Origin of the sequence: Jannaschia seohaensis (assembly GCF_900116765.1) — a bacterium.
Taxonomy (GTDB): Bacteria; Pseudomonadota; Alphaproteobacteria; order Rhodobacterales; family Rhodobacteraceae; genus Jannaschia; species Jannaschia seohaensis.
The window spans coordinates 171,699-283,827 of record NZ_UETC01000003.1 but is presented as its reverse complement, the minus strand read 5'-3'; the positions used below and the strand labels follow the sequence as shown (position 1 = coordinate 283,827).

General features: G+C 68.6%; 106 protein-coding genes, 2 tRNA genes and 1 pseudogene (2 of these 109 only partly in view). 49 read left to right on the top strand and 60 right to left on the bottom strand.

Annotation, left to right across the window (positions count from 1 at the left end):
* On the top strand, positions 1-794 hold the 3' portion of the coding sequence (locus DTQ71_RS09260; RefSeq protein ID WP_109564015.1) for an Ldh family oxidoreductase. Its footprint begins 202 nt before the window's first position; only the last 794 of its 996 coding nucleotides appear in the window; the start codon falls outside the window, past its left edge; its stop codon occupies positions 792-794.
* Positions 795-857: 63 nt separating this feature from the next.
* Here DTQ71_RS09260 and DTQ71_RS09255 read toward each other — a convergent pair whose 3' ends face one another.
* The 5 genes from DTQ71_RS09255 to DTQ71_RS09235 all read right to left on the bottom strand — a co-directional run bounded on the left by DTQ71_RS09255 (position 858) and on the right by DTQ71_RS09235 (position 5,817).
* Positions 858-1,871 (bottom strand): GGDEF domain-containing protein, encoded by a 1,014-nt coding sequence (locus DTQ71_RS09255; RefSeq protein WP_109564014.1) that lies wholly within the window; start codon positions 1,869-1,871, stop codon positions 858-860.
* The gene (locus DTQ71_RS09250; RefSeq protein WP_170125378.1) at positions 1,871-2,455 is read right to left on the bottom strand and encodes a heme NO-binding domain-containing protein; all 585 of its coding nucleotides are present in this window, start codon (positions 2,453-2,455) and stop codon (positions 1,871-1,873) included. The genes DTQ71_RS09255 and DTQ71_RS09250 overlap by 1 nt, the downstream gene beginning before the upstream one ends.
* Positions 2,456-2,546: 91 nt before the next feature.
* The gene (locus DTQ71_RS09245; protein WP_109564012.1) at positions 2,547-4,112 is read right to left on the bottom strand and encodes a trimethylamine methyltransferase family protein; all 1,566 of its coding nucleotides are present in this window, start codon (positions 4,110-4,112) and stop codon (positions 2,547-2,549) included.
* Between the two features lie 86 nt (positions 4,113-4,198).
* Positions 4,199-4,909 (bottom strand): HAD family hydrolase, encoded by a 711-nt coding sequence (locus DTQ71_RS09240; RefSeq protein ID WP_109564011.1) that lies wholly within the window; start codon positions 4,907-4,909, stop codon positions 4,199-4,201.
* A gap of 2 nt (positions 4,910-4,911) precedes the next feature.
* Positions 4,912-5,817 (bottom strand): transglycosylase SLT domain-containing protein, encoded by a 906-nt coding sequence (locus DTQ71_RS09235; protein ID WP_245947369.1) that lies wholly within the window; start codon positions 5,815-5,817, stop codon positions 4,912-4,914.
* A gap of 282 nt (positions 5,818-6,099) precedes the next feature.
* On the opposite strand from DTQ71_RS09235, the gene gatB reads away from it, so the two are divergent.
* Positions 6,100-7,614, top strand: coding sequence for an Asp-tRNA(Asn)/Glu-tRNA(Gln) amidotransferase subunit GatB (gene gatB / locus DTQ71_RS09230; protein ID WP_109564010.1), 1,515 nt, complete (start codon positions 6,100-6,102; stop codon positions 7,612-7,614).
* Between the two features lie 105 nt (positions 7,615-7,719).
* On the opposite strand, the gene eda is transcribed toward gatB, so the two are convergent.
* The 3 genes from eda to hisI all read right to left on the bottom strand — a co-directional run bounded on the left by eda (position 7,720) and on the right by hisI (position 10,907).
* Complete coding sequence (eda, locus tag DTQ71_RS09225) at positions 7,720-8,355, bottom strand: bifunctional 4-hydroxy-2-oxoglutarate aldolase/2-dehydro-3-deoxy-phosphogluconate aldolase (RefSeq protein WP_109564009.1); 636 nt, start codon at positions 8,353-8,355, stop codon at positions 7,720-7,722.
* A 53-nt stretch (positions 8,356-8,408) separates the two neighbouring features.
* Positions 8,409-10,214 (bottom strand): phosphogluconate dehydratase, encoded by a 1,806-nt coding sequence (edd, locus tag DTQ71_RS09220; RefSeq protein WP_109564008.1) that lies wholly within the window; start codon positions 10,212-10,214, stop codon positions 8,409-8,411.
* Between the two features lie 333 nt (positions 10,215-10,547).
* Positions 10,548-10,907, bottom strand: a complete 360-nt coding sequence (gene hisI / locus DTQ71_RS09215) for a phosphoribosyl-AMP cyclohydrolase (protein WP_109564007.1) — start codon at positions 10,905-10,907, stop codon at positions 10,548-10,550.
* A gap of 67 nt (positions 10,908-10,974) precedes the next feature.
* Here hisI and DTQ71_RS09210 point away from each other — a divergent pair, with 67 nt between their 5' ends.
* Both DTQ71_RS09210 and DTQ71_RS09205 read left to right on the top strand, forming a co-directional pair.
* Entirely contained in the window at positions 10,975-11,430 is a 456-nt protein-coding gene (locus DTQ71_RS09210) for an iron-sulfur cluster assembly scaffold protein (protein WP_109564006.1), read from the top strand.
* A 53-nt stretch (positions 11,431-11,483) separates the two neighbouring features.
* Positions 11,484-12,896 carry a methyl-accepting chemotaxis protein gene (locus DTQ71_RS09205; protein WP_109564005.1) on the top strand — a complete coding sequence of 471 codons (1,413 nt, stop codon included), beginning with the start codon at positions 11,484-11,486 and terminating at the stop codon, positions 12,894-12,896.
* Positions 12,897-13,211: 315 nt separating this feature from the next.
* On the opposite strand, the gene DTQ71_RS24595 is transcribed toward DTQ71_RS09205, so the two are convergent.
* The 5 genes from DTQ71_RS24595 to sciP form a co-directional block, all read right to left on the bottom strand.
* Positions 13,212-13,337, bottom strand: coding sequence for a hypothetical protein (locus DTQ71_RS24595; RefSeq protein ID WP_281271232.1), 126 nt, complete (start codon positions 13,335-13,337; stop codon positions 13,212-13,214).
* 107 nt (positions 13,338-13,444) lie between these two features.
* On the bottom strand, positions 13,445-15,529 hold the full coding sequence (gene recG, locus DTQ71_RS09200) for an ATP-dependent DNA helicase RecG (protein ID WP_109564004.1): 2,085 nt from the start codon (positions 15,527-15,529) through the stop codon (positions 13,445-13,447).
* The gene (gene ligA / locus DTQ71_RS09195) at positions 15,526-17,763 is read right to left on the bottom strand and encodes an NAD-dependent DNA ligase LigA (RefSeq protein WP_245947367.1); all 2,238 of its coding nucleotides are present in this window, start codon (positions 17,761-17,763) and stop codon (positions 15,526-15,528) included. Before ligA ends, recG begins: the two co-directional genes overlap by 4 nt.
* A 91-nt stretch (positions 17,764-17,854) precedes the next feature.
* Positions 17,855-18,568 carry a response regulator transcription factor CtrA gene (ctrA, locus tag DTQ71_RS09190; protein WP_109564003.1) on the bottom strand — a complete coding sequence of 238 codons (714 nt, stop codon included), beginning with the start codon at positions 18,566-18,568 and terminating at the stop codon, positions 17,855-17,857.
* A gap of 88 nt (positions 18,569-18,656) precedes the next feature.
* Positions 18,657-18,941 carry a CtrA inhibitor SciP gene (gene sciP, locus DTQ71_RS09185; RefSeq protein ID WP_109564002.1) on the bottom strand — a complete coding sequence of 95 codons (285 nt, stop codon included), beginning with the start codon at positions 18,939-18,941 and terminating at the stop codon, positions 18,657-18,659.
* A gap of 125 nt (positions 18,942-19,066) precedes the next feature.
* On the opposite strand from sciP, the gene mnmA reads away from it, so the two are divergent.
* From mnmA to DTQ71_RS09145, 7 genes and pseudogenes are all read left to right on the top strand, one after another.
* Positions 19,067-20,206 carry a tRNA 2-thiouridine(34) synthase MnmA gene (gene mnmA / locus DTQ71_RS09180; RefSeq protein ID WP_109564001.1) on the top strand — a complete coding sequence of 380 codons (1,140 nt, stop codon included), beginning with the start codon at positions 19,067-19,069 and terminating at the stop codon, positions 20,204-20,206.
* 220 nt (positions 20,207-20,426) lie between these two features.
* Positions 20,427-20,813, top strand: coding sequence for a DUF6841 family protein (locus tag DTQ71_RS09175; protein ID WP_170125377.1), 387 nt, complete (start codon positions 20,427-20,429; stop codon positions 20,811-20,813).
* 83 nt (positions 20,814-20,896) lie between these two features.
* Positions 20,897-21,808: an alpha/beta hydrolase gene (locus DTQ71_RS09170; protein ID WP_109563999.1), complete on the top strand. Its 912-nt coding sequence runs from the start codon at positions 20,897-20,899 to the stop codon at positions 21,806-21,808.
* A 251-nt stretch (positions 21,809-22,059) separates the two neighbouring features.
* Positions 22,060-22,488, top strand: coding sequence for a DUF2852 domain-containing protein (locus DTQ71_RS09165; RefSeq protein WP_109563998.1), 429 nt, complete (start codon positions 22,060-22,062; stop codon positions 22,486-22,488).
* Between the two features lie 62 nt (positions 22,489-22,550).
* A complete protein-coding gene (locus tag DTQ71_RS09160) occupies positions 22,551-23,006 on the top strand; it encodes an RDD family protein (RefSeq protein ID WP_109563997.1) in 456 nt (151 codons plus the stop codon).
* A gap of 129 nt (positions 23,007-23,135) precedes the next feature.
* Positions 23,136-24,725, top strand: a pseudogene (locus DTQ71_RS25030) (alpha-amylase family glycosyl hydrolase).
* A gap of 215 nt (positions 24,726-24,940) precedes the next feature.
* Positions 24,941-25,777 carry an arginyltransferase gene (locus DTQ71_RS09145; RefSeq protein WP_109563994.1) on the top strand — a complete coding sequence of 279 codons (837 nt, stop codon included), beginning with the start codon at positions 24,941-24,943 and terminating at the stop codon, positions 25,775-25,777.
* A 20-nt stretch (positions 25,778-25,797) separates the two neighbouring features.
* Here the strand turns inward: DTQ71_RS09145 and DTQ71_RS09140 are convergent, their stop codons facing one another.
* Complete coding sequence (locus DTQ71_RS09140; RefSeq protein ID WP_109563993.1) at positions 25,798-27,531, bottom strand: divergent polysaccharide deacetylase family protein; 1,734 nt, start codon at positions 27,529-27,531, stop codon at positions 25,798-25,800.
* A 144-nt stretch (positions 27,532-27,675) separates the two neighbouring features.
* On the opposite strand from DTQ71_RS09140, the gene DTQ71_RS09135 reads away from it, so the two are divergent.
* The 6 genes from DTQ71_RS09135 (at position 27,676) to lexA (ending at position 32,506) form a co-directional block, all read left to right on the top strand.
* On the top strand, positions 27,676-28,257 hold the full coding sequence (locus DTQ71_RS09135; protein ID WP_109563992.1) for an anthranilate synthase component II: 582 nt from the start codon (positions 27,676-27,678) through the stop codon (positions 28,255-28,257).
* On the top strand, positions 28,254-29,273 hold the full coding sequence (gene trpD, locus DTQ71_RS09130; protein WP_109563991.1) for an anthranilate phosphoribosyltransferase: 1,020 nt from the start codon (positions 28,254-28,256) through the stop codon (positions 29,271-29,273). The genes DTQ71_RS09135 and trpD overlap by 4 nt, the downstream gene beginning before the upstream one ends.
* Positions 29,270-30,082: an indole-3-glycerol phosphate synthase TrpC gene (gene trpC / locus DTQ71_RS09125; protein ID WP_109563990.1), complete on the top strand. Its 813-nt coding sequence runs from the start codon at positions 29,270-29,272 to the stop codon at positions 30,080-30,082. The genes trpD and trpC overlap by 4 nt, the downstream gene beginning before the upstream one ends.
* Positions 30,079-30,558, top strand: a complete 480-nt coding sequence (moaC, locus tag DTQ71_RS09120; RefSeq protein ID WP_109563989.1) for a cyclic pyranopterin monophosphate synthase MoaC — start codon at positions 30,079-30,081, stop codon at positions 30,556-30,558. Before trpC ends, moaC begins: the two co-directional genes overlap by 4 nt.
* Positions 30,555-31,748, top strand: coding sequence for a molybdopterin molybdotransferase MoeA (locus DTQ71_RS09115; RefSeq protein WP_109563988.1), 1,194 nt, complete (start codon positions 30,555-30,557; stop codon positions 31,746-31,748). The genes moaC and DTQ71_RS09115 overlap by 4 nt, the downstream gene beginning before the upstream one ends.
* 65 nt (positions 31,749-31,813) lie before the next feature.
* The gene (lexA, locus tag DTQ71_RS09110) at positions 31,814-32,506 is read left to right on the top strand and encodes a transcriptional repressor LexA (RefSeq protein ID WP_109563987.1); all 693 of its coding nucleotides are present in this window, start codon (positions 31,814-31,816) and stop codon (positions 32,504-32,506) included.
* Positions 32,507-32,706: 200 nt separating this feature from the next.
* On the opposite strand, the gene DTQ71_RS09105 is transcribed toward lexA, so the two are convergent.
* Positions 32,707-34,776: a ComEC/Rec2 family competence protein gene (locus DTQ71_RS09105; protein ID WP_109563986.1), complete on the bottom strand. Its 2,070-nt coding sequence runs from the start codon at positions 34,774-34,776 to the stop codon at positions 32,707-32,709.
* A gap of 124 nt (positions 34,777-34,900) precedes the next feature.
* Between DTQ71_RS09105 and gltX the strand changes: the two genes are divergently transcribed.
* The 3 genes from gltX (at position 34,901) to DTQ71_RS09090 (ending at position 40,419) form a co-directional block, all read left to right on the top strand.
* Positions 34,901-36,313, top strand: coding sequence for a glutamate--tRNA ligase (gene gltX, locus DTQ71_RS09100; RefSeq protein ID WP_109563985.1), 1,413 nt, complete (start codon positions 34,901-34,903; stop codon positions 36,311-36,313).
* 82 nt (positions 36,314-36,395) lie between these two features.
* Positions 36,396-37,691: a citrate synthase gene (gene gltA / locus DTQ71_RS09095; protein ID WP_109563984.1), complete on the top strand. Its 1,296-nt coding sequence runs from the start codon at positions 36,396-36,398 to the stop codon at positions 37,689-37,691.
* Positions 37,692-37,809: 118 nt separating this feature from the next.
* Positions 37,810-40,419: a peroxidase family protein gene (locus tag DTQ71_RS09090; protein WP_109563983.1), complete on the top strand. Its 2,610-nt coding sequence runs from the start codon at positions 37,810-37,812 to the stop codon at positions 40,417-40,419.
* A gap of 6 nt (positions 40,420-40,425) precedes the next feature.
* Here DTQ71_RS09090 and DTQ71_RS09085 read toward each other — a convergent pair whose 3' ends face one another.
* On the bottom strand, positions 40,426-41,262 hold the full coding sequence (locus DTQ71_RS09085) for a DUF6456 domain-containing protein (protein WP_342768112.1): 837 nt from the start codon (positions 41,260-41,262) through the stop codon (positions 40,426-40,428).
* A gap of 466 nt (positions 41,263-41,728) precedes the next feature.
* Between DTQ71_RS09085 and DTQ71_RS09080 the strand changes: the two genes are divergently transcribed.
* The gene (locus DTQ71_RS09080; RefSeq protein ID WP_109563981.1) at positions 41,729-42,010 is read left to right on the top strand and encodes a DUF6477 family protein; all 282 of its coding nucleotides are present in this window, start codon (positions 41,729-41,731) and stop codon (positions 42,008-42,010) included.
* A gap of 10 nt (positions 42,011-42,020) precedes the next feature.
* On the opposite strand, the gene DTQ71_RS09075 is transcribed toward DTQ71_RS09080, so the two are convergent.
* The gene (locus tag DTQ71_RS09075) at positions 42,021-43,550 is read right to left on the bottom strand and encodes a trimethylamine methyltransferase family protein (RefSeq protein ID WP_109563980.1); all 1,530 of its coding nucleotides are present in this window, start codon (positions 43,548-43,550) and stop codon (positions 42,021-42,023) included.
* A 138-nt stretch (positions 43,551-43,688) separates the two neighbouring features.
* Here DTQ71_RS09075 and guaA point away from each other — a divergent pair, with 138 nt between their 5' ends.
* Entirely contained in the window at positions 43,689-45,260 is a 1,572-nt protein-coding gene (guaA, locus tag DTQ71_RS09070; protein ID WP_109563979.1) for a glutamine-hydrolyzing GMP synthase, read from the top strand.
* Positions 45,261-45,312: 52 nt separating this feature from the next.
* On the opposite strand, the gene DTQ71_RS09065 is transcribed toward guaA, so the two are convergent.
* Together DTQ71_RS09065 and DTQ71_RS09060 are read right to left on the bottom strand one after the other, a co-directional pair.
* Positions 45,313-45,816, bottom strand: coding sequence for a GNAT family N-acetyltransferase (locus tag DTQ71_RS09065; RefSeq protein WP_109563978.1), 504 nt, complete (start codon positions 45,814-45,816; stop codon positions 45,313-45,315).
* Positions 45,813-47,354, bottom strand: coding sequence for a helicase HerA-like domain-containing protein (locus DTQ71_RS09060; protein ID WP_109563977.1), 1,542 nt, complete (start codon positions 47,352-47,354; stop codon positions 45,813-45,815). The genes DTQ71_RS09065 and DTQ71_RS09060 overlap by 4 nt, the downstream gene beginning before the upstream one ends.
* A 404-nt stretch (positions 47,355-47,758) precedes the next feature.
* Here DTQ71_RS09060 and DTQ71_RS09055 point away from each other — a divergent pair, with 404 nt between their 5' ends.
* Entirely contained in the window at positions 47,759-48,412 is a 654-nt protein-coding gene (locus tag DTQ71_RS09055; RefSeq protein ID WP_109563976.1) for an invasion associated locus B family protein, read from the top strand.
* 18 nt (positions 48,413-48,430) lie between these two features.
* Here DTQ71_RS09055 and DTQ71_RS09050 read toward each other — a convergent pair whose 3' ends face one another.
* Genes DTQ71_RS09050 through DTQ71_RS09035 form a run of 4 tightly spaced genes read right to left on the bottom strand, consistent with a single transcriptional unit; the run spans position 48,431 to position 52,604 of the window.
* A complete protein-coding gene (locus tag DTQ71_RS09050) occupies positions 48,431-49,642 on the bottom strand; it encodes a beta-ketoacyl-[acyl-carrier-protein] synthase family protein (protein WP_109563975.1) in 1,212 nt (403 codons plus the stop codon).
* Positions 49,639-49,902 (bottom strand): acyl carrier protein, encoded by a 264-nt coding sequence (locus DTQ71_RS09045; RefSeq protein ID WP_109563974.1) that lies wholly within the window; start codon positions 49,900-49,902, stop codon positions 49,639-49,641. Before DTQ71_RS09045 ends, DTQ71_RS09050 begins: the two co-directional genes overlap by 4 nt.
* Positions 49,899-50,993 carry a UDP-3-O-(3-hydroxymyristoyl)glucosamine N-acyltransferase gene (lpxD, locus tag DTQ71_RS09040; protein ID WP_109563973.1) on the bottom strand — a complete coding sequence of 365 codons (1,095 nt, stop codon included), beginning with the start codon at positions 50,991-50,993 and terminating at the stop codon, positions 49,899-49,901. Before lpxD ends, DTQ71_RS09045 begins: the two co-directional genes overlap by 4 nt.
* A 33-nt stretch (positions 50,994-51,026) precedes the next feature.
* Positions 51,027-52,604: a L,D-transpeptidase family protein gene (locus DTQ71_RS09035; protein WP_109563972.1), complete on the bottom strand. Its 1,578-nt coding sequence runs from the start codon at positions 52,602-52,604 to the stop codon at positions 51,027-51,029.
* Between the two features lie 265 nt (positions 52,605-52,869).
* Between DTQ71_RS09035 and mepK the strand changes: the two genes are divergently transcribed.
* Entirely contained in the window at positions 52,870-53,445 is a 576-nt protein-coding gene (mepK, locus tag DTQ71_RS09030) for a peptidoglycan L,D-endopeptidase MepK (protein WP_407066402.1), read from the top strand.
* A 16-nt stretch (positions 53,446-53,461) separates the two neighbouring features.
* Here mepK and DTQ71_RS09025 read toward each other — a convergent pair whose 3' ends face one another.
* The 5 genes from DTQ71_RS09025 to ypfJ form a co-directional block, all read right to left on the bottom strand.
* Entirely contained in the window at positions 53,462-54,580 is a 1,119-nt protein-coding gene (locus DTQ71_RS09025; protein WP_407066401.1) for an ABC transporter ATP-binding protein, read from the bottom strand.
* 27 nt (positions 54,581-54,607) lie between these two features.
* Entirely contained in the window at positions 54,608-55,039 is a 432-nt protein-coding gene (locus DTQ71_RS09020; RefSeq protein ID WP_109563969.1) for a hypothetical protein, read from the bottom strand.
* A gap of 107 nt (positions 55,040-55,146) precedes the next feature.
* A complete protein-coding gene (locus DTQ71_RS09015; RefSeq protein WP_109563968.1) occupies positions 55,147-56,925 on the bottom strand; it encodes a Hint domain-containing protein in 1,779 nt (592 codons plus the stop codon).
* A gap of 763 nt (positions 56,926-57,688) precedes the next feature.
* Positions 57,689-57,773: transfer RNA gene (locus DTQ71_RS09010), tRNA-Leu, on the bottom strand.
* A gap of 44 nt (positions 57,774-57,817) precedes the next feature.
* On the bottom strand, positions 57,818-58,684 hold the full coding sequence (gene ypfJ, locus DTQ71_RS09005; protein ID WP_109563967.1) for a KPN_02809 family neutral zinc metallopeptidase: 867 nt from the start codon (positions 58,682-58,684) through the stop codon (positions 57,818-57,820).
* A gap of 72 nt (positions 58,685-58,756) precedes the next feature.
* Between ypfJ and DTQ71_RS09000 the strand changes: the two genes are divergently transcribed.
* Positions 58,757-59,335, top strand: a complete 579-nt coding sequence (locus tag DTQ71_RS09000; protein ID WP_109563966.1) for a YqaA family protein — start codon at positions 58,757-58,759, stop codon at positions 59,333-59,335.
* Positions 59,332-59,799, top strand: a complete 468-nt coding sequence (locus tag DTQ71_RS08995) for a disulfide bond formation protein B (RefSeq protein WP_109563965.1) — start codon at positions 59,332-59,334, stop codon at positions 59,797-59,799. Before DTQ71_RS09000 ends, DTQ71_RS08995 begins: the two co-directional genes overlap by 4 nt.
* Before the next feature lie 324 nt (positions 59,800-60,123).
* Here DTQ71_RS08995 and DTQ71_RS08990 read toward each other — a convergent pair whose 3' ends face one another.
* The gene (locus DTQ71_RS08990; protein WP_172500047.1) at positions 60,124-60,402 is read right to left on the bottom strand and encodes an usg protein; all 279 of its coding nucleotides are present in this window, start codon (positions 60,400-60,402) and stop codon (positions 60,124-60,126) included.
* Between the two features lie 202 nt (positions 60,403-60,604).
* Here DTQ71_RS08990 and gyrA point away from each other — a divergent pair, with 202 nt between their 5' ends.
* The 5 genes from gyrA to gluQRS all read left to right on the top strand — a co-directional run bounded on the left by gyrA (position 60,605) and on the right by gluQRS (position 67,211).
* Positions 60,605-63,364 (top strand): DNA gyrase subunit A, encoded by a 2,760-nt coding sequence (gyrA, locus tag DTQ71_RS08985; protein ID WP_109563964.1) that lies wholly within the window; start codon positions 60,605-60,607, stop codon positions 63,362-63,364.
* Between the two features lie 114 nt (positions 63,365-63,478).
* Positions 63,479-64,321: a LysR family transcriptional regulator gene (locus DTQ71_RS08980; protein ID WP_109563963.1), complete on the top strand. Its 843-nt coding sequence runs from the start codon at positions 63,479-63,481 to the stop codon at positions 64,319-64,321.
* A gap of 39 nt (positions 64,322-64,360) precedes the next feature.
* On the top strand, positions 64,361-65,710 hold the full coding sequence (gene trmFO / locus DTQ71_RS08975; RefSeq protein ID WP_109563962.1) for a methylenetetrahydrofolate--tRNA-(uracil(54)-C(5))-methyltransferase (FADH(2)-oxidizing) TrmFO: 1,350 nt from the start codon (positions 64,361-64,363) through the stop codon (positions 65,708-65,710).
* A complete protein-coding gene (locus DTQ71_RS08970; RefSeq protein WP_109563961.1) occupies positions 65,707-66,318 on the top strand; it encodes a class I SAM-dependent DNA methyltransferase in 612 nt (203 codons plus the stop codon). The genes trmFO and DTQ71_RS08970 overlap by 4 nt, the downstream gene beginning before the upstream one ends.
* On the top strand, positions 66,315-67,211 hold the full coding sequence (gluQRS, locus tag DTQ71_RS08965) for a tRNA glutamyl-Q(34) synthetase GluQRS (RefSeq protein ID WP_109563960.1): 897 nt from the start codon (positions 66,315-66,317) through the stop codon (positions 67,209-67,211). Before DTQ71_RS08970 ends, gluQRS begins: the two co-directional genes overlap by 4 nt.
* 176 nt (positions 67,212-67,387) lie before the next feature.
* Here gluQRS and DTQ71_RS08960 read toward each other — a convergent pair whose 3' ends face one another.
* On the bottom strand, positions 67,388-68,548 hold the full coding sequence (locus tag DTQ71_RS08960; protein WP_109563959.1) for a M20 aminoacylase family protein: 1,161 nt from the start codon (positions 68,546-68,548) through the stop codon (positions 67,388-67,390).
* Positions 68,549-68,603: 55 nt separating this feature from the next.
* On the opposite strand from DTQ71_RS08960, the gene mazG reads away from it, so the two are divergent.
* The 8 genes from mazG to DTQ71_RS08920 all read left to right on the top strand — a co-directional run bounded on the left by mazG (position 68,604) and on the right by DTQ71_RS08920 (position 76,184).
* On the top strand, positions 68,604-69,404 hold the full coding sequence (gene mazG, locus DTQ71_RS08955) for a nucleoside triphosphate pyrophosphohydrolase (protein WP_109563958.1): 801 nt from the start codon (positions 68,604-68,606) through the stop codon (positions 69,402-69,404).
* 102 nt (positions 69,405-69,506) lie between these two features.
* The gene (locus DTQ71_RS08950; RefSeq protein ID WP_109563957.1) at positions 69,507-70,451 is read left to right on the top strand and encodes a nucleoside hydrolase; all 945 of its coding nucleotides are present in this window, start codon (positions 69,507-69,509) and stop codon (positions 70,449-70,451) included.
* Positions 70,452-70,520: 69 nt separating this feature from the next.
* Positions 70,521-71,909, top strand: coding sequence for a protein adenylyltransferase SelO (locus DTQ71_RS08945; RefSeq protein ID WP_109563956.1), 1,389 nt, complete (start codon positions 70,521-70,523; stop codon positions 71,907-71,909).
* A gap of 350 nt (positions 71,910-72,259) precedes the next feature.
* The gene (locus DTQ71_RS08940) at positions 72,260-72,556 is read left to right on the top strand and encodes a PilZ domain-containing protein (protein ID WP_109563955.1); all 297 of its coding nucleotides are present in this window, start codon (positions 72,260-72,262) and stop codon (positions 72,554-72,556) included.
* 97 nt (positions 72,557-72,653) lie between these two features.
* Positions 72,654-73,526, top strand: a complete 873-nt coding sequence (locus DTQ71_RS08935) for a DMT family transporter (protein ID WP_109563954.1) — start codon at positions 72,654-72,656, stop codon at positions 73,524-73,526.
* 41 nt (positions 73,527-73,567) lie between these two features.
* Positions 73,568-74,845, top strand: coding sequence for a phosphopyruvate hydratase (gene eno / locus DTQ71_RS08930; RefSeq protein ID WP_109563953.1), 1,278 nt, complete (start codon positions 73,568-73,570; stop codon positions 74,843-74,845).
* Positions 74,842-75,753 (top strand): DMT family transporter, encoded by a 912-nt coding sequence (locus tag DTQ71_RS08925; protein WP_109563952.1) that lies wholly within the window; start codon positions 74,842-74,844, stop codon positions 75,751-75,753. Before eno ends, DTQ71_RS08925 begins: the two co-directional genes overlap by 4 nt.
* Positions 75,750-76,184 (top strand): cupin domain-containing protein, encoded by a 435-nt coding sequence (locus DTQ71_RS08920; protein WP_109563951.1) that lies wholly within the window; start codon positions 75,750-75,752, stop codon positions 76,182-76,184. Before DTQ71_RS08925 ends, DTQ71_RS08920 begins: the two co-directional genes overlap by 4 nt.
* A 53-nt stretch (positions 76,185-76,237) precedes the next feature.
* On the opposite strand, the gene DTQ71_RS08915 is transcribed toward DTQ71_RS08920, so the two are convergent.
* The 5 genes from DTQ71_RS08915 to DTQ71_RS08895 all read right to left on the bottom strand — a co-directional run bounded on the left by DTQ71_RS08915 (position 76,238) and on the right by DTQ71_RS08895 (position 80,764).
* The gene (locus tag DTQ71_RS08915) at positions 76,238-76,852 is read right to left on the bottom strand and encodes an HNH endonuclease (RefSeq protein WP_109563950.1); all 615 of its coding nucleotides are present in this window, start codon (positions 76,850-76,852) and stop codon (positions 76,238-76,240) included.
* Positions 76,853-77,772: 920 nt separating this feature from the next.
* Positions 77,773-78,435: an alpha/beta hydrolase gene (locus DTQ71_RS08910; RefSeq protein ID WP_109563949.1), complete on the bottom strand. Its 663-nt coding sequence runs from the start codon at positions 78,433-78,435 to the stop codon at positions 77,773-77,775.
* A complete protein-coding gene (locus tag DTQ71_RS08905) occupies positions 78,432-79,055 on the bottom strand; it encodes a DNA-3-methyladenine glycosylase family protein (protein WP_109563948.1) in 624 nt (207 codons plus the stop codon). Before DTQ71_RS08905 ends, DTQ71_RS08910 begins: the two co-directional genes overlap by 4 nt.
* On the bottom strand, positions 79,030-79,749 hold the full coding sequence (locus tag DTQ71_RS08900; protein ID WP_109563947.1) for a precorrin-6A/cobalt-precorrin-6A reductase: 720 nt from the start codon (positions 79,747-79,749) through the stop codon (positions 79,030-79,032). The genes DTQ71_RS08905 and DTQ71_RS08900 overlap by 26 nt, the downstream gene beginning before the upstream one ends.
* Positions 79,739-80,764, bottom strand: coding sequence for a cobalt-precorrin-5B (C(1))-methyltransferase (locus tag DTQ71_RS08895; RefSeq protein WP_109563946.1), 1,026 nt, complete (start codon positions 80,762-80,764; stop codon positions 79,739-79,741). Before DTQ71_RS08895 ends, DTQ71_RS08900 begins: the two co-directional genes overlap by 11 nt.
* A gap of 97 nt (positions 80,765-80,861) precedes the next feature.
* On the opposite strand from DTQ71_RS08895, the gene cobA reads away from it, so the two are divergent.
* From cobA to DTQ71_RS08875, 4 genes are all read left to right on the top strand, one after another.
* A complete protein-coding gene (gene cobA, locus DTQ71_RS08890; protein WP_109563945.1) occupies positions 80,862-81,704 on the top strand; it encodes a uroporphyrinogen-III C-methyltransferase in 843 nt (280 codons plus the stop codon).
* Positions 81,705-81,810: 106 nt separating this feature from the next.
* Positions 81,811-83,073 (top strand): cobyrinic acid a,c-diamide synthase CobB, encoded by a 1,263-nt coding sequence (locus DTQ71_RS08885; protein ID WP_109563944.1) that lies wholly within the window; start codon positions 81,811-81,813, stop codon positions 83,071-83,073.
* Positions 83,074-83,083: 10 nt separating this feature from the next.
* Positions 83,084-84,304 (top strand): MFS transporter, encoded by a 1,221-nt coding sequence (locus tag DTQ71_RS08880; protein WP_109563943.1) that lies wholly within the window; start codon positions 83,084-83,086, stop codon positions 84,302-84,304.
* A gap of 118 nt (positions 84,305-84,422) precedes the next feature.
* On the top strand, positions 84,423-84,878 hold the full coding sequence (locus DTQ71_RS08875) for an SH3 domain-containing protein (protein ID WP_109563942.1): 456 nt from the start codon (positions 84,423-84,425) through the stop codon (positions 84,876-84,878).
* 45 nt (positions 84,879-84,923) lie between these two features.
* Here DTQ71_RS08875 and rnd read toward each other — a convergent pair whose 3' ends face one another.
* The 4 genes from rnd to DTQ71_RS08855 form a co-directional block, all read right to left on the bottom strand.
* Positions 84,924-86,084, bottom strand: coding sequence for a ribonuclease D (gene rnd, locus DTQ71_RS08870; RefSeq protein WP_109563941.1), 1,161 nt, complete (start codon positions 86,082-86,084; stop codon positions 84,924-84,926).
* A gap of 102 nt (positions 86,085-86,186) precedes the next feature.
* On the bottom strand, positions 86,187-86,774 hold the full coding sequence (purN, locus tag DTQ71_RS08865) for a phosphoribosylglycinamide formyltransferase (RefSeq protein ID WP_109563940.1): 588 nt from the start codon (positions 86,772-86,774) through the stop codon (positions 86,187-86,189).
* Complete coding sequence (gene purM, locus DTQ71_RS08860) at positions 86,771-87,820, bottom strand: phosphoribosylformylglycinamidine cyclo-ligase (protein WP_109563939.1); 1,050 nt, start codon at positions 87,818-87,820, stop codon at positions 86,771-86,773. Before purM ends, purN begins: the two co-directional genes overlap by 4 nt.
* Positions 87,821-87,860: 40 nt before the next feature.
* Positions 87,861-88,304 (bottom strand): ABZJ_00895 family protein, encoded by a 444-nt coding sequence (locus tag DTQ71_RS08855; protein ID WP_109563938.1) that lies wholly within the window; start codon positions 88,302-88,304, stop codon positions 87,861-87,863.
* A 70-nt stretch (positions 88,305-88,374) separates the two neighbouring features.
* Between DTQ71_RS08855 and DTQ71_RS08850 the strand changes: the two genes are divergently transcribed.
* Positions 88,375-88,450 (top strand) — tRNA-Ile (locus DTQ71_RS08850).
* A gap of 450 nt (positions 88,451-88,900) precedes the next feature.
* Here the strand turns inward: DTQ71_RS08850 and DTQ71_RS08845 are convergent.
* The 11 genes from DTQ71_RS08845 to DTQ71_RS08795 form a co-directional block, all read right to left on the bottom strand.
* Positions 88,901-89,410, bottom strand: coding sequence for an anthrone oxygenase family protein (locus DTQ71_RS08845; RefSeq protein ID WP_109563937.1), 510 nt, complete (start codon positions 89,408-89,410; stop codon positions 88,901-88,903).
* A gap of 56 nt (positions 89,411-89,466) precedes the next feature.
* Positions 89,467-89,877, bottom strand: a complete 411-nt coding sequence (locus tag DTQ71_RS08840) for a DUF4345 domain-containing protein (RefSeq protein ID WP_109563936.1) — start codon at positions 89,875-89,877, stop codon at positions 89,467-89,469.
* Positions 89,878-89,910: 33 nt separating this feature from the next.
* Entirely contained in the window at positions 89,911-90,738 is an 828-nt protein-coding gene (locus DTQ71_RS08835; RefSeq protein WP_109563935.1) for an NmrA family NAD(P)-binding protein, read from the bottom strand.
* A 104-nt stretch (positions 90,739-90,842) separates the two neighbouring features.
* Positions 90,843-91,847 (bottom strand): AraC family transcriptional regulator, encoded by a 1,005-nt coding sequence (locus DTQ71_RS08830; protein WP_109563934.1) that lies wholly within the window; start codon positions 91,845-91,847, stop codon positions 90,843-90,845.
* Between the two features lie 89 nt (positions 91,848-91,936).
* Positions 91,937-93,529 carry an ABC-F family ATP-binding cassette domain-containing protein gene (locus DTQ71_RS08825; protein ID WP_109563933.1) on the bottom strand — a complete coding sequence of 531 codons (1,593 nt, stop codon included), beginning with the start codon at positions 93,527-93,529 and terminating at the stop codon, positions 91,937-91,939.
* A 258-nt stretch (positions 93,530-93,787) separates the two neighbouring features.
* Positions 93,788-94,744 carry a cation diffusion facilitator family transporter gene (locus tag DTQ71_RS08820; protein ID WP_109563932.1) on the bottom strand — a complete coding sequence of 319 codons (957 nt, stop codon included), beginning with the start codon at positions 94,742-94,744 and terminating at the stop codon, positions 93,788-93,790.
* Positions 94,745-95,013: 269 nt separating this feature from the next.
* A complete protein-coding gene (locus DTQ71_RS08815; protein ID WP_109563931.1) occupies positions 95,014-95,715 on the bottom strand; it encodes a VIT1/CCC1 transporter family protein in 702 nt (233 codons plus the stop codon).
* Positions 95,712-97,619 carry a heavy metal translocating P-type ATPase gene (locus DTQ71_RS08810; RefSeq protein ID WP_109563930.1) on the bottom strand — a complete coding sequence of 636 codons (1,908 nt, stop codon included), beginning with the start codon at positions 97,617-97,619 and terminating at the stop codon, positions 95,712-95,714. The genes DTQ71_RS08815 and DTQ71_RS08810 overlap by 4 nt, the downstream gene beginning before the upstream one ends.
* 447 nt (positions 97,620-98,066) lie before the next feature.
* The gene (locus tag DTQ71_RS08805; RefSeq protein WP_109563929.1) at positions 98,067-98,348 is read right to left on the bottom strand and encodes a sll1863 family stress response protein; all 282 of its coding nucleotides are present in this window, start codon (positions 98,346-98,348) and stop codon (positions 98,067-98,069) included.
* Positions 98,349-98,457: 109 nt separating this feature from the next.
* A complete protein-coding gene (locus DTQ71_RS08800) occupies positions 98,458-99,834 on the bottom strand; it encodes a sensor histidine kinase (protein ID WP_109563928.1) in 1,377 nt (458 codons plus the stop codon).
* Positions 99,831-100,490, bottom strand: a complete 660-nt coding sequence (locus DTQ71_RS08795) for a response regulator transcription factor (protein ID WP_109563927.1) — start codon at positions 100,488-100,490, stop codon at positions 99,831-99,833. Before DTQ71_RS08795 ends, DTQ71_RS08800 begins: the two co-directional genes overlap by 4 nt.
* Positions 100,491-100,634: 144 nt before the next feature.
* On the opposite strand from DTQ71_RS08795, the gene DTQ71_RS08790 reads away from it, so the two are divergent.
* The 3 genes from DTQ71_RS08790 to DTQ71_RS08780 all read left to right on the top strand — a co-directional run bounded on the left by DTQ71_RS08790 (position 100,635) and on the right by DTQ71_RS08780 (position 102,126).
* Positions 100,635-100,961 (top strand): PepSY domain-containing protein, encoded by a 327-nt coding sequence (locus tag DTQ71_RS08790; protein WP_109563926.1) that lies wholly within the window; start codon positions 100,635-100,637, stop codon positions 100,959-100,961.
* On the top strand, positions 100,954-101,607 hold the full coding sequence (locus DTQ71_RS08785; RefSeq protein WP_109563925.1) for a cytochrome b/b6 domain-containing protein: 654 nt from the start codon (positions 100,954-100,956) through the stop codon (positions 101,605-101,607). The genes DTQ71_RS08790 and DTQ71_RS08785 overlap by 8 nt, the downstream gene beginning before the upstream one ends.
* Before the next feature lie 186 nt (positions 101,608-101,793).
* On the top strand, positions 101,794-102,126 hold the full coding sequence (locus tag DTQ71_RS08780; protein WP_109563924.1) for a PepSY domain-containing protein: 333 nt from the start codon (positions 101,794-101,796) through the stop codon (positions 102,124-102,126).
* A 180-nt stretch (positions 102,127-102,306) separates the two neighbouring features.
* On the opposite strand, the gene DTQ71_RS08775 is transcribed toward DTQ71_RS08780, so the two are convergent.
* From DTQ71_RS08775 to DTQ71_RS08745, 7 genes are all read right to left on the bottom strand, one after another.
* Positions 102,307-102,783 (bottom strand): YHS domain-containing (seleno)protein, encoded by a 477-nt coding sequence (locus DTQ71_RS08775; protein WP_109563923.1) that lies wholly within the window; start codon positions 102,781-102,783, stop codon positions 102,307-102,309.
* Positions 102,784-102,823: 40 nt separating this feature from the next.
* A complete protein-coding gene (locus DTQ71_RS08770) occupies positions 102,824-103,678 on the bottom strand; it encodes a cysteine hydrolase family protein (RefSeq protein ID WP_109563922.1) in 855 nt (284 codons plus the stop codon).
* 180 nt (positions 103,679-103,858) lie between these two features.
* Positions 103,859-104,050, bottom strand: a complete 192-nt coding sequence (locus DTQ71_RS23455; protein ID WP_170125373.1) for a hypothetical protein — start codon at positions 104,048-104,050, stop codon at positions 103,859-103,861.
* A gap of 444 nt (positions 104,051-104,494) precedes the next feature.
* Positions 104,495-105,505: an AraC family transcriptional regulator gene (locus tag DTQ71_RS08760; protein ID WP_109563920.1), complete on the bottom strand. Its 1,011-nt coding sequence runs from the start codon at positions 105,503-105,505 to the stop codon at positions 104,495-104,497.
* Positions 105,506-105,580: 75 nt separating this feature from the next.
* The gene (locus DTQ71_RS08755) at positions 105,581-106,201 is read right to left on the bottom strand and encodes a pyridoxamine 5'-phosphate oxidase family protein (protein ID WP_109563919.1); all 621 of its coding nucleotides are present in this window, start codon (positions 106,199-106,201) and stop codon (positions 105,581-105,583) included.
* Between the two features lie 10 nt (positions 106,202-106,211).
* Positions 106,212-106,676, bottom strand: coding sequence for a nuclear transport factor 2 family protein (locus tag DTQ71_RS08750; RefSeq protein ID WP_109563918.1), 465 nt, complete (start codon positions 106,674-106,676; stop codon positions 106,212-106,214).
* An 88-nt stretch (positions 106,677-106,764) separates the two neighbouring features.
* The gene (locus DTQ71_RS08745) at positions 106,765-107,313 is read right to left on the bottom strand and encodes a carboxymuconolactone decarboxylase family protein (protein ID WP_109563917.1); all 549 of its coding nucleotides are present in this window, start codon (positions 107,311-107,313) and stop codon (positions 106,765-106,767) included.
* Between the two features lie 135 nt (positions 107,314-107,448).
* Between DTQ71_RS08745 and DTQ71_RS08740 the strand changes: the two genes are divergently transcribed.
* Positions 107,449-108,324 carry a bile acid:sodium symporter family protein gene (locus tag DTQ71_RS08740; RefSeq protein ID WP_170125372.1) on the top strand — a complete coding sequence of 292 codons (876 nt, stop codon included), beginning with the start codon at positions 107,449-107,451 and terminating at the stop codon, positions 108,322-108,324.
* 92 nt (positions 108,325-108,416) lie between these two features.
* On the opposite strand, the gene DTQ71_RS08735 is transcribed toward DTQ71_RS08740, so the two are convergent.
* From DTQ71_RS08735 to DTQ71_RS08725, 3 genes are read right to left on the bottom strand one after another with little or no spacing between them, the layout of a single operon-like run.
* Positions 108,417-110,405 carry a TRAP transporter permease gene (locus DTQ71_RS08735; RefSeq protein WP_109563915.1) on the bottom strand — a complete coding sequence of 663 codons (1,989 nt, stop codon included), beginning with the start codon at positions 110,403-110,405 and terminating at the stop codon, positions 108,417-108,419.
* Positions 110,406-110,409: 4 nt separating this feature from the next.
* Positions 110,410-110,847 carry a DUF1850 domain-containing protein gene (locus DTQ71_RS08730; RefSeq protein WP_245947363.1) on the bottom strand — a complete coding sequence of 146 codons (438 nt, stop codon included), beginning with the start codon at positions 110,845-110,847 and terminating at the stop codon, positions 110,410-110,412.
* 23 nt (positions 110,848-110,870) lie between these two features.
* Positions 110,871-111,830 carry a TAXI family TRAP transporter solute-binding subunit gene (locus DTQ71_RS08725; protein WP_109563914.1) on the bottom strand — a complete coding sequence of 320 codons (960 nt, stop codon included), beginning with the start codon at positions 111,828-111,830 and terminating at the stop codon, positions 110,871-110,873.
* Between the two features lie 214 nt (positions 111,831-112,044).
* Between DTQ71_RS08725 and DTQ71_RS08720 the strand changes: the two genes are divergently transcribed.
* Positions 112,045-112,129, top strand: the 5' portion of a protein-coding gene (locus DTQ71_RS08720; RefSeq protein WP_146204830.1) for a GntR family transcriptional regulator. Its footprint extends 605 nt past the window's final position; only the first 85 of its 690 coding nucleotides appear in the window; the start codon lies at positions 112,045-112,047; its stop codon lies off the right edge, out of view.

Genomic DNA, 112,129 nt, shown 5'->3' with positions numbered 1-112,129 from the left:
CCGTGGTGGAGATGGCGGCGCCGGGGATGGTGCGGGTCGACGCGGCGACGGGATTTGCCCACCCCGCGATCGCCGCCGGCTTTCCATCGCTGATCGACGCGGCCCGCACGAACGGCATCGCGGCACTCGCGATCCGCGAGAGCTATAACTGCGGCGTGCTCGGCCTGCACACGCGGCGCTTGGCGGAAGCGGGGCTGACGGCGTTGGGCTTCACCAATGCGCCCGCCTCCATCGCACCCTCCGGCGGGCGAACGCCGGTGGTGGGCACCAATCCGATCTCGCTCGCCGTGCCGGACGGCGCAGGCGGCACGGCGCTGCTGATCGACCAATCGGCCAGCGCCATCGCCAAGTCGGAAGTCATGAAGCACGCGCGCGAAGGGAAGCCCATCCCCGAGGGCTGGGCGCTGGACCCCGAGGGCCGGCCGACCACAGACCCGGAGCTTGGGCTCAAGGGCTCGATGGCGCCGGCGGGGGGCTATAAGGGGGTCGGGCTGGCGCTGATCGTCGAGACGATGGCGGCGGCGATGACCGGAGCGGTGCTCGGACGGGACGCCTCGCCCTTTTCGGGGCCGGTCGGCGGGCCGCCGCGGACCGGACAGTTCTTTCTTGCCATCGACCCAGAGGCCAGCGGCGGCGCGGCGGCCCGCACGCAGATCGACGCGCTGGTCGGCGCGGTGCGCGCCGCGCCGGGCGCGCGTCTGCCGGGCGACGGGCGGCGAACCAAGCGGGACGCAGCGCTCCGGCACGGCGTCGAGGTCGCGCAGGCGACCCTGGACCGGATCGCGGCCCTCTGACGCCCCGGGGCCTGGGCCGATTGCGGGCCGCGGGCGAGCCGTCACGGGGGCCGCGCAATTCTGTCAGTGGGCGCTCCCCGGCTCGATCGCGGTGGGACGGGCGACATTGTAGCGCGCCCGGCCCTGATTTTTGGAGGCATAGAGCGCCGTATCGAGATCTCCGATCAACTGGTCGGGGTCGAGACGGTCGTAGAACTCCGACAGGGTGATCCCGATACTGCCGGAGATCCGGCATTCGCAGCCCTGGTAGAGGATCGGATGCTCGAGTTCGGAGATGATGCGCACGGCAATGGCCTGCATCAGTGCGAGATCGGTGCAGCCCTCCAGCAGGATCATGAACTCATCCCCGCCCACGCGCGCGACCATGTCCCCATCGCGGACCTGGCGGGCGAGGATGCGGCCGACCTCGGCCAGGACGAAATCGCCGGCGGCATGGCCCAGCCGGTCGTTGATCGCCTTGAAGTAATCCAAGTCGAGATGCATCAGCCCGAAAGGCGGCCCCTCGGGATCGGATAGTTCGCCCAGGCGCCGGTCCAGCGCCCGGCGGTTGCTGAGACCGGTCAGCTTGTCGGTGATCGCCTGCCGCTCGGCCTCGCTGCGGGCGCGGCGCAGTTGATCGTCCTGGCGCGCATGCTCGGCAAGGACGACGCGGCGGGCCTCCAGCAGGAACAGCACCTCGACGGTCAGGTCGAACTCCGCCAGATCCCGGGCGGTCAGCCCATGACGGGCCACCGCTTCGGCGATATCGGCCCCGAAATAGGGCACCAGCAGCAGCCACTCGGTCCCCACCGGATAGACGACGCCGCGCATCCGGGTCGGGGCGCGGCCCGGGGGGACGTTCCGTTCCTCCGTGAGGCGCAGATCCAGCCGCTCACCGATATGCGCGCGCAGATCCGCCGCAGTCGCGATCCCGGCCGGACGGCGCAGGTCGATCACATCGAACAGCGACCGGCCCCGCGCCCCCGGGGCGATCCGCTCGAAGCTGCGCCCGACATTGGCGATCCGGCCCGCCCGATCCATCAGCAGATGAAACGGCACCAGCGCGTCCAGCAGATCGCTTTCGATCGACAGCCGCATCAGGCGCCCGACAGCGCGAAGGCCGTCGGCTCATGAAAATGCTCCTCGAAGAGGCGGACGGAGATCGACTCGCTCCATCCCCCGTCCTCGGGCCAACGCTCCCCTTCGTCGATGAGCACCAGGGCGCCGTATTCGCTGGCGAGAACGCGCAAAACGCCGGTCAGCACGCCGCTGGCCCCCGGATGCGACCAATGGGAGCGCACCTCATAGCGGTCTTCGCCCACCGGATGCAGGCTGAAACTCGGCAGGGTCAAATCGGGCAGCGCCATGCGCGCGCGCGCGTCGATCTCGTCCAAGGAGTATAGAAAATCGCGAAACGTTTCACCGCAGAAGCGGAACAGGCGGCGCACGGCCTCCAGCGGCGGATGGGTGCAGATGAAGGTGCCGACATCCTCCATGACGCCGGTCTCGGGCTGGTCCAGCAGTGTGGCGGCGGCCGTCAGAACCCGCGCGAAGACGGCATCGTCATAGCAGCGCATCGTCTCGAAGCACGGCTCCCGCAAGCCGGCCATTCGGCGCACCCGTTCCCACAGGTCGGGGCCGTGGCTGGAGATCAGGAACGCCTCCAGAGATTTGCAGATCATGCCATGCATCGGAACCGCGCAACGGGAACGGGTCGCTCTGCTTTGCCCGACAGGTCTTGATAAGCCGTTAAGGCTGCGCCCCCGGCGCGGATCAGAAGTCGGTCGGCGCGCCGCCCTCGCGCTTGCGGCGGGCGACGAACTCCGAGAGCTCCTCGCGGATCGCCGGGTCCATGGGTGGCGCCTCGAAAGCGTCGATGATCCTGCGGGAGAGGGTATAGGCCCGCTCCGCCGTCCAGATGGCGCCGGCGGCGTCCCAGGCCTCCCAGTTGCGCCAGTCGGACAGGAAAGGCTGGTAGAACGCGGTCTGATAGCGCTCCTGGGTGTGCGGCGTGCCAAAATAGTGCCCCTCGGGCCCCACCGCGCGCACGGCATCGACGGCGATATCCTCCTCGGTGGTGGCCCAGAGCGCAGGGTCGAAATAGCGCTGGATCTGCTGCAAAACCTCGCAATCCATCACGAATTTCTCGGGGCTGGCGATCAGCCCACCCTCCAGCCAGCCCGCCGCGTGATAGACGAAATTCGATCCGGATTGCACCGCCGCCCAGAGCGACTGCCCCGTCTCCCACATGGCCTGTCCGTCGGGGACATTGGCCGCGCAGACGCCGGAAGACCGCACCGGCAGCCCGTAGAATCGCGCCATCTGCCCCGTCATCTGCGTCGCGCGCATATATTCCGGCGTACCGAAGGCGGGCGCGCCGGACTTCATGTCTACATTGGAGGTGAAGGTGCCGATCACCACCGGACAGCCCGGCGCGATCCATTGCAGCAGCGAGATGGCCGCGATCCCCTCCGCGAGGCTCAGCGTCACGGCCCCCGCCATCGTCACCGGCGCCATGGCCCCGGCCAGCGTAAAGGGCGTCACGATCACCGGCTGGCCCCGCCGCGCGTGCAGCATCGCGCCCTCCAGCATCGGGAAGTCGTGCTTGAGCGGGCTGACGGAGTTGATGTTGGTGTACATCCGAGGCTGAGCCTCGAACTCCTCATGGGTCAGCCCGCCCGCGATGCGGACCATCTCCATCACGTCCTCGACCCGCTCGCGGCCCAGCGAATAGGCGTGCATCACCTTGTCCGACAGGGTGAGCTTTTCGAACAGGCAGTCCAGATGGCGGACCGAGGCATGGATCTCGATCGGCTCGACCGGATAGCCGCCGGCGAAATGGATGCAATTGAAGTGCTGCGTGAGCTTCATCAGGTCGCGGAACCGGAGCATGGAGCCCGATTGCTTGCGCGTATGGATGTCCCAGTAGTTCGGCGGGCTGGAGACATTGCCGAAGGCCATGTAGCCCTCGCCCACACGCAAGGCATGGGCCGGGTTGCGCGGCGTGAGGGTGAAGGATGCGGGCGCGCGGGACAGCATCTCGGTCACGAAATCGGCGTCCATGCGCACATTCGTCCCCTCGACCCGGCAGCCGGCCGCCTTGAGATGGCCCAGCGCCTCGGGGTTCAGGAACTCGATCCCGATCTCGGAAAGGATCCGCAGGACGCCCCGGTGAATGGCCTGCACGCCCTCGGCATCGAGGGGCTCGACGGGCGGATCGGGGTTCCGAGGTTGGCGAAAGGGCATCTGCTCGTGCACGGCTGTCCCGGCGCGTTCGGCATGGCCCCTCCGTCCCCCGGCGCGGCGACGGCGCGGTGCGGTGATGTCAATTCCGTCCATAAGCCCCTCCTGTTCCGTTCAGGATGGGCGCGGTTGGGGGGCGGAACTTGGCGCGTTGCGACGGGGAATGTCGCTTTCGGCGCGGATCAGGCCGCCTGTGTCTGCGCGTCGAGCCAGGCGGGCAAGGCGCGGATGTCGTCCAGCACCGTTTCGGCGTGGGGCGCCAGGGCCGCGCGGTCCAGCGTGCCGGTCGTCACCGCCACCGCGCGCATCCCCGCCCCGGCGGCGGCGCGCAGATCGGTCATGCCATCGCCGACCAGCACGATCTCCCGCGGAGAGAGGCCCAGACCCTCGGCAAAGGCAAGCGCGCCACCGGGATCGGGCTTGGCCCCATAGCCATCGTCGCAGGCGATGACCCGGTCGAGATGGGGCAGCGCGCCCAGCTCCCCCAGATGCTTGCGGGCTTCGGCGGCGTCGGCATTGGTCAGCACGCCCAGCGCCAGGCCGCGCGCGCGCAAGCCCGCCAGATAGGGGTCCAACGGCGTGACCACGACCTGCGCGACATGATGAACCCGCGCCCGCCACCAGGCCTCGACCCGCGGCAGTGGCCAGCCCAGCGCATCCGACAGATGCGCGGCCGTCTCGGCATTGGTCGCCGTGACGAAGCGGCCGTCGGGGCGGATGCGACCGCTGGCGAGGTCGATCCCGACGATCCCGGCGTAGTGATCCGCGTCGCCGCCGGTCTCGTCGGCGAGTTCCCGGATGGCGGAGACCATCCAGGTCTCCCAGGTGGCGCGGAAATCGGTGAAGGTGCCGTCCTTGTCGAAAAGGACGGCCCGGATCGGCGGTGGGGTCATCGTCAGCCGTCGGCCGCCGCGACCTCGAAGCTTGGCCAGAGCGGCCCGCGCGGGGCCAGGACCTCCTTGTCGAGCTCCCAGGCGACGAACATCGGCACGACCATTCCTTCGCCCGCCGGATCGCCAAGCCAGTCGGGACGCTCCACCGGGCGCGCAGACTTGTGCAACCCGTTGCAGAACGGCTGCCGGTTGAGCCAGCGGCGCATGTCCTCGCGCTTGCGCGTGGAATGGAACGGCCCCCAATCGGCCGCCACGCCGCGATAGCCGCGTGCCACCACGCCGTCGCGCGGCACGGTCACGTTGAGGATCCGCACAGCGCAGGACATGTTCAGCTCGCCGTTCTTCAGCGCCTCGCCGGTGCGCGCCTGGCAGCCATAGCCCCGTGCGGTCGCGGGCAGGATCTGGACCAGACCGTACCACAGGCCCCCGCCGCCCACGGCATGAGGGCGATAGGTGCTCTCGTGCTTGGAGAGGGTCGATAGCAACCCGGCCCAGAACGCCTTCCGCCCCCAGCGGTCGGCATCGACATAGGCGGGGCACCACTGGGCGATGTCGCGCGGCACGGTCTCGATCAAGCGCTGGCCATGGGTGTCCATCGCGCGCATCGCCGCCCGCGTCCAACGCGAAGCGCCTTCCACATGGTCCCACCGCAGGTCGGGAAGTTCTTCGGCCACGGCATGAGCGGCGGCAGGCCGAACGACGGGCCGTGCCGACATGCTCGGAGCGATCGTCTCCGCCGGCGCGGAGGACATGGCAGGGGACGGATCGACAAGGCGGCTCACCGCGGCCACGGTCAAGGTCTCGGTGCGCGGCACCGGCATGGGTTCGGCAACGGCCGCCGTGCCGAGCACGCAGCCGAAAGCAACAAGCGCGGCCGCTTTCAGCGGGCTCACGGTTCGTTTCGTCATTTAGGCACCCCCAGGTGTCGTCTCTTCTTTCGACCGTGCGGGCGTCCACACACCGCTCCCCAGCGGCATCGCTTCGCGCCGGTCGTGAGAATCAGCCGCAAGTTTGCAGACGGCGCCTGATTCTCGGGGCGGTTATCACCGCAAGATCCCTCAGACAAAACATGCAAGGGCGCGAAGTCCCCGAACCGGCCTTTTCCCGCCCATCGGACCCATCTGCGCTTGACCGTTGAAGCCCCGGCGCGCCCGGTCTAAGCGGGGCGTCGACTGTCCATGGAGGCCCCGATGCTCGACCTGACCTATGACGCCCCCAAGCCCAAGGTAATCGCCGGAGAGAAAGGCGACTGGGAGCTGGTCATCGGCATGGAAGTCCACGCCCAGGTCGCCTCGAACTCCAAGCTGTTCTCCGGCGCCTCCACCCGCTTCGGCGCGGAGCCTAATTCCAACGTGGCTTTCGTGGACGCGGGCATGCCCGGGATGCTGCCGGTCATCAACGAGTTCTGCGTGGCCCAGGCGGTGCGCACCGGGCTCGGGCTCAAGGCGGAGATCCATCTGCGCTCCGCCTTCGACCGCAAGAATTACTTCTACCCGGACCTGCCGCAGGGCTATCAGATCAGCCAACTCTACCACCCGATCGTCGGCGAGGGCGAGGTGCTGGTCGAGATGGGCGACGGGACGGCCCGGACCGTCCGGATCGAGCGCATCCACCTGGAGCAGGACGCCGGCAAGTCGATCCACGACATGGACCCGGCCATGTCCTTCGTCGATCTCAACCGCACCGGCGTCGCCCTGATGGAGATCGTCTCGCGCCCCGACATCCGCGGCCCCGAAGAGGCCGCCGCCTATATCGTCAAGCTGCGCCAGATCATGCGCTATCTCGGCACCTGCGACGGCAACATGCAGAACGGCAACCTGCGGGCGGACGTCAACGTCTCGGTCTGCAAGCCGGGCGATTACGAGAAATATCAGGCGACCCAGGACTTCTCCCATCTGGGCACGCGCTGCGAGATCAAGAACATGAACTCGATGCGCTTCATCCAGCAGGCCATCGACTATGAGGCGCGCCGCCAGATCGCGATCCTGGAGGCGGGCGGAAAGGTCGAGCAGGAGACGCGGCTCTACGACGTCGAAAAGGGCGAGACCCGGTCCATGCGCTCCAAGGAGGAGGCGCATGACTACCGCTACTTCCCCTGCCCCGACCTGCTACCCCTGGAGATCGAGCAAGCCTGGGTCGACGACATCGCCGAGAACCTGCCCGAACTGCCCGACCAGAAGAAGGCGCGCTTCATGGCCGATTTCGGCCTCTCGGATTATGACGCCTCGGTGCTGACGGCGGATACCGCCGACGCGGCCTATTTCGAGGCCGTCGCGGCCGCGGCCGGCGACGGCAAGCTGGCGGCGAATTGGGTCATCAACGACCTCTTCGGCCGCCTCAAGGTCGATGAGAAGGACGTATCTACCTCGCCGATCTCAGCCGAGCAGCTGGGCGGCATCATCCAGCTGATCCGCTCGGACGCCATCTCCGGCAAGATCGCCAAGGAGCTGTTCGAGATAGTCTATACCGAAGGCGGCGACCCGGCGGAGATCGTCGAGGCCCGCGGCATGAAGCAGGTGACCGATACCGGCGCCATCGAGGCCGCCGTGGACGAAATCATCGCCGCCAACCCCGCCCAGGTCGAAAAGGCCCAGCAGAACCCCAAGCTCGCGGGCTGGTTCGTGGGCCAGGTGATGAAGGCGACGGGCGGCAAGGCCAACCCCAAGGCTGTCAACGCGGTGGTGGCGCAAAAGCTGGGCCTCTGACCCGACGCGCCACCTGTCTTTCTTCCCTGCTTCAATATCCCGGGGGTCCGGGGGCTGGCCCCCGGTCCCGCCCCATCGGCCAGGATCTCCGACCGCGCCGGCGCGCTACCGCGCCGCCGCCTCCCGGGCAAGCGCCTCGATCCCGGCCCAATCCCCCGCCGCCATCTTGTCCTTGGGCGCGACCCAGGAGCCGCCAACGCAGACCACGTTGGACAGGGACAGATAATCGTCCTTGTTGGCCGGGCTGACGCCGCCCGTCGGGCACCAGGTAATCTGCGGGATCGGCGCGCCGATGGCCTTCAGCGCGGGCGCGCCGCCGGACGCCTCGGCCGGGAAGAACTTGAGCATGTCGAAGCCCTTCTCCAGCAGCACCATCGCTTCCGTCGCGGTGGCCGCGCCGGGCAGCAGCGGCAGATCCTCGTCGATGCAGGCTTGCAGCAGCCGGTCCGTCGCGCCGGGCGACACGCCGAAGGTCGCGCCCGCGGCCTTGGCCGCCTTCACGTCTTCGGGCGTCAGCAGCGTCCCGGCTCCGACGATCCCGCCCGGCACCGCGGCCATGGCGCGGATGCAATCGAGCGCCGCGGGGGTGCGCAGCGTCACCTCCAAGGCAGGCAGGCCGCCCGCCACCAGCGCCTCGGCCAGCGGCGCGGCCTGGCTAGCATCGTCAAGGACGAGAACGGGAATGACGGGCGCGCGGGCGGCGATGTCGCGGGCGGCGCGGGACTGATCGGCTGGGGTCATGATGCGTCTCCGTAATGGCTGTGGCGGGACGGGGGTGGAGGAGGATCGAACGATCAGACGACGACCCCCGCGCCCCGGTCCGAGCGGCCGGCGGTCTGGCGGAACACCTCGAAGAGTTCCCGCCCGATCCCGTGGGAATTGGCCGAAAGGTCCGGCACGACGGGTTCGCGCGCCTCGACCCCTTCGGTCAGGCAGGCCAGCACGCCTTCGGTCGCGTCATAGCGGATCACGTCCCCATCGCGCAGCTTGGCGAGCAGCCCACCATCCAGCGCCTCGGGCGCGACATGGATGGCCGAGGGCACCTTGCCCGACGCGCCCGACATGCGCCCATCGGTCACCAGCGCCACCTTGTGTCCCCGCTGCTGCACCACCGAGAGCGCCGGCGTCAGCGCGTGCAGTTCCGGCATCCCGTTGGCACGCGGCCCCTGGAAGCGCAGCACGACGATTACGTCGCGATCCAGCTCTCCGGCCTTGAAGGCGGCCTTCACCTCTTCCTGGCTGTGGAAGACGGCACAGGGTGCCTCGATCACGTGATGCTCGGGCGCAACGGCACTGATCTTGGTGACGCCATGGCCCAGATTGCCGCGCATCTGCTTGAGCCCGCCGGTCGGCTGGAACGGATCCTCCGGCGAGCGCAGGATCTTTTCGTTCTGGCTCTCGCGCGGGCCCGGCTCCCAGACGAGGCGGTCGTCCTTGAGCTTGGGCTCCTGCGCATAGGCCGACAGGCCCTGCCCCGCGACGGTCTGCACGTCCTCATGCAGCAGCCCCGCCTCCAGCAGATGGCCGATCATGTAGGGCAGCCCGCCCGCCGCGTGGAAATGGTTCACGTCCGCCAGACCGTTCGGATAGACGCGCGCCATCAGAGGCGTGGTCTCGGAGAGGGCATCGAAGTCGCCGCAGGTCAGTTGCACGCCGGAGGCGCGGGCCATGGCGATAAGATGCAAGACGAGGTTCGTCGAGCCGCCGGTCGCCATCAGGCCGACCAGACCGTTCACCCAAGCCTTCTCGTCCAGCACGTCGCAAACCGGCGTATAGGCATTGCCCAGCGCCGTGATCTCGGTCGCCCGCCGCGCCGCCTCGTCGGTCAGCGCGTCGCGCAGCGGCGTGCCCGGATTCACGAAGGAAGCGCCCGGCAGGTGCAGCCCCATGAACTCCATCAGCATCTGGTTGGAGTTGGCCGTCCCGTAGAAGGTGCAGGTGCCCGGCCCGTGATAGGAGGCCATTTCCGCCTCCATCAGCTTCTCCCGCCCGATCTTGCCTTCGGCAAAATCGCGGCGGACCTTGGCCTTCTCGTCATTGGGCAGACCGGAGGTCATGGGACCGGCGGGCACGAAGATACCGGGCAGGTAGCCGAAAGTCGCGGCGGCGATGACGAGGCCCGGCACGATCTTGTCGCAGATGCCGAGATAGAGCGCCGAGTCGAAGGTGTTGTGGCTGAGCGCTACGCCGGTGGCGAGCGCGATCACGTCACGGGAAAAGAGGCTGAGCTCCATTCCCTTCTGGCCCTGGGTGACCCCGTCACACATGGCAGGCACGCCACCCGCGACCTGCGCCGTGGCACCGGCGGCCCGGGCGGCCGCCTTGATGCGGTCGGGATAATCCTTGAACGGCTGATGCGCGCTCAGCATGTCGTTATAGGCGGTGACGATCCCGATATTGGGCACCCGGTCGGCAACGAGGTCACCCTTCTGCTCGCCCATGGCGGCATAGGCATGGGCCTGGTTGCCGCAGTCGAGATGGGCGCGGCGCGGGCCCTCTTCGGCCTGAGCGCGCATCCGGGCCAGATAGGCGGATCGGGTTTCGTGCGACCGTTCGCGGATCGTGTCGGTGATACGGTCGATTCGTGCGTCGAGCGGCATGACATGTCTCCCTTCGCGGTCCAAATGCATAGTTAGCGCTAACAGTTCAAGCCTGAAAGCTGATGTCTCGCGGTTTACGCGGCAAGAGGACCCAAGGACAGCGCCCGCACGCTCCGCCCGGCCGACGCGGCGCGCCCCGACCCGGACGCCCTGCGCCGCGATCTGGCTGACGGCTGGCTCTGGGGCTTCGCTTTCGGCTACGCCCTCCTGCTGCATTCAACGGCCATGGCACAGTTCGGAACGCACGGCGCGGGCCTGCTACGAGACGGCGGGATATGCTTTCACGTCATCGACCTTTTGGCGGTTCAGGAAGGAATTGAAGCCTCCGGCCACTCAGCCCATCGGCGCCATCAGTTCCACTTCGTCACCCTCCGCGACCGAGGTGTAGAAGCACACGCGCCGGCCCGTATGGCACGCCGGCCCGGTCTGGCGCACCACCGCCAGCAGGCAATCGCGGTCGCAATCCACCCGCAGATCGACCAGCGTCTGGACATGGCCCGAGGTCTCGCCCTTGACCCAGAACGCCTGGCGCGACCGCGACCAATAGGTCACCCGCCGCGTCTCCAGGGTCCGCGCCACGGCCTCGGCGTTCATCCAGGCCAGCATCAGCACCTCGCCCGTCTCTTCCTCTTGCGCGATGCAGGGGATCAGGCCCCGGTCGTCATAGCGCAGCGTCGCGGGATCGAAGGACATGCGGTCACCTTTCCAACTGGGGGTCGGATCGCTACGTAAAGAGGGCGCCAAGCGAAAGGAAGCCGCCATGGCCGATGCCGACCTGATCAAGCTCTATTCCGGCCGCATCCTGGAACTGGCGGCCGACATGCCCGCGACCGAACCGCTGGAGGCGCCGCAGGCGACGGTTCGCAAGCGGTCGCCGCTTTGCGGCTCGACCGTGACGGTCTCTCTGAACATGGCCGAAGGCCGCATCACCGACTACGCGCAGGACGTGAAAGCCTGCGCGCTCGGGCAGGCCTCGGCCTCGGTCTCGGGCCGGGTGATGATCGGACGCAGCCTGGACGAGGTGCGCACCGCCCGCGATCAGCTCCGCGCCATGCTCCGCGACGGCGGGCCGGTGCCCGACGCGCCGTTCGATGGGTTGGAGGTGCTGACGCCGGCGCGCGATTACCGCAATCGCCACGCCTCGATCCTGCTCGCGCTCGATGCGACCGTCGCCGCGATGGAGCAGCTTTCCGAGGCAAGCTTAACCGCGCCGTAACCCCCGGTCTGCTACGCCGGTTCCGTGCGGGACCAGGTGAGGGGACGCAGCCGATGGCATCTTCCGTGGCGCGGGCCGTGTCCGCCCCTGCCCCGTTCGACGGGTTATCGCAACGGATCGTCCCATTGGGCTATCTGGTCGTGGAGACTCTGGCCTTTCTCGACGGGCTCGAAGCACGCAGCGCGGCGAATCTCTCCGATGTGGAGACGCTACGCGCGGTCGGGAACCACATCAGCCACGCCATCGCCGAGGTCGGCGCGGGCATGGCGCAGCTCTCCGCCGCCGCCAGCGAAGCGGAGAACGCCGCCGCTGAGCGGCTGGAGGCGATTGCGGTCAGTTCCGAGCGGCTCCGGCGCCTTGGCGAGTGGGGCACCGGCATCTCCGCCCGCACCGACGCGCTCGATCATGTGCTGGCCGAGATCGTCGCCGCCAATGGGCAGATCGGACGGATCACGCGGCAGGTGAACATCCTCGCGGTGAATGCGTCGATCGAGGCTGCGCGGGCGGGCGAGGCCGGGCGCGGCTTCGCCATCGTGGCCGATGCCATCAAGGAACTCTCCCGTCAGACCGCTCAGGCCGCCAGCGGCGTGGAGGAGTCCATCGCGTCGCTCGACGACTGGACCCGCATGATGCGCGACGACGCCGCCCGCTATGCCGGAGAGTTCGCAGCCGGGATCGCCGGCGCCGACGCCACGCGCCAGGTCGTGGGCCTCATCGCCAAGGAAATGACCCGCGCCCGGACCGGGATCGCGCAGGTCGAGGGGTCGATGCGCAGGTTGGATCACGACAACCAGACGGCGCAGCCGGTCTATGACGCCATCGACAGCAACGCGCACGCCGTGGCACGGGAGCTCGGCGCCGCGCGGGACCGGGCGGGCCAGATGATGGACACCTGCGAAACGCTCCTGCAACGCACCGTCGAGTCCGAGCAGGAGGGGCCGGACCATCGCTTCATCGCCTATGTGAGCGGCATGGCCGCGCGGGTGAAAGACGCGATGGAGCGTGGGCTGAACCGGGGCCTGATCGACCGCCAGGCGCTCTTTGCCTTCGACTACGCGCCCATTCCAGGCAGCAACCCGGTCCAACACGAGACCCCCTTTGCCCGCTTCATCGATTTCGCGGTTCAGGACATGCTGGAGGAGGCGTTGGAGTACGATCCGGCCGTGGTCTTCTGCGCCATCTGCGACCGGAACGGCTATATCCCCACCCATAACCGAAAGTTCTCGCATGCGCCCGGACCGGATCCGGCCTGGAACGCCGCCCATTGCCGCAACCGGCGCATCTTTTCCGACCGGGCGGGACGGAAGGCGGGGGCGAATCGCGCGCCGTTCCTGCTTCAGGTCTACCGGCGGGACATGGGGGCGGAGGGATTCGTGATGATGAAGGACATTTCGGTGCCGCTGATTGTCGCCGGGACGCATTGGGGCGGGCTGCGGATGGGCTATCGGGAGATGTCGGCGCGTTAGGCGCGGTGGGGGAGCGCTCCGTCGCAATGGTCCGGGCAGTGTCCCCGCGGGACGAGGCGGCCGAGGCTATGCGGGTGGACGGTTTCCCTCGCGCGTGAGGGCCATGCGCCGCCCCTCAAAAAAAAACCGCCGCACTCCCGAAGGGAGGCGGCGGGAAAGGTGCATCCGGTGTCGCCGGGCCGAAGGTGTCAGAGGCCTTCGGCGTCGGTCGCACCCAGGGGCAGCGGGGCGACCGAGGGGCCGGAATGGGGAACCGGCAGAGGCGGGCGAAAGGGACGCAGGCAGATTTCGGAACGGCAGACGCGTGGCGGACGCTCAGGCCACGAGGGCGGGCAGGTGCAGCAAGCTGAGCAGGAGCGTCACCAGCCAGACGCCACCGAGGACGTCGAACACCGGCTCCTGCTTGAGGAGGTGAAAAGTCTTGCGGATCGTGCGGGCCATTTTCGGTCCTCTTCACTTGCTGCTCTTGTTGCCCCTTTGTTCCAAACTGGAAACGCTCTGTAAAGAACTTTGTGAGAACAAAAGGGAACATTTTAGCTTCAGGTCGGCTAACCCACGGAAAGGAGACGCAATGCCCGGTCCTGCTCCGTCAGCCAAAGCAGCAGGCGGGCCGCCCGGCCGCGGGGGCTCTCCAGCGACGGGTCGGCCGCCAGCAAGGCGCGCGCATCGCGACTCGCCAGATCCATCAGTCCGGTCTGACGCTCCAGATCGGCGATGCGGAAGCGCGGCAGACCGGACTGCGCCGTGCCGATCACATCGCCCGCCCCGCGCAGGACCAGATCCTCCTCTGAGATCCGAAACCCGTCCTCGCTTTCGCGTAGAATGCGCAACCGCGCCTCCGCGGTCTGGCCCAGCGGCGGCTTGAACATCAGCAGGCAGGTCGACGCCGCGGCCCCCCGCCCGACTCGGCCCCTCAATTGGTGCAATTGCGCAAGGCCAAAGGTCTCCGCCCGCTCGATCACCATGATCGAGGCGTTGGGCACATCGACTCCAACCTCGATCACGGTGGTGGCGACCAGCACGCTGGTCCGGGCCGCGACGAAGTCGGCCATCGCCGCGTCCTTCTCGGCCGGAGGCATCTGACCGTGGACCAGGCCGACCACGCCCTCCCCCAGGGCCGCACGCAAGGCGCGGAACCGCTCCTCCGCGGAGGTCAGGTCCGCGACCTCGGATTCCTCGACCAGCGGGCAGACCCAATAGGCTTGGCGCCCCTCGGCCACGGCGGCGCGCAGCCGCGCGATCACATCGCCCATACGTGAGATCGGGACGGCCGAGGTCGTCACCGGCGTGCGCCCCGGCGGCTTTTCGTCCAGCACGCTCAGGTCCATGTCGCCATATTGCGTGAGCGCCAGCGAGCGCGGGATCGGCGTCGCGGTCATCACCAGCACATCGGTCCGGGCATTCTTTTCCCCCAGCAGGAGGCGCTGGCGCACCCCGAAGCGGTGCTGCTCGTCAATGACCGCAAGGCGCAGGTCGGCGAAGATCACGTCGCGCTGGAACACGGCATGGGTACCAACCAGGATCTGGATCGCGCCGGAAGCCAGCGCCTCCAGCTTCGCCGCCCGCTCCCTCCCCTTGTCGCGCCCCGTCAGCACTTCCAGCACGACGCCCGCCGCCTCAGCGAGGGGGCGCAGCCCGGCGGCGTGCTGGCGCGCCAGGATCTCGGTCGGCGCCATCAGCACCCCCTGCCCGCCCGCTTCGACCGCCGTCAGCAGCGCCATCAGCGCGACCAGCGTCTTGCCCGCGCCCACATCGCCCTGGAGCAGCCGGTTCATTCGCCGCGGCGCGGCCATGTCGGCCGCGATTTCGTCGATGCTGCGCATCTGCGCGCCGGTCGGCTGGAACGGCAGATGCGCCAAGACGCGCCGGCGCAGCCGCCCGTCGCCCTCGGTCACCTGCCCGGGGCGCGCGCGGTCGGTCGCCCGGGCCAGCGCGAGGGTCAGCTGATGAGCGAAGAGCTCGTCATAGGCCAGCCGCTGGCGCGCGGCAGCGCCCGGAGACAGATCCTTCGCGCCTGACGGATGATGCGCCTCATGCAGCGCATCGGCAAAGCCGGGCCAGCCTTTCTCGGCCAGGAGAGGCCCGTCGATCCACTCCTCCAGCGGCGGCACCCGCGTCAGCGCCGCGGCCACCGCCCGCGCCATGACCTTTGCAGTCAACCCGGCGGTCAGCGGATAAACTGGTTCATAGGCTGGCAGCGTCTCGCCTTCGGTCAGCACGTGGTCGGGATGGGGCATCTGGCCCACACCATCGTAAAGCTCGACCTTGCCGGACAGAATCCGCCGCTGTCCGGTCGGCAGCGTCCGCGCGTGCAGGTCAGGCGAGCCGCGGAAATACACGACCTGAAACCGGGTCTTCGCGTCGTCCACCTCGATCCGGTAGGGGCGCCCCCGGCTGGAGGGCGGGATGTGGCGGCCGACCGTGACCGGCACGGTGACGACACCGGGGATCGTCGCATCCCGGATGGAGGCGACGGGGGTTCGGTCGACGCCGCCGGTCGGCAAGGTGAAGATCAGGTCGCGCGGCGTGGCGATCGAGAGATTCGCCATCAGCTTGGCCGTCTTGGGCCCGACCCCGGGCAGCGTATCCAGCCCCGCAAAGAGCGGAAACAGCGCCTCGGGCCGACCGCTCATGCGCCGATCAGGGCCAGCCAGCCGTCCTCGTCCAGCATCTCGATCCCCAGCGCCTCGGCCTTGGCGCCCTTGGAACCCGCACCGGGCCCCGCAACAACCAGATCTGTCTTGGCCGAGACCGAGCCCGAGACCTTGGCGCCCAGCGCCTCGGCCCGGGCCTTGGCCTCCGCCCGCGTCATCCGCTCCAGCGAGCCGGTGAAGACGATCGTCTTGCCCGCGATGGCGCTGGCCTCGGCCACGGCTTCGGGCGGCTCGATCTCGAGCTCGGCGACCAGCGCATCGATCGCCGCCCGCTCCGGCCCCGGGGAGAGCGCGTCACAGACCGCGAGCGCCAGAGTCGCGCCGATGCCGTCGATGCCGACCAGTTCCTCCCAGGCGGCGCGGGCCGGGTCGGGGAGATCGGCCCAGACCTGCGCCCGCGTCTCGGAGATCCGGGCACGCCGCCCCTCCTCCGCCGCGGCCGCCCGCTCCGCCAGCACGGCGTCCTCGGCGGCGCGGTGCCGCTGGGCAGCGGGGGCGGCGGTATCGACGGCCTCGGCGAAGCTGTCCCAGTCCCGATAATGGCGCGCCAGGTCGCGGCCGGCGACCTCCCCAAGGTGTCGGATTCCCAATCCGAACAGCACCTTGGCAAAGGGTTGGGTCCGCGCGGCCCGGATCGCGGCGAAGAGATTCCCCGCCGAGGTCTCGCCCCAGCCCTCCAGGTTTGCGACCGTCTTGAGGCCGGTCCCGTGCCGCGCCTCCAGCGTGAAGATATCCCCCGGTGCGCGGATCCAGCCGAGGTCGTGAAACCGCTCGATCTCCTTCTCGCCCAGCCCCTCCACGTCCAGCGCCCCGCGTGACACGAGATGCTTGAGCCGGGCCGTCCGCTGCGCGGGGCAAATCAGCCCGCCGGTGCAGCGCCGCACGCTCTCTCCCGGCTCGCGGGTGGCGGGGCTGCCGCAATCGGGGCAGGTTTCGGGGAAGTCGAAGGGGACCGCGTCATCGGGCCGCGCGCTCAGATCGACATCGCGGATCTTGGGGATAACATCCCCCGCGCGATAGACCTCGACCCGGTCGCCCACGCGCAGATCCGCGCCGCCGCGGATCGGCTGCCCGTCGGAGCCGCGGCCGGCGATGTAATCTTCGTTGTGCAGCGTCGCGTTGGAGACGACGACCCCGCCCACCGTCACGGGCGCAAGGCGGGCGATCGGGCTCAGCGCGCCGGTGCGGCCGACATTGATGTCGATGCCGGTCAGGCGGGTCCAAGCGGTCTCGGCGGGGAACTTGTGGGCGATGGCCCAGCGCGGCGTGGTAGACCGGAAGCCCAGCCGCGCCTGTAGCGTGAGGTCGTCGACCTTGTAGACGACGCCGTCGATGTCATAGCCGAGCTCCGCCCGCCGGGCGGCGATGGAGCGGTAATGCGCGATCATCTCGTCCGGCCCGTCGCAGACCGCCATCGCGTCGTTGATCTGAAACCCCAGGGCGCCGAGCCGCGCCATCGCACCGGACTGGGTCTCCGCCAAGGGATCCGACAGGCTGCCCCAGCCATAGGCAAAAAAGCGCAGGGGCCGGTCGCGCGTGATTTCGGGGTTCAACTGCCGCAGCGAGCCCGCGGCGGCGTTGCGGGGGTTGGCGAAGACTTTGCCGCCCTGCGCCTCCTGCCGGGCGTTGAGAGCGGCGAAATCGGCATGGGACATATAGACCTCGCCGCGCACCTCCAGGATGTCGGGCCCCTCCGCGATCCGGCCGGGGATGTCGTCGATGGTGCGGACATTCGCGGTGACATCCTCGCCGACGGCGCCATCGCCGCGCGTCGCCGCGCGCACCAGCACCCCGTTCTCGTAGCGCACCGAAAGCGAAAGCCCGTCGATCTTGGGCTCCGCCGTGTAGGCCAGCGGCGCATCCGCGCCGAGGCCCAGATAGCGGCGAATGCGGGCATCGAACTCGGTCACGTCCGCATCGTCGAAAGCGTTGCCCAAGGAGAGCATCCGCACTTCATGCGTGACCTTGCCAAAGCCCTCGGCGGGGGCGGCCCCGACCTGCTCGCTGGGGCTGTCTGCGCGCTTGAGTTCCGGAAAGCGCGCCTCGATCTCCGCGTTGCGACGCTTGAGCGCGTCATACTCGGCATCGGTGATGCGGGGCGCGTCTTCGGTGTAGTAGTGTCGGTTCGCGCTCGCCAAAAGCTTGGCGAGCCGGTCCAACTCAGCCGCCGCGCTCTCGACGTCGAGCGCATCGATATTCAGATCAGCCGTCACATCACCCCCCGCGCCTCCGCGTGTCTTGGGGTGATATGGGTCCAGGCGCGTCCTTTCCAGCGATTCCGACGCGCGCAGGACGTCCCAGCCGTCAGGCCGAGATCAGGTCCCGCTCTCCGCCCGAGCGCATCTGCGGATCGCGCAGGACATAGCCGCGGCCCCAGACCGTCTCGATATGGGTCTCGCCGCCCGTCGCCTCTGACAGCTTCTTGCGCAGCTTGCAGATGAAGACGTCGATGATCTTGAGTTCCGGCTCGTCCATTCCGCCATAGAGATGGTTTAGGAACATCTCCTTGGTGAGCGTCGTGCCTTTCCGCAGGCTCAGAAGCTCCAGCATCTGATACTCCTTGCCCGTCAGATGCACCGTCTTTCCCTCGACCTCGACGGACTTGGCATCGAGGTTCACCTCGACCTGGCCCGTCCGGATGATCGACTGGGAATGCCCCTTGGAGCGACGGACGATGGCATGGATGCGCGCGATCAGCTCGTCGCGGTGAAACGGCTTCGTCATGTAATCGTCGGCGCCGAACCCGAAGCCGCGGATCTTGTTCTCGGTGTCGTCGGAGCCCGACAGGATCAGGATCGGGGTTTCGATCCGGCTCAAGCGCAGCTGCTTGAGTACTTCGTGGCCGTTGATGTCCGGCAGGTTCAGGTCGAGGAGGATGAGGTCGTAGTCGTATAGCCGCGCGAGATCGATCCCCTCCTCCCCCATGTCGGTGGAGTAGACGTTTAGGTTGGCCGAGCCGAGCATCAGTTCAATGCTCTTGGAGGTGGTGGGATCGTCTTCGACGAGCAGAATTCGCATTTCTCAACTCCAAGGGGACGGGTCACTCTCCAGCAACATCCCGGGAATTAGTTAACTTATCGTTACCATGAAGAAGCAGCGAACGTAATCAAGACTGTCCCTGCCGAAAGTGCTGGATCATCGTGGTTTTGAGGCCGTCCGTCCCGTGAGCGGACACGGCGGCTGCCCATTCAGCATATTCTTCCTCCGAAAGCTCATAGCGCTCCATCGCCTCTTCGAGCGTGATCAGTCCCGATTCGATTCCCATCACGACAAGAGCCTTACGCCGCGCGACCCAACGGGTTGTCCCCGCCGGGGGCAGGTCCGCGCGCGACATCTGTGTGCCGTCAGGCAGAGTCACGACCCGCGGACCCGGCCCTTTCCTGAGATACATCGCCTACACCTCCTTGATAGATAGCCCTTCCATGTCGGCCAATGGGCGTTAATCGCCGATGAAGCGCGCGCTTGAGAATGCTTCGACTTTTCCTATATGGGGCGGCTCAACCGTTAAGGTGCGCCATGCCTCTCGATACCGCCCTCAACTCTCTCGGACTGCCCAAGGCGCCCGCCGACACCCGCGTCGTCGTCGCGATGTCGGGCGGCGTGGACAGTTCCGTCGTCGCCGCGCAGCTCGCCGAGGAGGGCTATGACGTCGTCGGCGTGACGCTCCAACTCTACGATCACGGCGCGGCGCTGGCCAAGAAAGGCGCCTGTTGCGCGGGCCGGGACATCCATGATGCGCGCCGCGTGGCCGAAACGATGGGCTTTCCGCATTACGTTCTGGATTATGAGAATGCCTTCCGCGAGGCCGTGATCGACGAGTTCGCCGAAAGCTATCTGGGCGGCGCCACGCCGGTTCCCTGCATCCGCTGCAACGAGCGGGTGAAGTTCCGCGACCTGCTGGAGACGGCCAAGGATCTGGATGCCGATTGCATGGCGACCGGCCACTACATCCAACGCAAGGACGGGCTGCACGGGCCGGAGCTGCATCGCGCCGCCGACCCGGTGCGGGATCAGTCCTACTTCCTGTTCTCGACCACCGCCGAGCAATTGAGCTATTTGCGGTTTCCTCTGGGCCACCTGCCGGACAAGGCGGCGACCCGGGCTCTGGCCGCGCGCTACGGCCTGCCGGTGGCCGACAAGCCCGACAGCCAGGACATCTGCTTCGTCCCGAATGGCGACTACGCGGCGGTGATCGAAAAGCTGCGGCCCGGCGCGGGCGAGCCGGGCGCGATCGTCGACATGGAGGGGCGCGAGCTGGGCCGGCACGACGGCGTGATCCACTACACGATTGGTCAGCGCCGGGGCTTGGGCATCGGCGGGCTGAGCGAGCCGCTCTATGTCGTTAAGCTCGACCCAGAGGCGCGGCAGGTCGTCGTCGGCCCCAAGGCGCACCTTGCCACGCGGCTGGTCCCGATCCGCGAGATCAACTGGCTGGGCGACGCGCCGCTGGCCTCGCGGCCCGAATGGCATGTGGGCGTCAAGGTCCGCTCCACCCGTCCCCCGCGCGAAGCGATCCTGCGGCCCAAGGCGGACGGCACGGCGGAGGTGGAGCTGCTGACCCCCGAAGAGGGCGTGTCCCCCGGCCAAGCCTGCGTGTTCTACGACATGGAGAGCACCCGCGTCTTCGGCGGCGGATGGATCTGGCGCGGGTATTGAGGGTGGGGCCGGTCGAATTGGCCCCGCCTCAAGCGCTTCGCCGCACGGACCGTCCCCAATGACTGGTTCTGACGCGCGCGCCTGCACACGGCGCACGGCCAGGTGGCGAAAAGTCCGCTCGTGTCAACGCTGGCTCAGCGCTGAACGCGGCCGGTCATCACAGGTGACATAGCGCCAAGCGCCGAGTAGCCTCGCGTAAAGTTAGAGTTGGATCGCGCAAGTGTCCGAAATTCATTTGAAGGCCGAGACATTTCTCAACGCCTATATCGGTGCGTTCGAGGCCTTCGATGCTGAGCGGATCGCCAGCTTCTACAATGCGCCCTGCGTGACGATGCGCGGCGACGGTGAGGTCATGGCCTTCGCGACCCAGGCCGAGACGTCGGATTTCTTCGCGGTTGTCGTTCCGAAATATCAGCATGACGGCATGACGTCCTTTGCCTTCGACGATTTGGAGGTCGCTGGACTGGGCGCCGCGTCCGCGCGTTTGACCTGTCGCTGGAGAATGCTGCGCAAGGATGGCTCCGTCATCCGTGCTTGGCGCCAAACGTATGTGATCACCCGGCGGGACGACGAATGGGCGATCCTCTGCTCGTTGATGCATCAGTGATCCGCATCAATCGCGCCCCATCGCGAAACACGATTTCCATTTTTCAGTAAGACTCAGAGAAATTCGAAACTCGGAGGACGAAGATGGGCTATCGGCGAGAGGACTTCGAGTTTCCATCGCTCGGCGCGACACTTCGGGGCTGGCTTTATCTGCCGGAGGGCCGTGACGGAGCCATGCCCGCCGTGATCATGACCCATGGGTTCACAGCGACCCGGACCATGACCATCGACAAATACGCGGAGATTTTTGCCGAAGCCGGCTTTGCCGCCCTTGTCTACGACCATCGGGGCTTCGGCGCGAGCGATGGCGCCCCCCGTCGAGAGATCAACCACTTCTTTCAGGCCAAGGGCTATCGCGACGCGCTGACGGCCCTCTCGGCCCGGCCTGGCATCGACGCGCGGCGGATCGCGATCTGGGGCGACAGCCTGTCGGCCAATGTCTCGTTCTTGGTTGCAGCAGTCGATGATCGGCCCGCCGCCGTGATTGCCCAGGTACCCGGCTGCGGCAAGGACGTGCCGCCACCTGACACCGATGGCTCCGCTTTCGCGGCCTATGCCGCACTTCTCGACTCGGACGACATCATGGGCTGGCCGCGGGACACGACGGCGCGCACGCCCGTGGTGATGCCAGACCCGATGCGTCAGCCCTGCCAGTTCGACGAGCTGTCAGCCTGGCGGTGGTTCATCGAACACGGTTCGCGGCTGAACAGCGGGTGGGAGAACGACGTCCAGCGTTCCGTCATGCAACTCGACACGCCCTACAGCGTTGTCCACTGTGCCGCCCACGTCAAAGTGCCCACCTTGGTGATCCTGTCTTTCGAGGACGAGATCCCCAATGCCAATCCCGAGGTCGCTCGGCATGTCTACGGTCTCATCTCCGGCCCCAAGCGGAAGTACGAGATCGCCGGCGGGCACTTTGGTCTGCTGTGGCATCCATCCGAGTTGTTCGACGAAGCCTCGCAGGTTCAGAGGTCGTTTCTACAAGAGCACCTTTGAGACGACTCGACTTTGCAGCGGAACCGGTAGGCAGTGCTCTCCGTGCGAGGGCAGAAAGCGTGCTGGCGGTCATATTCGACCGGATCGAGAGCAAAGGTTTACGGTGATAAGGTGCTGACTTTCCTCCTTGTTCCCACCCCCATGTGAAGCCTATTAACTTTTTTCCTTTGAACCCCTTGCAGCCTTCTTTGCCGGTTCCCATCTCCGGTAATGTGAAAGGAATTCACATCAACGCCAACGGAGATCAGCAGATGACCCCCTCCCCCGCCTATGCCGACATGTCGCGCGGCAACTGGTTCACCCGTACCGAAGCCTGGCTCGACGAACGTGGCAAGGGCGCCTGGATCGCCGTCATGGTCCTGGGCTTCATCTTCTTCTGGCCCGTCGGTCTCGCCCTTCTCGCCTACCTGATCTGGAGCAAACGTATGTTCAGCCGAACCGGAACCTCGATGTCCTGCACCTCGCGCCGCGCCCGTGATGCCATGCGCGGGATGCGCTCCTCCGGGAATGCAGCCTTCGACAGCTACAAGGCCGACACGCTGCGCCGTCTCGAAGAGGAGCAGGAAGCCTTCGAAGCCTATCTGCAGCGTCTGCGCGAGGCCAAGGACAAGGCCGAGTTCGACCAGTTCATGGCCGACCGGGCAAAACGTTCCGGCGACGACACGACGGTCGACGCCTGAGCGCCGCTGCCCGGCCCCGCGGGGCCGGGCTCTCCCCGACATTCCATCCCCAAGAGAGAGACATGAGCTATCTCGACGACCGCGCCCGCAGCGGCCTGCCCGACCCCTATCACGAGCCGCAATTCTACGACGGCGTCGTCGTCAAGCGGGCCTTCGCCTGGTTGGTCGACCTTCTGTTGGTCACCTTCGCGACGTTTCTGCTGGGCATCCTCACGCTGTCGCTGGCCTGGTTCTTCTGGCCCCTCGCCTTCCTCTTTGTCGAGGTGATCTATCGCGTCTCGACGGTGGCGAACCAATCGGCCACCTGGGGAATGCGGCTGATGGGGATCGAGCTGCGCGACCATCACGGGCGGCGCTTCGACGGCGGGACCACGGTTCTGCACCTGATCGGCTACTACGCCTCGATTTCGTTCGTGCTGCCCGCGCTGGCCTCGGTAGTGGCGATGCTGGTCACCGACCGGCGCCAAGGTCTGACGGACCTCTTACTGGGCTCGGCGGCGATCAACCGCCCGGCCTGACCCGGCTGGCACAGCCGTCGGCCCCGCACCGCCGGCTGCTCCGCGGCCCAAGCGAGAAATGCCAGAGCCGCGCCCCCGTCGCTCGCCCCGAGCGTTGTCGGGAGGCGCGGTCGAGCGTAGCCTCCGGACATCACAGACGCCACGGCCTCCGACGCCGAGGCCCCTTGGTGGAAACCGGGCATCCCTTATCAAAGCTACCCCCGGTCCTTCGCCGATAGCGACGGCGATGGCATCGGCGATCTGGGCGGGATCACCGCGAAGCTTGCATACTTGGCGGAGCTAGACATCGATGGCGTCTGGATCTCGCCGATCTACCCGTCTCCGATGGTCGATTTCGGCCACGACATCTCCGACCATACCGGCATCGACCCGATCTTCGGGACGCTCGATGACTTCGAGCGCCTCGTCGAGGCCGCGCATTCCAAGGGCCTGAAGATCATCCTGGATTTCGTGCCCTGCCACACCTCGGACCAGCATCCCTGTCTCCTTGATAGCCGTCGCGGGCATGACGCGGAGAAGCGCGGCTGGCATATCTGGCGCGATGCGGCCGAGGATGGCGGCCCTCCGAACAACTGGCTGAGCGAGTTCGGCGGCCCTGCCTGGACCTTCGATCCGGCGAGCGGGCAACATTACAGCCACGCGCATCTGCGCGAGCAGCCCGAGCTGAACCGGCGCAACGCGCAGGTCCGAGCGGCGATGACGGAGATCATGCGGCTCTGGTTCGACCGGGGTGTCGACGGGCTTCGCATCGATGCGGTCGACCAGATCGGCAAGGATGCCCTTTTCCGCGACAACCCGCCCAACCCCGACTGGCACGCGGGCCGTCCGTCGAGCGAGCGTTATCTTTGAACGATGCAGAAGAACGGCCCCTTCGTGCACGAGGCCATCGCCGAGATGCGGGCCGTCGCCGATGCCTGCGGGGGGGCGTCTGCTGCTGGGCGAGACCTATGTCCCCTTCGCCGACATGGCCCTCACTATGTCAGCGGGGACCGGCCGGAGCTGCATATCCCGCATAACTTCCACCTGATCGGCGCGCCCTGGGATCCTCGGAAGATCGCCGAATTGGCGGAGCGCTACGAAGCCGTGCTTCCCCCGGGCGCCTGGCCCAACTGGGTTTTGGGCAACCATGACCGGACGCGCGTCGCCTCCCGCTGGGGCCGCGCGGGCGCCCGGCTCGCCGCCATGCTGCACCTGACCCTGCGCGGAACGCCGACGATCTATCAGGGGGAGGAACTCGGCATTGAAAGCGTCCCGATCCCGTCCGAGCGCGCCCAGGATCCTTGGGAACGCAACAGCCCCGGGCATGGGCTGGGGCGCGATCCGGTGCGGACGCCCCTCGCCTGGGAGATCGGTCCGATTGCGGGCTTCACCACGGGCGATCCCTGGCTGCGGATCGACGCGCTACCAGAGATGACGGTCGCGCGCCAAGCGGAGGATTCGGCGTCGATGCTGTCCCTCCATCGGGACCTGATCCGGTTGCGCCGCGACATCCCCGCGCTGTCGCTGGGAGACTATGAGACGGTCCGCGCGGACGAAAAGCTGCTTCTCTATCGGCGCTCTCACGGGGCGCAGGTCTGCGCCGTCGCGCTGACCTTTTCCGAGGAAACCACCGACCTGCCCGTCCGGGGCGACCTGCTGATCTCGACCGTCGCGGACACGGCTCGGCCCGAAGGGAAGCTTCTGCCGGCCGAAGGACGCGTCCTCCGAGTTTCGGGCTAGCGGTCCCTGCTTCACGGACATGTTTCCTTGGTCCGAGTTCTCTCCGGGCGTTGCTGAAAGGGACGGTCCCTGCCCATGCGACGATACGGCTGTACGGGCCGGATTGACCCGGATCCGGCGCTGATCAGTGTCGAAGCTGCCCCAACCTTGCCGCAAAAGCGATTGACCTGTCGCGGCCCCCGGCTAGGCTCCGGGAAAGACCGAGGAACCTTCGCATGCGCCACAGCCTGCCGCTTACGCCGCAATTCTACGTGACGGCACCCCAGGCCTGCCCCTACCTGGAAGGACGGCGGGAGCGCAAGCTGTTCACCGCATTGCAGGGATCGGGCGCGGCGGACTTGAACGACAAGCTCAGCAAACAGGGATTCCGGCGCTCGCAGAACGTACTCTACCGACCGTCCTGCGCGGATTGCACCGCCTGCCTTTCAGCGCGCATTCGGGTCGCGGACTTCGCGCCCAACCGCTCCCAGCGCAAGGTGCTGCGCCGCAACGCACGCCTCCGGCGGGAGGTGTCCTCCCCCTGGGCGACCGAGGCGCAATTCGCGCTCTTCCGCCATTACCTGGAGACGCGCCATGCCGATGGCGGCATGGCCGACATGGACATCTTCGAATTCGCGGCGATGATCGAGGAAACCCCGATCCGCACCCGCGTGATCGAATATTGGGACGATGGCGAGGATCCCGCCGACCCGGAGACGACCCCGCGGCTCCGCGCCGTCTGTCTGACCGACGTGCTCGATGACGGGCTGTCGATGGTCTATTCGTTCTACGATCCGGACTTGCCGCAGGACTCGCTGGGCACCCATATCATTCTCGATCACGTGGCGCTCGCCCGCGAGGCCGGTCTGCCTTACGTCTATCTAGGCTATTGGGTCCCGGGTTCGCCGAAGATGGGCTACAAGGCGCATTTCAAGGCGCTGGAGATCTACAAGGACCGCGTCTGGCAACCCATCGGCGCGCCCGAACAGCACGAGAGCGAGACGCATCCCCTCTCGGTCGCGCCGATCTCCGAGCAGGTCGCTCAGATCGACCTGCCGAAGGTCGCGGGCTAAGGCGCAACGGAGCCTGGGGCTCAGGCCCCTTCTTCGCCCGCGCGCAGGATATGGCTGATGGGGGCGATCGCCACCGTGTCCGCACGCCGGCCATTCGCCCAGGACAGCAGCGCCGTCATCATCGCGGGCTGGGTGCGTCCCACCACGATGGTGCTGCCGGTCTCCTCGGCCTCGAAGGTCGCCCGGTCCAAATAGCGCGTGATCACCGTGGCCCGTTCGCCATTCTCGTCCACGACCCGGTAGACGGGCACCGTCGGGACGCCAGCGGCCTCCGCAGCCGCCAGCCCGGCGCCCAAACCCTCGTCGAAGCCGACGAACCCCATGCCCGCCTCCGCGAGCGGCCCCGCCAACGCGGCGAGGGCGCGCCCGCTGCGGGCGAAGTCTCCGGCGCGCCCGTCCAGCACGCCGACCGCGACCGGAACGGCGTCATGCGCGCGCCGCAGCGCCGCCGCGATCTCGTCCCTCGTGGCGTCGGCGGGCAGAGCTTCTGCCAGAAGCAGAACCTCATGGCCCGCCGCGCGATACGCGGCGGCGACCTCCGCCGCGTCGGCCCGGGCGGGATCGACTGCGAAGGTCAGCGGCATGTCCAGCGCGATGAGGCTCTGCCGTGACAGCCCACCTTCGGGATCGTCGATCAACACGATGGAAAAGAGCGGCTTGGCCTCGGGGTTCTCGAAGGCGGCGGCATGGGCTGTCAGCGCGCGGGCCTTGCTGGCGGGGGTCTTGTCGGCTGGGGCCGCCGCCGTCCGCTGCGCGGTCTCGGGACGGACGCTGTCCAGGACGATGCGACGGGGCGTGATGCGCTCGGGCGCGTCGGCGCTGGCCGGCCGCTCCGACGTCGTGGGGATCGGCGGCATCGTCAGCCTGGGCGCCAGACCCGATGCCGCGGGCGCCAGCGCCTGGGTCGCGAGCTGCTCCTGCACCACCGGCGCGGCCGATTCCGGTTCGATCGCGGCGTCGGTGAGCGGGGCCGGCTCGGCGGCTTGTGGCTCGGTCGCGGCTTCGATGGGCTCGGGCTCGGCGGGTTGCGCGCTTTCGGTCGAAACGCCTGCCGCAGGCTCCGGGCGGGCGCCCAGCAGCGGGGCGTCCAGCACGGTCCGGGGCACGTTGTCATCGACGGCGGATGGCAGCGCCGGCGCCTGCCCGGCCTCGGGCATGGCGACGCCCGTCACCACGAGGCTCGCATCAGGCGCGCCGCCGCTCGACGTGTCCGGGGCCGGGGCCAGGAACGGCGCGCTCTCGGACGGGCGCGAGGTCGGCGCCGCAACGAAGCCGCGCGCGGCCTCCTCCGCCTCCGGCGCGACGGGCTGGAAGTCTTCGCGGGGGCGGTTGAACTGGCTGCCCGCGGGGATGGCCAACGCGACCGTCTTTTCGGGACGCGCCTGTGCGGCGGCGGGCGTTTCGGCCGTCTGAGCCTCCGGCACAGGATCCGCCTCGGGCGCGGGCGTCTCCAGGGCGGCGGTCTCCGGCGCCTCCGGTTCGACCAGAGGCGCAACCGGCGTCTCCAGTTGTGGAGCGGGTAGCGCGGCCGTGCTCTGTTCCGCTGGCAAGCTGCGCTCCGGCAGGGCCTCGGGACGGGCGGGCGCGCTGGGCTCGGCGGCGGCCATTTCCGGAGGGGCGGGCGCCACATTGCGCGGGGCGTCCGCGACAGGCGGCACCTGCCGCGCGGTCGGCGCCAGGAGAGAAACGGCCGACAGCACGATCGCCGCAAGGCCCGCCGCCGTCGTCGCCCCTTTGATCAGCCCGCTCAACATGTCGCTGCCCCTTCTTTGAAAAACCCGGCCTGGCCCCATTCAACCGCCGTGAAGCCTGCTTGACCCTGCCCCCGCGCCACGGGCATGTATAGCCCCGCGCGCCGCCTCTGGCACCCCATTCGGCGCCCTGAGGGAGAGTCCGGCTTGCTGCTGCTCATCGACAATTACGATAGCTTTACCTGGAACCTGGTCCATTACGTAGCGGAACAGGGCGCCGATGTGCGCGTCGTGCGCAATGACGCGATGAACGTGCAGGAGGCGATGGCCTTGCGCCCCGCGGGCGTGCTGCTCAGCCCCGGCCCCTGCGACCCCGATCAGGCCGGGATCTGTCTGGCGATGGTCGAAGCCTGCGCCGAGACGCGCACCCCGCTGCTGGGCGTCTGCCTGGGCCATCAGGCCATCGGCCAGGCCTTCGGGGGCCGCGTGGTGCGCGCGAACGAGATCGTGCACGGAAAGCTGGGGCGGATGGAGAATGACGGCACCGGCGTCTTCGCCGGCCTGCCCGCCGCCTTCGATGCGACGCGCTACCATTCCCTGATCGTCGAGCGCGAGACGCTGCCCGAGGTGCTGATCGCCAACGCGCAGTTGGCCGACGGCACGATCATGGGGCTGCGACATCGCGATCTCCCCATCCACGGCGTGCAGTTTCACCCCGAGAGCATCGCCTCGGAACATGGGCACGCGCTTCTGAAGAACTTCCTCGACATGATGCCTGTGCCCGCATGACCGACCTGAAAGCGCTCATCAACGCCGCGCCCGACCGCGCCCTCAGCCGGGAAGAGGCCGAATCCGCCTTCGCCGCTTTCTTCGACGGCGACGCGACCCCGGCGCAGATCGCGGGCTTTCTGATGGCCCTGCGCACCCGCGGCGAGACCGTCGAGGAGATCGCCGCCGCGGCCTCCGCCATGCGGGCGCGCTGCAACCGGGTCGAGGCGCCCGAGGGGGCGATGGACATCGTCGGAACCGGAGGCGACGGCAAGGGGACGCTGAACATCTCGACGGCGACCGCCTTCGTCGTGGCGGGGGCCGGCGTGCCGGTGGCCAAGCATGGCAACCGCAACCTCTCTTCCAAGTCGGGCGCCGCGGATGTGCTCACCCAGATGGGGATCGAGGTGAATGTCGGCGCCGCCGTCGCGACCCGTGCCCTGGCCGAGGCCGGCATCTGCTTCATGATGGCGCCCATGCACCACCCGGCCACCCGCCATGTCATGCCGGTCCGGGCCGAGCTGGGCACCCGCACGGTGTTCAACATCCTGGGCCCATTGACCAACCCCGCCGGGGTCAAGCGGCAATTGACCGGCGCCTATGCGCGCAGCCTGATCCGCCCCATGGCGGAAGTTCTGCGCGATCTGGGCAGCACCTCCGCCTGGCTGGTCCATGGCAGCGACGGCACGGACGAAGTCTCGATCGCCGGGCCGACCGCTGTCGCGGCCCTCGCCGACGGGGAGATCACCGAGCGCGAGATCACCCCGGACGATGCCGGTCTGCCCACCCACCCCTTCGAGGCGATCCTGGGGGGAGACCCGGCCGAGAACGGCCGCGCCTTCCGCGCCTTGCTCGACGGCAAGCCCGGGCCCTATCGCGACGCGGTCCTTCTGAACGCCGCCGCCGCCCTGGTCGTGGCCGGGGTCGCATCCGACCTGCCCGAGGGGGCCGCGATGGCCGCCTCCTCCATCGACACGGGCGCGGCATTGGGCAAGGTCGAGGCCCTGGCCCGCATCACCCAGGAGGGAGCCGCATGAACGCGCCGACGATCCTCGAGAAGATCAAGGCCTACAAGCTGGAGGACGTGGCCGCCCGCAAGGCCGCGCATCCCCTGGCGGAGATCGAGGCGGCCGCCCGCGCGGCCGGTCCCGTCCGGCCTTTCGCCGAGGCGCTCCGGCAGGCCAGCATCGAGGGCTACGGCCTCATCGCCGAGATCAAGAAGGCCAGCCCGTCCAAGGGTTTGATCCGGCCCGATTTCGATCCTCCGGCCCTCGCCCGCGCCTATGCCGCCGGGGGCGCCACCTGCCTCTCGGTTCTGACCGACGGGCCGTCCTTCCAGGGCGACGATAGCTATCTCACCGAAGCCCGCGCCGCCGTCGACCTTCCGGCGCTGCGCAAGGACTTCCTCTACGATCCCTGGCAGGTGGTCGAAAGCCGGAGCCTGGGCGCGGATTGCATCCTGATCATCATGGCCAGCGTCTCCGACGCGCAGGCGGCAGAGTTGGAGGCCACCGCCATCGAGTGGGGCATGGACGTGCTGGTCGAGGTCCATAACGCCGAGGAACTCGCCCGCGCGGAAGCTCTAAAATCCCACCTTCTGGGGATAAACAATCGCGACCTCAATACCTTCGTCACCGATCTTCAAGTAACGCGCGACCTCTCGCGGCGGGCGCCGCCGGACCGTTTGCTGGTCTGCGAGTCCGGTCTCTCGACCCCCGAGGATCTCGCCGACATGGCGCGGTATGGCGCGCGCTCCTTCCTGATCGGGGAGAGCCTGATGCGTCAGGAAGACGTCGCCGCCGCCACCCGGACCCTGTTGGCGGACCCGCTCCGCGGCCTTCGATGACCCTCACCCATTTCGACGCCAAGGGCGCCGCCCATATGGTCGATGTCTCTGCCAAGGCCGTGACCGACCGCGTCGCCGTAGCCGAAGGCGCGGTGACGATGGCGCCCGAGACCCTGGCGCTGGTCACCTCTGGCAGCGCCAAGAAAGGCGACGTCGCGGGGGTCGCGCGGTTGGCCGGGATCATGGCCGCCAAGCGCACGGCGGAGCTGATCCCGCTTTGTCATCCGCTGCCGCTCTCCAAGGTTTCGCTGGATATCGTCCCGGATGAGGACCTGCCCGGCCTGCGCCTGACCGCGACGGTCGGCACGACTGGCCGCACGGGGGTCGAGATGGAGGCGCTGACGGCTGTCTCCCTCGCCTGCCTGACCGTCTACGACATGCTCAAGGCCGCGCAGAAGGACATGGTCATCGGGCCCGTCCGGCTCCGCTCCAAGACGGGCGGCAAATCCGGCGACTGGCAGGCCGACGCCCCGTGATCTCCGTCGCCGAGGCCCGCGCGCATCTGCTCTCGATGGTGCAGCGCCTCGACGCGGAAGAGGTGCCCCTGCGGGAGGCGGCATCGCGCCTGCTCGCCGGACCCGTCGAGGCTCGTCAGACCCAACCGCCCTTCGCCGCCTCCGCCATGGACGGCTATGCCGTGTCGGGCCCGCCCCCCGCGCCCGGCACCGCCTTCGAGATCGTCGGAGAGGCGGCCGCCGGTCACCCCTATGAGGGCAGCGTGGCCCCGGGCCAGGCCGTGCGCATCTTCACGGGCGCCCCCCTGCCCAAAGGCGCGGATCGCGTTGTCATCCAGGAAGACATGACCCGCGAGGGCGACCGAGCGACAGTCACCCAGGATCCCGGCCCGTCCACCCACATCCGTCCCGCAGGCGGCGACTTCGCAGCTGGCACCGAGTTCGCGTCGGACTCCCCCTTGGGCGCGCGCGGCATCGCGCTCCTTGCGGCGATGGGCCATGCGCGGCTGCCGGTGATCCGTCGTCCCGTCATTGCGATCCTGATGACCGGCGACGAGCTGCGGCCGCCCGGCGCGGCGCTCGATCCAGGAGAGATCACGGCGTCCAACGGCTATGGCCTGGCCGCGATGGTCGAGGCGCACGGCGCCGAGGCGCGCCTTCTGCCCATCGCCCGCGACACCGAGGAAAGCTTGGCCCAGGCGATCGATCTGGCCCAGGGCGTCGATCTGCTGCTGACGGTCGGCGGCGCCTCGGTCGGCGATCACGACCTAGTCGCGGGGGCTCTGGCGAAGGCCGGCATGGACCCGGTCTTCCACCGGGTGGCCATGCGCCCGGGCAAGCCACTGATGGCCGGACGCCTCGGGGAAATGGCCGTGGTCGGGCTGCCCGGTAATCCCGTCTCCGCAATGGTTTGCGCGCGGATCTTCATCCTCCCTATGCTGCATCGGATGCTCGGCCTGCCGCAAGAAGGCCCGCCCGTCGAGCGGCCGCTGGCAAACGACGTCCCGGCGAACGGCCCGCGGCAGCATTACATGCGCGCGGAGCGCCTGCCCGACGGCTCCGTCCGGGTGGCGGACCGCCAGGACAGCTCTCTTCTGTCGGTGCTGGCCCGGGCCGATACCCTCGTCATTCGCCCCCCGCACGCGCCCGCAGCCGTCACAGGCGCTCTCGTACCAACGGTCAACCTGTCGGATGAGACACGTCAGAGTTGACACGAAACCGGAACGCCCGTAGAACGAAACCGGACCACATCGAGAGAATACGGGGGATCCCGGAGATGCTGACGCGCAAGCAACGCGACCTGCTAGCCTTCATCCATAAGCGTGTGCAGCGGGACGGCGTGCCGCCGTCTTTCGATGAGATGAAGGATGCGCTGGATTTGCGCTCCAAATCCGGGATTCACCGCCTCATCACCGCGTTGGAGGAACGAGGCTTCATCCGCCGCCTCGCCCACCGCGCCCGAGCCATCGAGATCACGCGCTTGCCCGAAGATCTTGCGAAATCCACCGGCTTCACCCCCCGGGTCATAGACGGGGATCTGCCGGATGCCGAGGCCCCGCCTCAGGCCCGGCGGGTTCTGGTCGAAGCGCAGGACGTGCCGCTTGTCGGCCGCATCGCCGCCGGTGTGCCCATCGAAGCCATCAACGACAGTGCCGGCCATATCGCCGTCCCGGGCCACATGCTCGACCGCGGCGGAGATCACTATGCGCTGGAAGTGCGGGGCGACTCGATGATCGAGGCCGGCATCAATGACGGCGACGTGGTTGTCATCCGGGAGCAGCGCTCCGCGGATAACGGCGACATCGTCGTGGCGCTGGTCGACGGGCAAGAGGCGACGCTCAAGCGGTATCGCCGGGCCAAGGGCATGATCGCGCTGGAGGCGGCCAACGCCGCCTACGAGACCCGGATGCTCCCGGAAGATCGCGTGCGCGTTCAGGGCCGTCTCGTGGGTCTGATCCGCAGCTACTAATCGAAGCCTGGCCCTTGGAGGCGCGGCGAAAGCGGGGTCGGGTCAGGATCCGGAGATCCAGGTGGGGCAAGTCGCCGGATTACCAGGCTAACCTGAGAGGCTCGATCTCGCCATTGTCCGGATGGCACATAAGGCCGCCGTGACGACTTGGGGGCGATCAGAGGATCAAGCCGTCCGCCCGGTTATCCCGTCGGCCATCTTCACTGGGCCAGAATGCGTCGCCAGGCGCCGGTCCATGGCCGGAGGCCCTGGCGCTCCGCCGAGGTCTCGATCCGGCCGGTGGCGACGGAGAACGCAATCGACCCCGTCTCCCGCAGACGCGCTTCGTCGAAGATCTCGCAGCCGGTCGCCTCAGACGCGACGCGGACGGGGGTCACCACCCAGATGCCCCCTGCGGCACAACGGACCAGCGCGTCGTCCAGCCCGGTCTTGCCGCGCAAGGCGGCAATCGTCGGAAGGCCAGCCAAAGGCGTCTCGCGGGCGGCGGCGACGGCCTGTTGCGCCCCATCTCCGTCATTCTCGAGCCAGGCCTCCGCGACGAAAGCGGCCCCCGTCTCGCGGCTCAATCTGCGTCCGGTCTCCGTCATCATCCCGACCAGACGCCCATCGCCGGAGATCAACAGGTCAGGCCGGGTGCTGAGGCTCCACCCGACGCAGGCCCCCACAATGGGAAGGATCGCGACCGCGCGCCCCCATCGCTGCGCGCAAGCGAATAGGCTCATCCCCAGACCGAGAACGGGCAAGACCCAGGGATCCGGGGCCGCAACGTGGCTGACTGAGCCCGGCAGGTCCCCGACCCACTCGGCAACGCGCAGAATATACGCAATGCCCTGCCCCGCCAGCCAGAGCGGCCCCGCTTCCAAACCCAGCGGCCAGAGCAGCAGGCCGACGAAGAGCAGCGGCATCACCAGCGTTCCCATCAGCGGCACGGCCAGCAGGTTCGCCAACAGCCCGAACTGCGCCACGCGGTTGAAATGAATCGCGGCGATGGGCGCGGTCGCCAGCCCGGCCACCAGCGAGGAGACGAAGAGCGACAGGATCGCGCCCCGCCAGCCGCGCAGCCAGCCGCCCATGGCGTCGCGCCGATCCGCCAGGGCCCGGAACGCCAGGACCAGGGCCGCCGTCGCCGCGAAAGACATCTGGAACCCCGGCCCGGTGAGCGACTCGGGCCGCCAGGCCAGCACGATCAGCGCCGCGATCGCCACCGACCGGAGTGAGACGGCCCGCCGCCCCGCCAGAATCGCGATCAGCATCACGAGCGCCATTACGAAGGCGCGCTGCGTCGCGACCGTCGCTCCCGACAGGAGAAGATACGCCGCCGCCACCGGGATCGCCACCGCCGCCGCCCAGGCACGGATCGGGTAGCGCAACGCCACTCGGGGCCAAAGCGCGAGCCCGCCGCGCACGGCCCAGAAAACGAAGCCCACGACGAGCCCGACATGCAGTCCAGAGATCGCGAGAAGATGCGCGAGGTTCGCCCGGCGCAGGTCTTCGACCGCATCCTCGGGCAGACCCGAGCGGTCGCCAGTGGTCAGCGCGGCCGCGACATCTCCGCGGACGCCGGGCATCCGCTCGCGCAAGCCGGCCGCGATCTCCCGCCGGGCCTGTTGGAGCAGGATTGCCGGGCCGGTCTCGGCCGGCGCCGCCTCCAGCAGCGGGATGCGGCCATAGCCGATGGCGCCCAGTTGGAGAAACCAGGCATGGCGCTGGAAGTCGAACCCGCCCGGCTCGACCGGCCCGTTCGGCGCCGAAAGATGCGCGGTCGTCATCACCCGCAGCCCCGGTTCGGGCGCGATGCCGCCGCCATGGAGCGAAACGCGGACGCGGCGTGGAATGTCCTCGGGGGCGACCCGATCCAGCCGGACCCGGTCCAAGGTGATCCGCGTCGCGCCCGAGGACGACCGGTCCACCTGCACGATCCGCCCCTCGACCGCGCCGTAGTAGCGGAAGTCCAGCACGGGGCCGGCCACCATCGCCGTGCGCGCCGTCGCGGCCAGCCCGCCGAGCAGGGCCACCGCCAGGAGCCCGGCCAGGAAGCCCGCGCCGAAGCGCCCAAGCCAAGCCAGCGTCAGAAGCGCGAGAGCGGCCACGGACGCGCCCGCAACCTGCGACCCCGTCGGCTCGACCGGGAGCGCGAAATAGAGCCCGACCCCAGTGCCCCAGGCGACCGCGACCCATGGCAGGCGGCGTCCGCGCAGCGCCTGAACGGCGACGGCCAAGCGATCCAGCGGGGCGGCCCTAGAGCCCGGAACTGCGGCCCGGTCCTCCATCCTTGTCCTCCGCGGCAACGGCCCATAGAACCGCGCGAAACACTGGTCCGGACTTGGTTACCAAACGGTTAATTCCAAGCCAGATCCGCCACCCCACCTGCGACTCGCCCCCTTGGAGACATTCATGGCCGACCCCGTCGTCACCCGCTTCGCCCCCTCGCCGACGGGCTTTCTGCATATCGGAGGGGCGCGGACGGCGCTGTTCAACTGGCTCTATGCCCGCGGCCGTGGCGGCCGGTTCCTGCTGCGCATTGAGGATACCGACCGCGCCCGCTCGACCGAGGCGGCAACCCAGGCCATTTTTGACGGGCTGACCTGGCTGGGGCTCGATTGGGACGGCGAGGCCACAAGCCAGGCCGCCCATGCCGCCCGTCACGCGGAGGTGGCGCAAGAGATGTTGGCGAACGGCCACGCCTATCGCTGCTTCTCCACCCAGGCGGAGATCGAAGCCTTTCGAGAGGCGGCCCGGGCCGAGAACCGCTCGACCCTGTTCCAAAGCCCCTGGCGCGACGTGTCCGAGGCGGAGCATCCCGACGCGCCCTTCGCCATCCGCCTGCGCGCGCCGCGGGAGGGAGAGACCGTCATCGAGGATCGCGTGCAGGGCCGCGTCGTGACCCGCAACGATCAACTCGACGACATGGTGCTGCTGCGCTCGGACGGGACGCCGACCTACATGCTCGCGGTGGTGGTCGACGATCACGACATGGGGGTGACCCATGTGATCCGGGGCGACGACCATCTGGTGAACGCGGCCCGTCAGGCGCAGATCTACCGCGCGATGGGCTGGGCCGAACCGGTCTGGGCGCATATCCCGCTGATCCACGGCCCGGACGGCAAGAAGCTGTCGAAGCGCCACGGCGCGCTGGGGGTCGAGGAATATGCGGCAATGGGCTTCCCCGCGCCCGCGCTGCGCAACTACCTGACCCGGCTCGGCTGGAGCCACGGGGATGACGAGTTCTTCACCGATGCGCAGGCGCGGGAATGGTTCGACCTCGACGGGATCGGACGCGCCCCGGCGCGGCTCGACCTCAAGAAACTGGAAAATCTCTCGGGGCAACATCTCACGGCGATGGCGGATGACGACATCGTGGCCGCGGCGCTGGACTTTGCCGCACGCGACGGGCGTCCAGCGCCGGATGCCGCCCGCCTCGCCGCCGCAGTGCCGGTCGTGAAAGAGGCCAGCCGCACGCTACCGCAATTGCTCGACCGGGCGCGGTTCGCGCTGATCGACCGGCCGGTGACGGCGGACGAGAAAGCGGCCAAGGCGCTCGATCCGGTATCCCGTGGTATACTGGCTGAATTGACGCCGCACCTGCAAAGTGCTAGCTGGACGCGCGACGATTTGGAGGGGGTCGTCGGCCGCGTGGCAGAGGCGCACGGGCTTGGGCTGGGCAAGCTGGCCGCACCTCTCCGGGCCGCTCTGGCGGGCCGCACGGCCACCCCGAGCGTCTTCGACATGATGCTCGTCCTCGGGCGGGCCGAGACCCTGGCCCGTCTGCAGGATGCGGCCGCGGCACCCGGGGCTGAGGCCAGCTAAGCCCCCAAGACGAGTTGCACGAAACAGTGCATGACCAATGGGTTGCCGCTCGCTCACGGCGGCATGGGATGAAAGGACGACCATGGCAGACACCGAGAAGACCGCGACGCTGACGATTGGCGATGCCAGCTGGGACCTTCCCGTCCTCAGCCCCACCGAGGGGCCGGACGTCATCGATATCGGCAAGCTCTACGGTCAAGCGGGTGTGTTCACCTACGATCCGGGCTTCACCTCGACGGCCGCTTGCGAGAGCAAGATCACCTATATCGACGGCGCCGAGGGCATCTTGCTGCATCGCGGCTATCCCATCGGTGAACTGGCCGAGAAGTCGCACTACCTGGAGGTGTGCTACCTGCTGCTCTACGGGGAGCTGCCTTCGGCTGCGCAGCTCGAAAAATTCGAGCACACGATCACCCATCACACCATGCTACACGAGCAGATGGCGAACTTCTTCCGCGGCTTCCGCCGCGACGCGCACCCGATGGCCGTCATGGTCGGCGTGGTCGGCGCGATGTCGGCCTTCTACCACGACAGCACCGACATCAACGACCCGCGCCAGCGCGAAATCGCGTCGCACCGCCTGATCGCCAAGATGCCCACCATCGCGGCCTGGGCCTACAAATACACGATCGGCCAGCCCTTCGTGTATCCGCGCAACGATCTGGACTATGCCGCGAACTTCCTGCGCATGTGCTTCTCGGTCCCGGCCGAGGATTACGTGCCCGACCCGATCCTGAGCCGCGCGATGGACCGGATCTTCACGCTGCATGCCGATCACGAGCAGAACGCCTCGACCTCGACAGTGCGTCTGGCCTCGTCCTCCGGCGCGAATCCCTTCGCCTGCATCGCCGCCGGCATCGCCTGTCTCTGGGGTCCGGCCCATGGCGGCGCCAACCAGGCCTGTCTGGAGATGCTGCGCGAGATCGGGACGGTCGATCGCATCCCCGAATTCATCGCCCGCGCCAAGGACAAGAACGACCCGTTCCGCCTGATGGGCTTCGGGCACCGGGTCTACAAAAACTTCGACCCGCGCGCGACGGTGATGAAGCAGTCCGCCGACGAGGTGCTGGAACTGCTGGGCGTCGATAACAACCCGACGCTCCAGGTCGCCAAGGAGTTGGAGAAGCAGGCTCTCGCCGATCCGTATTTCGCCGAGAAGAAGCTCTTCCCGAACGTCGATTTCTACTCGGGCATCATCCTCGAGGCGATGGGCTTCCCGACCTCGATGTTCACGCCGATCTTTGCGCTGTCGCGCACGGTGGGCTGGATCTCGCAATGGACCGAGCAGCTCTCGGACCCGGCGCTCAAGATCGGCCGCCCGCGGCAGCTCTATACCGGCGAGACGCTGCGCCATTATGTCGAGGTCGAGGACCGCTAAGGTCCCAACCTCTCGGGTTGCGGCGGATTGGAAACAGTCCGTCGCATCCACCCCCCTCCCCTAAAGGTCTCGGATCGGGTAACATCTCAGGCGGTTTACGCGCGCGAGTCCCCTGTCGATGTCCGACCATCCCGAAGTCGATCCCGGCACCCCGGCCGCGCGCTGTCCCTTTCTGGCCAATCTCGAACAAATGCCGCGCCTGACCGAGGCGCGCTATCAAGACGCGCTGGGCGAACTCTATCAGGGCGCCGACCCGATGAAGGTCGCCTCCAAGCTGTTCGACCAGGAGGGCGACATGCCCAACTCGAACGGCATCAGCGCGCTGTTCACGACCTGGGGCCAGTTTCTCGACCACGACATGAGCCTGACGCCCGAAGGCGATCACGAGACGATGGAGAACGACGCCTTCTCCCATGGCGTCGGCCGCTCGGACTACATGAAGGGGAGCGGCGAGGAGGGGCCGCGCGAATACGGAAATTCCATCACCTGGCAGATCGACGGGAGCATGATCTACGGCTCAAACGCCGGCCGGGTCGAGGATGTGCGTTCCCATGAAGGCGGCCGCCTGAGAATGGACGAAGAGGGGCTGCTGCCCAAGGCCACGCCGGAGACGGTGATGGCGGGTGAGACCGACGGGGAGGATGCCGTCTTCCTGGCCGGCGATATCCGCGCCAACGAGAACCCGAACCTCCTGACGCTGCACACGCTCTGGGTGCGCGAACATAACCACTGGGCCGACCGGCTGGCCGAGGAGCATCCAGATTGGGACGACGATGCGCTGTTCGAGGGCGCGCGCCAGATCGTCGAATTCGAGCTTCAAAAGATCACCTATGAGGAATGGCTGCCCCTGCTGATCGGCAATGCCGTCCCTCAGGACACCGCCCATGACCCGGATGTCGACGGCCAGGTCGCGCTGGAATTCTCGACCGCCGCCTTCCGCTTCGGGCACACGCTGGTCGCGTCCCGGATGGACCGGCTTGAGGAGGACGGGTCCGAGGCGGAGGGCGGGCATCAGGCGCTCATGGACGGGTTCTTCGACACCGAAATGGTGCGCGAGCACGGGATCGACGCCTTTCTGCGCGGCATGGCCGGGCAATCCGCGCAGGAGCTCGACACCAAGGTCGTGGACGACCTGAACTTCTTTCTCCAGACGCCCGAAGGGGTGAGCGGCTTTTCACTGCCCGCGCTGAACCTGATGCGCTCCGCCGATCACGGGATGGACAGCTACGTCTCGGTCCGCGCCGAGTTGCTGGGCGATATCGACCCGGAGGCCCTGGACCCGCAGGACTTCTCGATCATCACCGCCGACCCTGCGATCCAGGCGGAGCTGGCCTCGGTCTACGACACTGTCCATCAGGTCGATCTCTGGGTCGGCGGGCTGGCGGAGGATGCCGAGGACGGCATGCTGGGTCCGCTCTTTACCCATATCGTCTCGGATCAGTTCGCCCGCACCGCCCAGGGGGACGCAAGTTTCGGTCAGCTCGACCCGGCCCTGGGCGAGGCGATCCTGGCCGAGGTCGAAGCCTCGGGCCTGCGCGATGTGATCCTGCGGAACTCCGAGGTCGACCACCTGCAAGAGAACCCGTTCCTGATGCAGGTTCGGGAGTTGGAGGCGCTGCTTTGCGTCGAGGCCACGGAGGACGCCGACCAGATCGCGCTGGCCGCCAAGGCGGTGGCCGGCCCGGTGCTGACCGGCGGCGGCGACGACAGCTTGACGGTCACGGGCGGGACGCGCTTTGGCGACTCGGTCGATCTGGGGGACGGTGACGACAGCTTGGCCATGACCTCCGGCAATGCGGGCTACGGTGTCGATCTCGGCGCGGGGGACGACACGGCCGAGATCGGAGGGAGCGCGCGGGTGTCCGTGCTGACCGGCGGCGCGGGCAACGACACCGTGTCGGTGGGCGGCTCGGCGCAGGTCTGGACGCTGGAGACCGGCGCGGGCGCGGATCGGGTCGAGGTCTCGGGCAAGGCCGAGGTGGAGATCGTCCGGCTGGGTGAAGACGACGACACGGCCGTGCTCGGCGGTGCGGGGGTCTCGCATCTCGACGGCGGCGCAGGCTTCGACCGGCTGGATGTGCGCGCGGCCGAAAGCGTCCGTTTCGACTGCCATGGCGATGGGTCCGTGGCCTGGGGCGATGGGTCGACCACGACGTTCAAGAACTTCGAGATGGTCACCTGCTTTACCGAGGGCACACGGCTCGCCACGGCGCGCGGACAGGTCCCGATCGAGATGCTGCGGCCCGGCGCGCGGGTCTGGACGCTGGATCACGGGCTGCGCACCGTCCGCTGGGTCGGCCGGACGGAGGTGCGCGCCGAAGGACGGCTGGCGCCCATCCGCTTCGCGCCGGGCGCGCTGGGAAATGCCCGTGCCTTGGAGGTCTCACCCCAGCACCGCATGCTGGTCGAATCGAGCCTGAGCGAGCTGTTCTTCGGTGCTGCCCAGGTCTTGGCCCCGGCCCATGCCTTTCTTGGGCGGCCGGGGGTGACGCGTCGGACGGGCGGGACGGTGACCTATATCCACCTGCTGTTCGACCGGCACGAGATCGTGCTGGCCGAGGGTATCCCCTCGGAGAGTTTCCATCCCGGCCCTGTTGCACTTTCCGCGATGGATCGCGCCACCCGGGCCGAGCTGTTGGCGTTGTTTCCGAGCCTCGCGCGGCCTGACGCCTACGGCCCCTCCGCGCGCCCTTCGCTCAAACCGGCGGAGTTGCGCCTGTTGGGCTGACGCGCCTCAGCGCTGATTCTCATAGTGATCGGCGAGCCGCTGCAACGCGATGCGCAGCACGATCTTGCCGGATCGGGCCGACCAGCCCATCCGCTTCTCGGCGGCCTCCAGCCCCTCCAGGAAGCAGCAGACCCGCAGGACCACGTCCCCCAGCCCCGGCCCGAGCGCCCGAAGCGCGTCCGACACCCGTTTGCGCGCCGCCTCCGGCCCGCTGACCGGATCGGAGGCGCCCATCGCGCCCCGCTCCCCGGCGGCAAGGAAACGGTCCCAGTTCTGCCCGACCCGCGGCCCCATCTGCGCGCGCTCGAATTCCTCGCGGAGCCGTTCGCCCGCGGCGACCAGGGGCATCGGCAGGAAGGGCTTTCCATCCTTGTCGCGTTTGCGGGCCAAGGCACCCAAGGGCGATTCGGAGAGATTGATCCGCAGCGAGGCCTCCGCCACGCCCGGCATGGTCACCACCTTCTCGCCCAGATCCATATGCTGCGTCAGGAACGGGCTGGGGGCCTCGGCCATGCCACGGGACGCGACCTTGCGCTCCAGCGATTCGCCGAGCATCCGCTTGAGCGCCGCGCGCCCCGCCTCGGTGATGCGGTATCGGGTGACGCGGCCTGCCTTGAAGCAGCTCAGCCAATCCTTCAGCACCATCGCCTGCGCCACGTCCCGTGGCAGGGTCGCCGTGCGCGTCGGCGCGTCGCCCGTCCCGCGCAGCACGACCGCCTGCGGCATGCCCTGCCCGACAGCAAGAAAAGCGTCGGTCTCGCACAGACGGCGCAGGATGCGGCGTCCCTCCCGCGCGAGGGTCACGTCATCGATCAAGGTGGCATTCGGTGGAATGGCGGACATGGAGTGGTCTTCCTCAGTGCGGGTCGTTGGGGATCGAAATGCGGCCAGCCTCTCGATGACTTCGTCTACCAGGGGATCGTCCCGTCGCTGTTCGATCCGGCGGACCTGACGCAGGACTGTCGAAGCAGAGCATCCTCGTTCGGCCGCGACATGCCTCAACGGCCGCCCGTCGAACGCGTGTTCGACATAGGTTCGCGCCGCTTCCGGGACCCAGTTTGGAAACTGGGCGCCTTCGGCGGGCTGAGGCTGGCGGGACGTCATCGAAAGCTCCGAAAATAGGGCGAAATCGGGGCCAGATCACAGCCGATTGGTTACTAATAGGTTAATTCTTATCCACAGCCCGCGGAATTGTTTCCAAAATGTAAACACGCCTTCCGGACCGTTCCCTGTCTCCAGCTTTGACGCAACACGCCGTGCTCCGTGGTCATTGTCTGGCATGGATTCAGATCAGTGGAAGGACCGCACCATGTGCAGGATCACGAAGGAAATCAACGAGCTGCGACGCCCTGGCCTCCTGGTGGAGGCGGCAGCGCAAGGCACGGCGCTCTATGAGCGGCGGCGCGACCTGCGCCGGATGCTGCGTGTGGCGATCCCGGCGACGGCGCGTGCGGCGCTGGAAAAGCTTCTCCCGATCGAGGCGGAGTTGGAAAAGCGGCGCCGGGAGGGCGCCACCAATTACTGCCTGCCGCGCCACGTCGATATTCTGACGGCGCTTCTGGCGGAGGCGCGCAGCTTTCGGGTGGGGTGATTCCCCGCCCTCAGATATGGGCGTCGGGCATCTCGGCCGTGCGTCGAGCGACATAGTCGCGCAAGCCATCCAGGATCGCGGGGTCGAGATAAGGCTGTTCGTAGCTGTCCAGCATCGCGGCCATCTTGACGGAGGCCAGCGCGCGGGTGTCCCGCCCGCCCTCCTCCAGCCAGGTCTCGTAGGGCTTGTAGTCCAACAGACCCGTGCGCCAGAACGCGGTCTCGTAATGGGCCTGGGTATGGGCACAGCCGAGATAGTGCCCACCGGGCCCGACTTCGCGGATGGCGTCCATCGCCTGCCCGGCCTCGCTGATGTCGATCCCCTGCGCCATGCGGTGCAGGATACCCAGCTGGTCCGCGTCCATGACGAACTTCTCGAAATCGGCGACAAGGCCGCCCTCCAGCCAGCCACAGGCATGCAGCATGAAGTTCACGCCCGACAGCAGGCCCGCGTTCAGCGAGTTCGCCGTCTCATAGGCGGCCTGCGCATCCGGCAGCTTGGAGCCGCAGAACGACCCCGCCGAGCGATAGGGCAAGCCCAGCCGCCGCGCCAACTGCCCCGCGCCATAGGTAATCTGCGCGGCTTCGGGCGTGCCGAAGGTCGGCGCGCCGGAGTTCATGTCGATCGAGGTCACGAACGCCCCGAACACCACCGGCGCCCCGGGCCGGATCAGCTGCGCATAGGCGACGCCCGCCATCACCTCGGCCAGGACCTGCGTCAGCGTGCCCACGACCGAGACGGGCGCCATCGCGCCGCCGACGATGAAGGGCGAGACGATGCAGGCCTGGTTGGCGGCCGCGTATTCCTCAAGCGCGCCAATCATGATCGAATCGAAGGTTAGCGGCGAGTTCACGTTGATGAGCGAGATCAGCGCCGTCCGATCCTCCAGCCCGCCAAAGAGGATGTCGCACATCTCAATCGAATCGCGGGCCCGCGACGGCTCGGTGACCGCGCCCATGAAGGGTTTGTCGGTCAGCGTCATATGCGCCATCAGCATGTCGAAATGGCGCCGGTTGACGGGGATGTCCGTCGGCTCGCAGACGGTGCCGCCGGAATGGTGGAGCCAGGGCGACTGATGGCCCAGCTTCACGAAAGTGCGGAAATCTTCGATCGTGGCATAGCGCCGTCCGCCCGCGTCGCGCACGAAGGGCGGGCCATAGACCGGAGCCAGCACCAGGTTGCGCCCTCCGATCTCGACCGATCTCTCGGGGTTGCGGGCGATCTGGGTGAAGGTCGAGGGGGCCTTGGCGCAAAGCTCCCGCGCCATGCCGCGCGGCAGGCGCACACGCTCGCCCTGGACGTCGGCGCCCGCCTCCTTCCAGCGCTTCAGGGCCGCGGGGTTCTCGACGAAGGCGACACCGATCTCCTCCAGCACGGTCTCGGCATTGCGCTCGATGATCTCCAGCGCTTCCTCATTCAGCACCTCGTAATCCGCGATTCGCCGTTGAATGACCGGCGCCGTGACGACCTTCTGCGACGTCCGTGCCGCGCGCCGGGCGGCGCCTCCGCCCCCGCGCTTCCTGCGTGCCGTCTCGACCATGACCCTGCCTCCGCGTGCTCTCCGGGCAGGGCGTAGCGCGCGCCGAAAGAAAATCGCCGCACGGAAGCGGCGCGGATGGGCCGAACGCGACACGCGCAGTGCTTGCCAGCCCCGCGGGCCGCGCGTAAGCCCGCGCTCATGGACCAGACCCAGCACCAGCGCCTCCTGATCGTCGATTTCGGCTCCCAGGTGACGCAGCTCATCGCTCGCCGCCTGCGTGAGCTGAACGTCTATTGCGAGATCCACCCGTTCCAGCAGGTCACAGCCGACTTCCTGGCGGACTTCGCGCCCCAAGCGGTGATCCTGTCGGGCGGGCCGGCCTCGGTGCCCGATGAGGGCTCTCCCCGCCCGCCGGCCGAAATCTTCGAGCTCGGCGTGCCCGTCCTCGGCATCTGCTACGGCCAGCAGGTCATGCAGCAGATGCTGGGCGGCCGCGTCACCCGGGGCGAGGGCACCGCCGAGTTCGGCCGCGCCTATGTGAAGCCCGAGGGCAAGCTGGACCTGCTGGAAGGCTGGTTCGACGGGCTGGAATCGGTCGGCCGGGAGCAGGTCTGGATGAGCCATGGCGACCACGTTGCGGAACTGGCGCCCGGCTTCGAAGTGTTCGGCACTTCCCCCGGCGCGCCCTTCGCTATCACGGCGGACACGTCGCGGCGCTTCTACGCCGTCCAGTTCCACCCCGAGGTGCATCACACCCCGAAGGGCCCGCGGCTCTACGAGAACTTCGTCCGGCTCGCGGGTTTCACCGGCGACTGGACCATGGCCGGCTACCGAGAGCAGGCCGTAGAGGCGATCCGCGCCCAGGTGGGCGACGCCAAGGTCATCTGCGCGCTCTCCGGCGGCGTCGATTCGTCAGTCGCGGCGGCGCTGATCCACGAGGCGGTGGGCGACCAGCTCACTTGTGTTTTCGTCGACCATGGCCTGTTGCGCCTCAATGAGGCGGACGAGGTCGTGACCATGTTCCGCGACCACATGAATCTGCGCGTCATCCACGCGCAGGAGCAGGAGCTGTTCCTGAGCGCGCTCGACGGCGTCAGCGACCCCGAGACGAAGCGCAAGACGATCGGCCGGCTCTTCATCGACGTGTTCCAGAAATACGCCGATGAGATCGAGGGCGCGCAATTCCTGGCCCAGGGGACCCTCTATCCGGACGTGATCGAATCGGTCAGCTTCTCCGGCGGCCCCTCGGTCACGATCAAGTCGCACCACAATGTGGGCGGCCTGCCCGAGAAGATGGGGCTAAAACTGGTCGAGCCGCTGCGCGAGCTCTTTAAGGACGAGGTCCGCGCGCTCGGGCGCGAACTCGGCCTGCCGCCCAGCTTCATCGGCCGCCACCCCTTCCCCGGCCCCGGCCTCGCCATCCGCTGCCCGGGCGAAATTACCCGCGCCAAGCTCGAAATCCTGCGCCGGGCGGACGCGGTCTATATCGACCAGATCCGGCGGCATGGGCTCTATGACGAGATCTGGCAGGCGTTCTGCGCGATCCTCCCGGTGCGGACTGTGGGCGTGATGGGCGACGGGCGGACCTATGACTATGCCTGCGCGCTTCGCGCGGTGACTTCGGTCGATGGGATGACGGCCGACTATTATCCCTTCAGCCATGAGTTCCTGGGCGAGACGGCAACGCGCATCATCAACGAGGTCCCCGGCATCAATCGCGTGACCTACGACATTACGTCGAAACCCCCGGGCACGATCGAGTGGGAGTGACGGGGGCGGGCTAAACCCCGCCCTACAGCCGTAGCCCTCTGTAGGGCGGGGTTTACCCCGCCGCCCCCACGACGGCGCTGCGCCTCTCCAGCATGACCACATCGCGCCAGCGGCCCGCCATCGGGCCGTACGACATGCGGCCCAGCCCCCGCCTTGTGCCAAGCGCCTCGAACCCGCAGGCACGATGCAGCGCCAGGCTCGCGGGGTTCTGGGGGAAGATCTGCGCGACCAGCGTCCACCAGCCCGCCGCCTCGCTCTCGGCCACGAGCCGCGAGAGCAGCGCGCGCCCCACGCCACGGCCCAGGCTGCGGGCGGCGACATAGACGCTGACCTCGCCCACGCCGGAATAGACGGCCCGCGACGAAGTCGGCGCGACGCCAGCGAAGCCCGCCACCGCCCCGTCGATCTCCGCCAGCAGAGCGAGGGCGAAGCCCGCCTCGAATTCCTCCCACCCCATCGGCCTGTCCCGGAACGACGCATGGCCGGTGGCCAGCCCCTCGGCATGGATGGCGGTGATCTCGGGCCCGTCCGCGGGCCGGGGCGCGCGCAGGATCATCGGCCCTTGAAGAGCCCGCCGAGGACCCCGCGCACGATGGCGTGGCCCGCCCGCGTGCCGACGGAGCGCGCGAAGGACTTGGCGAAGGCTTCCCCGACGCTGTCGCCGCGCCGCCGAGGATGAGAGGTGGACCGCCCGACGCGCCCGCCCGTATAGCGCCGCCCGGCCTTGTATTCGCGGTCCGCTGGCCCGGCCTGCTCCTCCTCGGCCTCGGCTGCCTCGGCCGCCTTGGCGGCCTCCTCGGCCCGGGCGGCCAGCACCTCGAAGGCGCTCTCCCGGTCGATCTCGGCCTCGTAGCGGCCCGCGACGGGGGAGGCCGCGATGATGGCGCGCCGCTCCTCCTCGGTGATCGGGCCGAGTTGCGAGGCAGGGGGCCGGATCAGCGTGCGCTCGGCCATTCCCGGGCGGCCCTTGCGATCCAGGAACGACGTCACCGCCTCGCCGGTGCCGACCTCGCGGATCGCGTCCTCGATGTCGAAGCGCGGATTGTCACGGTAATTGCCTGCCGCCTCCCGCAGCGCCCGGCGGTCCTTGGCGGTGTAGGCGCGCAGGGCGTGTTGTACGCGGTTGCCGAGCTGGCCCAGCACGTCCTCGGGCACGTCGTCCGGGTTCTGCGTGACGAAATAGACGCCGACCCCTTTGGAGCGGATCAGCCGCGCCACCTGCTCCACCTTCTCGACCAGCGCGGGGGGCGCATCGTCGAACAGCAAATGGGCTTCGTCGAAAAAGAAGACGAGGACCGGCTTGTCGGGATCACCGACCTCCGGCAACTCCTCGAAAAGCTCCGAGAGCAGCCAGAGCAGGAAGGTCGCGTAGAGCCGCGGGGCGCCCATCAGCCGGTCGGCGGCGAGAATGTTGATCCGGCCCCGGCCATCCGCATCGGTGCGCATCAGGTCGGCGAGGTCCAGCGCGGGCTCCCCGAAGAGCAACGCGCCCCCCTGCCCCTCCAGCACCAGAAGCCGCCGCTGGATCGCCCCGACCGACGCGGTGGACACGTTTCCATAGCGCAGGCTGAGCGCCTGGCGCTGCTCGCCGACCCAGGACAGCAGCGCGCGCAGGTCCTTGAGGTCGAGAAGCGCCAGCCCCTCCTCATCGGCCACGCGGAAGGCGATATTCATCACGCCCTCCTGCGCCTCGGACAGATCCAGCAGACGCGACAGCAGAAGCGGTCCCATCTCGGACACGGTCGTGCGCACGGGATGCCCCGCCGCGCCCCAGAGATCCCAGAAGGTCACCGGACAGGCGGCGTAATCGAGCTCTAGCCCGATGGTGCCCGCCCGCTCCGTGAAGGCGCCGTGCAACTTGTGCTCGGGCGAGCCCGGCCGAGCGAGCCCGGCCAGATCGCCCTTCACATCGGACAAAAAGACCGGGACGCCCGCATCGCTGAAGCCTTGGGCAAGGATCTGCAACGTGACCGTCTTCCCGGTGCCCGTGGCCCCGGCGATCAGCCCGTGACGGTTCGCGCGGTCCAGCCGCAGGTGCTGTGGCTCGCCATAAGTCGGCCCGCCGCCCCCCACGAAGATCGTCCCGTCCACCATCGCGCGCCTCTTCACAGCTCTTTAACCGATCCCTGCCATAACAGCCCTTGTCGGACGCGCACAGATGCGCGTCGGTCATCCTCCCTGTCGACTGGCCGCGTGGTGCGCGCACCACGCGGCTTTTTTCCCACGGGCCCGACGTGGCGGATCGACCGGCCGCCCTTCCCTCTACCCATAAATACCGTGTTGACGCCCCGTCGCCGCCTGCTTAGGGTCCGGCCCATATCAAGTCGGCCAGTCCGACGGGGAGAGAAAAAAGACGGAAAAGGGCCCTTCTCACGGGCCCTTTTCTGCTTTCTGAGCAGACGCTTGCCCAGCATGCCAAGAGGTCTGGATTTCGCCCCTGCACCTTCTACTCGGGCATGGTAAGGGAGGCAGAGTTTTCTATCACGGAGTGTGCCGCGATGACCGATCTTCCGACCCGCCCCTTCCTCGCCCTCGCGCTGAGCGCCTTGCTGGCAAGCGGCTCCGCCCTCGCTCAGCAGGCCGAGACCGGCGCCGCAGAGGACGCGCCCGCCGCCGAAGCGGCCGAAGGCGGCGCCGACGATCTCGCCGCTCAGGTGCTGTCCACCGGCGAAGAAGTCGCGACCCCAGGCCAAGGCCCGTCCATCTATATCCGCGAAGAGCATGGCGATTGGGAAATCCGCTGCCTGGAGAACCCGGGCGACGGGCCCGATCCGTGCCAGATGTTCCAGCGCCTGAGCGATCAGAACGGCAACCCGACCGCCGATGTGAACGTCTTCGATCTGCCCGATGGCGGCGAGATCGTCGCGGGTGCCACGATCCTGACGCCGCTCCAGACCCTGCTGACGGCCCAGGTGACGATGCGCATCGATAACGGACCGGCCCGGCGCTACCCGTTCTCGTTCTGCGACACGTCGGGCTGCTATGCGCGGCTGGGCCTGACGGCGGATGACGTGAACCGGATGCGCCGGGGCGCGGCGGCGACCGTGATCGTGGTGCCGGCCCAGGCCCCCGATCAGCAGGCGGAACTGACCATGTCGCTGACCGGCTTCACCGCCGGCTACGAAGCCGTCACGGTCGCCAACCCCGAGTGAGACCGCAGGCGGGCCGCGTCAGGCGGCCCGCAAGGCCAGAACGGCATTCATACCGCCAAAGGCGAAAGCGTTGGAGAGGCAGGCGCTGATCTCGGCCTCCCGCGCGGTATTAGGCACCACGTCCAGCGCGCATTCCGGATCGCGCTCCCGCCAATTGACAGTGGGCGCGATGACGCCATCGCGCAACGCCATGAGGCAGGCCAGAAGCTCGATCGCGCCCGTGGCACCGATGCAGTGGCCATGCATCGACTTGGTCGACGAGATCGCCAACGCGTCCGCATGGGCGCCGAACACGGTGGCGACCGCCGCGCTTTCCGTCCGGTCGTTCGCTGCCGTCCCGGTGCCATGGGCGTTGATATAACCGACCTCGTCCGGGGCCATCTTCGCATCCCGCAGCGCGCCCTCCATCGCCCGCTCCGCCCCCTGCCGGGACGGCATCACGATGTCGGAGGCATCCGAGGTCATCGCGACCCCGGCGATCTCGGCCAGGATTTCGGCGCCTCGGGCGCGGGCATGGTCATAGTCTTCCAGCACGAAGATCCCGGCGCCCTCGCCCTGCACCATGCCCGAGCGGGTCGCGCAGAACGGGCGGCAGGTGTCGTTGGACATCACCCGCAGCCCCTCCCACGCCTTGACGCCGCCAAAGCAGAGCATCGCCTCCGCGCCGCCGGTCACCATCACGTCGGCCAGTCCGGCGCGGACGAATTGAAACGCCTGCCCAATGGCGTGGTTCGACGAGGCGCAGGCCGTCGCCACGGTGAAGGACGGCCCCTTGATGTTCCACTCCATGCTCAGATGCGCGGCGGCGGCGTTGTTCATCAGGCGGGGGACGACGAAGGGATGCACGCGGTTCTTACCGGCCTCGTAGACGGCGCGGTAATTGTCGTCCTGCGTCTGAAGCCCGCCGCCGGAAGTGCCCAGGATCACGCCCGCCCGGGCAGCCGCCTCGCCCGCAAAGCTCAGCCCCGCCTGCCCGAGCGCCTCGCGCGCGGCGAGCAGGGCGAATTGCGTATACCGGTCGAACAGAGCGATCTGCTGGCGGTTGAACCGCTCCGCCTCGTCATAGCCCTGCACCTGGGCGCCGATCCGGATGGCCAGCCTGTCGGCGTCGCGCATCACCAGCGGCCCGATTCCGCAGCGCCCCTCGCGCATCGCCTCCAGCGTGGAGGGCACGTCGTGACCGAGCGCGTTGATCGTGCCCGCGCCGGTGATGACGACCCGGCGGCTCACTGCTGCTCCGCCACCAGCCGATCAACCGCCGCCACGATGGCGCCGACATTGGAGATGTCGAACTCGGATTTCTCCGGGGCGTTGGCGTTGAAGGGCACCGTGATGTCGAAGCCCTCCTCGATGGCGAAGATCGCCTCGACCACGCCCATGGAGTCGATGCCGAGCTCTTCCAGGGTGGCGGCGTCGGTCACTTCCGACGGGTCGATCATCGCCTGCTCGGCCAAGATGGCATGCACGCGGGCACGGGTCTCCTGGGTCATGCGCCGTCCCCCCCGGTCAGCTTGGCCACCGCCGCCCGCAACTCCGCGATCTGCGCCGCCAGACGCGGCAGACGCCGCGTGGCTTTCTGGATCTGAATCTGCGTTTCCATCTTCACCGCAGGATGGCCGAGGATGACGGCGCCGGACGGCACCCGCGTGAAAATCTTGGAGGCCCCGCCCGCGACCACGTCGTCGCCGATGGTGATGTTGTCGTTCACCCCGACCTGGCCACCCAGCACGACGCGGTCGCCCACGACGCTGCTCCCGGCGAGGCCGACCTGCCCGCAGAGCAGGCAATCCTCCCCGATGATATTGTTGTGGCCGATCTGAACCAGGTTATCGATCTTGGTGCCCCGGCCCACGCGGGTATCGGCCACGGTGCCCTTATCGATGGTGGCGTTGGAGCCGATCTCCACGTCGTCGCCGATGGTGACGGATCCCAGGGAATGGATCCGGGTCCAGCTCTGCGGAGCGACCTCGCCCGTGGCGCCCAAGCTGCGCCGGGCCTTCTCCACGCCCGATTCCTCGGGGGTGACGAAGCTGAACCCGTCCCCGCCGATCGTCGCGCCGGGCTGGCAGATCACCCGGTCGCCCAGCGTGACCCGGCTGCCGACGCGGACGCCCGGATGCAGAAGGCAATTCTCGCCGATCCGCGCATCGGCACCCACCGTCACATGCGCCAGCAGCCGCGTCCCCGCGCCGATACGCACCCGCGGCCCCACCACGCAGAGCGGGCCGATGGCGGCGTCCGGCGCGATCTCGGCCGTGGGGTCGACGATAGCGGAGGGATGGATGCCTGGGGCGAGTTCGGGGCCCGGGTCGAGCGCGGCGGTGATCCGCGCCATGGCCAGACGGGCGCGCGGCACGGTCACGGCGCCGGCCAGCCCCATCGCCTGCCAATCGGCGCCTTCCCAGAGGATCGCGGCCCGGGCCGCGCCCCGCGCCAGCGCGTCAGCATAGCTGGGCGACATGGCCAGGGCCAGATCCTCGGGACCGGCCGCGGATGGCTCCGCCGCGCGGCGCAAAGTCAGGGTGCCGTCCCCTTCGACCGGACGCCCCAAGGCGTCCGCGATGTCTTGCAGCGTGAACATTCCGCCCCCGGAGGTAATCTCCTCCGGGGGGACTTAACTGCGCCCGCCCGCCAGTTCCACCCCGGCCGCGCGCAGGGCGCTGAGCAACTTCGCGTCACGCCCGTAAGGGTCGCCGCGATAATTTGCCCGCCCCATCGGCGTGACCCAGGCGGACCAATAGACCAGGTGCACGCCGATCGGGTCTTCCAGATTCACCCGTCGCTCCCGCCCGGCGGCAAGAACGCTGTCGAAATCCGCCTTTGGCGTCTCCGTCTGCGGGGCGAGCAGGTGGTAGGCCAGCGCCAGCGGACGGGCGACGCGCACGCAGCCATGGCTGAAGGTGCGCACGTCGCGGGCAAAAAGGTTCCGGGACGGCGTGTCGTGCAGATAGATGTTCCACTGGTTCGGGAACATGAACTTCACCCGGCCCAGAGCGTTCCGCGGCCCCGGCGCCTGCTTGAGGCTGAAGGGGAAGTTGGACGCCGTGTATTGGCTGAAATTCACGTTGGCCCGATTAACCCGGCCAGTGCGGGAATAGACCTCGAGATGCTGGGCGCCGCCCCGGCGGAGCGCAGGCAGATATTCGTTGATCGCGATGGAGCGGGGCACGTGCCAATAGGGGTTGATGACCATATGGGTCATCGTGTCGCTGAACTCCGGCGTGCGGCGGTCGGGCGTGTCGGCGCCGACCACGACCACGGTGTCGAAGGTGACCTTGCCGTCATCGACCACATAGGCGTGCTGCTCGGCCAGGTTGACCAGGATGTGGCGCGGCTCCAGTGGCTTGTTCATCCAGCGCTGCCGCTCCAGCCCGACGACGATCTGCGCCATCCGGTCCTCCAGCGGCACGTTCAGCGCGCGCAGCGTGGCTTCGCCCACCGTGCCATCGGGGGTCAGCCCATGATCGATCTGGAACTCCCGCACGGCCGACTCCAGCGCGGCATCGAAGCTCGCCACGGCGGAGCGGCGGAGATAGCCCATCCGGATCAGCCGGTTGCGCAGTTCCACCACCGCCGGGCCGGAGTCGCCCAGCGACAGCCCCCCGACCGAAACAGGCGGCCCCCATCCCCCCGCATCCTGGATGCCGCGCAGACGCAGCTTTTCCCGCAGCAGGCGCGTATAGGCCGGAGTTGTGGGCCAGAGGGACCGGACGAAAGCATAGGGATCGCCCTCGGCGAAGGCGGTGATCTGCTCCAGCCAGTCGTGCTTGGGCACGGTGACCTTGATCGTGGGATCGACGCGGCGCGGGTCCACGATGCCGGAGGATACATCCTGCGCGTAGCGTAGAAACCGGCGCGTCATCTCGACCTCGAGCGCTCCGCGATCCGCCGCCGTGCGCGCGGCCGCAAACTCGGCGCGAATCGTGTCCGGGTCATAGCGGCCCACAGGCAGCCCGTGATCGGGCGCAGTGTCGAGCGCCCAGAGGAAGGCGGCGCGGCGATGCTCCGCCCCTTCGCCCATCCAGATGGGCGCAAAGTCGCGTCCGCGATAAAAAGCGGCGATGGCCTCGTCGGCACTGGCCGCCTGGGCGACGGCCTGCTGCATTGGCGTCACCAGCGGCGCCGCGCCCGCCGCGACAGCCGTCAGAGCCAGGGGCACCGCCAGAGCGGCGGCTTTAAAATATGAGCGCATGGTCGAAATCGTCCCGGATGGCAGTGCGTTACCAACGTTAAGCGAGGCCGCGTACGAGTCCATTCACGAAATCCTAAACCGACTCGGGTAGGCATTCGCGCAACATTCCACGTTTCCGTCCCCGAGGGCCTTGGCGAAAACTTGCTCAAATCCCCGCGATCTGGGTAGGCGTTGGAGAATCAGAGCAGTTCATGCTTCTTGCCCATGTCACATGGGGATGAGGCAAACGAGGTCGCAAAGACGGCCGATCAAAAATGGGGCTAACGTGACGGATACACCACTTCCGGGCACGGCACTATCGCGCCGTGGACTTCTCACTGCATTCGCCGCCACGGCAGTCGCCGCGGCACCGACATACTCGAAAGCCGCCGGGTTCCTGCGCGGCGGCGGCGACATCCGGCGGCTCCGGATGTCCAACGCTCGGACGGGCGAGACGATGGATACGATCTACTGGATCGAAGGCCGATATGTCCGCGACGCCCTCTCTGAGATCAGCTTCTTCTTCCGCGACTGGCGTCGCAACGAAGTGAAGCAGATCGACAACCGCACGCTCGACATCATCGCGGCAACGCACCGGCTCGTGGACGCGTCGGAGCCGTTCATGTTGTTGTCCGGCTACCGTTCGCCGGCAACGAACGCGATGCTGCGCCGCCGCTCCGGCGGGGTCGCGCGCAACTCGCTGCACCTCAAGGGCCAGGCCGCGGATCTGCGCCTGTCGTCGCGCTCGGTCGCGCAGGTCGCCCGTGCCGCCGCGTCCTGCGGGGCCGGCGGAGTCGGCCGCTATTCGGGCTCGAACTTCACGCATGTCGATTGCGGCGACGTCCGCAGCTGGGGCAGATAACGCCCCGGCGCGGGGCTCAGACGGCCCCTTCTCGCCGAAAGACGAAGCATCGATCCCGCGGGATCGATAGCCAAAGGATCGTGCCCGGTTTGGGCAGAAACACGGCCGGGACGGTCGCGGACACGCGACTGTGGCCATCGTCCATCAGGAATTCCACCAAACTCTCCCGCCCCATGAACCGCGCGCGCAGCACCGTCGCCCGCGCCGGCGCACCCTCGGCTGCAGTCGGGTTGGGGCCGCGCCCATGGCGGTCGAAATCCAGACGCACATGTTGCGGGCGGAATACGATGTCCACCTCGGTCCCATCCGGTAGCCCCGGCGCCAGGAACTGACCAAAGGGCGTATCGGTCAGCGCCCCATGAACTTTGCCCGGCAACACATTGACATCACTGAAAAAGGAAGCCGCTTTCAAGTCGACAGGCGCGTTGTAGATGTTATAGGGTGCGGCGCGCTGGACGATGCGTCCGTTCCGCATCAGCGCGATCTCGTCGGCCATGCGCATCGCCTCGGAGGGCTCGTGCGTCACCAGTAGGACGGCCGTCCCCTCCTCCTTGAGCACTGCGAGGGTTTCGTCCCGGATCCCGTCGCGGAGCCGGTCGTCGAGACCGGAAAAGGGCTCGTCCATCAGCATGATGGAGGGCCTTGGGGCCAGGGCGCGGGCCAAGGCGACACGCTGCTGCTCGCCCCCGGAAAGCTCGTGCGGATACTTCTCTTCGTAGCCCGAGAGGTTGACCCGAGCCAAAAGCTCTAGCGCGCGCGCCACGGAGGCCGCCCCTCGCGGCAGGCCGAACCCGACATTCTGCGCGACGGTCAGATGCGGGAACAGCGCGAAATCCTGGAACATCAGGCCGATGCCCCGAGCCTCGGGCGGCCGGTGCAGGTCCGGCCCCGCGACCTGGACACCGTCCATCCAGATCGTGCCCGCATCCTGGCGGTCTACCCCCGCGATGAGCCGCAAGGTCGTCGACTTGCCGCATCCCGACGGCCCGAGGAGACAGGTCACCTGTCCCGCGGCCACGGTCAGGTCGATCCCGTCGACGACGCGACGCCCGCCCAGGTTCCGAACGAGGCCCTCGATGCTCAAACGCGGTTGCAACGGCAATACCCGACTCTTCCAGTCAGGCGCAGCTAACAGCGCGGGCCCCGTCGGGCAAGTCGTCGGTCAGAGAACCTCGCCGACCTGCTTTTCCTGCCGCGAGTAAAGATAGATGAGGAAGCTGAGCGCCAGCACCAACCCCATCGTCACCCAGGTCAGCCAGCCGCCGCCCACCAGGACCAGTAGCGTCGGATCGGCGAAGAAGGCCGCCCAGACCATCAGGGTCGCGAGCGCAAAAAATGAAAAGCCCAGCATCCAGACCGCCGGACGAAGATGCGCCAGCAGACAGAGCGCGCCCACAAGCGCCAGCGTAGCCTGAACCGCCCAGACGCCATGCACCCAGTCCGGGACCGCCCGGAGCCAGTCGATCTGCTCGGCCGGATAGAGCTCCAGCCAGCCCTGCACGAGACCGTAGGAGATCATCACGTATTCGGCCATCGACAACAGGCCGAAGACGAGGGCGATCAGCCCCATGACGTAGAAATGCCAGCGCCGCATGATCCCTCCGAGTCAGACACGAGCCGGAATTAGCACGGTTCGCGTGCCCCACAAACCGAAAGGGGCGCGGTCTCCCACGCCCCTCCCGTCTTGCGACCCGGCAGAGGTCAATGGTTCAGCAACGCCGCTTCCCGGCGCTTGAGCGCTCGGCGCGCAGCGACATAGCCATCGCGGCCCGCTTCCTCGCGCAGGTCGGGGAAGAGCGACAGCAATTCCTCCCGCTGCGCGTCCTGGAGTCCCGCGAGGGAGTCGTCACCGGGCTGGAAGCTCTCGGTCCAGGCGCCGTCGGACAGGATCACCTGATGGGCGTCGAACATGACGTGGATGTAGGAGACGGCGCGGGGCGCCATCCGCTCGATCGCGCGACGGCCGACCAGATGCTTGGCGGCGATCAGAACCTCGCGCTCCTCGAAATAGAGCAGGGCGTCATCGTCCACGACCAGCACGCGATGCTGCGGCGACACGATCATGTCCCGCTCCGGCAGTCCGTGGCCCAGCGCGCCCTGGCGGATCAGCACGGGGCACCACGCGTCGGTGGCAACCATTTCGGCGAGGGTCACATCGCGGCGGCCGATCCAGCGGATCGTCTGCATCCCGTTGTCGCGGGTGATGACCCGGTCACCGACCCGCAGCGCCTCGACCGGCACTTCGCCCTGGGGCGTCGCGATCAGCGTGCCGGGGGTGAAGCAGGGCGGCGCCTTCTTCTCGTCGCAGATGTTGCAGTCTTCCTTCTCCGTCTTGACCCTCTCGATGCCGTCGAACTTGGCCGTCGAGTCGTCGTCGAAGGTAATGATGCCGCTTTCCTTGTCTTCGGAGGTGTAGTCGATCTTCGTGAACGCGGTGTGGCTGAGGTCGAGCACGTCGTAATCGTCGCCTTCCTCGCCGCCGGAGATCATGTCGCCCGAGGTCGCCCCGACGATGATGTCGCGATCCGCGCCGCCATCGATCATGTCGGCGCCTTCGCCGCCCTTCAGCGTGTCGTCGCCCGCGTCGCCGGTGATCGTGTCGTTGCCCTCGCCGCCGAGGACGCAATCGTCGCCCTCCTCGCCGAAGACCATGTCGTCGCCGCGGTCGCCCGACATGGTGTCGTTGCCCTCGCCGCCCCACATCCAGTCATTGCCGTCCTGCCCATTGGCGCAGTCGTCGCCGCGGAACATGATGATCTCGTCCATGCCGCGGCCACCGAAGGCGGTGTCGTTGCCGAGGCCGCCGGTCAGCGTGTCCATTCCGGCTTCACCATAGAGCAGGTCGTCGCCGTGCTCCCCGCGCACAAGGTCGTTGCCGTCGCCCGCATAGACGGTGTCGTTGCCATCGAAGGCGGTGACGAAGTCGTCGTCGCCGGTCGTGCCCTTGACGCCGATCGCATCGTTGCCGTCGATCACGTCGCCGTCCTCATCGACATAGCTGTCGTCGATCAGGTCGCCCGCGACGGTGCCGTTGACGATGCCGTCCGGGGCGATGGCGTTCGTGAAGGAAAAGTCTTCGATGCCGCCGGAGCCGGAGAAATGTACGTCCACCTTGACCGCACCGGGGACGTTCAAGTCGATTTCGAGAAGCTCGCTCGGGTCGAGCCCCCCATCCGCGCCGAACTCTTGCTCGAAGAGGATGCGGCCCGCCGCGTCATAGATGGTGATCTGGGCGCTTCCAGTAATCTCGGCCAGGGTGACGCCGTTCAGGATGACCTTGCCGTCGAACTCGAAGGAGAGGGTCGAGCCGCCCTCTTCCTCGCTCTCAGGATCGGCGTGGATGCTGCCGCTTTCGGACACCCTCGCCGAGGAGCCGTCGCCCGACGTGATCGTCACGCCCCAATCCGCGAAATAATCGGGGCCGAGCGTGCCGGCGGGCAGGTTGTCGAAGCTGATGGTGGTCTTGGTCGGTTCGGTCATGACAGAGGCTCCTTACTCCGCGCGCGCATGCGAGCCGCGCGCGGCGGCCGAACGGGAAAACACAATGAACGGGCTGTCGCCCGGGCGTCCGGGTTCGATTGCATCGAGAGGTCGTGGGGTCGTCATGGCGACGTGACTCCGTTCGGTCCTTTGGTGCCCGGGCTGACGGAGCAAAGCGGCAAGACAGAATACCGGCGCGGTCAGGCACTCACCGAACACCCGACGCCAAGGGCCATGACCGGTGCCAAATGCCAGTCAATTCCCATGAACGACGCGCGCCCGGAAAGACACTCGTCACACGCGGCCACCCCCGCAGCCAGCAGACTCCGCCCCCCAAAAACGAGGCGTGTAAGAAAGTTAGCCGATGAGATGGCCTCTAGGAAGAGGATTGCGGCAACCATTGGTTAACGCCGCCCCGGCGCGGCCGCAGCCGCGCCGTCTTTTCGCCGAAATCCGTTGAGACCGACCCGAGATCATATCGCATTTGGAAACAGTGCCTGAGCCACGCAATCGGCACGCGATCATTGCCTCGGCCTGCTTTTACAGGCGGCACACTGCACATTCGGGCCGGTTTCGCCCCGGGCTATCCCGGCCCGCCCAGGGGCGACTGTTTCCGATCCGGCTCAGATCGGCCGCCCGCTTTCACCGATATTGAAAATTCTCTGTTTCCGCCTGCGGTCCGAAGACCGAGGAAAAATCTGGTCACGGACCTGAGACAGAGATCAGCCTCGGGGCGAATCGTTGATAGGGGGAGGACTCGGCGTGGTACCCGTGGCCGGACTCGAACCGGCAAGCCTTGCGGCGGCGGATTTTGAATCCGCTGCGTCTACCAATTCCGCCACACGGGCCTTGCGCCGCCTTGGCCCCTATCCCCAGAGCGCGCGGCCGTCAATCACAGCCGATCGGTCGAGAACGTATCGCAGGCGAGAATGTCGCCCGCGCGATACCCGGTCATGAACCAGCGGGCGCGCTGCTCGGAGGTGCCATGGGTGAAGGTGTGCGGCTGCGGCACCCGGCCAGAGACGCGCGCGAGCGTGTCGTCGCCGATCTGGCGCGCGGCGTTGACGGCCTCCTCGACATCGCCGGGCTCCAGCGCGCCGAACTGCGCCTGGGCCCCGTGCGCCCAGATGCCTGCGAAGCAATCGGCCTGCAACTCGATCCGGACCGAGATCGCGTTGCTCTGCGCATCGCTGACCCGCGCGCGCAGGGCGTTGGCTTGTCCGAGAATGCCGAGTTCGTTCTGGACGTGATGGGCGATCTCATGGGCGACGACGTAGGCGGCGGCGAAATCTCCGCCCGCGCCCAGCCGCCGTTCCATCGTGGTGAAGAACGCGGTGTCGAGATAGGCCTTCCGATCCGCGGGGCAGTAGAACGGCCCGGTCGCGCCAGATGCGCCGCCGCAAGGCGATTGCGTGATCTCGGAGAAAAGCACCAGCGTCGCCGGATCGTAGCTTTCCCCGACCTGACGGTCGAAAACCTCGCCCCAAACCGCCTCCGTGTCGGCCAGCACGACCGAAACGAACTGCCCTTCTTCGATTTCGGCCGGGGTCAGCGTCCGCTCTTCTACTTCGGCGGTCTGCGGCTGCACCTGAGACAGGCCGTTGAGCAGCGGAGAGACGTCGATGCCCAGGAACCAGCCGAGCAGCAGGATAATCAGAAGCCCGCCGCCTCCGACAGGTCCGAGCCACCCGCTGTCGCCTCGGCCGCGCCGGCGTCGGTCCTCGATATTGACGCTTCCTCTGCGGCCCTTCCAACGCATGACGCCCTCCCGGTCCCGTCGCATATGGCGAACCATCTTGACCTAACTCAGGTTCCGTGTGACCGCGAGCCCATGATCCGCCGCCTTTACGATTGGACCCTGGCGCTGGCCGCCCATCCGCACGCGCTCTGGGCGCTGGCGCTCGTGAGCTTCGCCGAGAGTTCGGTCTTTCCGATCCCGCCGGATGTGATGCTGCTGCCGATGGTGCTGGCTGCGCCGCACCGCGCCTGGCTCATCGCCTTCGTCTGCACCGCCGCGTCGGTGGCGGGGGCGCTGATGGGCTATGCGATCGGCGCCTTGGCCTTCGAGACGGTGGGAGAGCCGGTACTGACGGCGCTGGGCAAGGCCGACAGCTTCGACGATTTCACCGCGACCTATAACGAATACGGCGCTTGGGTGGTGGCCATCGCGGCCTTCACGCCCCTGCCCTTCAAGGTGGTCACGATCCTGTCCGGGGCGACCGGCATGTCGGTGCCGCTGTTCCTCGTCGCCTCGGTCTTTGCACGGGCGGCGCGGTTCTTCCTCGTCGCGGGCCTGCTTTGGAAGTTCGGGCCGCCGATCCGCGTCTTCGTCGAGCGTCGTCTCGGCTTGCTATCGAGCCTCTTTGTGGTGCTTTTAATAGGCAGCTTCGTACTAGTGGGGAGCTTATGACCCGTTTCCGTCTGATCGCCGCCGCGACGTTGGGCCATGTCGGCCTGCTCGGTGGTGCGTTTCTATTTCAGGCATTCGGCTACGCGCCCTGCGCGATGTGCCTGTGGCAACGTTGGCCTCATGCCGCCGCGATCCTGTTCGGGATCGCCGCGCTGGCCGGTGTGGCGCCGCGGGTGACGGCGGCGCTGGCGGGACTTTCGGCGCTGACCACCTCCGGGATCGGCTTCTATCACGCCGGGGTGGAACAAGGCTTCTGGCCCGGCCCGACGAGTTGCACCGGGACCGGCGGCGATTTGTCCGCGCTGACCGGCGCGGATCTGCTCAGCACGGAAATTGCCGACACGGTGATCATGTGCGACGAGATCGTGTGGCAGTTGTTTTGGATCAGTATGGCGGGGTGGAACGCCCTGCTGTCTCTGGCCCTCGCGGGGATCTGGTTCATGGCGGTCCGTGCGCGGGTCTGAGCGCCGATTCGAGGTGGGACCGACGTCGCGCGCCTGAGTGGCAGCTTGGGACGGTGACGTGACCGACCGCGCCGACCGTCTCGCCCGACATATGCCGCTTCAGCCTCCGACGGCACAGGCGACCGGCACGGTGGTGTGCACCAGGCAGAACGCGTCGCCATACAGATCGGCATGCGCCGCGTTCCGCGCGGCGCGGGCCGCCCTTTGCGCCTCGCCTCGCGCGGCGGTCGAGATGCCACCGAGATCGCCGCGTCCCCCCAAGGGACCGGTGAAAATTTCGGCGCTCAGGCCAAACCGACAGCCGCTTGAGAACCAGCCGCGTCGCTAATGGACGCGGAACTCGCCCGTCACATGCCGCCACTCTCCGGGTGCGATCAGCTTGCGATGGCAGAATCGAACGGAATGGAGCGGCCCCTCGATCTCTTCCCCCCAGTATTCGATGAAGCGGAACAGGCGGGGATGATCGGGCGCGAGATCATAGTCTTGCCAGACGAAGGTATTGAGGACGCTGGGATGGTCGGGCATCCGGTAAAACATCTCCGCCGTCGTCAGCCCGTATCCGGAGAGCATGAGCTCCATCTCGCTGCGGGGTTCTTCGGTCATTGCCACTCCTTTCCTCCTGAGTCGCTGCCTCCCAGGGTTCAGTCTGGCACGACGCTCTTTCTAATCAATGAAAACAAGCTGCTGGCAGGTCGGCCCGGTGGCTGCCAAATCTTGCCACAGCGACACGTTGAGACCACATAAGGTGGGTGCTAGAAGCGATCACAACGAGATATCGGGCCGAAGGCGCCAGGCGGAGACGAGCATGAGTGACGAGCCGACCACACCCGAAGATGACGGCGACGCCCCGCGCGAGGTCATGCCCCATGACGGCCCCACCGTGGCCATCGTGGACGAGATGCGCGCGTCCTTTCTGGACTACGCGATGTCGGTCATCATCTCCCGCGCGATCCCCGATCTGCGCGACGGGTTGAAGCCGGTGCACCGGCGCATCCTCTATGCGATGCACGAGACCGGAAACACGCATGACAAGCCCTACCGCAAGTCGGCGCGACCCGTGGGCGATGTGATGGGCAAGTATCACCCCCATGGCGACTCGGCGATTTACGAGGCGCTGGTGCGCATGGCGCAGGACTTCTCGATGTCGCTGCCGCTCTTGGACGGTCAGGGCAATTTCGGCTCGATGGACGGGGATAACCCGGCGGCCATGCGCTATACCGAGGTGCGGATGGACAAGCCGGCCGGCGCGCTTTTGGCCGATATCGACAAGGACACGGTCGATTTCGTCGATAACTACGACGGCAAGGACAAGGAGCCCGCCGTCCTTCCCGCCCGCTTCCCGAACATGCTGGTCAACGGCGCGGGCGGCATCGCGGTGGGCATGGCGACGAACATTCCGCCGCACAATTTGGGAGAGGTGATCGACGCCTGCCTCGCGCTGATCGAGAACCCGGACCTGACCTCCGAACAGCTCATCGACTACGTGCCCGGCCCAGACTTTCCGACCGGCGGGATCATCCTGGGCCGCTCGGGCATCCGCAAAGCCTATCTGGAAGGACGCGGCTCGGTCATCATGCGGGCCAAGACCCGGGTCGAGGAGATCCGCAAGGACCGCTACGCGATCATCGTCGACGAGGTGCCCTATCAGGTCAACAAGGCCACGATGATCCAGCGTATCGCCGACGCCGCCAAGGAAAAGCGGATCGAGGGCATCGCCCATGTCCAGGACGAGTCGGACCGCGTCGGCGTCCGCGTCGTCATCGAGCTGAAGCGCGACGCCACACCCGATGTCGTGCTCAACCAGCTGTTCCGCTTCACCCCGATGCAGACCAGCTTTCCCTGCAACATGCTGGCGCTGAACGGCGGCAAGCCGGAGCAGCTGACCCTGCGCGGCTTCCTCACCGCTTTCCTGGACTTCCGCGAGGACGTGATCGCCCGCCGCACCGCCTATCTGCTCAACGAGGCGCGGGATCGGGCGCATGTGCTCTGCGGTCTGGCGGTTGCGGTGTCGAACGTGGACGAGGTGGTCGCGACCATCCGCGCCTCCGCCGACACGCCCGACGCCCGCCGCCGCCTGATGGAGCGGCGCTGGCCCGCCGGCGAGATCCTGCCCTATATCGAGCTGATCGACGACCCGACCCACACGCCCAACGACGACGGCACCTACAACCTGTCGGAGCGGCAGGCCCGCGCCATCCTGGAGCTGCGGCTCCAGCGCCTGACACAGCTCGGCGTCAAGGAAGTCACCGACGAGTTGGAGGAACTGGCCAAGAAGATCGTCGACTACCTCGACATCCTGGGCAGCCGCCAGCGCATCCTCGACATCATCTCGGACGAGTTGCGCGAGGTGCGCGGCCAGTTCGCCGTGGATCGCCGCACCGAGATCACCGACTGGTCCGGCGACATGGAGGACGAGGATCTTATCGAGCGCGAGGACATGGTCGTGACCATCACCGCCTCGGGCTATGCCAAGCGGACGCCTCTGCACGAGTTCCGCGCCCAGCGGCGCGGCGGCAAGGGCTTGGGCGGAATGGCCACCAAGGAGGACGACGTCGTCACGACGCTCTTCGTGGCCAACACCCACACGCCGCTTCTGTTCTTCACCACCGACGGGATGGTCTACAAACTCAAGACCTGGCGTCTGCCCCAAGGCGGACGGACGGCGCGGGGCAAGGCGCTGGTCAACCTGCTGCCGATCCAGATCGGCACGGGCATCGCCGCGATCCTGCCCATCGACCGCGACGAGGACCACTGGGACGAGCTTCAGGTCGTTTTCGCCACCGACCACGGCACGGTGCGCCGCAACCGGCTGGACGACTTCGCCAATGTGAAGGCGAACGGCAAGATCGCCATGAAGTTCGAGGGGGACACCGAGGGCTGGAAACTCATCAACGCGCGCATCGCCTCGAACGATGACGACGTGTTCCTCGTGACCCGCTCCGGCCGCGCGATCCGCTTCCCGGCGACCGATGTGCGGGTCTTCAACTCGCGCGCCTCGACCGGCGTGCGCGGGATCAAGCTGGGCGAGGACGACGCCGTCGTCTCGATGGCCGTGATCCGCCATTTCGACGCCACCTCCGAGGAGCGCACCGCCTATCTCAAGATGCGCCGCGCCATGGCCGGGCTCTCCGACGAGGCGGAGGGCGAGGAGGAAGAGGCCCCGGCCGACCCCAATTTCTCGAACGAGCGCTATGTCGAGATGTCCGCCGCCGAAGACCTGATCCTCACGATCACCGAGGGCGGCGCGGGCAAGCTGTCGTCGTCGCATGACTATCCCGTGCGCGGGCGCGGCGGCATGGGCGTCAGCGCCCAGGACAAGGCCGCGCGCGGCGGGGCCATCGTCTCGGCCTTCCCGGTCGACATGGACGACCAGATCATGCTCGCCACCTCGACCGGCCAGTCGATCCGCGTGCCGGTGGACGGCATCTCCTTCCGCTCGCGCAGTGCCGGGGGCGTCCGCGTCTTCGACACGCGCGGCGGCGAGAAGGTCGTCTCGGTTGCCCGTGTCGCCGATTCCGGCACGGCGGCGGACGCCGAGGGGGCATCGGAGGGCGGCGATACCTGACAGGGCGGCCCCTCGGGGCCGCGCGGATTTGCCATGCGCTTGGCGCTTCTCTCTATCATCCGATGTAGTCTAGGTTGAATCGCGAACGGTGATTCACCCTCGAGGAGCGGCGCGATGCACCTGGAAAACTGGGACGATCTGAAGTTCGTCCTCGCCATGAAGCGGCACGGCACCATGTCGGCTGCGGCGCGCCATCTCAACACCAACGTCGCCACCGTCTCCCGCCGCCTGGACCGTATGAGCCAGGAGTTGGACCTGCCGCTTTTCAAGAAGCGCGGCCAGGGCTTTGTCAGCACCTCGGCCGCCGACCGTCTGGCCGAGGTCGCCGAGGCGATCGAGCACCGCCTGCGCTCCGAGATCGGGACGATCCGCTCCATCGACAAGACGGCGCGGATCGGGCTGGACATCGCGGCCCCGCCCGCGGTGCATACCCATTACCTGCTCCCGCGGCTCCCGGAGCTGGTGCATCTCTTTCCGAACGTCGTCATCACCCTGACCGACAAGGTCTTTGCCCAAGGCTTGGGCGAGGCGGATATCCAGATCCGCATCGGCCGGCCCGAGGGCGGACGCCTCAAGGCACGCAAGTTCCGCGATTACGCCATGAGGGTCTATCACGGACGCGACCACGTCCTGAATGGGGAGTGGATCGGGCTGTCGAACCGCTATCCGGACGCGAACCTTCTCAAGGAGATCTATCGCGACGCCCGGGACGAACCGCGCTACCGGGTCGAGGAGATGCCCCTGGTCCATCAGCTGATCCGCATGACCGGCCTTCCCGGCGTGCTGCCGGATTTCTCGGTCGCCCCCAGCGACGGCTTCGTCGCCGCCCAGCTGGAGGGCAACAGCATTCAGGGCGAACTTTGGATCACCTATCACGAGACCCGCCATAACGACGCGATCCTGCGGTCGGTGGTCGACTGGATCTGCCGGACAGAGCCGCCCGCGGGTCACGCCTGACCCCTCCCCTTCGCGCGCGCGGCGGTCTATGTTGGGCCCATGACCGAGACACTTCACATCGTCGGCGGCGGCATGGCCGGCTCCGAAGCCGCATGGCAGGCCGCGCAGGCGGGCGTGCCCGTCGTCATCCACGAAATGCGCCCAAAGGTCGGCACCTTCGCCCACCGCACCGGCAGCCTGGCCGAGATGGTCTGCTCCAACTCCTTCCGCTCCGACGACTCGGAGCAGAACGCCGTGGGCCTGCTCCATTGGGAGATGCGCGCGGCAGGCGGTCTGATCATGGAGATGGCCGACCGTCACCGCCTGCCCGCGGGCGGCGCGCTCGCCGTCGATCGCGATCCCTTCGCCGAGGCCGTGACGGAGCGGCTGCGCGCCCATCCCCTGGTCGAGGTCGTCGGCGAGGAAGTGAGCGCGCTCCCCCGCGCCGGCCATTGGATCATCGCCACCGGCCCCCTGACCGGCAGCGCGCTGGCCCAGGCCATCGCGGACGAAGCCGGGCAGGACAGCCTCGCCTTCTTCGACGCCATCGCGCCCATCGTCCATGCCGACACGATCGACATGGACGTCGCCTGGCGGCAGTCCCGCTATGACAAGGGCGAGACCGAGGAAGAGCGGACCGCCTATATCAACTGCCCGATGACCAAGGAGCAGTACGAGGCGTTCATCGACGCCCTGCTCGCCGCTGAGAAGACGGAGTTCAAGCCGGGCGAGACGGCGGGCTATTTCGACGGCTGCCTGCCCATCGAGGTCATGGCCGAGCGCGGGCGCGAGACGCTGCGCTTCGGCCCGATGAAGCCCGTGGGCCTGACCAATCCACATGCGCCGGACCGCAAGCCCTATGCCGTGGTGCAGCTGCGCCGGGACAACGCGCTGGGCACGCTCTACAACATCGTCGGCTTTCAAACCAAGATGAAGTACGGCGCGCAAAAGGCTGTTTTTGCGATGATCCCCGGGCTGGAGAACGCCGCCTTCGCCCGTCTCGGCGGCATCCACCGCAACACCTTCATCAACTCGCCCACGCTGCTCGACGCGCAGATGCGCCTGCGCTCCAAGCCGCATATCCGCTTCGCCGGCCAGATCACCGGGGTGGAGGGCTATGTCGAGTCGGCCGCGATGGGCCTGCTGGCCGGACGTCTGGCCGCGGCAGAGATCCAGGGCCGCACCCTGCCCGACATCCCCGCGACGACGGCGATGGGCGCGCTCGTCACCCACATCACCGGCGGTGCGGAGGCGAAGACCTTCCAGCCGATGAACGTCAATTTCGGCCTGTTTCCCCCGGTCGACGCGCGCGGCGGGCGGCGCAACCGGAAGGAGCGCTACAAGCTCTATACCGACCGGGCCAAGGCGGCCTGGACGGAGTGGCTCGGGCTCAAGGTGGCCGCGGAATGAGCGGGTCGATGCCAAAGGGGCTCTGGGCGCCCCGCCCGCCGGAGGAGACGCGCGACCTCTATTCGCAATGGGCCGGCAATTACGACGCCGATGTGCTAGCCGCGGGCTATGCCACGCCGATGCGCGCCGCCGCCGCGCTCGCCGATCACCTGGAAGACCGGACCGCTCCGGTCTTCGATTTCGGCTGCGGAACGGGGTTATCGGGCGCGGCCTTGGCCGAGGCGGGCTTCACCACCATCGACGGCACCGACGTGACCCCCGAAATGCTGGAGGAGGCCCGGGCCAAGGGCGTCTATCGCAAGCTGCTCCCCGGGACCCTGGGCGAGGTGCCCGATTTGACCGGCCATGCCGCGGTGACGGCGGTCGGGGTCGTCAGCATCGGCGCGGCGCCTGCCGAGACGCTGACCGCGCTCCTGGACAGGATGGCCCCCGGGGCGCTGCTGGCCTTCAGCTATAACGAGGCGACCCTGGCGCAGGCGGACTATCAGACGGCGCTGATGGAGGCGCAGCTGGCCGGGCACAGGATCCTTTGGGCGCAGCACGGCCCCCATCTGCCGGAGAAAGAGGGCGCGCGCGCCTCCACGGTCTACGTCCTGCGCCGGGCGTGAAGACGCGCTTCGCGCCCTCGCCCACCGGGCCGCTGCATCTGGGTCACGCCTGGTCCGCCTGGATGGCCCATGACATGGCGCGGGCCGCGGGCGGCGCGTTCCTGCTGCGGATCGAGGATATCGACCGGCAGCGCTCCAAGCTCGAATGGGAAGACCAGCTCAAGCGCGATCTGGAATGGCTGGGCATCGAGTGGGACGCCCCTCCGATGCGCCAGTCCGAGCGGATGGAGAGCTATCGCGCGGCGCTCGGCGATCTCTGGAGACGCGGATTGCTTTATCCCTGCACCTGCACGCGGCGGGACATTGCCGCGGCAATCTCGGCCCCGCAGGAGGGCGCCGGCCCCGACGGCCCGATCTATCCCGGCACCTGCCGCCATCGACGCCCGGACCATGCCGAACGGCAGATGGCCCCGCCCGAGGACGCGCATCTGCGGCTTCTGATGCGGGAGGCTCTGATCGGCACGACCGAGACCCTACGGAACGGCCACGGGGGCCTGCCATTCCACGAATTCGGCGGCGTGATGGGGAGCGGGACGATCTGGACCTCCGAGGCCGATATGGAGGCGAAGGTCGGCGACGTGGTCCTGGCGCGAAAGGATTTCGGCACCTCCTACCATCTGTCTGTCGTGCTAGACGACGCCGCGCAGGGCATCACCCATGTCGTCCGCGGGGCGGATCTGTTCGAGGCGACGCCGATCCATGTGCTGCTGCAACGGCTGCTGGGCCTGCCCACGCCCGACTACCATCACCACGCGCTGGTGCGGGACGCGGCGGGCAAGCGGCTGGCCAAGCGCGACGACGCGCGCGCGATCTCGGTCTATCGGGAGGCCGGTTGGACCCCGGAGGCCCTGCGCGCGCGCCTACAGGAAAGCCTGATCGCGCCGGAGCCCTGAGCCCCCCGGCGGATCGGCCCCGTCTCGCGCCTGGCTCCGCTGTGTCAGACAGCCTCCGCGCCGCTCAAGCGCCGTGCTGCCGTCTTAGTAAGAACGGCATCCCACGCGCACGGCAGAGAGCCGCGTCTTAGCCCGCAGCGCGTCCGTCCCGGTGACAGGCCAATCGACCCCGGTCGTCACAGCGGCTGCGCCATCTCCACCGCGCGCGCGAAGAAGCTGGCGCCGACCGGCGCCACCGCGTCGTTGAAGTCGTATTCCGGGTGATGCAGCACCGGCCCCGGCCCCGCGCCCAGGAAGAGATAGGCGCCCGGACGGGCGTTCAGCATGTAGCTGAAATCCTCCGCCCCCATCTCGCGCCCCGCATCCGGGGTCACGCGCGCCGCGCCCACGACATCAGCGGCGACCTCGGCCGCGAACCGCGCGCGCTCCGCATCGTTGACGGTCGCCGGATAGCCGCGCTCATAGCGGCAGATGGCGCTGACACCGTAGCTCGCCCCCTGCCCCGCGGCGATCTCGGAGAGGCGCCGCTCGACCATGTCCTGCACGACCGGATCGAAGGTGCGGACGGTGCCGCCCAGATAGGCGGTGCCGGGGACGATGTTGTCGGCGGTGCCCGCATGGATCTGCGTGACCGAGACGACCAGTTCGTCCAACGCATAATGATTGCGCGACACGATCGTCTGGATCGCCTGCCCGATGCCCAGCGCGGCGACGATCGGGTCGCGGGTCTCATGCGGCATGGCCCCGTGCCCGCCCTTGCCGGTGATGTCGATATGGAACGTGTCGACCGCCGCCATGATCGGCCCGGGCGTGGTGTAGAACGCGCCCTCGGCGAAGTTGGGCGCGTTGTGGATGCCGTAGACCTGAGCGATCTCGAAGCGGTCCATGATGCCTTCGCGGACCATGACCTCGCCGCCGCCGCCGCCCTCTTCGGCGGGCTGGAAGATCAGCGCCACGCGGCCCGAGAAATTACGCGTCTCCGCCAGATATTTCGCCGCGCCCAGCAGCATCGTGGTGTGCCCGTCATGGCCGCAGGCATGCATCTTCCCAGGCGTCTCGGAAGCGTGCTCCACCCCGGAGGCCTCGTGGATCGGCAGCGCGTCCATATCCGCCCTGAGCCCGATGGTCGGGCCGGGCCCGCGCCCCTTGATGATCGCGACGATCCCGGTCTGCGCGATGCCCTCGTGGATCTCGTCCACGCCGAAGGCGCGCAGCTTCTCCGCGACGAATCCGGCCGTCTTGGGCAGGTCGAACTGAAGCTCCGGGTTGCGGTGCAGCCAACGGCGCCATTCGCGCATCTCGGGTTCCAGGGCGGCGATGGAATTGATGACGGGCATGGCTTGTTCTCCGGGCGGGTCTCGCGCCACATGGCCCGGATCGGAGGGACGCGCAATGGACGACATCTGTCTTCGGAAAGGCGGCGGGCTGGACCGTTTGCTCGCCATCATGGCCCGGCTGCGCGACCCCAAGACGGGCTGCCCCTGGGATATCGAGCAGGATTTCGCCTCGATCGCCCCCTACACGATCGAGGAAGCCTATGAGGTCGCCGACGCCATCGAGCGCGAGGCCTGGGACGAGTTGGAGGGCGAACTGGGCGATCTGCTGCTTCAGGTCGTCTACCACGCGCGCATGGGCGAGGAGGAGGGGCGCTTCGACTTCCACGCCGTGGCCGAGCGCGTGGCGCAAAAGATGGTCGACCGGCACCCTCATATCTGGGGCGACGCCTCGCGCGACAAGTCGGCGGAGCAGCAGGTGGCCGATTGGGAAGCGGCGAAGGCACGGGAGCGGACGGGCGGTGTGCTGGACGGGGTGGCACTGGGGCTGCCGGCGCTGCTCAGGGCGGTGAAGTTGCAGAACCGGGCGGCCCGGGTCGGCTTCGACTGGCCCGAGACGGGGATGGTGCTGGATAAGCTGCGCGAGGAGGCGGCGGAACTGGTCGAGGCGCGGGAGACGCTGGGGCCCGAGGCCCTGGCCGAGGAGATGGGGGACATGCTCTTCGTCATGGCCAACCTGGCGAGGCATCTGGGCGTGGAGCCCGAGGGCGCGCTGCGGGCCGCGAACGCGAAGTTCGAGCGGCGGTTCCGGTCGATCGAGGACGCCCTGGCCGCGCAGGGCAAGACCCCGGCCGAGTCGGACCTGGCGGAGATGGATGCGCTCTGGGACGCGGCAAAGCGAGCGGAGAAGACGGAGTAGCGGAACCTCTTCCGTCCTGCCGGACATCATCGGCCCGATCCGGCGCCGAAGCTCCGAGGGGACGGGCTGGACAATCCGAGAGCGCGCGGCACAGATGTCCACATGAAAATCATCATCGACACCGACCCGGGCCAGGACGACGCCGTCGCCATCCTGCTCGCCCTCGCCTCCCCCGAGTTGGAGGTGCTGGCCGTGACCGCCGTCGCCGGAAACGTGCCGCTGCACCTGACCACACGCAACGCACGGATGGTCTGCGAACTGGCCGGGCGCGCCGACCTGCGCGTGCATGCCGGCTGCGACCGGCCCATCGCCCGTGCGCTCGTCACGGCCGAGCATGTCCACGGCAAGACCGGGCTGGACGGCGCCGAGTTGCCCGATCCCACCATGCCGCTGGCCGATGCCCATGCCGTGGACGCGATCATCGAGATCCTCCGCCGGGAGCCGCCGGGCACGGTCACGCTCTGTCCGCTGGGGCCGCTCACTAATATCGCCACCGCGCTGCACCGCGCCCCCGATATCGGCCCGCGCATCGCGCGCATCGTTCTGATGGGCGGCGCCTATTTCCAGGTGGGCAACATCACCCCCGCCGCCGAGTTCAACATCTATGTCGACCCCGAAGCGGCCCATGCCGTGTTCCGGGCGGGCATCCCCCTGACCGTCTTGCCGCTCGACGTGACGCATAAGGCGCTGACGACCCGGGCGCGCAACGAGGCCTTCCGCGCGGCGGGCCCGGTGGGGCCGGTAGTCGCCGGCTGGACCGGCTTCTTCGAGCGATACGACAAGGAGAAATACGGCACCGAGGGCGCGCCCCTGCACGATCCCTGCGTCATCGCCTGGCTGCTACAGCCCGACCTCTTTTCCGGCCGGCACGTGAACGTCGAGATCGAGGTGGACTCGCCGCTGACCCGGGGCATGACGGTCGCGGATTGGTGGGGCGTCACGGACCGGCCGAAAAACGCCACCTTCATCGGGGGGCTCGATTCGGACGGCTACTTCGCCCTGCTGACCGAGCGGATCGCCCGCTTGCCAGGGGGTGCGGCGGGGTGATCCCCGCCCTACATCGGAGTCGACCGTAGGGCGTGGCTTTGCCGCGCCGCCCCAGTTGAGGAGCCGCGCATGTTCGCCTTCGACAACAGCTATGCCCGTCTGCCAGACCGGTTCTACACCAAGATGGCGCCGACCCCCGTGGCGGCGCCCGCTTGGGTGGCGCTCAACGAAGGTCTTGCCGCGGAGATGGGGCTGGACGCCGCCGCGCTCCGCGCCGCACCCCAGGTCTTTGCCGGCAACGCCGTGCCGGAGGGCGCCGATCCGCTGGCGCAGCTCTACGCCGGGCATCAGTTCGGGGGCTGGTCGCCGCAGCTGGGCGACGGGCGCGCGATCCTCCTCGGGGAGCATGTCGCGGGTGACCGGCGCTGGGACGTGCAACTGAAGGGCTCGGGCCCCACCCCCTATAGCCGGATGGGCGACGGGCGCGCGGCGCTGGGCCCTGTGATCCGGGAATATCTCGTCTCCGAAGCGATGCACGCACTGGGGGTTCCCACGACCCGCGCCCTGGCCGCCGTCACGACCGGCGAGACGGTCCTGCGACAAGAGGGCCCCCTGCCGGGCGGCGTGCTAACCCGCGTCGCGGCGAGCCATATCCGGGTGGGCACCTTCCAGGTCTTCGCCGCGCGGGACGACGCGGACGCGCTGCGGCGGCTGCTGGACCATGCCATCGCCCGCCATGCACCCGGCGCCGAGGGGCCGATGGGCCTGCTCCGCCACGTGATGCGCGCACAGGCGAAGCTGGTCGCGCAATGGATGGGGCTGGGCTTCATCCACGGCGTGATGAACACCGACAACATGACGATCTCGGGCGAGACCATCGACTACGGTCCCTGCGCCTTCATGGAGGCCTATCACCCCGACACGGTCTTCAGCTCGATCGACCAGTTCGGCCGTTACGCCTGGAAGGCGCAGCCCGACATCGCGCTTTGGAACCTCGCGCAGCTGGCCACCGCGCTCCTGCCCCTGATGGGAGAGCGCGCGCAGGCGGTGGAGGAGGCGACCGAGGTGCTGGAGGGCTTCCGCGATCTCTACGCCGAGGCCTGGACGGAGGTCATGGCGGCGAAGATCGGGCTCGACGACATGGAGCTGGCGATGGAGCTGCTGGCGATCATGGCCGAGGGTCAGGGCGATTTCACCAACACCTTCCGCGCGTTGACCCTTGCCCCCGAGACCGCGCGCGATCAGGTCACCAACCGGGAGCGGATGGACGACTGGGTGGCGCGTTGGCAGTCCAAGGGACCGGACCGGGCCGCGATGCGGCGCGCCAACCCCGCTGTCATCCCCCGCAATCACCGCGTCGAGGAGGCGATCTCGGCCGCCTATGCCGGTGACTTCGCACCGTTTCACGCGCTCCATGCCGTGCTGGCCGACCCCTGGCAGGAGACGGAGACGAATGCGCCCTATCGCCGTCCGGCCGAACCGGGCGAAGCGGTCACGCGCACCTTTTGCGGGACGTGATGGACGGCGCCCTGCACGGCCACTAGGGGAAGGGCATGACCGCTGCTCTTCTCGAACCGCTCGCATCGCACCTGTTGCGGCTGCCGCCGCGCCGCCGGTCCCCGGGGACGTTGCCCGCGCACAGGGGGATCTGCGACGGCAGAGTCCATGCGAGGGGCGGCCTTCGGGTGCGCCACGGCTCTCGCGGCGCTGGCCGGATCGAGGGACCGCGCCGACGCCGCGCGAGAGGCCCTGCAACATGTCGAAGACCCGTCAGATGCGACAGAGAATAGACCCGCTCCCCCCCCTGCCGACGCGGGGCGGAAATGGAATTTTAGGTTTTCGGGCGCAGGATCTCTCCGACACGGTTCATGAGGTCGGTCATGGAATCCTGGCGCCCCTTTCGTCGGCCCACTCAGATGCGCATCACCCTCTCTGCGCTGGGTCGGCGCATGGATGTCAGCCTGCTCGACGTCTCCGAAAGCGGGATGAAGCTCACCTATCCCGACCTCTTGCCGACCGACGCCTTGGTCGAAGTCTCCACGCCCCGCATCGCGCGCACCGGCCGGGTCCGGTGGTCACGGCAGGGCGCCCTGGGTGTAACCCTGACGGAGCCGCTCTCGCTCGCCGAGCAGGCAGAACTGGCCGGAATGAGCTGGGGCTACTGAGCCGCCACCCTGCGCGGGAGGAGACCTGCGGCAGCGCCCTCGCCAAGACAGCCATCGGGCGCACGGCCCGGCGCGACAACGTCGCGAAGGGCCGCCCATGACACCGACGCTGCGCAGCGCCGGCCTCATGACCTTGTCCATGGGCCTCTTCGCCATCGAGGACGCGCTCATCAAATCGCTCGGGGGTGTCTTTCCGGCGGCCCAGATCGTCTGGATGCTGGGTCTGGGCGGGACGCTGGCCTTCTCCGCCTGGTTCGTCGCGACCGGCGCGGGCCTCCGCTCGCCGGTCTATCTGCGTCCCCGCGTCCTGGTCCGCACCGGATTCGAGATGGCGGGCGCGCTCTTCTTCGTCTCGGCACTGGTGCTGGCGCCGCTCGCCGTGGTGTCGGCCATCGTCCAGGCCACGCCGCTGCTGGTCGCGATCGGGGGCGCGCTGTTCCTGGGCGCGCCGGTGGGGCCGCGACGCTGGGCGGCCATCGCCGTGGGGTTCGCCGGGGTGCTTATCATCCTGCGCCCCGGCACCGACGCCGTGGACGCCTCGGCCTGGCTGGCCGTGGGCGGGATCATAGGCTTGGCCGGACGGGATCTGGCGACCCGAAACATGCCCCCCGACGCGACCGGCGCGCGCCTGACGCTGCACGCCTTCGCCGCGCTGATTGTCGGCGGCGCCGTCATGCAGGCAATCCAAGGCGCGCCGCTAGTGGTGCCGGATGCGGGCGGAGCGGCGGTCCTGCTGCTCGCCATCGCGTTCGGGACCGCGGCCTATCTCGCCATCGTCGGGGCCACGCGGACAGGCGACATCGCCATCACCGCCTCGTTCCGCTACACGCGGATGCTGTTCGCGCTGATCATCGCCGTCGTGATCTTCGGCGAGCGGCCGGATCTCTGGACGCTGGTGGGCGCGGGCATCATCGTCGCCTCGGGCTGTTACACCCTCTGGCGGGAGGCGCGGGCGGCTTCCCTTGGATGAACGCCCGCGCTAGGGACGTCCCCAAGCAACGGAGGCTAGACATGTTCACCATTACCGACATCCACGCCCGCGAGATCCTGGACAGCCGGGGCAACCCCACCGTCGAGGTGGACGTCGTGCTGGAAGACGGAACGCTGGGCCGCGCCGCCGTCCCTTCGGGCGCGTCGACCGGCGCCTATGAGGCCGTGGAAAAGCGGGACGGCGATAAGTCGCGCTACAAGGGCAAAGGCGTGCGCGGCGCGGTCGATGCGGTGAACGGAGAACTGGCCGAGACGCTGGTCGGGTTCGACGCGACCGAGCAGGAGGCCATCGACGCCGCCATGATCGAGCTCGACGGCACCGACAACAAGGGCCGCCTGGGCGCGAACGCCATCCTGGGCGTGTCGCTGGCGGTGGCCAAGGCGGCGGCCGACGCCTCTGCCCTGCCGCTCTTCCGCTATGTCGGCGGGACGTCGGCGCGGGTCCTCCCGGTGCCGATGATGAACATCATCAATGGCGGCGAGCATGCCGACAACCCGATCGACATCCAGGAATTCATGATCATGCCCGTCGCCGCCGAGACGGTGGCCGACGCGGTGCGCATGGGCTCCGAGGTGTTCCACACGCTCAAGTCGGAGCTGTCGGCCGCCGGCCTCAGCACCGGTCTGGGCGACGAGGGCGGCTTTGCACCCGACCTCCCCTCGACCCGCGAGGCGCTGGATTTCATCCTGAAATCCATCGAGAAGGCGGGCTACGCCCCCGGCGACGACATGATGCTGGCGCTCGATTGCGCGGCGACGGAATACTTTAAGGACGGCGCCTATCACCTTGAAGGTGAAGGAAAGGTGCTCTCGTCCGAGGAGAATGTCCAGTATCTCGCCGACCTCGTGCGCGACTATCCGATCCTGTCGATCGAGGACGGCATGTCCGAGGATGACTGGGAGGGCTGGGTCGCCCTGACCGAGGCGCTGGGCGGCAAGGTGCAACTGGTGGGCGACGACCTCTTCGTCACCAACCCCGCACGCCTCGCCGAGGGCATCGAGAAGGGCGCGGCCAACTCGCTGCTGGTCAAGGTCAATCAGATCGGCACCCTTTCGGAGACGATGGAGGCCGTGTCGCTCGCCCATCGCAACCGTATGACCTGCGTGATGTCGCACCGCTCGGGCGAGACCGAGGACGCGACCATCGCCGACCTCGCCGTGGCCACCAATTGCGGGCAGATCAAGACCGGCTCGCTGGCGCGGTCCGACCGGCTGGCGAAGTATAACCAGCTGATCCGCATCGAGGAGATGCTGGGCGAAACGGCCGTCTATGCGGGCCGCTCGATCTTGCGGGGATGACCGCGCGGGTCCATGTCCTCGGGCTCGACCGGCCCGTGCTGGGCATGGGCCTGATGCTCGGCTTCTGCGTATTGGCGCCGATGGGCGACGCCATCGGCAAGATGCTCGCCGAGAACCACGCGGTGATGCAGATCGTCCTCTGCCGCTTCGCGGTGCAGGCCGCCGTGCTGATCCCATTGGTCCGCGCGACCGGGCGCAGCTTCGCGATGTCGTCGTTGGGGTGGCGGCTGACGGTGCTTCGGACGGTGCTGCACGTCAACGGGCTGTGGATGATGATCACGGCGCTGACCTATCTGCCGCTTGCCGATGCCATCGCCATCGCCTTCGTCATGCCCTTCATCCTGCTGCTGCTGGGGCATTTCCTGCTAGGCGAAACGGTCGGGCGGCGGCGGCTGACCGCCTGTGCCGTGGGCTTCGGAGGCACGCTGATGGTGATGCAGCCCTCCTTCGCGGCGGTCGGTTGGCCCGCGCTCTATCCGCTCGGCGTGGCCGTCTCCTTTGCGGGCTTCATGCTGGTGACACGCCGCATCGCCGGTGAGGCGGACCCGCTGGCGATGCAGGGCATGTCCGGCACGATGGCGACTGTCGGCCTCTGCCTGCTCTACCTCATCCTGCCGTCCGAGGGGATTTTCGCTCTGACATCGATCTCGTCGGACTGGACGCTCTGGCTGGTGATGGGGCTGCTGGGAACGGGCGCGCATCTGCTGATGACCTGGTCGCTGCGCTTTGCGGAGGCCTCGACGCTGGCGCCGATGCAATATCTGGAAATCCCCATCGCGGCCATCATCGGCCTGATCGCCTTCGGCGACTGGCCCAACGGCTTGGCGCTGGCGGGGATCGGCGTGACGATCGGAACGGGGCTCTACATCCTGTGGCGCGAGAACGCCGACGGGAGGGCGCGCGCATGACGGAACGGAGCGCCGCGGAGGTGATCGCCGCGCTCGATCTGGCCCCGCACCCGGAAGGCGGCTGGTATCGGCAGACCTGGGAGGCCGAGGCCTCGGCGGGGGCGCGCCCCGCCGGAACCGCCATCCTGTTCTTGCTGGCCGAGGGCGAGCGGAGCCATTGGCACCGGGTGGACGCCGCCGAGGTCTGGCTCTGGCATGCGGGGGCGCCGCTGGTGCTGTCGCGGGCCGAGACCGAAGCGGGCCCCGCGACGGAAGTGACGCTGGGCGCGGACCTGACCTTCCAGGCCGTCGTGGAGCCTTGGCATTGGCAAGCGGCGCGCACGACCGGCGCCTGGTCGCTGGTCAGTTGCACCGTCTCGCCGGGCTTCCGCTTCGATGGGTTCGAACTGGCGCCCCCAGGTTTCGACATCCCCAGGGGGGCGGCGGGGTAAAACCCCGCCCTACGGGGCGCTTGTAGGGCGGGGTTTTTACCCCGCCTCCCCCGTCACGCCTCCAGTTCGGCATCCCAGTAGAGGAAATCCATCCAACTCTCGTGCAGATAGTTCGGTGGGAACTTCCGGCCGAGATTCATAAGCTCTGCCGGGGTCGGCTGCCGCACCGGCTTGCGCAGATGATAGCCCGCCTGCTTGAGCGACTTGGATCCCTTGCGCAGGTTGCAGCGCCCGCAGGCCGCCACGACGTTTTCCCAAGATGTGATGCCACCGCGGGCCCGCGGCACGACATGATCGAAGGTCAGGTCGGTTTTGGCCCCGCAATACTGGCAGGAGAACTCGTCCCGAAGGAACAGATTGAACCGCGTGAACGCGGCCTTCTTCTGCGGCGCCACATAGTCCTTCAGGACCACGACAGAGGGAATGCGGATCGTCGTGGTCGGCGAGCGGACCACCTCCTCGTACTCACTGACGATATCCACGCGGTCCAGGAAGGCCGCCTTGATCGCGTCCTGCCACGGCCAGAGCGACAGCGGGTAGTAGCTGAGCGGACGATAATCGGCGTTGAGGACGAGCGCGGGGAAGTGCTTGAGCCCTGCTCCGGTCCGCGTGAATTCGGTGCGGAAGTCCGCGTCTCGGCTGGTCTGGTCGTCGTGCAACGCAGGCATCGGCTCGCTTCCCTGATCGGAGAGCGGCCCGCCCGGCCCCCGGGCGCGCGGCCCTCTCTTGTGTCGGACTATATCTTGGGATCGAACCCAGACAAGCCTCCAGATCGGGTGTGGCGATTGGGCGCGATTGTAACGGATTGTTGTGGGATCGACGGGCACTGTCCGGGGCGCGCGTCCGCGCGGCGTCGGGGAGCCGGATCGGACGGCTCGCACTTCGCTCCGGAACTGCCCTGAGCGCTGATTGGCCACCATCGTTGGCCACCTCCCTGAGCGAGGGCGAGCCGCGCCTATCGCTCCTTGGCAGCCAAAAGCCCCTTCGTGTTATGAAGCATGTCCGACCGGGGCCGGTCGCTATAGAGCCTCGGGATGACCCCCGGCGGATTCCCGGCGAGCCGGTCCCATGTTCGGCTCCAGCGGATGTTCGGAATGGGGCGCGGGCAGGTCGGTGACGCCGCCGGTCCGGCCTCTCGTCCCCGCGCGACCACCGGCCGCGCATGATGAGGGGGAGCGCGCGCGAGCAAAGGTCCCTCTCCGGCATGATCGAAACCGGGCGACCGGATCGCTCCACCACGGCGCCCGCCTAGACCCTCGGCGCGACCGGAGAGAAGGCCATCGTGACGGTCTTGCCCCGTCGCTGCGCGGCGGGCGGTCGGACAGTTGTTGGGGTTCTGCGGCGAACCGCCGGTCGGCGACAGCTTGCGATCCGTGTGCACCCCGCTCCGACTGGCGGCCCCCACGCCTCGAAGGGGCCGATCACCCGGGCCAGGCGCGCCTTGACGTGCTCGACGGTCAAGACCGGCATCTCGTCCAGGGGCAGCAGGGTGGCGCAGTGGAAGATGGGGCGGCGTACACCCAAGCGGTCCTCGAAGGCTCTCCCCGCCGACAAGGGACGCTGCGCGCCGCCCCCCGTAGGGCGGGGATTACCCCGCCTCGATCCCCCAGATGTCGCGCAGGAAGGCCAGCGCGACCTGGAGCCCGTCTGGGGCGATGCCGTGGCCGGTGCCCTTCATGACATGGGCGTAGATGCGCTCGAACCCGGCTTGCTCCAAAGCCTCGGCCGCCTCCGGCAGGGACTGGACCGGCACGACCTCGTCGGCGTCGCCATGGACCAGCAGGACGGGCGGCTTGGACACCGCCTCCTCGACCAGTGCCTCGGGCTTCAGCAGGCGCCCCGAGAAGGCGACGATCCCCGCGAAGGACTCGGGCCGGCGGGGCGCGACATGCAGCGACATCATCGTGCCCTGGCTGAAGCCGAAGAGCGCGACGTTCTCGGCCGCCACACCCTCGCGGGCCATGGCTTCGTCGAGGAACACGGTCAGGTCAGCCACGGCCCGGGCCATGCCCTCCATCGATTCTTCCTCGGAGGAGCCGTCGATCCAGGGGATCGGGAACCACTGATAGCCGCCGGGCACCCCGACGCAGCGCTCCGGCGCGTCGGGCGACAGGAACGCGGTGTCGGGCAGATGCGGGGCCAGCGGATCGGCCAGACCGATCAGGTCGGCCCCATTGGCGCCGTAGCCATGCAGGAAGATCAGCAGTCGCTTGGGGGCGTCCGGCCCCCGGCGTTGATAATCGAGGCTCACCGGATGCCCTCCCGTCCTTTTGCGTGGCGGTAGTAGGACCAGAGCAGCCGCGCCGCAACCGCCCGCCAGGGCGACCAGGCCTCGGCGATCCGGGCGAGGTCCCTTTCCGAGGGACGCTCCGGCAGGTCGAGCAAGAGCCGCGCCCCCTCCTGCAAGGCGAGATCCCCGGGGGCGAAGGCATCGGCATGGCCCAAAGCGAACATCGCGTAGATCTGCGCGGTCCAGGGCCCGATGCCGGGCAGCGCGGTCAGCCTCCGGACGACCTCGCCGGGCGGGAGCGTGCGAAGGACTGAAAAGTCCAGATCCGCCTCGGCAAGGGCGCGGGCATAGCGCAGCTTGGGCCGCGAGAGGCCACAGGCCCGCAGCACCTCGTCGGAGGCCCCGCGAATCGGCGCGGGCGCGTCCAGGCCCGCCGCGCGCAGCCGATCGGAGATCGCCGCCGCGGCGGCGGTGCTGACCTGCTGGCCGACGATCGCGTCGAGCAGCGTGCCGAACCCGTCGGGCTTGCGGCGCAATGGCAGCGGGGCGCAGATCTCCAGAGCGGGCGCGAGGCGCGGGTCGATCCGGGCCAGCGCCGCGGCCCCTTCCTCCAGGTCAGCCGGGGTCTCGATCCGCCGCATGGGCGCGGACGAAAGCGATGGCGCGGTCGATGTCATCGGTTTCCTCCCCGGGCGGCGGCGGAGGCCGCGCGATCACATGCACCGCTATCCCGAGCGCCTCGGCCGCGTCCAGCTTGGCCGCGGGCCCCCCTGAATCCTTGGTCACGAGATCGGTGATGCCATGGGCGCGGAACAGCGCCGCCTCCGCCTCCACCGGGAAGGGCGGGCGGCCGATCACCCAGGTCACGCCCGACCGTGGCGGGGCCGGGTCGATCCGCCGGCAGATCAGGTGCAGGCCCCGCCCGAGGAACGGCGCCAGGCTCCCCGGCCCCACCGATAGGAACACCCGCGCGCCGGGCGGCAAGGCACGGGCGGCGGCCTCGGCATCGGCATGGACCCGCCAGCCCCGACGCGCTGGCCAGCCGGCGCGCATCAGGCGCAGATAGGGCAGCCCCCGCGACGCACAGAGGCGCGAAGCCCGCTCGGAGATGCGGGCGGCATAGGGATGGGTCGCGTCGAGCACCGCCGCCATCCCGGCGAGCGCCGCCGCGAACCCGGCCTCGCCGCCGAAGCCGCCCACCCGGGTCGGCACGCCCAAAGCCGCGGGCCGCGCGGTCGCGCCCGCCAGCGAAGCCAGCACCTCCAGATCCCGGACCGCCGCGCAGACCGCCCGCGCCTCCGCCGTCCCCGCCAGGATCAGCACACTACCGCGCATGAGCCAGGACGGTTCCCGCCCGGTCGATCACCACCACGTCGACCTCCGCGTCGATGATGCGCAGGACCCGCGCCCGCGCCTCCTCGGCGATACGCGCGGGCAGGTCGGGCGCCAGAGAGACCGCCTCCAACACGGTGTTGCAGCCGGTCAGATCCCGCCCGGCCCAGTCCGAAAGCCCGGCCAGATCGGCCTGCGACCGCCGCGAATGCAGGTCCATGGCGCCCTGCGCCAGCTTCGCGAGCTTGCCGACGCCACCCCCCACCGTCACCCGTGGCACCGGATGGCGCGCGAGATATTTGAGCATTCCCCCGGCGAAGTCCCCCATATCCAGCATCGCGTGGTCCGGCAGCCCGTGCAGCGCCTGCACCACCCGCTCGCTGGTCGCCCCGGTGCAGCCCGCCACATGGGTCAGCCCCGCGGCCCGTGCCACGTCCACGCCCCGGTGGATCGACGCGATCCAGGCGGCACAGGAGAAGGGCCGCACGATCCCCGTCGTCCCCAGGATCGACAGCCCGCCCTCGATGCCCAGGCGCGGGTTCCAGGTCCGCTGGGCGATCTCGGCGCCCCCCGGAATACTGACGGTGATCTCGACATCGGGCGTCGCGCCCAGCAGGCTCGCCGCCTCCGCAACCGCCTCGTCCATCATGGCGCGGGGCACGGGGTTGATGGCGGGCTCGCCCACGGCCACCGGCAGCCCCGGCTTGGTGACGATCCCCACCCCCTCGCCCGCGCGGAAGGTCACGCCCCCTGCCGACGCGCGCACCCGCACCCGCACCGTCGCCCCATGGGTCACGTCCGGGTCGTCGCCCGCGTCCTTGACGACGCCCGCCTCGGCCCAGCCATCGCCGACCGCCGCGTCCACGATCTCGAAGCGCGGCGTCTCGCCCCGCGGCAGGCGGATCGTGACGGCCTCGGGCACATGCCCCGTCCACAGCCCTTCCACCGCCGCCCGCGTCGCGGCGGTGGCGCAGGCGCCCGTGGTCCAGCCACGGCGGAGGGGAGCGGTCTCGGTCATGCCTCTCTCTGTGGCATGTGGTCCCGATGCCGCCAATGGGCACCGCGCCGTCGCGCGCAGGCTTTCCCCCGGCCGCGGGCCGCGCCATACCGGAGCCATGAACGACCTGCCTCCCCATGACTGGCCCCAATTGCAGCCCGGCTGGGTCTGGCTCTGCGGCGCCGGGCCAGGAGACCCCGGCCTGCTGACGCTGCACGGGCTCAACGCGCTGCGCCAGGCGGACGTGATCGTCTATGACGCGCTGGTGGGGGAGGCGATCCTCGACTGGGCGCCACAGGCCGTGCGGGAATACGCGGGCAAGCGCGGCGGCAAACCCTCCGCCAAGCAGCGCGACATCTCGCTGCGGCTGGTGGACCTGGCACGGCAGGGCAAGCGGGTGCTCCGCCTCAAGGGCGGCGATCCCTTCGTCTTCGGCCGCGGCGGAGAGGAGGCCCAGACGCTGGTGCAGCACGGCGTGCCGATCCGCATCGTTCCGGGCATCACGGCGGGAATCGCGGGGCTGGCCTATGCGGGCATCCCCGTGACCCATCGCGACGTGAACCAGTCGGTCACCTTCGTCACCGGCCACGACGCCAGCGGCGCCGCGCCCACCGCGCTCGATTGGGAGGGGATCGCCCGCGGCAGCCAGGTCATCGTGATCTACATGGGCATGAAGCATATCGCACAGATCGCCGCGCGCCTGATCGCCGGCGGCCGAGCGCCGTCCGAACCCGTCGCCGTCACCACCACCGCTACCCTGGCCGATCAGCGCACGATCGAGACCACGCTGGCGGCGTGCGCCGACGATATCGCCGCCGCAGGGCTGGAGCCTCCCGCCATCATCTGCGTCGGCCGCGCGACCCTCCTGCGCCAAGCGCTCGACTGGCAGGCCATGGCCCAGGGCCACCCGCCGCGCGACATCGACCCGCTCGACCGCCGCCGCCCGGCCGAAGTCGGATGATCCTCCGCCCTTCTTCTGGCCGGAAATACTCTGGGGGGAGCGAGCTTGCGAGCGGGGGGCAAAGCCCCCCACCCGGTCGGGCCGCGCCAGAGGTCCGAACCCTCTCATGCCCGGCCTGATCCTGGCCGCGCCCGCTTCGGGCAGCGGCAAGACCACGATCACCCTCGGTCTCCTGCGCGCGCTCCGCGATGCGGGTGTGGCAGTGCGCGGGGCCAAGTCCGGTCCCGACTATATCGATCCCCGCTTTCACGAGGCGGCCAGCGGCGCGCCCTGCCCCAATCTCGATGCCTGGGCGATGGTGCCCGAGACGCTTGCAGGGCTCGCGGCCGGGCCGGGGCTTCTGCTGATCGAGGGCGCGATGGGGCTGTTCGACGGCGCACCGCCCGAAGGCCGCGGGGCGGTGGCCGATCTCGCCCGGCTGCTCCGGCTGCCGGTCGTGCTGGTGGTGGACGCGGCGCGGATGGCGCAGTCGGTGGGCCCGCTCATTGCCGGTTTCGCCGGGCACGACCCCGAGGTCCGGATCGCGGGGGTGATCCTGAACCGCGTGGGCTCCGACCGGCATGCGCGGATGCTCCGCGCCGCCTGCCCGCTGCCAGTGCTGGGCGCGGTGCCGCGGGACGCGCGGCTGGCCACGCCTTCCCGGCATCTGGGGCTCGTCCAGGCGGCGGAGCGGCCGGATCTGGAACGCTTTCTAGCCGAAGCCGGCGCCATCCTGGCCGAGTCGGTCGATCTCGCCGCGCTCCAGGCCCTCGCCGCGCCTCTCCCAGAGGCCCCGCGCCCGGCCTTCGCCCCGCCCGCGCAACGCATCGCCGTGGCCCGGGACGACGCCTTCGCCTTTTCCTATCCGCATCTCCTGGACGGCTGGCACCGGGCCGGGTCGGAGATCGCGACCTTCTCGCCGCTCGCAAACGAGGCGGCCCCGCCCGCCGATCTCGTCTATCTTCCAGGCGGCTACCCGGAGCTCCATGCCGGCCGCCTTGCCGCCAATCGGACCTTCCTCGCCTCGCTCGCGGAACGTGCCGTGCATGGCGAATGCGGCGGCTACATGGTGATGGGCGAGGCTCTGACCGATGCCGAGGGAAAGACGCATCGGATGGCCGGCCTGTTGCCGCTCGAAACCTCCTTCGCCCAGCGGCGTCTGCACCTGGGATACCGTCGTCTCCGCAGCGTCTGCGGCCCCTTCGCGGGCGACTGGGCCGGTCATGAGTTCCATTACGCCACCACGATCCGGGCCAAGGGCGCGCCGCTCTTCGAGGCCTGGGACGCCGAAGGGACGCCGCTGCCCCCGGCGGGGCTTCGGCAAGGCGCCGCGCAAGGGTCGTTCCTGCATTTGATCGCCCCGCTGGACGGCGGCTGGGCACAGGCGTAGCAGAGCGCCCATGACCGACGCCGTTCTCGACCCCGTCCAAGACGACAGCCGCGCAAAGCGCAATGTCCTGATTCTCGTCCTCGCGCAGGCGCTGCTGGGCGCGCAGCTGCCGATCAACTTCACCGTGGCGGGCCTGATCGGGCTGACGCTTGCTCCCTCGGCGCTCTGGGCGACGGCGCCGATCTCGATGGTGGTGTTCAGCTCGATGACGACGGCGCCGTGGATCTCGCCGCTGATGCAGCGGCGGGGGCGACGCTTCGGGTTCATGTTGGGCGCAGCCGCGGGAGGTACCGGCGCGGCGCTGTCGATGATCGCTCTGGTGCTGGGCAATTTCTGGATCTTCCTCGCGGGCGCCTACCTGACCGGCATCTTCATGTCCTCGCTGGGCTTTTACCGCTTCGCCGCGACCGACACGGCGTCCGACGCGTTCCGGCCCAAGGCGATCAGCTTCGTGATGGCGGGGGGGCTCATCTCCGCCTTCGTGGCGCGCTTCGTGGTGACCGGCACCGAGACGGCGACGATCATCCCCTTCCTCGCGACCTATGGGGTCGTCCTGGCGCTGAACGCGGTCGGGATCTGGCTGTTCCTGCTGCTCGACATCCCCAAGCCGCCGGCCCCCAAGCAGGGGGACGCGCGGGGACGCTCGCGCGCCGCGCTGCTGGCGGATCCATCGATCCGCGTGGCGATGATCTGCGCGATGGTGAGCTATGCGCTGATGAACCTGGTGATGACCTCGACGCCGCTGGCGGTGGTCGGCTGCGGCTTTGGCGTCTCGGACGCGTCGAACATCGTCACCTTCCACGTCGTGGCGATGTATGCGCCCAGCTTCTTCACCGGCCACCTGATTGTGCGTTTCGGCACGGGACGGATCATGGCGGCGGGGCTGGCGATGCTGGCCGCCGCCGGGATCGTGGCGCTCTCGGGCACGGCGCTGCCCTTCTTCTACATCGCGCTGATCCTGCTGGGTGTCGGCTGGAATTTCGGATTCATCGGCGCGACGACGATGCTCGCCGCCAGCCATGGCCCGGAGGAGCGCGGGACCGTCCAGGGCCTCAACGATTCGCTGGTCTTCGGGATGGTCACGGTGGCCTCGCTCAGTTCGGGCATGCTGATGGGTTCCGCCTCGGAGGCGGCCTCTGGCTGGACCGCGGTCAACATCGCGATGGCGCCGTTCCTGGCCTTGGCCGCGGGCGCGCTGATCTGGCAGGCGATGCAGAAGCGGGCCGCCTGAGGGCGGCACGGAAGCCACGACGCGCGGCCGATCGCATCCCCGGCCGCGCGGCCAGCTTGATCCGAGATCGGCGCCGGGCGACCCTTCGGCGACCCCGCTCCTGACAGGATCCGCCCCCATGCGCCTTCCGACGCTTGCCTTCCTCCTTGCCCTCTCGCCCCTCGCCGCCGCGGCGCAGGGACTGGTCGTGGCCGACAATTCCGAGGGCTATCTGAACCTGCGCGGCGGCCCGGGCACGCAGCATGCGGTGCTGGACCGGATGCAGCCCGGCACGCGAGTCGCCGTGCTGGAGACGATGGGGAAGTGGGCGCGGGTGCGCACGCCCGGCGGCGTGCAGGGCTGGGCCTCGCTCGACTATCTCGACCGGGAGGAGGTGGGGGCGCCGACCCTCACCGTGGCGCCGGGAACGGGCTGGCTGAACCTGCGGGCGGCGCCCGGGACGGATGCCGCGATCCTGCGTCGGATGTATCCGGGCGACCGGGTGGAGGCGCTCGCCCGCGAGGGGGAGTGGCTGCGTATCCGCCACGTATCGGGCGCTGTGGGCTGGGCCCACGGGGACTACGTCACGGACTGAGCGCGTCTTGGCCGGGCCGGAGGCGCGGCCCGCAGACCCGTGCCCTCAGTCCAGCGGCACGATCCAGACGTCGTGCCCCTTGCAGGCCAGCGCGATTTCGCCCTCGCAGAGCCGAAGGGCCTCCTTGCCGAACACCTCGCCGCGCCAGCCCTGCGCCCAGGGGCCGCTGCGGCTTCCGGCCGCGATGTCGTCCAGGTCGGAGGCGGTCGCGATCAGCTTTTGCGCGACGCCGGCCTGCTCGGCCTTGGCCTTCAGCAAGACGCGCAGCAGATCCGCCAGCGCGCCGTTGATCTGGTCGCGGGACTTCTGCTTGGGCGGCTCCGGCAACTCTTCTCGCGGCAGAGCGACGCCCGTGGCGACCGCCGCCAGGATGCCCTCGGCGATAGCGCCCCTGCGCGCCTCGCGGAGCAGCAGGCGTGATTTGCCGAGTTCGCCCATGTCTTTGGGCTTGGCGCTGACCAGTTCCATCAGGGCGTCGTCCTTGAATACCCTGGTGCGCGGCACGTTCTGCGCTTGCGCGTATTCCTCGCGGAAAGCGGCCAGCTCCCGCGCGATGGCGAGCGATCGGGAGCTCGGATTGCGCATCTTCAGCCGCCGCCACGCCTCCCTCGGCTCGACCCGGTAGGTGGCGGGGTCGCGGAGCACGTCCATTTCCTCCTCGACCCAGGAGGTGCGGCCGCTGCGCGAGAGTTCGCTAGCGAGATGCTCGTAGATGCCGCGCAGATGGGTCACATCGGCCAGAGCATAGCGCTTTTGCGCGTCCGAAAGCGGCCGGCGCGACCAGTCCGTGAAGCGCGAGGATTTATCGACCTGCGCCTTGGCCACTTTGCGGACCAGCGTCTCGTAGCCGACCTGCTCCCCAAAGCCGCAGACCATCGCGGCGACCTGTGTGTCGAAGAGCGGGGCGGGAATCACGTCGCCCTCGACGGCGAAGATCTCCAAATCCTGCCGGGCGGCGTGAAAGACCTTCACGACGCCGGGGTCGCGGAACAGATCGTAGAGCGGCGCAAGGTCAAGCCCCTCGACCAGCGGGTCCACCAGAACGGCGTCGTCCTTTCCGCCGCCGGGATAGGCCAGCTGCACGAGGCAGAGCTTGGAATAGTAGGTCCGTTCCCGCAGGAACTCAGTGTCGACGGTGACGTAAGGGGCCTCGGCCGCGCGGGCGCAGAAGGCCGCCAGGGCGTCGGTGTCGGTCAGGGTGATGATCTCGGAGGACAGGGGGGTGACCTTTCGTCTCGGGCGCGGCCTCGTCTAGACCATCGCGTTCCGATGCGAAAGCGGCCAGAAACAGCCGCCGTGGCCCATGTGCTACAGGTCGATCCGATCGCGGCGGCCTTCCGCGAAGCGGCGCAGGACCAACGGGTAGAGCCGATGCTCCTGCACCAGGACGCGTGCCGCCAGGGCGGCGGGCGTATCCTCCGGCAGGATCGGCACGCGCGCCTGTCCCAGGATCGGCCCGTCGTCGAGCGCCGCCGTCACCTCATGCACCGTGCAGCCTGCCTCCGTGTCGCCGGCGGCGATGGCGCGGGCATGGGTGTCGAGGCCGCGATATTTCGGCAGGAGCGAGGGGTGGATGTTCAAGAGCCGCCCCGCCCAGCGGTCGACAAAGCCCGGGGTCAGGATGCGCATGAAACCGGCCAGCGCCACGATATCGGGCGCGGCCTCCTCCAACGCCGCCGTCAGCGCGGCCTCGAAGCCGGGCCGGTCGCCCTTGAACGGCCGGTGGTCGATCGCGACCGTCGGAACGCCAAGCTCCGCCGCACGGCGCAACCCGCCCGCCTCGGGGTCGTTAGACCCCACGAGGCACGGCCGGGCCGGATGGTCCCCGGTCATGGAGCGGACCAGCGCCACCATGTTGGAGCCGCCGCCCGAGAGCAGGATCGCGACGCGCTTCACCAGCCGGGCGTGCCGTCATAGGCGACGCCCGCGCCCGCCCGGACCGTTCCGATCCGGGCCACGGTCTCGCCAGCCTCGGCGAGCAGACCGGTCAGGGCCTCGGCCCGCGCCGGATCGCAGACCAGCACCAGACCGATCCCGCAATTGAACGTCTTGAGCATCTCGGCCGCCTCGATGCCGCCCGCCTCGGCCAGCCAGCCGAAGACCGGCGGCGCCGTCCAGGCGCCCAGATCGATCTGCGCGCCCAGCCCCTCGGGCAGGATGCGCGGCAGGTTCTCGGTCAGGCCGCCCCCGGTGATATGGGCAAGGCCGCGCACGCCGCCCGCCCGGATCGCGGCGAGCGCCGGGCGGACATAGAGCCGCGTCGGCGTCAGCAGCTCCGCGCCCAACGTGCCCTGCCCCCAAGGGGCCGGATCGTCCCAGACCAGATCGGCCCGTTCCGCCACCCGACGCACAAGCGAGAAGCCGTTGGAATGGACGCCGTCGGAGGCCAGCCCCAGCAGCACGTCGCCTTCGGTCACGCCCTCGGGCAGCGCGCTCCCCCGCTCCATCGCGCCCACGGCAAAACCGGCGAGGTCGAAATCGCCCGCGCCATACATGCCCGGCATCTCGGCGGTCTCGCCGCCGATCAGTGCGCAGCCGGCCTGGGTGCAGCCTGCGGCGATGCCCTCGATGACGGCGGCGGCGGCCTCCGTCTCAAGCTTGCCGGTGGCGAAATAGTCGAGGAAGAAGAGCGGCTCCGCCCCCTGGCAGATCAGATCGTTGACGCACATCGCGACCAGGTCGACGCCCACACCGCCCAGCACCCCGGTATCGATGGCCAGCCGCAGCTTGGTGCCGACGCCGTCGGTGGCGGCGACGAGGATGGGATCGTCATAGCCCGCCGCCTTGAGGTCGAAGAGCGCGCCGAATCCGCCCAGCCCCGCCATGGTTCCGGCCCGCTCGGTGGCCTTGGCCGCTGGCTTGATGCGTTCGACCAATGCGTTGCCCGCATCGATATCGACCCCTGCCTGCGCGTAGGTCAGCCCGGTCGTCTCGTCGGTCATGGCCCTTCCCCGTATCGGCCCTCGGTTAGGGCGCGCGCTATCACCGCCCCTTGGTCTGAGCAACGCCCGACCGTGCGCCCATGCTCAGCAGAAAGCGATTGATCAGGATCGCGATCAGCGTCGTCCCGCCCAGCAGCATGACCAGAACGGGCAGAAATTCAGGGGCGATCGCTCCCAGAAGGGGCAACGCCAGCACGATCAGGAGCACCGCATAGAGCAACCCCGCCACCAGCGCCCAACGCCAGGCCGTGCGGCCATCCGGCGCCTGACCGCGAGTCCGGCCCCAGTGCTGGCCGACATGTAGCGCACCGGCGATGGGCGGCAGAATCGCGGCGGCCCCGGGCGGCAGCGCGACCCCGACACGGTGCAGCACCCAACCCAGAAGCGTGAGCGCCATCACGGTCGCGACCAAAACCACCGTGTAGCGTCCCAGAAACGGGAGGGCGCCGCCGGGCGCTCCATCGGGAGGGGTCTCGTCGATCATGGGCGTCCTTCCGGTCTTGGGCGGCGAGTGCTTGACCGATCCGGCCGGTCTGGTATCGCGTAAGCTACGGGGGCCTGTAGCTCAATGGTTAGAGCAGAGCGCTCATAACGCTTTGGTTGCGGGTTCGAGTCCTGCCGGGCCTACCATGATCCCGTTTTCCTGCGTAAGTCCAAGGACCTGCGCCCGCTTGCGCGGGTCTCATTCGGCTGACCCCGTGCAGGGCCAAAACGCGACGCTGCGACTGACGGTGACGTGACGCTGCGGGTGTCGACGGGGAGCTCGGTGCGGCGAAGAAGCGCTCTATCGTGCCGGAGACGCCTGCCGTTGCGGATCGCGTGGCCCGGAGACTTCACGCGGGGGCCGGCAAGGCACGCCTCCGTGCCGATGCCGACCGCCATCGATTCGAGCGCCTTGACAGGGGCGCGGCCTCGGGGTCGCCTTTCTCGCAGGGCCGACCGGGAGGATTGAGATCGCCTCCAAGGCCGCGATACCCAAAACGCCAGAACCGCGCGCCCCTCCCCGGCGGAGACCGGAGGGCCGGCAAGATCGCGCGGCGGACCGGGCCGACCGGGCACCGGCGCCGGCGTGGCTTCCGTTCAGCCCTGGGGGGCTTGGCTCTGCGTGATCCACAGCACCCCGAAGAGAAGGAGCGCGGCGGACAGGGCGGCGGCGCCGGTGCGAACGGAGTTCCAGAAGGTCCAGCGCGGCACATAGACCTGCAACCAATAGTCCTTCGTCGCATCGGAGGTCAGCCCCATCCCCGCGAGCGCTTCGTTCATCGGCACGTTGAACAGGACCGTGACGCCGAAACAGCCGACCAGATAGATCACGGCGGCCAGAACGATCAGCGTCCCGCCCAGACCGCTCAGCCCGATCCAGGCATAGCCCGCCAGCAGCACAGAAACCGCGGCCATACCGAGGAACAGGGTCATGAAAACCCAGCGGAAGACTTCGCGGTTGATGACCTGCATGGCCTCGACGCCGCCGCTGCCGCCCGTCTGCGCGAGCGCGCGCATGATGAAGTCGGAGAAGGCGAGGAACACGCCTGCCACGAGGGCATAGGCCAGGATGGCGAATTGCATGAGGAAGGAGAGGATGGGGGACATGGGACAGATCCTTGAGAGAGAAGGATGCGGCGGGGGCCGCCGCATCGGAGTGAGGGTCAACGCGCGGCGATGGCGGAGACGGCAGGGCCAGTGCCCCGCCGGAAGGCGACCAGGCACAGGGCGGCGATCGCGAGTTCCAGAACCAGCGCGACCAGGATGCCGCCGGACGGTGCGCCATCGGCCAGAATGCCCAGGACGCGCCCCGCGGGGAAGGCGAGGAACACGGTCAGCGCCGCCACCACCGCCGCCTGCCGCAAGACGGGGCGGACAAGGCCGGCCAGCATCACCGCTCCGATGCCCGCGAGCCCCGCACCGGGTGCGCGCAATTCGCTCAAGAGGCTCGGGTCCGGGCCGAGCGCGATCCCGTAGCTTGCGTAGAACGCATGCGGCGCGAGCAGGATGAAGAGGCCGATGCCGAACGCCGTGACTCCGGCCACGGCGAGCGCCGTCTTCTGAAGGAAGGTCATGGGATTTCCTTTCGGATAAGCGTGTACCGCAGGTCAGGCGGCGGCCGACCAGACATTCGCCTTCGCGGCGGCCCGGGCGAAATCGGCGAAGTCGCGCGGCGGTCGGCCCAGCGCCTGCATCACCCCGTCGGTCGTGTGCGCATTGCGCCCGTCCAACGTCTCGCGCGCGATGGCGGTAAAGACATCGGCCACGAACTCCCCGCCGGAGGCCGCGACATTCGCGTGGAAGTCTTCGAAGGTGATCGGAACATGCTGGATCGGGCGGCCGATGGCGTCGCTCAACACCGCCGCCATCTCGGCGAAAGTCAGCAGCCGCGGCCCCGTCACCTCATAGAGCTTGCCCCGGTGGCCCTCCTCGGTCAGCGCCGCCACCGCGACATCTGCGATGTCGTCGATATCGAGGATCGGCTCGGCGATGTCGCCGCCGGGCATCGGGAGGACACCGGCCAGGATCGGATCGCGCAGATAGCCTTCGGAGAAGTTCTGCGCGAACCAGGACGCGCGCACGATGGTGAAATCGACGCCGGAATTGCGCACGACATCCTCGCCGAGCCGCGCATGATGCTCGCCCCGGCCCGACAGCAGGACGAGATGCTCGACGCCCACATCCTTCGCGGTTTCGACGAGGGACTCGAGCTTTTCGACGGCGCCGGGGAAGGCAAGATCGGGGAAATAGGTGACATAGGCCGCGCGGGCGCCGGTCAGCGCGGGGGCCCAGGTCTCCGGCGCCTCCCAGTCGAAGGGCGTGGCGGAGTTGCGCGAGCCGCGGCGAACGGCATGGCCCGCAGCCTCCAGCCGGGCGGCGACGCGGGCGCCGGTCTTGCCTGTGGCGCCGATGACGAGAATGGGGGTCTTTTCCATGGGTCTCTCCCTGGTTCGTATTGACGCCCCAGGGGATAGACGGCAGGCACGCCGTCGGTATTGACCGGCCATGCCAGCGTCTTGACCGTCGCTGCCAGCAAGGCTCAGCGGCCCCGGCGCGCCTTTCGATAGCTGGCCGGGGTCATGCCGACCCAACGCTTGAACGCGCGGGTGAAGGAGCTTTGTTCCGCGAAGCCAGTGAGAAACGCGACCTCCGCCAGCGAATGCCGCTCGTCGCGCAGCAGCCCCTCGGCCAACTCGCGCCGGGTTTCCTCGGTGAGGGTCTGAAAGCTCATGCCGTGCTCGGAGAGCCGCCGGTGGAAGGACCGCGCGCTCAGCCCGAGACCGCGCGCGATATCCGCCATCTTCGGCGCGCCCTCATTCAGGGTCTGGGCGATGGCGTTCTTCGTCTGGCTGATCAGCGGGACCTCGTCCGCGATCTGCGACAACTCGCTTTCGAGGTCAGACAGCAGGTAGCGGGAGATGCCCTCGTCGCCGAGGATGTTCGGCTGCGCGAGTGTCTGCGCCGAGAACAGGATCCCATCTTCCTCGGCCCCGAACAGGACCGGACAGCCGAACCAGTCTTCATGAGCTGCCACGGACCCGGGCGCCGGGTGCGCGACACGGACCTCCAGCGGCGTAACAGGCACCGGGCTGACCTGCCGTGCAAGCGCGGCGGCCGCCACCAGCGTCGTCTCGTTCGACAGCCGCATGCCTAGCCGCCGTTCGCCTTCGCGGTGCACGACATAGAGTCCGCCGCGTGGATCGGGACGCAGCTCATAGCGGACGACGCTCGTCCAGAGCCGGGCATAGCGCGCCACCCGGGAAAGCGAGCCGCGCAGATCGCGTGCCGCCTTCCAGGCCAGCCCCAGCGCGCCATACTCGTCGCAGCGCATCGACGCGCCCACCTGCACGGGCAAGTCGGTCACATCGACCTGCGCCGCGATCCGTTCGAGCATGTCGTAATAGGTGTTATCGGGGATCATCGCCTTGGGATCCCAGGGCCCGTCGGGGTCGATGCCCGCCCCCCGCAGCAGCGCCGCGCCGTCGATGACGTCCCCGACGGCAGCGACCATCTTGCGCGCGAAGAGAGATGTGACGTAGCCCATTGCGCCACATTATGCGGTGGACGGGCCGGCGCAAAGCCGTTTGGCCGGCCCCGAGGCGCACGGGCATCTCCTTCGGCAAAGTCCCTGCGTCACCCCGGAGAGCGAGACAGCCGAATCCGCCGGTCGACGCCGATGTGGCGCAAGAACTCCGCGTCATGGCTCACCACGAGCAAGGCGCCGTCATAGGCGCGGAGCGCAGTTTCGAGTTCCTCGATACTGTCGAGGTCGAGATGGTTCGTCGGCTCGTCGAGGATCAGCAGATCGGGCGCCGGATCGGCGGCGAAGACGCAGGCCAGGGCCGCGCGCAATCGTTCGCCCCCGCTCAGGCTGGCGGCCCGCCGCTCCGCCTCGGTGTTGCGAAACGCGAACCGGGCGAGCGCCGCATGGGCCGCGTTGCGCGACAGGCCGGGCTGAAGCCGCTGCATGTTCTCCAGCAGGGACAGATCCGGTTCCAGCAGGGACAGATGCTGGTCGAGAAAGGGCGGATCGGGCCGGGCGCGCCAGATGCGTCCGCCCTGGTTGCCGACCTGACCGGCGATGGCCCGCAGGATGGATGTCTTGCCAGCGCCGTTCGGCCCCGAAAGCGCGACCCGTTCCGGCCCCGTTAGCGTGAAACGCACCGGGCCGATCACGGGTCCGGTGCCGTGGCGCAGCGTCAGCCCCTCGACCGCGAGCACCTTGCGCCCGGCGGGCAGGCCGCAAGGCGGCAAGGTAAAGGACATCGGCCGGAGCCGTTCGGTCTCCGCCCGGGCGTCCTCCAGCGCGGCCTCCGCCTCCTTGCTCTGCCGCTCCGCGAGACGCCGGCCCGCCCCCGATGTGGCTTCGGCCCGCGCCTTGCGGGCGTTCGCCACAAGCTTCGGCTGACTGCCATCGGCGGCCTCGCGGCGCCCCTTGGCCCCGCGCCGCGCCAGCCGCTCCGCCCGCAGCCGCGCGGTCTCCGCGACCTCGGCCGCCCGCGCTTCTGCCCGGTCCAGCCGCCGCTCCACGCGACCCAGCCGCGCGGCGCGGTCGCGCGCATGCGCCGACCAGCCGCCCGCGGTCACATGACAGCCCTGGGGCGTGAGTTCGACGATCCAGTCAACCCGCTCCAAGAGGGCGCGGTCATGGCTGGCCACGACGATCCCGCCCCGCCAGTCCGCAAGCAGCCGATAGACCGCCGCGCGCCCCGCCGCGTCCATGTTGTTCGTCGGCTCGTCGAGGAGCAGCAGGTCCGGCGCGTCCAGCAGCGCCCGCGCGATCATCAGCCGAATCCGTTCGCCCCCGCTGAGGCTCCGCACGGGGCGTCCGAAGTCCAGGCCGTCGAGACCGAGCGCGAAAAGGCTTTGGGCAAGCCGGGCCTCCAGGGTCCAATCCGCCTCGGCCGCGTCCTCGGGCGAGCCTTCTCCCGCCGCCAGCCGCGCGAGCGTCGCGAGCGCGGGGCGCACCCCCAGAGCATCGGCGACGGTCTCATGCGCCGCGTCGATCTCCTGCCTGACCAGCCGCAGGGAGGCGGGCACCGAGACCTGGCCGGCCGCCGGCGCCGCCTCTCCCGCGAGAAGGCGTAGCAGGGACGACTTCCCGGACCCGTTCCGCCCCACCAGCCCATAGCGCGCCGGCCCGATGATCAGGGACAGGCCAGAGAAGAGCGGCGCGCCATCGAGCCGCAGGAGCGAGAGCGCGTCGAGCTTAGCAAGGACGGACATCGGACGGCTCCGGGGTTGGAGGTGCGGAAGGGAGCCGGTGCCGCGCCCGCCAGGCTGAGTGCGACGCCGGAGCGCGGGCACATCTGTCCTGCGCGGTCGCCCGGCCGGGGGCCAAGAGCACCGGCGCGGTCCGCGCCCCTGCCCCCTCCTGCTCCGAATAGCCGATCGGGTCGACGCCGAACAGCCAGCGGTCGGACGGCGCGGCGAGGCACGGCCGTCCGCTCGCCCCCGTGGGAGCTGCGCAGGGGCCGGGGGGAGTCATCCCCTTTCCTCAGACCGCGCCGGCCCGCCATGGCCGTAGAGATCCGCATTCCGATGCGCATTGTCCGCGTGTTCGAATTCGAGGCTGGAATGGGCGATGCCGAAGCCATCGGACAGCCGGTCCTTGATGGCCCTCTTGATCGGCTCGATCCCCGCCCAGTCCGTCGCCGTCACGACCACATGGCAATCGAGAGCCGCCTCATGTTCCTGCATCTGCCAGAGATGGACATGGTGGACGTCCCGCACCCCCTCGACGCGCCGTATGGCGTCGATGACGGCCGTGCTGTCGATGTCCGGGGGAGTTCCCAGCATGAGCATTCGGATCGGTCCGCCGATCTCGGTCACAGCGAAGTAGAGGATATAGAGCGCGATCCCGATGGTGATGGCGGGATCGACCCAGCGCATATCGTAAAGCAGGATCAGCGCCCCGCCGAGGATCACCGCGACCGACGCGAGCGCGTCGGAGAGGTTGTGCAGGAAAAGCGCCCGGATGTTCACGCTGCTTTTCTGCATCGTGTAGGTCAGCCCCGCGGTCAGGAGGTCCACCACCAGGGCTAGGCCGCCCAGGATCACCACGGTCCAGCCCTGGATCTCGGGCGGATCGACCAGCCGCATGCCGCCCTCGTAGATTAGATAGACGCCCACGAAGATCAGCGTCGTGTAGTTGATGAGGGCCGCGACGATCTCGATCCGGCCATAGCCGAAGGTCATGCGCGCATCGGCCCGGCGCCGCGAGATCTTCCGGGCCGCGAAGGCGATCACGAGGGACGCCATGTCGGAGAAGTTGTGCAGGGCATCCGCGATGAGGGCGAGGCTGCCGGCCAGGATGCCGCCCGCGACCTGCGCGACGGTCAGGAGCGCGTTGGCCCAGATCGCCACCGACACGCGCCGGTCGCCCGACGCCGCGTCGAGATGCACGTGACCGCTATGGGCGTGAGCGCTGTCATGCGGCATGGGTCGCCTCCTTTCGGGATGTCCGGCGCCGGCGCGGACGCGGGATGAGCCGGCCCCGTCATGCCCGGCCCCAGGGCCATCGGGCGGCGCTTCGATGGCGGTCGCGTCGCGACAGACAGACCAGGGGCCGGTCTGGTGGGAACGGATCCGGTAGGTCGGATGTTCGGAAGTCTCGCGCGCGTCCGGCGCCGCGACGGCCAGGGCTCCCTTCACGGTCGCCGGGCAGCGCCTGCGCTAGAGACGGGCCCGACACGCGCCCCTCGCGACGGCTATCCGACCGAGACGCCAAACGCCGCCCCCACCGCTGCCGTGGCCGCCATCGCGAGCACGCCCCAGAACGTGACGCGCATGGCCCCGCGGAGGATGCCAGCGCCGCCGACGGAGGCGCCCAACCCGCCCAGAAGCGCGAGACCGAGAACCGTCGACGCCGCGACCGGAAGGACGATCGAGGCTTCGGGTGCAAGCAAGCTGACGACCAGCGGCACCACCGCGCCCACGGCGAAGGTCAGGGCCGAGACCAGCGCCGCCTGGATCGGGCGGGCCGTCACGGCCTCGGTGATGCCGAGTTCGTCGCGGGCATGGGCTCCGAACGCGTCGCGTTCGGTCAGTTGCCGGGCCACCTGTTCGGCCAGATCGCGGTCCAATCCGCGGTCGACATATATCATCGTGAGCTCTTCCAGCTCCGCTTCGGGCGTCTCCTCCAATTCCCGCCGCTCGCGGGCGAGGTCGGCCTGCTCCGCGTCGGTCTGCGAGCTGACCGACACATATTCGCCCGCCGCCATCGACATCGCACCAGCTACCAGGCCCGCGAGCCCGGCGATCAGCACCTCGGGCTTTCCCGACCCCGCCGCCGCGACGCCGACGACCAGACTGGAGGTGGAGACCAGACCGTCATTGGCGCCCAGCACGGCCGCCCGCAGCCAGCCGATGCGATGCACCGTGTGGGTCTCGGAATGCGCGGGGCGGGTCATGTGGTCGCTCCTTCTGCGGTCTCGGACGGTTCGTTCTGGTCGGAGCGCGGATCCGTCGAGGCCGCCCCCCTCGGTGCGATGCGCAGCGCGCGCAGGGCGTTCAGGATCACGGCCACGTCGATCACCTCCTGCAGGATCGCGCCCTCCACCGGCGTCAGATAGCCATAAGCGGCGGCGATCATGCCGAGGACCGACAGGCTGATGCCTGCCACGACGCTCTCGACAGCGATCCGGCGCGAGGCCCGCGCGATCTCGATCCCGGGCCCGAGCCGGTCGATGCGATCGACAAGGAGGACGACGTCGGCCGCCTCGGCCGAGGCCGCCGCGCCGCGCGCGCCCATGGCGACGCCCACATCCGCCGCCGCGAGGGCGGGCGCGTCGTTCACCCCGTCCCCCACCATCATCACGGGCCCGCGCTTACGCTCGGTCAGGACCAGCAGAACCTTTTGGTCCGGCGTCAGCCCGGCCCGCAGCCCGTCGAGGCCCAGCCCATCGGTCACACGCTCGGCCACGTCGGCGCGGTCGCCGGTGGCAAGCAGGATGCGGGCGATCCCCTCGCGGCGCAGCCCGTCGAGCATGGCACCCGCGCCCTCGCGCAGCGGGTCGGACATGACGAGATGCCCCACCATGCGCCCGTCGACCGCCACCGCGACAAGCACCGCGCCGGCGGTCATGGCCGGGTGGTCGCCGGCCCGCCCTCCGACCCGGGACGAAACGAAGCCGTCACCGCCAATGACGACCTTCTGGCCGTCGACATGGCCCAGGACGCCCTCTCCCGGGATCTCGGCCACGTCCGACGGCACCGGCAGCACGAACCCGCGCGCCTTCGCGGCGGCAACGACGGCCTGCGCCACCGGGTGCTTCGATGCCTGGTCGAGCGCCGCTGCAAGGCGCAGAATCTCGTCCTCGCTCATGCCATCATGGCTGTCGATCGCCACGATCTGCGGGCGGCCATCCGTCAGGGTGCCGGTCTTGTCGAGGATCAGCGTGCGGATGCGCGCCATGGTCTCAAGCGGCCCCGCGCCCTTGATGAGCACGCCGAAATGCGCCGCGCGCGACAGACCGGCGACCAGAGCGACCGGAACCGCCAGGATCAGCGGGCACGGCGTCGCCACCACCAGTACCGCGACGGCACGGATCGGGTCGCCGGTGAACCACCAGGCCGCGAAGGCGATGGCGACCGTGACCGCGAGGAAACCCAGCGACCAGCGGTCCGCCAGCCGGGACATCGGCGCCTTGGACGCCTGCGCCTCCTCCACGAGCCGGACGATTCCTGCATAGGTGCTGTCCTTCGCCTCGCGCACGGCCAGGAGGTCGAACGCCTCGCCCGCATTGGTCGAGCCGCTCATCGCATCGGCGCCCTGCGTGAGCCGCACCGGAAGGGACTCGCCGGTCAGCGCCGAGGTATCGACGAAGGCCGTCGCCGACCCGATCTTGCCGTCCACCGGCACGACATCGCCCTGCCGGATCAGCAGCCGGTCTCCGGGCGCGATCTCGCCCAGCGGCACCTCCTCCAGCCCGCCATTGCGATGCCGTGTCGCCGTTCGGGGGACGCGAGACAGAAGGTCGTGCATCTCGCGCCGGGCGCGACCCTCGGCGAAGGCTTCGAGGAAAGTCCCGCCGGAATACATCACCGCGACGACCGCCGCCGCCAGCGTCTCTCCGAAGACGAGCGCCGCCGACATGGAGAGCGCGGCGACGATATCGAGCCCGACCTGGCCCGCACGCAGACTGCGCAGGATTTCAACGACGAGCGCGGCGAGCGCCGGAACGACCCCGGCGATCCAGACGAGATCCGCGAGGCTCGGCTGGCCCATGACCCGGAGCGCGAGCCCCAGGAAGAGGCCCAGCGCGGCAAGCATCAAGATGCCGGTCTTGAGCCGATCGGTGCGGGTCGTTTCCATGCGGCTCATCCCCTCGGCCCAGGCGATCGAAACGGGCTCGTTGGAAAAGAGTCGACCGTCTCCAAGCCCTTCGCCTGGCCCGCATCATTGCGCAGCGGGACCGGAGCGTCGAGCCTGCTTCTGCCGCCGCGCGCTCCGGTCAGCCGGGACCTTCGGAATGAACCGCCGGCGCATGGGCAGGGGCCTAGATGCGGCTCGCTGTCAACGTCGCGCCCTGTCCCGACCCTTCGCCGCGCTCTGGCGGCCCCATAGCCCCGGCTCCCCGCGCAGCGGTAGCCGTCTCGCCGAGACCGGTCCCGTCAGCGGCAAGGGCCGTTCCGTCTCCACCTCAGCCCCGAGCACGCCGCCCGCGGCCACGCGCATCTTGCCCAAGGGGCACGCCCGACCGGGTCGATCGCCCCTCGCGGCTGCGCTCAGCTTCGGAGCGCCGAGGCCCCGATCAGCCCGTCAAAAGCGGCTCCAGGCCTTCTGGAAGGAGCTGGAGATATCTTCCCAGGCCCGCTCCATGCCCTTGCGCATGTCGTCCCATGCGGCATCGCTGGCGGCCTGCGCTTCCTTCATGCGGGCCAGCGCCTCCTCGCGCTGCTTCCGCATTTCGGCCAAGTGCTTTTCATAGGTCTCCCGGTTCTCGGCCTCGGCGGCTTTCGCCTTGGCTTCCAGCTTGTGGATCTGGGCGTTCCACTCGTCCAATTTCGCCTTCATCGTATCGATATATGCGTCGCGATCCATGGTCTTCTCCTCCTTTGATGGGGGAAGTATCGCACGGAAAGTCTGAAATTTGAATGGTATCGCCTGTGCGGCGCATTCGTGAGACCGCCGGTCCCGGCCGGCTGACGGATCAGCGAGTGCCGGCAACGCCCCCGTCGCGCGTGCCGTCGCTGTCCAAGCTATCTGTCGGCAATCGGACGGAAGCCTGGACGCCGGAGGCGCGTCCGGGCCGCGGCGAGACAAGGGTCAGCGAGCGCCCGATCCGGTCCGCGATGGCGGCGACGATGGCGAGCCCGAGGCCGCTTCCGTCGCCGCGCGCGTCGCCCCGTTCGAACCGGGACGTCAGGCGGTCGAGCGCCTCGCGCGGCAGGACGTGGCCGTCGTTCGCGACAACGAGTTCCCCTTCGGCGGTCAGCGTGACCTCGACAGGCGCCGTCTCCGCCCCGTGACGGAGGGCGTTCTCCACCAGGTTCCGGCAGAGGATCGCGAAGGCGTCAGGATCGATATCCGACATCACGGGCGCGTCGGGCTGGCTGAGCGCGATGCGCCCTGGCGCCCGCGCAAGGGCGCAATCCTCCACCACGAGACTGGCAACGGCCCTCAGATCCGCGCTCCGGTCCGCGCGCAGCCGCCCGCCTTCGGCCCGGGCAAGCTGCATGAGGCCCTCCGAGAGCCGGGTCAGGCGCTTGAGCGTCGCTTCGATCTCGGCGGCGCGCGCTTCGGCGGCGGGGTCGGCCGTCTCCGACCGGAGCCGCTGCGCCTGGGCGATGGCTCCCGCCAGAGGCGTACGCAATTCATGCGCGGCATTCGCGGCGAAGCTGCGCTCGGCCTCGAAGGCGGCGCGCAGCCGGGCCAGAAGGCTGTTCAACGTCCCCGCCAGCGGAGCGATCTCGGTCGGCAGATCCTCGGCGGGCACCTCCGAGAGATCGCGTGCGCCCCGCGCGTCCAGCCGCGTGCGGAATCGGCGGAGGGACTCGAAGCTGAGACGGACGGCCAGCACGATCGCCACCAGCGCAACCGGCAGCACGATCAGCAAGGGCAGCCCAAGCCCCATCTGGATCTCCCGCGCGACCGAAAGGCGATGGGCCAAGGGCTCGGCCACGGTAATGCGAATCGTGCCCTGGAGCGCGGCATCGCCATAGAGCCGATGGGTCGCCGTCTGGCGGAATCCCGGCCCGTCCCAGGGCGGAAAGACCTCCGGGTCGGCCGCGTGGGATTGAAGCAGGATGCGGCCCTCGGCATCGCGGACGAGATAGGTGAAGAATTCGTCATGCTCCCGGATCGGCGCGAGCCGTTGCGTTAGCCCCTCGGTTTCCCGTCCGACGATGTCGGTGACGGCCAGCGGCAGGAGACGCTCGGCCGTTTCGCGGAGGGCGCTGTCGAAAACCTCGTCCATTTCCGCGCGCAGGGTTAGGGCGGTGATCGTCGCGGACAGCAGCCAGAGCGCCGTCAGCACCAGCCCGACCGACAGGGCGAGCCGCACCTGGAGGCTGCGCGGCAGCCTCATGGCCGGCCCAGCCGATAGCCCAGACCGCGCTCCGTCTGGATCACCGCCGCTCCAAGCTTCTTGCGCAGACGGCTGATATGGACCTCGATGGTGTTGCTCTCCACCTCGGCATCGAAGGCATAGAGCTTTTCCTCCAGCTGCGCTTTCGGCAGCAGCTGCCCGGGCCGGGCCAAAAAGGCCTCGAACAGCGCCCATTCGCGGGCGGTCAGCTGCACCGGCTTGCCGTCGCGGTGGATGCTGTGCGCGGCGAGGTCGATCTGGAGCGGCCCATGGGTGACGATGGGGTTGGGGTTGCCGCTATAGCGGCGGGCCACGGAGCCGATCCGCGCCGACAGTTCAGCAAGGTCGAAGGGCTTCACGAGATAGTCGTCGGCCCCGGCGTTCAGCCCCTCGATCCGGTCGGAGACCTGGTCGAGCGCGGTCAGGATGATGACCGGCGTCACGTCGCCCTGCTGGCGCAGGCGCTTGAGAAAGCCGATGCCACGCCCGTCGGGCAGCATCAGGTCCAGCAGGATCAGATCGTAGGAGGCGGCGCGCGCGGCATCCTCGGCCGCATCGAGCCGCGTCACCCAATCCACCGACTGGCCATCGGCCACGATCTGGTCGCGCACCGCGGCCCCCAGAACCGTGTCGTCCTCGATCAGCAGGATCCGCATCCTCGTCCCCGTCCTCGTCCGATCATCCCTATGCGTCTTCCGTCTGACGGCAAGCTGAAGCGATTGGTCCCGCCCCCTTCAGCTTGGCGTCAGCTTGGCAGGGCATGAAACCCTCAAAGATGGCTGCGACGAGGAGTTTGGCCCATGAAGAAGATATCGACCATTCTCGGCTTTCTCGCGGTTTTCCCGGCCGGCGTCGCGCTTGCGGACGAGGACTGCCTCGTGCCGATGGCCGATTGGCAGCCACTCGCATCCGTCGCCGACCTGGCCGAGCAGAACGGCTGGTCGGTCCGCCGGATCAAGATCGACGACGGCTGCTACGAGATCGACGGCCGGGATGCCGACGGGCGCCCGATCGAGGTCACGCTCCACCCCGCCACGCTCCAGGTGATCGAGTTGGAATACGAGGACGACGAGGAGGATGACGACGATTGGGACGACGAGGATCGCGACGGGGGCGACGATGACTGACGCAACCGCACCGGACGCCCGGACCGACGCCGCCGCCGCGGGCACCGTCCGTGTCTGGGATCCGCTGATCCGCGTGTTTCACTGGGGGCTGGTCGCGGCCGTCGCGACCGCCTGGCTGACTGCGGACGAGATCCAACCCGTCCACGAGTTCGCCGGCTATGCCGTCGCCGGTCTGCTCGCCCTCCGCCCGATCTGGGGCCTAGTCGGCAGCCGCTATGCGCGCTTCGGTCAGTTTCTGAAGGGGCCCCGCGAGACGTTGGCCTATCTCGGGGACATAACCCGTGGGCGCGAGCGGCGCTATCTCGGCCACAACCCGGCGGGGGCGGCGATGATCGTGGCGCTGCTGGTCACGCTCTCGGGCACGGCCTTCACCGGCTGGCTGATGGAGGACGAGGCCCGCGTGGCGATGCTGCCCGCCCTCGTGGCGCCCGCCTGGGCCGACGACGACCGGCATGAATATGGCGAGCGGGGCGAGGTCGAAGGTCCGCTGAAAGAGATCCACGAGACGCTTGCCAATCTGGTGCTGTTGCTCGCGGCGCTACATGTGGCCGGGGTCGGTCTGGCCTCTCTCCGTCATCACGAGAACCTCGCCCGCGCGATGGTCACCGGCGACAAGCGCCGACCGGAGCCCGGCGACATCGCCTGAACGCTTCTCTCCCCTGGGCCGACCGTCCTCTCGCGGCCCTTCCTGGCCCCGCCCCGACTGGCGGGGCCTTTTTATGCCCGCCCCCGATCTTGCTGACGGCAAGCTGAAGCGGAAATCGCCGACACGTCAGGAAGCGCTCAGGTCGGGTCGCCAGATTGGCGTCAGCAGACGAAAGGAGACCCTGCCATGACCAAGACCCTGACCGCCTTCGCCGTGATCGCCCTCCTGCCCACCGGAGCCGCCCTGGCCGATGACGACGCCTGTATCTCGGCCCGCGACCAATGGCAGCCGCTCGATGCGGCGGTCGCCCTGGCCCAAGAGAAGGGCTGGACGGTGAGCGAGCTCGAGATCGAAGATGGCTGTTACGAGATGGAAGGGCGCGACGGCGATGGCCGGAAGATCGAGGTGAAACTGGATCCCGCGACGCTTCAGGTCGTCGAAATGGAATATGACGACGACCGCCGCACCGCCCGCGCGCCCGCCGGGACCGAGGCGGCGCCGCAGGTCCGGCAGAACTGAGCCGTCCCGACGCGCCGATCCGCGCGAGAATGCCCTTTTGGGGAAAGACCGCCTGCCCGCCGGGCGCCGGTCATGGGCGATCCGATTGCGGATGCCCCTCGACGGCGGGATAGGATAGCCCAGGGCATGAAAAATGGCGGGGTCCGGACACACCCGGACCCCGCCCGTTCACCTGGACCGTCAGAGGTCGGTCGCAGCCGTGGAGGCGATGCCCGGCCATTTCTCGGCGGCTCCGGCGATCACGGCGGCCTTGTCCTCCAGATACTTCTCGAAGATCGCCGCGTTCACAAAGAGATAGAGCTTCCCGTCGACGATGTCGGCATAGCGCACGTCGCCGTCGAGCTTCTTGCCGACGAAGACACCGAAGGCGCAGAACCCGCCGAATTGCGGCAGGAACGCCTCCGGCTCGGATTCGAACAGTGCCTTGGTTTCGGCCGTGGAGAAGTAGTAGTCGACGCCGTCATAGGTCGCGGTATGCGCCGCGTCGCCGACCGACGGGGCGTCGGCGCGGAACATCGTGACAGGATCGACGCCATGCATCCCCAGGGGATGGCCGGTCAGCGTCAGGCCGTTGTTGACGTTGTATTCATCGGCCGCAAAGGCCGCGCCGGGGAGAGACAACAGCGCGGCGGCGGTCAGAAGGACGGACAGTTTCATTTTGGATTTCCTTGGCTTGTAGGGATTGGGACGCACCGGCTCAGGCCGAGCGGGCGATCCGCTCCACGGCGTCGTCCGTCCACCACAGGCCATTGGCGACCATGCGGAAATTGATCAGCGCGGCGAGGTAGCCATCGCCCTCGGGAACCTTCGCGCCGGCGGTCGCGTCGCGGACGACCGCGACCTCGTAGCCCAGCTCCAGCAGGTCATAGAGATGCGCCTGCGTGCACAGGTTCGCGGACATGCCGGCCAGGATGACCTTGTCGATGCCACGCTTGCGGAGCTGGAGATTGAGATCGTTCTGCGCCGGGCTGTAGACCTTGTGGGGCGAGCAGACGATGGTTTCGCCGTCCTCGATATACTTCTTGTATTGCGGCATCCAATCCGCGCCCGAGCCCTCGAAGCCGTCGAGGTTCAGCGGGCCCGGACGATCGAACATGCCGATCGCGTGCATGGTCCGCTCCAGCGTTCCCTCGAATTCCCACCGATGGTCGTGCGGGTAGTAGTAGTGCGGCGAGATGAAGACCGGCATCCTGGCGGCCTTCGCCGCGATGAAGAGCCGCTCGATATTGTCGACCGTGCCTTGCTCGGTCACGCTCTCGCCGACGACGCCCCAAGTGACGCCGTCTTCCGAGAGGAAGTCGATCTGGGGGTCGGTGACGACCAGCGCCGTGCGCCCCGCTTCGATCTCCATGTCGACCTGCGGCAGTCCGGGCTCGGCGGGATCGGCATAGAGCGCGCGCGCCTCGGGCGTGGCGGCAGCGGCGGCCCCGCCAGCGGCGGCGGCAGCCCCGGCGGCCGCGGCGCCCTTCATCAGGCGGCGGCGCGCCTGATCGACCTGCTCGGCGGTGACATCGCATCCGCAATGCGGGCTGTGGTCGTGGTCGTGATTCATTTCAGAGGTCCTTCTCTGGGGTTGAGGCAGGCGCCAGGCGGCGGTCTGCCGGGGTGGGTCGGGGCCCCTGCCCGTGCGACGCCTCTCCCGGTCGCGGCCGGAAGGCGGCCGCGTCTGGGTGGCATCGCTTGGCTTGGGTGGGCCGTGCGCGCCCGGGTCGGGGGCGCGTCGGGCGCGGCGTCAGATCAGGCGGGAGCTGGGCCGGAGGTCGAGCGTCGAGGCGCCCTCCAGGGAGCCGACCGCCGCACGGGCGTCAATGAGCGCCCCGGTCGGCAGCGTCAGCGGCAGGGCGAGGATGCCCACCATCAGGGCCGCCGTGATGGCCACCAGAACGAGGTAGGTCATTTCACCGATGACGATCGGGGATTTCATGGTCGCCCAAAACGGACGGTCCTGGCGCCTTTGGGTCGGATAGTGGGGGATGGGTCTGATCTCTCTCATGGCAGTCGACTTTCGGTTGCGGAGTGGGCCTGCCAGCGTCGCGCGGGCTCCCGGTCTCTCTGTTGATCGATGACGTCACGTTACCCGGCGGGCGGGGCCTCGGTATTGACCGGGTCTGCCAAGTGCATGGCCGGATCTGCCAAGGCCGGAGGGCCGTCTCACCAGGCCCGGGACCCGTCTGATGGCCCCTGCGCACAGGTGACGCGGAACTGTCGGGCTGGCGCGGATTTCTCGGGTTTCGCGACCCTCCAACGCCTGTAGCGGAATGGGGGCATGTCTGCCTTCGTCCTCTCGGATAGGCGCCTTTCGGGTCGATCTCGGCGGGGACCGTCATCGGTCTCGCCCGCTCTCTCCTGGCCGCTCGGGCCTAGGCGGTCACTGGCTCGGGGAGCGCTGCCGGAACTGGGCCGGCGCCTCGCCAACCCAGCGCTTGAACGCCCGGCTGAAGGTGCTCTGCTCCGAAAAACCGGTGAGGAAGGCGATCTCGGCGATGGAGTTCTTCCTGTCGCGCAGAAGATCCTGGGCGAGCGCGGATTGCGCCTCGGTCAGAACGTCGCGGAAGGTCAGCCCTTCATCGGCCAGGCGGCGATAGAGCGTGCGCTCGCTCATCCCCATATCGCGGGCGATATCCGCCGCCTGAGGTGTGCCGTTGCTCAGAGCCGGGGTCAGGCGCTTGAGAAGCGCCGCCCGCAGCGACGGATCGTCCCGGAGCGTGCCGATCTCCGTTTCGAGATGCGTCGTCAGGTAGTCAGACACCGCCGCATCGCCGAGACGGTTCGGCAGGTCCAGCATCGCGCTTTTCAGGGCGATGGCGTTCCGCTCCGCCTCGAAGTGAACGGGACAGCCGAACAGGCCGGCATATCGCTCCGGATCGCTCCGGCACGGATGGCGGAAGGTGACGTATTCGAGGGTGAGTTCGCCCTCCACGAAACGCCGCATGTTGCGCGCGAACCCGGCCAGGGCGCCTTCGTTGCGGAAGTCGAGCACGGGGTGATGCTCGGTGCGGCCTTCGAAACTGAAGACGGCCGGGTCGCCGCTTTCGTCGAGACGGTAGACCGCCGTATCGGTCACCACTTGCCAGTAGCGCTCGACGCGCTGAAGCGAGGCCCGCAGCGTTGGCGCCGTCTTGATCGCGAGCCCGAGCACGCCGATATCATCGACCCGGATCAGCTTGGCATAGGATTCCGCAAACACGACATCATCGCCGAATCTTTGACGAAGCCATTCGAGCAGCTCGAAATAATCGGTATCCGGCAGGCGGCCGTCGGTCGGACGCGGCAGCCGGCGCAGCACGACGCCGTCCGAGACCAGAGCCCCGTCGTCGCTCAACGTCATCCCGGCCGCCTTGGCCATCGTGCGCGCAAATACGCCAATCACGCTCGGCATGCCTGACGCTACTCCGAAAACGCTCGCGGAACCAGAAGCGGAAGAAAGTCTCCGTCGAGAGGATTTCCACCCCATTCAGGCGATCCGATCGCGCAGCACACCGGCTTTCCAGGCGAGTTCCTCTTCGAGATCGGAGATGCGCGCGGTGAGCCGCGCGATCTCGCCATCCCGCTCGTCTTCCGTGAGGCGGAGCGGGATATGCTTGGGGCAGTTCCAGTCGAAGGCGGCGATGCGGACGATCACGCCCCGCTCCGCCAGCGGGCCGTCGACGCCGTTCAGAAGATCGAGGATCTTCGGATCCTCGGTGATCCGGACATGGCCCCAGAGTTTGAGTCGTTCCCTGCGGGCATAGTCCACCGCGATGATCGACACGCGGTCGTCATGGCGCAGATTGCCCAGGCTGATATATTGCCGGTTCCCGCGATAATCGGCGTATCCGACGGTCTGCTTGTCGATGACCTTCAGGAACCCGCGCGCGCCGCCTCGGAATTGCACATAGGGCCATCCGGTTTCCGACACCGTCGCCTGATACACGCCGTCCCGGTCCTTCAGGAACGCGGTCTCGCGGGGGCCGAGCTCGGCCCCGTCGTTGCGCTCGGGCGACAACACTCGGGCATAGGTCTCGGCCGATCCGAGGCGCTGCTGTTCTTCCCGGACCAGGCGCGTGAACGCGATGTCTGCGTAAGCATTCGGCATGGCCGGGCTCCTACAGTCCGAGATCCGTGAGGCCGGGGTGATCCTCGGGCCGCGTGCCGAGATCCCAGTGGAACAGGCGTTGCGCCGCGTCGATCGGCAGATCGTTGATCGACGCGATGCGGCGGCGCATCAGGCCGTCGGCGGCGAACTCCCAGTTCTCGTTGCCATAGGCGCGAAACCAGCCGCCGCTATCGGTGCGATACTCGTAGGCGAAGCGGACGGCGATGCGGTTGCCGCTCTCGGCCCAGAGTTCCTTGATGAGCCGATACTCCAGCTCGCGCGCCCATTTGCGCGCCAGGAATTCGACGATCCGGTCGCGCCCCTGGAAGATCTCCGCCCGGTTCCGCCATTGGCTGTCGGGCGTGTAGGCGAGCGAGACCCGCTCGGGGTCGCGGCTGTTCCAGGCGTCTTCGGCCAGCCGGACCTTGATCCGGGCAGAGGCCGTGTCGAAGGGCGGCAGCGGGGGACGTGTCATCGGGGGACTCCTGGGAAGAGAGCAGACTGCGCCCCGGTCGCGGTGGGGAGAGGGGGGGGGAGGAGGCGCGACCGGGGCGTCCGCGGTGTCAGGCCGCCGAGGCGCTGACGACCGGGAAGTCGACGGGCGTGTCAAACGCCACGTTCAGGTAGTTTGTCAGGGTGTTCAGCGCGACATGCGCGACGATCTCGACGATCTCCGCCTCGCTGTAGCCCGCAAGCTTGACGGCCGCCACGTCGGCATCCGTGACCTGCCCCCGCTCGCGGACCAGCTTTGCCGCGAAGCGGACGGCCGCGTCGGCCGTTGGATCGGAGGAGCCGCCGGCGCGGTTCTCGGCGATCTCGGCCTCATCGAGCTTCGCCAGGGTCTTGCCCAGGAAGGCATGGGCCGAGAGGCAATAGTCGCAGCCGTTGATCTGCGCGACGGCCAGGGCGATCCGCTCGCGGGTCTGCGCCGTCAGACGCCCCTTCGAGAGCGCCCCGTTCAGGCCGAGATAGCCTTCCAGCGCCGCCGGGCTGTTGGCGGTGATGCGGAACAGGTTCGGAACGCTGCCCAGCATGCCCTTGACCCCGTGGAGGAGCGGCTGGGCGGCGTCGGGGGCCGCGTCGATGGAGGCAGGGAGTTGGATGCGGGGCATGATGGAACGTCTCCAGGTGTCTTGATGCCCCCGACCCTAGCCAGGGGCCATGCCGCCGGTCTTGGCTGGCTCTGCCAAGCCTTTGGCTCGCTCTGCCACGCCGGCCCTGCTATCGTCGCGCGGAGAGGCAAAGCCGTGACGACCGAAACCATCATAGAAGTGGCTGTTCCCGTCGCGGTCTTCGTGATGATGTTCGCGCTTGGCCTCGGGCTGACGCTTGCCGATTTCCGGTCCGCGCTGGCGCGGCCGAGGGCGCTCCTGCTGGGCGTTCTGAGCCAGATCGTTCTGGTGCCGATCGCGGGGGCGCTGTTCGTCTCGGTGCTGCGGCAGGAGGTGGACCTCGCCCTCGGGATCGTCTTGCTCACGCTCTGCCCCGGGGCCGCGATGAGCAATATGCTGTCTCGGATCGCGGGCGGAGACGTGGCCTTGTCGGTGTCCCTGACCGCGGTGAGCAACCTGCTTTCGGCCGTGACCCTGCCGGCGCTCTATCTGCTGATGGCGGGCCGTTTCCTCGGCGCCGATGTCACGGCACTGGCGTTCGGAGACCTCACGCTGCGCGTCGTGATCGTCGCCACGGTCCCCGTGCTCTTGGGCATGGCGATCCGCTCGCTTCTGCCGCGGGTTGTGGAACGCCACGAGCAGGCGGTCTTTCGCATCTGTCTTGCGGTCTTCCTCGCGATCATCGGCTGGTCGTTCCTGCAAATCGCCGACGCGCTGCAATTCGGTCTGGCGCTGATCGGGTGGCAGCTCGTGCTGCTGACATTTCTTCTGCTCGGGCTCGGCTTTGCCCTGGCTCTGCTCTGTGGCCTGTCCGGCCCGCAACGCAGGACCATCGCCATCGAGACCGGCGTGCAGAACAGCGGGCTGGGGCTGGCGGTGGGCGCGATGCTCTGGGGCGATGCCGCGGGCTTTCCGCTCCTGGCGATGCCCGCGGTGATCTATGGCGCGATCACCTATGCGGTGACCTTTCCGGTGGTCATCCTGCTCTCGCGCGCGTGGCGGCGGGCCTGAGTCCCTCGGCCGGGCAAAAGCAGCCAGGTCTCCGCCCGTCTCCGCCGCGAGGCCCCGCAGCCCGGCGAGAGGCGCGGCGGCACATGGGTCGGTCAGCCTTGCGAGGCCACCGCCCTGCCCTCAGACCCGCCGCCTTGCCGCAGGTTGAGCCACAGCAGACCCAGGATGAGCGCGACGCCCGCCACCTCGACCGCCAAGTCGGGCCAGAAACAAGCGATGACCCCCGGCACCAGCAGCGCCCGCTGCCAGACCGGCATCGCCGCGAAGAGGAACCCTTCGAGCGCGGCGGCGAAGGCCACCAGGGCGAGGATCGCGATGAAGCCGCTCCAGAGCACCAGCAGCAGGGGACCGCCGAGGATGATCTCCTGGTTGAAGACCATGAAGAGCGGGATGAGGTAGAGACCCTTGGCGTATTTCCACGCCTGCACGCTCGTCTCCATCGGCTTCGACCCGGCGATGGCCGCCCCGGCAAAGCCCGCAAGCGCCACGGGCGGCGTCACGTTGCTGTCCTGCGAATACCAGAACACCAGGAGATGGGCGATCAGGATCGGGATGCCGAACTCCTGCGTCAGCGCAGGGCCGACCAGGATGATGAGCACGATATAGGCCGCCGTCACCGGCAGCCCCATGCCCAGGATCAGGCTGGCGATGGCCACCAGCAGCAGCGCCAGGATCAGGTTGCCACCCGAGAAGGCGATCATCATGGCCGAGAACTTGAGGCCGAGGCCGGTCAGGCCCACGACGCCCACGATGATACCCGCCACGGCGCAGGCCATGGAGACGGCGACAGCGTTGCGCGCGCCAAGCTCCAGCGCGTCGAGCGTCAGGACCAGGCCCCGACGGCACAGGGCCACGAACTTCTCCCCGGTCGGCGCGTCGTTGAAGAAGACCCAAAGCGCGCGGGCCGAGGCGGCGGCGAGGATGGAGACGATCGCATAGAAGCCGACCCGCATGGGCGAGTAGCCCGCGACCAAGAGCGCGATCAGCGCGACCAGCGGCAGCAGGAAATGCCAGCCCTCGGCCAAGACGGCCCGGACGCTCGGCAACTCGGCCGAGGCCATGCCCGTCATGCCCTGTTTCACAGCGGCGATGTGGACCAGCAGATAGACCGCGCCGAAATAAAGGACGGCCGGAAAGATCGAGACCAGCACGATCTCGACATAGGGCATCTGCGTAAACTCGGACATCAGGAAGGCGCCCGCGCCCATCAGCGGCGGCATGATCTGGCCGCCCGTGCTGGCCGCGGCCTCGATCCCGCCCGCCTGGGCGGGGCGGTAGCCGAGCTTCTTCATCAGCGGGATGGTGAAAGCGCCGGTCGTGACCACATTGGCGATGGCAGAGCCGCTGATCGACCCCATCCCCGCCGAGGCGATGACTGCGGCCTTGGCCGGGCCGCCCCGCTGACGGCCGGTCGCCGCATAGGCGAGGTCGATGAAGAACTTGCCCGCACCGGTCACTTCGAGGAAGGCCCCGAACAGGACGAAGACAAAGACGAAGGTCGCCGCGACGCCCAGGGGAATGCCGAAGATGCCCTCCGCCCCCAGCGTCATCTGGCTCGCCAGCCGGTCGAGCGAATAGCCGCGATGGTTCAGGATGCCCGGCATCCAGTCGGCGAGGAACGGCAACTCGCCCCGGCTGCCCGCAAAGGCATAGGCGATGAAGAACGCGCCGATGATCGTCATCCCGAGACCCACGGCCCGGCGCGCGCCCTCCAGCACCACGATCACCGTCAGGACGCCGATCCATACGTCGATGTCGCGGGGAAAGATCTGGTTGGCGATGGTGTCGATATTCACCGGCAGCCAAGCGCCCACCACGACGGAAGCCACGATCAGCGGCCCGTCGATGGCCCAGCCCAGCGCACCGCGCGGGCGGTGGCGGCCGAAGGCGGGGAAGATCAGGAAACAGAGGACGAGGACGAAGCCGAGATGGATGGGCCGCTGGTAGAACAGTCCCAGCGGCTGCACCCCCGCCGCCCAAAGTTGGAACAGCGACAGACCGATGCCCACCACGGCGATCGCGCGCAGCACGATCCAGTGTTGCGGATGTTCCTGCTGCGGCACCTCGGTGTCCGTCACCATCGCGTCACTCCCCTATCAGTTCGATGCGCACCCGTTGGCGCGCGGCAGCCGCCGAGAGCGACACGACCGTGTCGCCCACCTGCAAACGATGATCGACAGGCCCGGCCCCGGGCCGCAGCACATAGGCATCCCCCGGCACGGGCTCGTCGATGTCAAGGATCCAGTAGCCGCCCGCCCCGTCCGAGACCTGGCGCCCGCGTCCCGGAATATGCCCCAGGCCCGCGGCGAAATCCGGTTGGCGCGAGCGAACCAGCACCATGCGCCCGGCGCGGTTCTCGTAGCAATCCGTCACCGGGAAGCCCTGCACCGAGTGGTTCCATAGCACGCACCACCCCTGCCCCTCGGGAACGGTCAGGCGGGCGATTTCGGAGCCATCCCACCGCGTGGCGACGAGGTCGGCCGCATTGGCGGCGCCAAGGCTCCAAATGAGAAGGAGGGCCAACAGCCCTCCTTCGATGCGCGTCCTCACGGGCGCAGGCGGTCCGGGATCTCGGAGCCGATTTCCTCGTAGTAGCGGATGGCGCCCGGGTGCAGCGGAACCGGGGTCGCGTCCAGCGTGAACTCGACCGTGGTCTGGTTCGCCGCCGGATGCACGGCGCGCAGGTCGGCGATGTTCTCGAACATCGCCTTGGTGATCTCGTAGGCGAGATCCTCGGGCATCTCCGACGAGACGGCCAGAACGTTCGGCACGCCCAGCACCGTGACATCGCCGACGCCCTCATAGGTGCCCGCGGCCAGGGTAGTGCGCGCGAAGAGCGGCTGCGCTTCGCGGGCGGCGGCCATCTCCTCGTCGCTGAGCTCGATCATCACGATGTCCTGCGTGGTGGCGAGGTTCAGGATCGACGAGGTCGGCGCCCCCACGGACCAGAAGCCAGCGTCGATATCGCCATTGGCCAGCGCGTCCGCGGTCTCGTTGAAGTTCAGGCGCTGCTCTTCGATGTCGTCATAGCTGATGCCGTTGGCCGAGAGCACGACCTCGGCATTGACCTCGGTGCCCGAACCGGGCGCGCCGATGGACACGCGCTTGCCCCGCAGGTCGGCGAGCGACGTGATGCCCGAGCCTTCCAGCGCCACGATCTGGATCATGTTGGCATACATCGACGCGAGGCCGCGGATCATCTCCAGCTGCTGGCCCTCGAACCGGCCGGTGCCGGTCTGCGCCTGGGCTACCGTGTCGGCCAGACCCAGCGCCATGTCGGCGTCGCCGGTCGCGATCAGACCCATATTCTCGACCGAGGCGCCGGTGACCTCGGCGGTGGCCGCGTAGCCCTCGACATGGTTGTTGATGACCTCGGCGAGGCCGCCGCCCATGGGGTAGTAGACGCCGCCGGTGCCGCCGGTCGCCACCGAGAGCTGCTGCTGCGCGAGGGCGGGGGTCGCGAGCGCGACAAGGGTTCCGGCCGCAAGGGCCTTCAACATGGTCATGGTTATCCTCCCAGATATCGTTGATGTGCGGCAACCTATCAGCATTGACGCCCGTATCAATACTTATATTAATATCAATGGGTAGCGGTGGTTAAGGGTATGGCCCACCCTGCAAAAATGCCAATTTGGATCCTCTAGGGAGGCGCGCAGCGCGACTGTGGATGAGCGGTTCGGGGAAGCGACCGAACCGGTGCATGAATGGGAGAGCGCCGACATGACGGCTCAGCGGAAGGAGAGAGCGGGACCGGCGGCCTTGAAGGCGCATGAGATCGCGGACGTCATCGAGGACGACGTGATCT

Bases quoted from the DNA above. Each gene is read 5' to 3' on its own strand.
- DTQ71_RS09255 (WP_109564014.1), bottom strand. From the start codon at position 1,871: ATGCGGCTGTCGATCGAAAGCGATCTGCTGGACGCGCTGGTGCCGTTT.
- DTQ71_RS09250 (WP_170125378.1), bottom strand. From the start codon at position 2,455: ATGATCTGCAAATCTCTGGAGGCGTTCCTGATCTCCAGCCACGGCCCC.
- DTQ71_RS09245 (WP_109564012.1), bottom strand. From the start codon at position 4,112: ATGGACGGAATTGACATCACCGCACCGCGCCGTCGCCGCGCCGGGGGA.
- DTQ71_RS09240 (WP_109564011.1), bottom strand. From the start codon at position 4,909: ATGACCCCACCGCCGATCCGGGCCGTCCTTTTCGACAAGGACGGCACC.
- DTQ71_RS09235 (WP_245947369.1), bottom strand. From the start codon at position 5,817: ATGACGAAACGAACCGTGAGCCCGCTGAAAGCGGCCGCGCTTGTTGCT.
- gatB (WP_109564010.1), top strand. From the start codon at position 6,100: ATGCTCGACCTGACCTATGACGCCCCCAAGCCCAAGGTAATCGCCGGA.
- eda (WP_109564009.1), bottom strand. From the start codon at position 8,355: ATGACCCCAGCCGATCAGTCCCGCGCCGCCCGCGACATCGCCGCCCGC.
- edd (WP_109564008.1), bottom strand. From the start codon at position 10,214: ATGCCGCTCGACGCACGAATCGACCGTATCACCGACACGATCCGCGAA.
- hisI (WP_109564007.1), bottom strand. From the start codon at position 10,907: ATGTCCTTCGATCCCGCGACGCTGCGCTATGACGACCGGGGCCTGATC.
- DTQ71_RS09210 (WP_109564006.1), top strand. From the start codon at position 10,975: ATGGCCGATGCCGACCTGATCAAGCTCTATTCCGGCCGCATCCTGGAA.
- DTQ71_RS09205 (WP_109564005.1), top strand. From the start codon at position 11,484: ATGGCATCTTCCGTGGCGCGGGCCGTGTCCGCCCCTGCCCCGTTCGAC.
- DTQ71_RS24595 (WP_281271232.1), bottom strand. From the start codon at position 13,337: ATGGCCCGCACGATCCGCAAGACTTTTCACCTCCTCAAGCAGGAGCCG.
- recG (WP_109564004.1), bottom strand. From the start codon at position 15,529: ATGAGCGGTCGGCCCGAGGCGCTGTTTCCGCTCTTTGCGGGGCTGGAT.
- ctrA (WP_109564003.1), bottom strand. From the start codon at position 18,568: ATGCGAATTCTGCTCGTCGAAGACGATCCCACCACCTCCAAGAGCATT.
- sciP (WP_109564002.1), bottom strand. From the start codon at position 18,941: ATGTATCTCAGGAAAGGGCCGGGTCCGCGGGTCGTGACTCTGCCTGAC.
- mnmA (WP_109564001.1), top strand. From the start codon at position 19,067: ATGCCTCTCGATACCGCCCTCAACTCTCTCGGACTGCCCAAGGCGCCC.
- DTQ71_RS09170 (WP_109563999.1), top strand. From the start codon at position 20,897: ATGGGCTATCGGCGAGAGGACTTCGAGTTTCCATCGCTCGGCGCGACA.
- DTQ71_RS09165 (WP_109563998.1), top strand. From the start codon at position 22,060: ATGACCCCCTCCCCCGCCTATGCCGACATGTCGCGCGGCAACTGGTTC.
- DTQ71_RS09160 (WP_109563997.1), top strand. From the start codon at position 22,551: ATGAGCTATCTCGACGACCGCGCCCGCAGCGGCCTGCCCGACCCCTAT.
- DTQ71_RS09145 (WP_109563994.1), top strand. From the start codon at position 24,941: ATGCGCCACAGCCTGCCGCTTACGCCGCAATTCTACGTGACGGCACCC.
- DTQ71_RS09140 (WP_109563993.1), bottom strand. From the start codon at position 27,531: ATGTTGAGCGGGCTGATCAAAGGGGCGACGACGGCGGCGGGCCTTGCG.
- trpD (WP_109563991.1), top strand. From the start codon at position 28,254: ATGACCGACCTGAAAGCGCTCATCAACGCCGCGCCCGACCGCGCCCTC.
- trpC (WP_109563990.1), top strand. From the start codon at position 29,270: ATGAACGCGCCGACGATCCTCGAGAAGATCAAGGCCTACAAGCTGGAG.
- moaC (WP_109563989.1), top strand. From the start codon at position 30,079: ATGACCCTCACCCATTTCGACGCCAAGGGCGCCGCCCATATGGTCGAT.
- lexA (WP_109563987.1), top strand. From the start codon at position 31,814: ATGCTGACGCGCAAGCAACGCGACCTGCTAGCCTTCATCCATAAGCGT.
- DTQ71_RS09105 (WP_109563986.1), bottom strand. From the start codon at position 34,776: ATGGAGGACCGGGCCGCAGTTCCGGGCTCTAGGGCCGCCCCGCTGGAT.
- gltX (WP_109563985.1), top strand. From the start codon at position 34,901: ATGGCCGACCCCGTCGTCACCCGCTTCGCCCCCTCGCCGACGGGCTTT.
- gltA (WP_109563984.1), top strand. From the start codon at position 36,396: ATGGCAGACACCGAGAAGACCGCGACGCTGACGATTGGCGATGCCAGC.
- DTQ71_RS09090 (WP_109563983.1), top strand. From the start codon at position 37,810: ATGTCCGACCATCCCGAAGTCGATCCCGGCACCCCGGCCGCGCGCTGT.
- DTQ71_RS09085 (WP_342768112.1), bottom strand. From the start codon at position 41,262: ATGTCCGCCATTCCACCGAATGCCACCTTGATCGATGACGTGACCCTC.
- DTQ71_RS09080 (WP_109563981.1), top strand. From the start codon at position 41,729: ATGTGCAGGATCACGAAGGAAATCAACGAGCTGCGACGCCCTGGCCTC.
- DTQ71_RS09075 (WP_109563980.1), bottom strand. From the start codon at position 43,550: ATGGTCGAGACGGCACGCAGGAAGCGCGGGGGCGGAGGCGCCGCCCGG.
- guaA (WP_109563979.1), top strand. From the start codon at position 43,689: ATGGACCAGACCCAGCACCAGCGCCTCCTGATCGTCGATTTCGGCTCC.
- DTQ71_RS09065 (WP_109563978.1), bottom strand. From the start codon at position 45,816: ATGATCCTGCGCGCGCCCCGGCCCGCGGACGGGCCCGAGATCACCGCC.
- DTQ71_RS09060 (WP_109563977.1), bottom strand. From the start codon at position 47,354: ATGGTGGACGGGACGATCTTCGTGGGGGGCGGCGGGCCGACTTATGGC.
- DTQ71_RS09055 (WP_109563976.1), top strand. From the start codon at position 47,759: ATGACCGATCTTCCGACCCGCCCCTTCCTCGCCCTCGCGCTGAGCGCC.
- DTQ71_RS09045 (WP_109563974.1), bottom strand. From the start codon at position 49,902: ATGACCCAGGAGACCCGTGCCCGCGTGCATGCCATCTTGGCCGAGCAG.
- lpxD (WP_109563973.1), bottom strand. From the start codon at position 50,993: ATGTTCACGCTGCAAGACATCGCGGACGCCTTGGGGCGTCCGGTCGAA.
- DTQ71_RS09035 (WP_109563972.1), bottom strand. From the start codon at position 52,604: ATGCGCTCATATTTTAAAGCCGCCGCTCTGGCGGTGCCCCTGGCTCTG.
- DTQ71_RS09020 (WP_109563969.1), bottom strand. From the start codon at position 55,039: ATGCGGCGCTGGCATTTCTACGTCATGGGGCTGATCGCCCTCGTCTTC.
- DTQ71_RS09015 (WP_109563968.1), bottom strand. From the start codon at position 56,925: ATGACCGAACCGACCAAGACCACCATCAGCTTCGACAACCTGCCCGCC.
- ypfJ (WP_109563967.1), bottom strand. From the start codon at position 58,684: ATGCGTTGGAAGGGCCGCAGAGGAAGCGTCAATATCGAGGACCGACGC.
- DTQ71_RS09000 (WP_109563966.1), top strand. From the start codon at position 58,757: ATGATCCGCCGCCTTTACGATTGGACCCTGGCGCTGGCCGCCCATCCG.
- DTQ71_RS08995 (WP_109563965.1), top strand. From the start codon at position 59,332: ATGACCCGTTTCCGTCTGATCGCCGCCGCGACGTTGGGCCATGTCGGC.
- DTQ71_RS08990 (WP_172500047.1), bottom strand. From the start codon at position 60,402: ATGACCGAAGAACCCCGCAGCGAGATGGAGCTCATGCTCTCCGGATAC.
- gyrA (WP_109563964.1), top strand. From the start codon at position 60,605: ATGAGTGACGAGCCGACCACACCCGAAGATGACGGCGACGCCCCGCGC.
- DTQ71_RS08980 (WP_109563963.1), top strand. From the start codon at position 63,479: ATGCACCTGGAAAACTGGGACGATCTGAAGTTCGTCCTCGCCATGAAG.
- trmFO (WP_109563962.1), top strand. From the start codon at position 64,361: ATGACCGAGACACTTCACATCGTCGGCGGCGGCATGGCCGGCTCCGAA.
- DTQ71_RS08970 (WP_109563961.1), top strand. From the start codon at position 65,707: ATGAGCGGGTCGATGCCAAAGGGGCTCTGGGCGCCCCGCCCGCCGGAG.
- DTQ71_RS08960 (WP_109563959.1), bottom strand. From the start codon at position 68,548: ATGCCCGTCATCAATTCCATCGCCGCCCTGGAACCCGAGATGCGCGAA.
- mazG (WP_109563958.1), top strand. From the start codon at position 68,604: ATGGACGACATCTGTCTTCGGAAAGGCGGCGGGCTGGACCGTTTGCTC.
- DTQ71_RS08950 (WP_109563957.1), top strand. From the start codon at position 69,507: ATGAAAATCATCATCGACACCGACCCGGGCCAGGACGACGCCGTCGCC.
- DTQ71_RS08945 (WP_109563956.1), top strand. From the start codon at position 70,521: ATGTTCGCCTTCGACAACAGCTATGCCCGTCTGCCAGACCGGTTCTAC.
- DTQ71_RS08940 (WP_109563955.1), top strand. From the start codon at position 72,260: ATGAGGTCGGTCATGGAATCCTGGCGCCCCTTTCGTCGGCCCACTCAG.
- DTQ71_RS08935 (WP_109563954.1), top strand. From the start codon at position 72,654: ATGACACCGACGCTGCGCAGCGCCGGCCTCATGACCTTGTCCATGGGC.
- eno (WP_109563953.1), top strand. From the start codon at position 73,568: ATGTTCACCATTACCGACATCCACGCCCGCGAGATCCTGGACAGCCGG.
- DTQ71_RS08925 (WP_109563952.1), top strand. From the start codon at position 74,842: ATGACCGCGCGGGTCCATGTCCTCGGGCTCGACCGGCCCGTGCTGGGC.
- DTQ71_RS08920 (WP_109563951.1), top strand. From the start codon at position 75,750: ATGACGGAACGGAGCGCCGCGGAGGTGATCGCCGCGCTCGATCTGGCC.
- DTQ71_RS08915 (WP_109563950.1), bottom strand. From the start codon at position 76,852: ATGCCTGCGTTGCACGACGACCAGACCAGCCGAGACGCGGACTTCCGC.
- DTQ71_RS08905 (WP_109563948.1), bottom strand. From the start codon at position 79,055: ATGCGGCGGATCGAGACCCCGGCTGACCTGGAGGAAGGGGCCGCGGCG.
- DTQ71_RS08900 (WP_109563947.1), bottom strand. From the start codon at position 79,749: ATGCGCGGTAGTGTGCTGATCCTGGCGGGGACGGCGGAGGCGCGGGCG.
- DTQ71_RS08895 (WP_109563946.1), bottom strand. From the start codon at position 80,764: ATGACCGAGACCGCTCCCCTCCGCCGTGGCTGGACCACGGGCGCCTGC.
- cobA (WP_109563945.1), top strand. From the start codon at position 80,862: ATGAACGACCTGCCTCCCCATGACTGGCCCCAATTGCAGCCCGGCTGG.
- DTQ71_RS08885 (WP_109563944.1), top strand. From the start codon at position 81,811: ATGCCCGGCCTGATCCTGGCCGCGCCCGCTTCGGGCAGCGGCAAGACC.
- DTQ71_RS08880 (WP_109563943.1), top strand. From the start codon at position 83,084: ATGACCGACGCCGTTCTCGACCCCGTCCAAGACGACAGCCGCGCAAAG.
- DTQ71_RS08875 (WP_109563942.1), top strand. From the start codon at position 84,423: ATGCGCCTTCCGACGCTTGCCTTCCTCCTTGCCCTCTCGCCCCTCGCC.
- purM (WP_109563939.1), bottom strand. From the start codon at position 87,820: ATGACCGACGAGACGACCGGGCTGACCTACGCGCAGGCAGGGGTCGAT.
- DTQ71_RS08855 (WP_109563938.1), bottom strand. From the start codon at position 88,304: ATGATCGACGAGACCCCTCCCGATGGAGCGCCCGGCGGCGCCCTCCCG.
- DTQ71_RS08845 (WP_109563937.1), bottom strand. From the start codon at position 89,410: ATGTCCCCCATCCTCTCCTTCCTCATGCAATTCGCCATCCTGGCCTAT.
- DTQ71_RS08840 (WP_109563936.1), bottom strand. From the start codon at position 89,877: ATGACCTTCCTTCAGAAGACGGCGCTCGCCGTGGCCGGAGTCACGGCG.
- DTQ71_RS08835 (WP_109563935.1), bottom strand. From the start codon at position 90,738: ATGGAAAAGACCCCCATTCTCGTCATCGGCGCCACAGGCAAGACCGGC.
- DTQ71_RS08830 (WP_109563934.1), bottom strand. From the start codon at position 91,847: ATGGGCTACGTCACATCTCTCTTCGCGCGCAAGATGGTCGCTGCCGTC.
- DTQ71_RS08825 (WP_109563933.1), bottom strand. From the start codon at position 93,529: ATGTCCGTCCTTGCTAAGCTCGACGCGCTCTCGCTCCTGCGGCTCGAT.
- DTQ71_RS08820 (WP_109563932.1), bottom strand. From the start codon at position 94,744: ATGCCGCATGACAGCGCTCACGCCCATAGCGGTCACGTGCATCTCGAC.
- DTQ71_RS08815 (WP_109563931.1), bottom strand. From the start codon at position 95,715: ATGACCCGCCCCGCGCATTCCGAGACCCACACGGTGCATCGCATCGGC.
- DTQ71_RS08810 (WP_109563930.1), bottom strand. From the start codon at position 97,619: ATGGAAACGACCCGCACCGATCGGCTCAAGACCGGCATCTTGATGCTT.
- DTQ71_RS08805 (WP_109563929.1), bottom strand. From the start codon at position 98,348: ATGGATCGCGACGCATATATCGATACGATGAAGGCGAAATTGGACGAG.
- DTQ71_RS08800 (WP_109563928.1), bottom strand. From the start codon at position 99,834: ATGAGGCTGCCGCGCAGCCTCCAGGTGCGGCTCGCCCTGTCGGTCGGG.
- DTQ71_RS08795 (WP_109563927.1), bottom strand. From the start codon at position 100,490: ATGCGGATCCTGCTGATCGAGGACGACACGGTTCTGGGGGCCGCGGTG.
- DTQ71_RS08790 (WP_109563926.1), top strand. From the start codon at position 100,635: ATGAAGAAGATATCGACCATTCTCGGCTTTCTCGCGGTTTTCCCGGCC.
- DTQ71_RS08785 (WP_109563925.1), top strand. From the start codon at position 100,954: ATGACTGACGCAACCGCACCGGACGCCCGGACCGACGCCGCCGCCGCG.
- DTQ71_RS08780 (WP_109563924.1), top strand. From the start codon at position 101,794: ATGACCAAGACCCTGACCGCCTTCGCCGTGATCGCCCTCCTGCCCACC.
- DTQ71_RS08775 (WP_109563923.1), bottom strand. From the start codon at position 102,783: ATGAAACTGTCCGTCCTTCTGACCGCCGCCGCGCTGTTGTCTCTCCCC.
- DTQ71_RS08770 (WP_109563922.1), bottom strand. From the start codon at position 103,678: ATGAATCACGACCACGACCACAGCCCGCATTGCGGATGCGATGTCACC.
- DTQ71_RS23455 (WP_170125373.1), bottom strand. From the start codon at position 104,050: ATGAAATCCCCGATCGTCATCGGTGAAATGACCTACCTCGTTCTGGTG.
- DTQ71_RS08760 (WP_109563920.1), bottom strand. From the start codon at position 105,505: ATGCCGAGCGTGATTGGCGTATTTGCGCGCACGATGGCCAAGGCGGCC.
- DTQ71_RS08755 (WP_109563919.1), bottom strand. From the start codon at position 106,201: ATGCCGAATGCTTACGCAGACATCGCGTTCACGCGCCTGGTCCGGGAA.
- DTQ71_RS08750 (WP_109563918.1), bottom strand. From the start codon at position 106,676: ATGACACGTCCCCCGCTGCCGCCCTTCGACACGGCCTCTGCCCGGATC.
- DTQ71_RS08745 (WP_109563917.1), bottom strand. From the start codon at position 107,313: ATGCCCCGCATCCAACTCCCTGCCTCCATCGACGCGGCCCCCGACGCC.
- DTQ71_RS08735 (WP_109563915.1), bottom strand. From the start codon at position 110,405: ATGGTGACGGACACCGAGGTGCCGCAGCAGGAACATCCGCAACACTGG.
- DTQ71_RS08725 (WP_109563914.1), bottom strand. From the start codon at position 111,830: ATGACCATGTTGAAGGCCCTTGCGGCCGGAACCCTTGTCGCGCTCGCG.